Origin of the sequence: Pajaroellobacter abortibovis (genome assembly GCF_001931505.1) — a bacterium.
Taxonomy (GTDB): Bacteria; Myxococcota_A; Polyangia; order Polyangiales; family Polyangiaceae; genus Pajaroellobacter; species Pajaroellobacter abortibovis.
Window position 1 is genome coordinate 1,612,304 of record NZ_CP016908.1, and the last position, 115,343, is coordinate 1,727,646.

General features: G+C 48.7%; 107 protein-coding genes, 2 tRNA genes and 1 pseudogene (2 of these 110 running past the window's edge). 50 read left to right on the top strand and 60 right to left on the bottom strand.

The genetic code is table 11. The features are described 5' to 3' along the window. From BCY86_RS08145 to fsa, 6 genes are all read right to left on the bottom strand, one after another. On the bottom strand, positions 1 to 406 hold the 5' portion of the coding sequence (locus BCY86_RS08145; RefSeq protein WP_245776226.1) for an RluA family pseudouridine synthase. The gene continues 530 nt to the left of window position 1, outside the view; the window shows 406 of its 936 coding nt (coding positions 1-406); its start codon is at positions 404 to 406; its stop codon lies beyond the left edge, outside the window. Between the two features lie 252 nt (positions 407 to 658). Further along, entirely contained in the window at positions 659 to 1,000 is a 342-nt protein-coding gene (locus tag BCY86_RS09395; protein ID WP_156865172.1) for a hypothetical protein, read from the bottom strand. A 62-nt stretch (positions 1,001 to 1,062) separates the two neighbouring features. Beyond that, the gene (locus BCY86_RS09400) at positions 1,063 to 1,287 is read right to left on the bottom strand and encodes a hypothetical protein (RefSeq protein WP_083604287.1); all 225 of its coding nucleotides are present in this window, start codon (positions 1,285 to 1,287) and stop codon (positions 1,063 to 1,065) included. A gap of 504 nt (positions 1,288 to 1,791) precedes the next feature. After that, entirely contained in the window at positions 1,792 to 2,103 is a 312-nt protein-coding gene (locus BCY86_RS08155) for an HU family DNA-binding protein (RefSeq protein WP_075277279.1), read from the bottom strand. A gap of 271 nt (positions 2,104 to 2,374) precedes the next feature. Then, positions 2,375 to 2,836 (bottom strand): rRNA maturation RNase YbeY, encoded by a 462-nt coding sequence (ybeY, locus tag BCY86_RS08160; protein WP_075277280.1) that lies wholly within the window; start codon positions 2,834 to 2,836, stop codon positions 2,375 to 2,377. Next, positions 2,833 to 3,489, bottom strand: a complete 657-nt coding sequence (gene fsa / locus BCY86_RS08165; RefSeq protein ID WP_075277281.1) for a fructose-6-phosphate aldolase — start codon at positions 3,487 to 3,489, stop codon at positions 2,833 to 2,835. Before fsa ends, ybeY begins: the two co-directional genes overlap by 4 nt. A gap of 288 nt (positions 3,490 to 3,777) precedes the next feature. Between fsa and BCY86_RS08170 the strand changes: the two genes are divergently transcribed. Together BCY86_RS08170 and BCY86_RS08175 are read left to right on the top strand one after the other, a co-directional pair. After that, positions 3,778 to 5,208, top strand: coding sequence for an OmpA family protein (locus BCY86_RS08170; protein ID WP_075277282.1), 1,431 nt, complete (start codon positions 3,778 to 3,780; stop codon positions 5,206 to 5,208). Positions 5,209 to 5,219: 11 nt separating this feature from the next. Continuing rightward, positions 5,220 to 6,191, top strand: coding sequence for a hypothetical protein (locus BCY86_RS08175; protein ID WP_075277283.1), 972 nt, complete (start codon positions 5,220 to 5,222; stop codon positions 6,189 to 6,191). A 25-nt stretch (positions 6,192 to 6,216) separates the two neighbouring features. Here the strand turns inward: BCY86_RS08175 and BCY86_RS08180 are convergent, their stop codons facing one another. From BCY86_RS08180 to BCY86_RS08190, 3 genes are read right to left on the bottom strand one after another with little or no spacing between them, the layout of a single operon-like run. Further along, complete coding sequence (locus tag BCY86_RS08180; RefSeq protein ID WP_075277284.1) at positions 6,217 to 7,569, bottom strand: COG3014 family protein; 1,353 nt, start codon at positions 7,567 to 7,569, stop codon at positions 6,217 to 6,219. A 14-nt stretch (positions 7,570 to 7,583) separates the two neighbouring features. Further along, entirely contained in the window at positions 7,584 to 8,177 is a 594-nt protein-coding gene (locus tag BCY86_RS08185; protein WP_172824844.1) for a CsgG/HfaB family protein, read from the bottom strand. A 59-nt stretch (positions 8,178 to 8,236) separates the two neighbouring features. Next, a complete protein-coding gene (locus BCY86_RS08190) occupies positions 8,237 to 9,280 on the bottom strand; it encodes a thioredoxin domain-containing protein (RefSeq protein WP_075277286.1) in 1,044 nt (347 codons plus the stop codon). 88 nt (positions 9,281 to 9,368) lie between these two features. On the opposite strand from BCY86_RS08190, the gene BCY86_RS08195 reads away from it, so the two are divergent. Continuing rightward, positions 9,369 to 11,459, top strand: coding sequence for a ribonuclease R family protein (locus tag BCY86_RS08195; protein ID WP_075277287.1), 2,091 nt, complete (start codon positions 9,369 to 9,371; stop codon positions 11,457 to 11,459). A gap of 1,602 nt (positions 11,460 to 13,061) precedes the next feature. Here BCY86_RS08195 and BCY86_RS08205 read toward each other — a convergent pair. After that, a complete protein-coding gene (locus tag BCY86_RS08205) occupies positions 13,062 to 14,021 on the bottom strand; it encodes a DnaJ C-terminal domain-containing protein (RefSeq protein WP_075277289.1) in 960 nt (319 codons plus the stop codon). 78 nt (positions 14,022 to 14,099) lie between these two features. Beyond that, complete coding sequence (glmS, locus tag BCY86_RS08210) at positions 14,100 to 15,965, bottom strand: glutamine--fructose-6-phosphate transaminase (isomerizing) (protein WP_075277290.1); 1,866 nt, start codon at positions 15,963 to 15,965, stop codon at positions 14,100 to 14,102. A gap of 320 nt (positions 15,966 to 16,285) precedes the next feature. Between glmS and BCY86_RS10580 the strand changes: the two genes are divergently transcribed. The 4 genes from BCY86_RS10580 to BCY86_RS10865 all read left to right on the top strand — a co-directional run bounded on the left by BCY86_RS10580 (position 16,286) and on the right by BCY86_RS10865 (position 17,770). Beyond that, entirely contained in the window at positions 16,286 to 16,420 is a 135-nt protein-coding gene (locus BCY86_RS10580) for a hypothetical protein (RefSeq protein ID WP_275935827.1), read from the top strand. Positions 16,421 to 16,517: 97 nt separating this feature from the next. Next, a complete protein-coding gene (locus BCY86_RS09925) occupies positions 16,518 to 16,679 on the top strand; it encodes a hypothetical protein (RefSeq protein WP_156865174.1) in 162 nt (53 codons plus the stop codon). 616 nt (positions 16,680 to 17,295) lie between these two features. Next, entirely contained in the window at positions 17,296 to 17,493 is a 198-nt protein-coding gene (locus BCY86_RS10125; protein ID WP_075277291.1) for a hypothetical protein, read from the top strand. Next, positions 17,414 to 17,770 (top strand): tetratricopeptide repeat protein, encoded by a 357-nt coding sequence (locus tag BCY86_RS10865; RefSeq protein WP_083604290.1) that lies wholly within the window; start codon positions 17,414 to 17,416, stop codon positions 17,768 to 17,770. The genes BCY86_RS10125 and BCY86_RS10865 overlap by 80 nt, the downstream gene beginning before the upstream one ends. A 55-nt stretch (positions 17,771 to 17,825) precedes the next feature. On the opposite strand, the gene BCY86_RS08225 is transcribed toward BCY86_RS10865, so the two are convergent. Beyond that, a complete protein-coding gene (locus BCY86_RS08225; protein WP_075277293.1) occupies positions 17,826 to 18,104 on the bottom strand; it encodes a hypothetical protein in 279 nt (92 codons plus the stop codon). A gap of 50 nt (positions 18,105 to 18,154) precedes the next feature. On the opposite strand from BCY86_RS08225, the gene BCY86_RS08230 reads away from it, so the two are divergent. Next, positions 18,155 to 19,255 (top strand): quinone-dependent dihydroorotate dehydrogenase, encoded by a 1,101-nt coding sequence (locus tag BCY86_RS08230; protein WP_172824845.1) that lies wholly within the window; start codon positions 18,155 to 18,157, stop codon positions 19,253 to 19,255. A gap of 106 nt (positions 19,256 to 19,361) precedes the next feature. Here the strand turns inward: BCY86_RS08230 and BCY86_RS08235 are convergent, their stop codons facing one another. Both BCY86_RS08235 and BCY86_RS08240 read right to left on the bottom strand, forming a co-directional pair. Next, positions 19,362 to 19,670 carry a VOC family protein gene (locus tag BCY86_RS08235; RefSeq protein WP_156865176.1) on the bottom strand — a complete coding sequence of 103 codons (309 nt, stop codon included), beginning with the start codon at positions 19,668 to 19,670 and terminating at the stop codon, positions 19,362 to 19,364. 137 nt (positions 19,671 to 19,807) lie between these two features. Further along, positions 19,808 to 20,011, bottom strand: coding sequence for a VOC family protein (locus BCY86_RS08240; protein WP_075277295.1), 204 nt, complete (start codon positions 20,009 to 20,011; stop codon positions 19,808 to 19,810). Positions 20,012 to 20,367: 356 nt separating this feature from the next. On the opposite strand from BCY86_RS08240, the gene trxB reads away from it, so the two are divergent. Further along, positions 20,368 to 21,363 carry a thioredoxin-disulfide reductase gene (gene trxB, locus BCY86_RS08245; protein ID WP_075277296.1) on the top strand — a complete coding sequence of 332 codons (996 nt, stop codon included), beginning with the start codon at positions 20,368 to 20,370 and terminating at the stop codon, positions 21,361 to 21,363. Here the strand turns inward: trxB and rnc are convergent. Continuing rightward, positions 21,318 to 22,055 (bottom strand): ribonuclease III, encoded by a 738-nt coding sequence (gene rnc / locus BCY86_RS08250; protein ID WP_083604291.1) that lies wholly within the window; start codon positions 22,053 to 22,055, stop codon positions 21,318 to 21,320. The two genes, trxB and rnc, sit on opposite strands and share 46 nt — an antisense overlap. A gap of 157 nt (positions 22,056 to 22,212) precedes the next feature. Between rnc and BCY86_RS08255 the strand changes: the two genes are divergently transcribed. Both BCY86_RS08255 and BCY86_RS08260 read left to right on the top strand, forming a co-directional pair. Next, on the top strand, positions 22,213 to 22,797 hold the full coding sequence (locus BCY86_RS08255; RefSeq protein ID WP_075277297.1) for a hypothetical protein: 585 nt from the start codon (positions 22,213 to 22,215) through the stop codon (positions 22,795 to 22,797). A gap of 14 nt (positions 22,798 to 22,811) precedes the next feature. Continuing rightward, on the top strand, positions 22,812 to 23,354 hold the full coding sequence (locus BCY86_RS08260; RefSeq protein WP_245776227.1) for a tRNA (cytidine(34)-2'-O)-methyltransferase: 543 nt from the start codon (positions 22,812 to 22,814) through the stop codon (positions 23,352 to 23,354). Between the two features lie 1,257 nt (positions 23,355 to 24,611). On the opposite strand, the gene BCY86_RS10205 is transcribed toward BCY86_RS08260, so the two are convergent. From BCY86_RS10205 to BCY86_RS08295, 5 genes are all read right to left on the bottom strand, one after another. Next, positions 24,612 to 24,857, bottom strand: a complete 246-nt coding sequence (locus tag BCY86_RS10205) for a hypothetical protein (protein WP_075277299.1) — start codon at positions 24,855 to 24,857, stop codon at positions 24,612 to 24,614. A gap of 829 nt (positions 24,858 to 25,686) precedes the next feature. Continuing rightward, positions 25,687 to 26,274 (bottom strand): hypothetical protein, encoded by a 588-nt coding sequence (locus BCY86_RS08275; protein WP_075277301.1) that lies wholly within the window; start codon positions 26,272 to 26,274, stop codon positions 25,687 to 25,689. Positions 26,275 to 26,339: 65 nt separating this feature from the next. Next, positions 26,340 to 27,332, bottom strand: coding sequence for a peptidylprolyl isomerase (locus BCY86_RS08280; RefSeq protein WP_156865178.1), 993 nt, complete (start codon positions 27,330 to 27,332; stop codon positions 26,340 to 26,342). 29 nt (positions 27,333 to 27,361) lie between these two features. Then, positions 27,362 to 28,162: a queuosine precursor transporter gene (locus BCY86_RS08285; RefSeq protein ID WP_075277303.1), complete on the bottom strand. Its 801-nt coding sequence runs from the start codon at positions 28,160 to 28,162 to the stop codon at positions 27,362 to 27,364. Positions 28,163 to 28,705: 543 nt separating this feature from the next. Further along, positions 28,706 to 31,036 carry a penicillin-binding protein 1A gene (locus tag BCY86_RS08295; protein WP_083604292.1) on the bottom strand — a complete coding sequence of 777 codons (2,331 nt, stop codon included), beginning with the start codon at positions 31,034 to 31,036 and terminating at the stop codon, positions 28,706 to 28,708. 98 nt (positions 31,037 to 31,134) lie between these two features. On the opposite strand from BCY86_RS08295, the gene BCY86_RS08300 reads away from it, so the two are divergent. The 3 genes from BCY86_RS08300 to BCY86_RS08310 all read left to right on the top strand — a co-directional run bounded on the left by BCY86_RS08300 (position 31,135) and on the right by BCY86_RS08310 (position 33,537). Beyond that, on the top strand, positions 31,135 to 31,503 hold the full coding sequence (locus BCY86_RS08300; RefSeq protein ID WP_156865179.1) for a hypothetical protein: 369 nt from the start codon (positions 31,135 to 31,137) through the stop codon (positions 31,501 to 31,503). A gap of 419 nt (positions 31,504 to 31,922) precedes the next feature. Beyond that, complete coding sequence (locus BCY86_RS09935; protein ID WP_156865180.1) at positions 31,923 to 32,198, top strand: hypothetical protein; 276 nt, start codon at positions 31,923 to 31,925, stop codon at positions 32,196 to 32,198. Positions 32,199 to 32,436: 238 nt separating this feature from the next. Further along, entirely contained in the window at positions 32,437 to 33,537 is a 1,101-nt protein-coding gene (locus BCY86_RS08310; protein WP_075277670.1) for a Nif3-like dinuclear metal center hexameric protein, read from the top strand. 78 nt (positions 33,538 to 33,615) lie between these two features. Here BCY86_RS08310 and BCY86_RS08315 read toward each other — a convergent pair whose 3' ends face one another. The 3 genes from BCY86_RS08315 to gltX form a co-directional block, all read right to left on the bottom strand. Beyond that, positions 33,616 to 34,146: a peroxiredoxin gene (locus BCY86_RS08315; RefSeq protein ID WP_075277308.1), complete on the bottom strand. Its 531-nt coding sequence runs from the start codon at positions 34,144 to 34,146 to the stop codon at positions 33,616 to 33,618. Positions 34,147 to 34,248: 102 nt separating this feature from the next. Next, on the bottom strand, positions 34,249 to 35,184 hold the full coding sequence (locus tag BCY86_RS08320; RefSeq protein WP_075277309.1) for a CPBP family intramembrane glutamic endopeptidase: 936 nt from the start codon (positions 35,182 to 35,184) through the stop codon (positions 34,249 to 34,251). Further along, positions 35,181 to 36,611 (bottom strand): glutamate--tRNA ligase, encoded by a 1,431-nt coding sequence (gltX, locus tag BCY86_RS08325; protein WP_245776228.1) that lies wholly within the window; start codon positions 36,609 to 36,611, stop codon positions 35,181 to 35,183. Before gltX ends, BCY86_RS08320 begins: the two co-directional genes overlap by 4 nt. Before the next feature lie 197 nt (positions 36,612 to 36,808). Here gltX and BCY86_RS08330 point away from each other — a divergent pair, with 197 nt between their 5' ends. The 5 genes from BCY86_RS08330 to BCY86_RS08350 all read left to right on the top strand — a co-directional run bounded on the left by BCY86_RS08330 (position 36,809) and on the right by BCY86_RS08350 (position 41,517). After that, on the top strand, positions 36,809 to 37,192 hold the full coding sequence (locus BCY86_RS08330; protein WP_075277311.1) for a hypothetical protein: 384 nt from the start codon (positions 36,809 to 36,811) through the stop codon (positions 37,190 to 37,192). Further along, positions 37,189 to 37,695, top strand: coding sequence for a DUF2505 family protein (locus tag BCY86_RS08335; protein ID WP_075277312.1), 507 nt, complete (start codon positions 37,189 to 37,191; stop codon positions 37,693 to 37,695). Before BCY86_RS08330 ends, BCY86_RS08335 begins: the two co-directional genes overlap by 4 nt. Positions 37,696 to 37,711: 16 nt before the next feature. Beyond that, positions 37,712 to 38,410 (top strand): heme exporter protein CcmB, encoded by a 699-nt coding sequence (locus BCY86_RS08340; protein WP_075277313.1) that lies wholly within the window; start codon positions 37,712 to 37,714, stop codon positions 38,408 to 38,410. Between the two features lie 391 nt (positions 38,411 to 38,801). Continuing rightward, positions 38,802 to 39,389, top strand: coding sequence for a nicotinate (nicotinamide) nucleotide adenylyltransferase (gene nadD, locus BCY86_RS08345; RefSeq protein ID WP_075277314.1), 588 nt, complete (start codon positions 38,802 to 38,804; stop codon positions 39,387 to 39,389). A gap of 70 nt (positions 39,390 to 39,459) precedes the next feature. Then, positions 39,460 to 41,517, top strand: a complete 2,058-nt coding sequence (locus BCY86_RS08350) for a sensor histidine kinase (RefSeq protein ID WP_075277315.1) — start codon at positions 39,460 to 39,462, stop codon at positions 41,515 to 41,517. Between the two features lie 43 nt (positions 41,518 to 41,560). On the opposite strand, the gene BCY86_RS08355 is transcribed toward BCY86_RS08350, so the two are convergent. Next, positions 41,561 to 42,772, bottom strand: coding sequence for an SGNH/GDSL hydrolase family protein (locus tag BCY86_RS08355; RefSeq protein WP_156865181.1), 1,212 nt, complete (start codon positions 42,770 to 42,772; stop codon positions 41,561 to 41,563). 96 nt (positions 42,773 to 42,868) lie between these two features. Here BCY86_RS08355 and BCY86_RS08360 point away from each other — a divergent pair, with 96 nt between their 5' ends. After that, positions 42,869 to 43,711 (top strand): SDR family NAD(P)-dependent oxidoreductase, encoded by an 843-nt coding sequence (locus tag BCY86_RS08360; RefSeq protein WP_075277317.1) that lies wholly within the window; start codon positions 42,869 to 42,871, stop codon positions 43,709 to 43,711. A 102-nt stretch (positions 43,712 to 43,813) separates the two neighbouring features. Continuing rightward, positions 43,814 to 43,887, top strand: a tRNA-Pro gene (locus BCY86_RS08365). A 91-nt stretch (positions 43,888 to 43,978) separates the two neighbouring features. On the opposite strand, the gene ribA is transcribed toward BCY86_RS08365, so the two are convergent. Both ribA and BCY86_RS08375 read right to left on the bottom strand, forming a co-directional pair. Further along, positions 43,979 to 44,626, bottom strand: a complete 648-nt coding sequence (ribA, locus tag BCY86_RS08370; protein ID WP_075277318.1) for a GTP cyclohydrolase II — start codon at positions 44,624 to 44,626, stop codon at positions 43,979 to 43,981. A 113-nt stretch (positions 44,627 to 44,739) separates the two neighbouring features. Further along, the gene (locus BCY86_RS08375) at positions 44,740 to 45,309 is read right to left on the bottom strand and encodes a fasciclin domain-containing protein (protein ID WP_075277319.1); all 570 of its coding nucleotides are present in this window, start codon (positions 45,307 to 45,309) and stop codon (positions 44,740 to 44,742) included. Between the two features lie 756 nt (positions 45,310 to 46,065). Here BCY86_RS08375 and BCY86_RS09940 point away from each other — a divergent pair. Beyond that, complete coding sequence (locus BCY86_RS09940) at positions 46,066 to 46,473, top strand: hypothetical protein (RefSeq protein ID WP_156865182.1); 408 nt, start codon at positions 46,066 to 46,068, stop codon at positions 46,471 to 46,473. 476 nt (positions 46,474 to 46,949) lie between these two features. On the opposite strand, the gene BCY86_RS09945 is transcribed toward BCY86_RS09940, so the two are convergent. Then, entirely contained in the window at positions 46,950 to 47,189 is a 240-nt protein-coding gene (locus BCY86_RS09945; protein ID WP_156865183.1) for a hypothetical protein, read from the bottom strand. Positions 47,190 to 47,259: 70 nt separating this feature from the next. After that, positions 47,260 to 47,333 (bottom strand) — tRNA-Arg (locus BCY86_RS08390). 489 nt (positions 47,334 to 47,822) lie between these two features. On the opposite strand from BCY86_RS08390, the gene BCY86_RS08400 reads away from it, so the two are divergent. The 3 genes from BCY86_RS08400 to BCY86_RS09405 all read left to right on the top strand — a co-directional run bounded on the left by BCY86_RS08400 (position 47,823) and on the right by BCY86_RS09405 (position 51,484). Further along, positions 47,823 to 49,907, top strand: a complete 2,085-nt coding sequence (locus tag BCY86_RS08400; protein WP_075277323.1) for a bifunctional serine/threonine-protein kinase/formylglycine-generating enzyme family protein — start codon at positions 47,823 to 47,825, stop codon at positions 49,905 to 49,907. A gap of 109 nt (positions 49,908 to 50,016) precedes the next feature. Further along, on the top strand, positions 50,017 to 50,811 hold the full coding sequence (locus tag BCY86_RS08405; protein WP_172824847.1) for a rhomboid family intramembrane serine protease: 795 nt from the start codon (positions 50,017 to 50,019) through the stop codon (positions 50,809 to 50,811). Between the two features lie 397 nt (positions 50,812 to 51,208). Next, entirely contained in the window at positions 51,209 to 51,484 is a 276-nt protein-coding gene (locus tag BCY86_RS09405; RefSeq protein ID WP_083604294.1) for a PD-(D/E)XK nuclease family transposase, read from the top strand. 679 nt (positions 51,485 to 52,163) lie between these two features. Here BCY86_RS09405 and miaA read toward each other — a convergent pair. The 4 genes from miaA to BCY86_RS08430 form a co-directional block, all read right to left on the bottom strand. Further along, positions 52,164 to 53,084, bottom strand: a complete 921-nt coding sequence (gene miaA, locus BCY86_RS08415; protein ID WP_075277325.1) for a tRNA (adenosine(37)-N6)-dimethylallyltransferase MiaA — start codon at positions 53,082 to 53,084, stop codon at positions 52,164 to 52,166. Positions 53,085 to 53,114: 30 nt separating this feature from the next. Beyond that, positions 53,115 to 54,962, bottom strand: a complete 1,848-nt coding sequence (mutL, locus tag BCY86_RS08420; RefSeq protein WP_075277326.1) for a DNA mismatch repair endonuclease MutL — start codon at positions 54,960 to 54,962, stop codon at positions 53,115 to 53,117. A 17-nt stretch (positions 54,963 to 54,979) separates the two neighbouring features. Then, positions 54,980 to 55,567: a hypothetical protein gene (locus tag BCY86_RS08425; RefSeq protein WP_172824848.1), complete on the bottom strand. Its 588-nt coding sequence runs from the start codon at positions 55,565 to 55,567 to the stop codon at positions 54,980 to 54,982. 107 nt (positions 55,568 to 55,674) lie between these two features. Next, positions 55,675 to 56,361, bottom strand: a complete 687-nt coding sequence (locus BCY86_RS08430) for a YkgJ family cysteine cluster protein (RefSeq protein WP_075277328.1) — start codon at positions 56,359 to 56,361, stop codon at positions 55,675 to 55,677. A gap of 149 nt (positions 56,362 to 56,510) precedes the next feature. On the opposite strand from BCY86_RS08430, the gene BCY86_RS08435 reads away from it, so the two are divergent. Next, positions 56,511 to 58,865 (top strand): NAD(P)H-quinone oxidoreductase, encoded by a 2,355-nt coding sequence (locus BCY86_RS08435; protein ID WP_172824849.1) that lies wholly within the window; start codon positions 56,511 to 56,513, stop codon positions 58,863 to 58,865. Here the strand turns inward: BCY86_RS08435 and BCY86_RS08440 are convergent. Beyond that, positions 58,821 to 59,702: a hypothetical protein gene (locus BCY86_RS08440; RefSeq protein ID WP_156865185.1), complete on the bottom strand. Its 882-nt coding sequence runs from the start codon at positions 59,700 to 59,702 to the stop codon at positions 58,821 to 58,823. The genes BCY86_RS08435 and BCY86_RS08440 overlap by 45 nt on opposite strands. Before the next feature lie 423 nt (positions 59,703 to 60,125). Between BCY86_RS08440 and BCY86_RS10135 the strand changes: the two genes are divergently transcribed. The 7 genes from BCY86_RS10135 (at position 60,126) to BCY86_RS08485 (ending at position 63,636) form a co-directional block, all read left to right on the top strand. Then, complete coding sequence (locus BCY86_RS10135; protein WP_075277333.1) at positions 60,126 to 60,407, top strand: TonB-dependent receptor plug domain-containing protein; 282 nt, start codon at positions 60,126 to 60,128, stop codon at positions 60,405 to 60,407. Beyond that, positions 60,400 to 60,879, top strand: coding sequence for a TonB-dependent receptor (locus BCY86_RS08460; protein WP_075277334.1), 480 nt, complete (start codon positions 60,400 to 60,402; stop codon positions 60,877 to 60,879). The genes BCY86_RS10135 and BCY86_RS08460 overlap by 8 nt, the downstream gene beginning before the upstream one ends. 845 nt (positions 60,880 to 61,724) lie before the next feature. Further along, positions 61,725 to 62,066 carry a hypothetical protein gene (locus BCY86_RS08470; protein WP_075277336.1) on the top strand — a complete coding sequence of 114 codons (342 nt, stop codon included), beginning with the start codon at positions 61,725 to 61,727 and terminating at the stop codon, positions 62,064 to 62,066. 162 nt (positions 62,067 to 62,228) lie between these two features. Beyond that, positions 62,229 to 62,606, top strand: coding sequence for a hypothetical protein (locus BCY86_RS08475; RefSeq protein ID WP_075277337.1), 378 nt, complete (start codon positions 62,229 to 62,231; stop codon positions 62,604 to 62,606). A gap of 104 nt (positions 62,607 to 62,710) precedes the next feature. After that, entirely contained in the window at positions 62,711 to 62,836 is a 126-nt protein-coding gene (locus tag BCY86_RS10585; RefSeq protein ID WP_275935828.1) for a hypothetical protein, read from the top strand. A 227-nt stretch (positions 62,837 to 63,063) separates the two neighbouring features. After that, positions 63,064 to 63,297, top strand: coding sequence for a hypothetical protein (locus BCY86_RS08480; RefSeq protein WP_156865186.1), 234 nt, complete (start codon positions 63,064 to 63,066; stop codon positions 63,295 to 63,297). 159 nt (positions 63,298 to 63,456) lie between these two features. Then, entirely contained in the window at positions 63,457 to 63,636 is a 180-nt protein-coding gene (locus BCY86_RS08485; protein WP_075277339.1) for a hypothetical protein, read from the top strand. 299 nt (positions 63,637 to 63,935) lie between these two features. Here BCY86_RS08485 and BCY86_RS08490 read toward each other — a convergent pair whose 3' ends face one another. From BCY86_RS08490 to priA, 4 genes are all read right to left on the bottom strand, one after another. Further along, a complete protein-coding gene (locus BCY86_RS08490) occupies positions 63,936 to 64,709 on the bottom strand; it encodes a hypothetical protein (RefSeq protein WP_075277340.1) in 774 nt (257 codons plus the stop codon). A 15-nt stretch (positions 64,710 to 64,724) separates the two neighbouring features. Further along, the gene (locus BCY86_RS08495) at positions 64,725 to 66,461 is read right to left on the bottom strand and encodes a hypothetical protein (RefSeq protein WP_075277341.1); all 1,737 of its coding nucleotides are present in this window, start codon (positions 66,459 to 66,461) and stop codon (positions 64,725 to 64,727) included. A gap of 248 nt (positions 66,462 to 66,709) precedes the next feature. Next, entirely contained in the window at positions 66,710 to 67,084 is a 375-nt protein-coding gene (locus BCY86_RS08500) for a ComF family protein (protein WP_156865187.1), read from the bottom strand. Between the two features lie 207 nt (positions 67,085 to 67,291). Further along, positions 67,292 to 69,517 carry a replication restart helicase PriA gene (gene priA, locus BCY86_RS08505; RefSeq protein WP_083604296.1) on the bottom strand — a complete coding sequence of 742 codons (2,226 nt, stop codon included), beginning with the start codon at positions 69,515 to 69,517 and terminating at the stop codon, positions 67,292 to 67,294. A 171-nt stretch (positions 69,518 to 69,688) separates the two neighbouring features. On the opposite strand from priA, the gene BCY86_RS08510 reads away from it, so the two are divergent. Then, positions 69,689 to 71,023: a hemolysin family protein gene (locus BCY86_RS08510; protein ID WP_075277344.1), complete on the top strand. Its 1,335-nt coding sequence runs from the start codon at positions 69,689 to 69,691 to the stop codon at positions 71,021 to 71,023. Then, positions 71,020 to 74,760, top strand: a complete 3,741-nt coding sequence (gene mfd, locus BCY86_RS08515; protein ID WP_075277345.1) for a transcription-repair coupling factor — start codon at positions 71,020 to 71,022, stop codon at positions 74,758 to 74,760. Before BCY86_RS08510 ends, mfd begins: the two co-directional genes overlap by 4 nt. On the opposite strand, the gene BCY86_RS08520 is transcribed toward mfd, so the two are convergent. After that, positions 74,753 to 75,043: a hypothetical protein gene (locus BCY86_RS08520; protein WP_156865188.1), complete on the bottom strand. Its 291-nt coding sequence runs from the start codon at positions 75,041 to 75,043 to the stop codon at positions 74,753 to 74,755. The genes mfd and BCY86_RS08520 overlap by 8 nt on opposite strands. A 223-nt stretch (positions 75,044 to 75,266) precedes the next feature. On the opposite strand from BCY86_RS08520, the gene BCY86_RS08525 reads away from it, so the two are divergent. Then, complete coding sequence (locus BCY86_RS08525) at positions 75,267 to 75,656, top strand: fluoride efflux transporter FluC (protein WP_075277347.1); 390 nt, start codon at positions 75,267 to 75,269, stop codon at positions 75,654 to 75,656. Positions 75,657 to 75,678: 22 nt separating this feature from the next. On the opposite strand, the gene BCY86_RS08530 is transcribed toward BCY86_RS08525, so the two are convergent. From BCY86_RS08530 to BCY86_RS08540, 3 genes are all read right to left on the bottom strand, one after another. Then, positions 75,679 to 76,638: an alpha/beta hydrolase gene (locus BCY86_RS08530; protein WP_075277348.1), complete on the bottom strand. Its 960-nt coding sequence runs from the start codon at positions 76,636 to 76,638 to the stop codon at positions 75,679 to 75,681. A 90-nt stretch (positions 76,639 to 76,728) separates the two neighbouring features. Beyond that, positions 76,729 to 77,856: a recombinase RecA gene (gene recA, locus BCY86_RS08535; protein WP_075277349.1), complete on the bottom strand. Its 1,128-nt coding sequence runs from the start codon at positions 77,854 to 77,856 to the stop codon at positions 76,729 to 76,731. A gap of 117 nt (positions 77,857 to 77,973) precedes the next feature. Continuing rightward, complete coding sequence (locus tag BCY86_RS08540; protein ID WP_075277350.1) at positions 77,974 to 78,717, bottom strand: metallophosphoesterase family protein; 744 nt, start codon at positions 78,715 to 78,717, stop codon at positions 77,974 to 77,976. A gap of 91 nt (positions 78,718 to 78,808) precedes the next feature. On the opposite strand from BCY86_RS08540, the gene BCY86_RS08545 reads away from it, so the two are divergent. Further along, positions 78,809 to 79,396 carry a hypothetical protein gene (locus BCY86_RS08545; RefSeq protein ID WP_075277351.1) on the top strand — a complete coding sequence of 196 codons (588 nt, stop codon included), beginning with the start codon at positions 78,809 to 78,811 and terminating at the stop codon, positions 79,394 to 79,396. A 22-nt stretch (positions 79,397 to 79,418) separates the two neighbouring features. On the opposite strand, the gene BCY86_RS08550 is transcribed toward BCY86_RS08545, so the two are convergent. Further along, complete coding sequence (locus tag BCY86_RS08550; RefSeq protein WP_075277352.1) at positions 79,419 to 80,183, bottom strand: HAD family hydrolase; 765 nt, start codon at positions 80,181 to 80,183, stop codon at positions 79,419 to 79,421. A 198-nt stretch (positions 80,184 to 80,381) separates the two neighbouring features. On the opposite strand from BCY86_RS08550, the gene BCY86_RS08555 reads away from it, so the two are divergent. Further along, positions 80,382 to 81,482: a DnaJ C-terminal domain-containing protein gene (locus BCY86_RS08555; protein ID WP_420814559.1), complete on the top strand. Its 1,101-nt coding sequence runs from the start codon at positions 80,382 to 80,384 to the stop codon at positions 81,480 to 81,482. A gap of 139 nt (positions 81,483 to 81,621) precedes the next feature. Further along, positions 81,622 to 81,945 (top strand): thioredoxin, encoded by a 324-nt coding sequence (trxA, locus tag BCY86_RS08560; protein WP_075277354.1) that lies wholly within the window; start codon positions 81,622 to 81,624, stop codon positions 81,943 to 81,945. A gap of 9 nt (positions 81,946 to 81,954) precedes the next feature. Here the strand turns inward: trxA and BCY86_RS09950 are convergent, their stop codons facing one another. The 10 genes and pseudogenes from BCY86_RS09950 to BCY86_RS08620 form a co-directional block, all read right to left on the bottom strand. Next, entirely contained in the window at positions 81,955 to 82,119 is a 165-nt protein-coding gene (locus BCY86_RS09950; protein ID WP_156865189.1) for a hypothetical protein, read from the bottom strand. A gap of 485 nt (positions 82,120 to 82,604) precedes the next feature. Then, positions 82,605 to 83,210 (bottom strand): annotated as a pseudogene (locus BCY86_RS08570) (S49 family peptidase); the annotation flags it as partial. A gap of 1,687 nt (positions 83,211 to 84,897) precedes the next feature. Beyond that, positions 84,898 to 86,067: a UTP--glucose-1-phosphate uridylyltransferase gene (locus BCY86_RS08585; RefSeq protein WP_075277359.1), complete on the bottom strand. Its 1,170-nt coding sequence runs from the start codon at positions 86,065 to 86,067 to the stop codon at positions 84,898 to 84,900. 60 nt (positions 86,068 to 86,127) lie between these two features. Continuing rightward, a complete protein-coding gene (locus tag BCY86_RS08590) occupies positions 86,128 to 87,114 on the bottom strand; it encodes a peptidylprolyl isomerase (protein WP_156865191.1) in 987 nt (328 codons plus the stop codon). A 51-nt stretch (positions 87,115 to 87,165) separates the two neighbouring features. Then, positions 87,166 to 87,561 (bottom strand): 30S ribosomal protein S9, encoded by a 396-nt coding sequence (gene rpsI, locus BCY86_RS08595; protein WP_075277361.1) that lies wholly within the window; start codon positions 87,559 to 87,561, stop codon positions 87,166 to 87,168. Positions 87,562 to 87,602: 41 nt separating this feature from the next. After that, positions 87,603 to 88,070, bottom strand: a complete 468-nt coding sequence (rplM, locus tag BCY86_RS08600; protein ID WP_075277362.1) for a 50S ribosomal protein L13 — start codon at positions 88,068 to 88,070, stop codon at positions 87,603 to 87,605. 179 nt (positions 88,071 to 88,249) lie between these two features. Next, the gene (locus BCY86_RS08605) at positions 88,250 to 91,528 is read right to left on the bottom strand and encodes a POTRA domain-containing protein (protein WP_245776278.1); all 3,279 of its coding nucleotides are present in this window, start codon (positions 91,526 to 91,528) and stop codon (positions 88,250 to 88,252) included. Between the two features lie 83 nt (positions 91,529 to 91,611). Next, positions 91,612 to 96,006: a translocation/assembly module TamB domain-containing protein gene (locus tag BCY86_RS08610; RefSeq protein ID WP_083604297.1), complete on the bottom strand. Its 4,395-nt coding sequence runs from the start codon at positions 96,004 to 96,006 to the stop codon at positions 91,612 to 91,614. A gap of 88 nt (positions 96,007 to 96,094) precedes the next feature. Further along, positions 96,095 to 97,786 (bottom strand): ArnT family glycosyltransferase, encoded by a 1,692-nt coding sequence (locus tag BCY86_RS08615; RefSeq protein ID WP_216636016.1) that lies wholly within the window; start codon positions 97,784 to 97,786, stop codon positions 96,095 to 96,097. 109 nt (positions 97,787 to 97,895) lie between these two features. Beyond that, entirely contained in the window at positions 97,896 to 98,834 is a 939-nt protein-coding gene (locus tag BCY86_RS08620) for a hypothetical protein (RefSeq protein ID WP_156865193.1), read from the bottom strand. Between the two features lie 220 nt (positions 98,835 to 99,054). On the opposite strand from BCY86_RS08620, the gene BCY86_RS08625 reads away from it, so the two are divergent. The 6 genes from BCY86_RS08625 to BCY86_RS08650 all read left to right on the top strand — a co-directional run bounded on the left by BCY86_RS08625 (position 99,055) and on the right by BCY86_RS08650 (position 102,222). Next, a complete protein-coding gene (locus tag BCY86_RS08625) occupies positions 99,055 to 99,435 on the top strand; it encodes a bactofilin family protein (RefSeq protein ID WP_083604298.1) in 381 nt (126 codons plus the stop codon). A gap of 61 nt (positions 99,436 to 99,496) precedes the next feature. After that, positions 99,497 to 99,817, top strand: a complete 321-nt coding sequence (locus BCY86_RS08630) for a bactofilin family protein (RefSeq protein ID WP_075277367.1) — start codon at positions 99,497 to 99,499, stop codon at positions 99,815 to 99,817. Between the two features lie 17 nt (positions 99,818 to 99,834). Further along, on the top strand, positions 99,835 to 100,464 hold the full coding sequence (locus BCY86_RS08635; RefSeq protein WP_075277368.1) for a bactofilin family protein: 630 nt from the start codon (positions 99,835 to 99,837) through the stop codon (positions 100,462 to 100,464). Positions 100,465 to 100,480: 16 nt separating this feature from the next. Further along, complete coding sequence (gene pyrE, locus BCY86_RS08640) at positions 100,481 to 101,062, top strand: orotate phosphoribosyltransferase (protein ID WP_075277369.1); 582 nt, start codon at positions 100,481 to 100,483, stop codon at positions 101,060 to 101,062. A 227-nt stretch (positions 101,063 to 101,289) separates the two neighbouring features. After that, positions 101,290 to 101,856, top strand: coding sequence for a hypothetical protein (locus BCY86_RS10210; RefSeq protein WP_075277370.1), 567 nt, complete (start codon positions 101,290 to 101,292; stop codon positions 101,854 to 101,856). Between the two features lie 27 nt (positions 101,857 to 101,883). Then, complete coding sequence (locus BCY86_RS08650; RefSeq protein WP_075277371.1) at positions 101,884 to 102,222, top strand: hypothetical protein; 339 nt, start codon at positions 101,884 to 101,886, stop codon at positions 102,220 to 102,222. 460 nt (positions 102,223 to 102,682) lie between these two features. Here BCY86_RS08650 and BCY86_RS08660 read toward each other — a convergent pair whose 3' ends face one another. Beyond that, positions 102,683 to 103,726, bottom strand: coding sequence for a M50 family metallopeptidase (locus BCY86_RS08660; protein ID WP_075277373.1), 1,044 nt, complete (start codon positions 103,724 to 103,726; stop codon positions 102,683 to 102,685). Positions 103,727 to 104,244: 518 nt separating this feature from the next. Next, a complete protein-coding gene (locus BCY86_RS09965; RefSeq protein WP_156865194.1) occupies positions 104,245 to 104,403 on the bottom strand; it encodes a hypothetical protein in 159 nt (52 codons plus the stop codon). Positions 104,404 to 104,622: 219 nt separating this feature from the next. Here BCY86_RS09965 and BCY86_RS08670 point away from each other — a divergent pair, with 219 nt between their 5' ends. The 4 genes from BCY86_RS08670 (at position 104,623) to BCY86_RS08680 (ending at position 108,570) form a co-directional block, all read left to right on the top strand. Beyond that, positions 104,623 to 105,354 carry a TonB-dependent receptor gene (locus BCY86_RS08670; RefSeq protein WP_075277375.1) on the top strand — a complete coding sequence of 244 codons (732 nt, stop codon included), beginning with the start codon at positions 104,623 to 104,625 and terminating at the stop codon, positions 105,352 to 105,354. Between the two features lie 30 nt (positions 105,355 to 105,384). Next, the gene (locus tag BCY86_RS09970; protein ID WP_156865195.1) at positions 105,385 to 105,657 is read left to right on the top strand and encodes a hypothetical protein; all 273 of its coding nucleotides are present in this window, start codon (positions 105,385 to 105,387) and stop codon (positions 105,655 to 105,657) included. 186 nt (positions 105,658 to 105,843) lie between these two features. Beyond that, positions 105,844 to 106,998 (top strand): tetratricopeptide repeat protein, encoded by a 1,155-nt coding sequence (locus BCY86_RS08675; protein ID WP_075277672.1) that lies wholly within the window; start codon positions 105,844 to 105,846, stop codon positions 106,996 to 106,998. A gap of 9 nt (positions 106,999 to 107,007) precedes the next feature. Then, complete coding sequence (locus tag BCY86_RS08680) at positions 107,008 to 108,570, top strand: type I 3-dehydroquinate dehydratase (protein ID WP_075277376.1); 1,563 nt, start codon at positions 107,008 to 107,010, stop codon at positions 108,568 to 108,570. 334 nt (positions 108,571 to 108,904) lie between these two features. Here BCY86_RS08680 and BCY86_RS08685 read toward each other — a convergent pair whose 3' ends face one another. The 3 genes from BCY86_RS08685 to fbp form a co-directional block, all read right to left on the bottom strand. After that, positions 108,905 to 109,561: a radical SAM protein gene (locus BCY86_RS08685; RefSeq protein ID WP_075277377.1), complete on the bottom strand. Its 657-nt coding sequence runs from the start codon at positions 109,559 to 109,561 to the stop codon at positions 108,905 to 108,907. Positions 109,562 to 109,577: 16 nt separating this feature from the next. Further along, positions 109,578 to 109,769, bottom strand: a complete 192-nt coding sequence (locus tag BCY86_RS08690; protein ID WP_156865196.1) for a hypothetical protein — start codon at positions 109,767 to 109,769, stop codon at positions 109,578 to 109,580. Positions 109,770 to 110,241: 472 nt separating this feature from the next. Then, entirely contained in the window at positions 110,242 to 111,249 is a 1,008-nt protein-coding gene (gene fbp / locus BCY86_RS08695; RefSeq protein WP_075277379.1) for a class 1 fructose-bisphosphatase, read from the bottom strand. Positions 111,250 to 111,400: 151 nt separating this feature from the next. On the opposite strand from fbp, the gene BCY86_RS08700 reads away from it, so the two are divergent. Continuing rightward, positions 111,401 to 112,330 carry a class I fructose-bisphosphate aldolase gene (locus BCY86_RS08700; protein ID WP_075277380.1) on the top strand — a complete coding sequence of 310 codons (930 nt, stop codon included), beginning with the start codon at positions 111,401 to 111,403 and terminating at the stop codon, positions 112,328 to 112,330. Positions 112,331 to 112,381: 51 nt separating this feature from the next. Here the strand turns inward: BCY86_RS08700 and BCY86_RS08705 are convergent, their stop codons facing one another. The 3 genes from BCY86_RS08705 to BCY86_RS08715 form a co-directional block, all read right to left on the bottom strand. Then, positions 112,382 to 113,392, bottom strand: coding sequence for a DUF4340 domain-containing protein (locus BCY86_RS08705; RefSeq protein WP_075277381.1), 1,011 nt, complete (start codon positions 113,390 to 113,392; stop codon positions 112,382 to 112,384). A gap of 61 nt (positions 113,393 to 113,453) precedes the next feature. Then, a complete protein-coding gene (locus BCY86_RS08710) occupies positions 113,454 to 115,289 on the bottom strand; it encodes a GldG family protein (protein WP_245776229.1) in 1,836 nt (611 codons plus the stop codon). A gap of 15 nt (positions 115,290 to 115,304) precedes the next feature. Continuing rightward, positions 115,305 to 115,343, bottom strand: partial view of an ABC transporter permease subunit gene (locus BCY86_RS08715; RefSeq protein ID WP_075277382.1) — the 3' end only. The gene runs 696 nt beyond the window's last position; the window shows 39 of its 735 coding nt (coding positions 697-735); its start codon lies off the right edge, out of view; its stop codon occupies positions 115,305 to 115,307.

Consider the following 115,343-nt stretch of genomic DNA (forward strand, 5'->3'; position numbering starts at 1 on the left):
GCTCCCGAGGAGAGTAACCAATCCCAGCGAGTTCAGGATAATGACCGACCAGCGCATTGGCAAGGGTCCCAACCTCCAATGAACGGAGTGGAGCGGTAGGCTGGCCAGCCGGTTTGTCAGCGATGAGCGCGGCATCCGAAACCAACCGCAAGGTGAGAGATGCCTCCGGACAGGGGAGCGCAGGAGCTATCGTATACTTCTCCATGTTTTCAAGGGCAATGACTTCCCCTGTGGATACACACCACCCTTTAGCCCGTCGCACACCATTGACACTCACCATTCCTTCCTGCACAGCGCGCTTAACACAAGCGCGCGACATTCCATGCGTCAGCCGGACAACTGCTTTATCAAGCCGCATTCTATCAAGAGTGGAGGGTACCACAAACTCAATCTTTTCTCCACTCATCGAATTCCTTCTATACCCTCAATCAACATACGCTAAGCACCATTTCATTCAGAGCCATTCTCCATCAAATTCAATCACACCATCGACAGGACTCAACGAATCTCTATCCTGGCCAACACAGCATGCAAAGTACAACCCTTCAGGGAAAGGGGCAGGAACAGAGAATGATTAACCCCCTGAGAATGACGTTCCCAAATAAGAATGCAGCAACGCGTGCGCGCGGCCCCTACTGCAATAGCCCGAGCGAGCAAACTAGCACCGAACGCAGCCGAGCATGAACAAAACAGCAGAACCCCCCACGGACGCGCAGCGCAGCATCCAAGTTCCGCCAGTTTTGCGTAAACTTTGAACACACACACAAGCAGCTTTAGAAGGAACAAGACGAGATGGATCGAGTACCACGATGTCGCATCCACCTCCCTGTCCTGACCCTTGAAGAGCCTTGCTAGCGTCCTTCCTTTCACAATGGATGCCGGTATGCAAGCCATTTGCTCGAGCGCACTCCGCTCCCACTTCAAGAGTAAATACATTCGCATCTATAGCACGCACTTCCCTAGCTCCACCTCGAGCTGCAGTCATTGCGAAAGAACCCACAAAACTGTATACATCAAGCACCCGCTGACCACACCGTATCCAATACGGACGCGTAAAGAACGTTAGTCGAAATAGAAGCCTGTCTTCCGACTAAGTTCCATAGGAATCCGGTAGACAAAATCTCGTTCACGGAAGGTCAAATCAGACACATCAACCCCACACGGATTCCCACAGACGTAGAAAAACCTTCTGTTTTTACCAACTTCGAGGGGATTCAATCGATAATAGGCTGAGGATGAAGCAGATCCTCCTATGCCGCTAGAAGAAAGCCCCTTCCGCTGCTCCATCCTATCGTCAACAATTGAATAACCACTGTTTTGTCAAAACAATCGACGATAACTCCCGGCAATTCACTCTCCCTGTGCATGAACAAGACGGTAGCCAGCAGCCTCTTGACTTGGTAGGTCCAAGGAAGAACACCAGTGGAGTACACGCTAGAGTTGGCTTCGGAAAAAAAACCATCTAACTTGGCTGCAGGGTCGCGAGTTAGAATACACACAGCAATAGCGGAGGCAGGTAAGTAAAAACCTCAACCCAAGAAATTACCTCGAGGGTCAAGAATTTCCACTTTGCCCCCTGCTGTCGCTTCTCCTCCCACACGTTCAATGGCTTGCAAGTAAACCTAAGGATGAACAACCCACACTGATTGAACATACCCAGACTTAAGATAAACCGACGGCATTAATACACCTTTCACACATGATTGTAAGCCAGCTGACTGTTCCTCCTCTTACTATCACAGAGATGAAGTTGCAATCCGGAGGTTTACCCTCATCAAAAACACACTAAAACTACTGAACAAGATCCTTAAGACTCTTGAGAGCAGTCACCCGTATCTTCTTAGAAGACGGCTTTCCTTTGATCACAATGGGTTGCTTGGTAAAAGGATTAATTCCAGGACGGTCTTTAGTTGCCGGCTTTTTGACAGCTTTCAATTTAAGGAGACCAGGAATAATAAACTCACCCGGACCTCGATTTCCTAACTGCTTTTTGATGAGCTCTGTAAGTCCATCAAAAACACGAATCACATTTTTCTTCTCCAATTCTGCAAATGCGGAAATCTCAGAAATCACTTGGGCCTTGGTCATTCTTTTCCCAGACATCTACGTTTCCTCCTATTGTCTATTTTCCAGTTCATTGTTGATGCAACAACACAAAGCATGATTTTCTTATCAAAATGCTTGAAACAATCACCTTTCTAAAAAAATCGAAGAGCCAATCGTTCAATCCGTAACACTGGCCTCTTTCTATCTGCAAGGGAAAAACAAGGGAATTTTTCAATTTCTTCCATTTAACCCTTGCTGTGCGTAGACCTTTTTACTCCTCCTGAACTACCTGTATCTATTACACTGAGAGAAAAGCTCAGTCACCTCATTAATGAGTAAATGCAAGAGATCCCTCCTCTACCCCTGCTAGCAGACACAATCGGTCTGTTTCTGCCTTCATTTTACGGTCCTTCGCAGCTGTCTCATGATCCCAACCAAGAAGATGCAACAAGCCATGCGCCAGCAACACTGTGAGCTCATCCAAAAGAGAACGATTCGCAGCTACAGCCTGCACTTTTGCCGTTGCTACACTCATCACAATATCCCCTAACAAATGCTTTGCGAATGCACTTCCTTCCCCTTCCTGCATTGCAAAAGCAAGAACATTGGTAGGACGATCCTTACCCCGATAGATTCGATTAAGCACTCGAATATGTTCATCACTCGTTAAAAGAATAGACAATTCTGCCTCCCATAAAGCAAGGGCTTTCATCATGGTTTGTGCGCGACGTAGAATCTCTCTACGTCTCACCCCTTTCCATCTCCCTTCCACTGAGACCTGAACAATCATGCATGACTCTTCGCTTCCGACCCCTTTGCATCCGCAAGAAATTTCTCAAGACCAATATCAGTCAGAGGGTGCTTAAGCAGATGTTTGATTACAGAAAAAGGGAGCGTCGCACAGTGAACACCCATCATTGCAGCTTGTACAACATGAACAGGATGTCGAATGCTAGCAGCCAACACTTGGACCTGGAACCCATAACGAGCGTAGATCGTTACGATCTGTTTCAGGAGCTCCATACCTTCCCAAGCGATATCATCCACTCGACCAACAAAAGGAGAAATATACGTTGCACCTGCTTTAGCAGCCAAAAGCGCCTGAGCAGGGCTAAAACAAAGAGTCACGTTGGTTTTAATTCCTTCTTGCGTAAACGTGCGAACGGCTTTCAAGCCATCTTCGATTAAAGGAATTTTAACTACAACGTTCGGATGAAGGCGAGCCAGCGCTCGTCCTTCTGCAAGAATTTCTCCATATTGCGTTGCAATCACTTCAGCAGATACAGGACCTTTTAGAAATTGACAGATGTCATTCACCACACTCTCTATGTTTCGTCCTGTTTTAGCCAGCAGGCTTGGATTCGTTGTACACCCATCGATCACACCCATCGAGAAAGCTTCTCGAATCTCTCCAACATCTGCACTATCGATAAAAACTTTCATTTTTCTCTTCTCCAACAAACAGGTAAAGGTTTTCTTGAACAAACGCTTGAGGATAATTCACTTGCCATCCTGCACAGAACTACCCTTATGAGTTAGAAGAGAACAAACAATCGGTTAAATTCCCTTTTCTTTAATCATGAGCACAAGACCCATTTACATGGATGGTGTCATTTAAAATGTAACACCTATTACGAATAGCCCTGTAAGCTGCATAAGTAAACGATCCAAAAATACCGCTTAATTCTTGGAAAGTTAAGCGGAAGTATTGATTATAAGATGAGTCATCCAATGAGAATTAAGAGAAAAGAGAATCATAGTTGCCCTAGAGTAGGCAAAACTTCTCTTGCTGTTCTAATAAGCAATCTTCTCTGCCTTGGATTTGCAATCCTCTTATTTTTACCTTCGGAGAGCAAAGCAAAAGAACTTCAACTCCATCTCACAGGAGCAGGGGCACACGCACTAGGAAAACCTCAACAAAATGAATTCAACTTTGGAGGGGAAGGCTCCCTCCATCTTGGAATTTCCCTTGGCTCTATACTCGATTGCCAAATAGGAGCGACTGGACTCCTGCTCAGCCAGGGAGATCCCCCTGCAAATCCAAATTTTAACGCTCACAAACTAGGCACCTTGGTCAGTACAACAGGCGGTTTTCGGATCTACCCCTTCGGGGCCTGGTACACTGCAGGTCTCTGGCTAGATGCCAACGGAGGAGTCGGCTTCACCGGCAACCGCACTCGCCCCGTAGTAGATACCCACCTAGGGTATGATTGGAGGCTTGGAAACGGGCGATGGGTCTTGGGTCCTTTCGCCGGATACACCCATATTTTCGAAACACAGGAGCTTCAGCCAGAAGATGCCCACATTGTTTGGGCGGGCTTGCATATCGGACTCGGACATCGCACGAATCCACCTCCTCTTCCCGATCGTGATCACGATGGTATTCCTAACCACATCGATGCCTGTCCAGACACACCTGGAATCACAACATTGAATCCAAAAACGAATGGATGTCCTGATGCAGATCGCGACGGGATCCCTGATCACCTAGACGCATGCCCTCACACTCCTGGAATTCCAACAGATGATCCAAACACCAATGGGTGTCCTGATACAGACCACGATGGGATCCCCGATCCAAAGGATATTTGCCCCTATACCCCCGGCATGCCAACCAACGATCCCAGAACCAACGGCTGCCCAGACACAGATGAGGACGGCATCCCAGATTACCTCGATGCTTGCCCCACCATTCCAGGGATTCAGACAGATGACCCCAAAACCAATGGATGTCCTGGCGCAGATGTTATCCGTGTAGAGGGGGATCGGATCACGCTCAGCAATGTGATTCTCTTTGATTTTGATAGCCCTCGCGTACGCCATGTAAGTTGGCCACTCGTTAAAAAATTAGCCGACTTTCTCAACTCGACTCCAGACATCGTGGAGCTGGATATTGATGGGCACGCCGATCAGATCGGCACATCTGAATACAATTTACGGCTATCCAAAACACGCGCAGAAAGCGTAAAGAGTCTCCTCGTTCGCTTTGGAGTTGATCCAGGTCGCCTGACAACCTTAGGCCTAGGAAAGTTGCGCCCGCGTAAAAAAGGTCTTTCTGAGTCTGAACGGCGCGTCAATAGACGGGTAGAGTTTACAATTACCCGCGCACGCGCCACCAATCCAAATCCGACTCGTTCGCCGTCCCCTTCCTTTTCTCAGTAGGACAATCAACCATGAGCTTTTTATTTCCCCAGCAATCCCTCATACGAATCAATCGAACAGGCCTTGTTTACCTTTCGATCTTCATCAGTACGCTGCTTTTACTCCCTGGATGCGACGAAGTGAATGCGCTTGTAGGAGCATCATGCAAACCAGGCCTGATCGCAGCAGGGAATCAGTGTGTTTCTCCCAATGACCCCGGATCACCCGACGAACATCCCTGTGGTAACACCAAAAACGATCCTTTCAATTGCGGTTCTTGCGGCAACGTATGCCGCTCTGGCATCTGCATTGAGGGACAATGCCAAGATAAACAACCGGGCCATGTGGCTCTCCTTGGACACGATTACGACAAAGCGAGCTTAAGCCCTTCACAAGTGCAAATCCTGATCAACGCCGTCAATCTAGGGAAGTCTCGGACCATCAAAAAAATTATCAAAGTACTCGGATATGAAGCGTATGCCTCTACTCTGAGCTTAAAGGAAATCAAGCAACTGGTTGGATTCACCACTTCCACCAATTATGATTATCTGACTGTGGAAGAGAACGACATCGATCAGGAGATCAAAGACAAGAATCCAGACGTAGTCCTCATCTACGATCAGACTCAATCTCCACCTGGAGAACTCGCAAACCTAGGGAAACAGTGGCAATCTGCCCTCCAGAATTTCCTACTTCATGGAGGTGTAATTGTAGTCTTAGATGGAGGGGCAGGGACTGGAGAAATGCATTTGTTTGTTACTGAAGCAGATTTAATTCCCATTAAAGCTAAGACATCGCTCTCCCCGAACACCAATTTTGCAGTAATTGCACCGGGCGATATGTTGAGTAGGGATATGACTCGAACTTATTCTTCTCTCAACTCGCGTTCTGCGAGTTTCACGCTCGAGAAAAAATCGCATGCCGACCAACTCGTCACCGTCGTAGAAGAACCGAAAGCACACCAGAGTGTAGTCATCCACCGTGTAGTTCCCCCCTCCCACTAATTTGGGCTCAAGCTGCAAAAACGCTTCAACGCAAAGAAGAAAGGGTAACCATCACCCATCCTCCTTGCGGGATATTGATCTGCTCTTTCCGCACAGCTCCACGCGCACTCAACTCTATCACATGCTGACCTGATGGCACACGAACGCGAGAGACAGCAACCCGAGCAGGAAGAACATCCCAGCTGCGCGTATCCGGAGTATCCATCACAGTTAATCCCCCTCGCACAACAAGCGAAGAAAGCACTCCATAAATGCTATCCTTGCCAACAAGATATCGAGCTCCCTCCCCAGCGATATAACGCGCGAGAAGGCGAGTAATTGCACTCGCAATAATCTTCCCTTCTATCTTCTTCCAAGCTGCCTGAACTTCCACGGAAAGATTCACCGCTTCCTCCAACAACTGGAGCTTTCCGTCAAGGAGGCATTGAGGTGTTTCGATCCAGGGGGGTTCAGGAGCGAGAGAAGGATAATTGATCCACGTGATAAACCCCTGCGCTGCAAGCCGATCCGCAGCCTCAATATCTCGAGAATCAAGAAACGAAGAGGCAAAGTTAAGCGCCTGTCCTATCGGAACCCGGTTCGAAATCTTATTTGGAACTCTCCCATAACCCACAAGAATGATCACTTCCCCTTGAAAAGAATCCCGAGCAGAAGTAGAAGAGGGGAGATTCTCTCCCAGATTTCTGAGATTCTCAGGTATATACCCCACCCCTTTTTGAAGCAATCCAACAATCGATTGCCGAAGTGTAGCGTATTCTCCCTGCTCCCAAGCCTCCGCATAGTAACGAAGTGCTTCATCGGCTTCACCGCTTTTTTCAAAGATAAGACCCGCTAAAAACCCTGCAAGACGAATTACTCCTTCCCCTTCTCGATAGGGCTTATCATCCAAGTAACAGCGAATCACATTAAAACGACGCGCTTCCACGCGAGCCCCTTGGAGATCTCCCAAGGCAAGATAATTGATCATATTGATCGTATTAATTAGCAGCTTTTCATAAGCAGGAGCTTTGTAACGCCCTGATGAATCCGAAAAGATATGCTTCCCCACTTCATCCAATGCGCCACGAGACATATCCAGCAAATCGATCGCTTTGTCTGCTGTTTCCAGATCTCGCTTACTTTCTTTAAAATGGCAGAGCGCCTGCTGGACAGTCCCTCGGTCTAAGACAAGAAGCGCATTATCCCCTTCCAGCTTCTCGGGGAAGTCCTGATCTCGTTCTACCCCTAACGCTTCGTTGGCTTTCTGAAGTGCGACTTGAGGTCGATTCTGATCTAGAGCCATACGGATACCTTGGGAACGCGCCTCATACCCTCTACAACCAAGCAAGAACACACTCACCCAAAAAAAAGCAGATTGTTTTTTCTTTACAAGACTCATCCTAAGAACAAGAACTATCGAATGGCCTTGGTCACATACGATTTATGTTGCCATTTGATGGCGCTTGTCTCGACCTCGATCACCTGCATAAAAAGGAAATATTGGACTCTTCTCATACTATCTGTGCGCTCATCCGAAGCTTGCACCTTCCCTGTAACGATGTATTGCGCTCCCAATTGACGACCATACTGTCCAATTTTATTTGGATTAAACGCAGCATTCGAAAACCCTTCCACTTCTTTAATCATCTGAAGCTGCCGCTCACGACTGATCACCATGACGGTATTGGATTCCACAAGCCAGGTTTCCGTTTCACTCAACACCGCCTGCAATTGCGAGTCGATATGCTCACTGGTTTCGTTTTGAAAGGGGAAAATCGCAACCCGAGCTTTTCCTTGATGTTCTCGCCAGAATTGCATCACCGGAGAATTCCCAAGGTGATTGAGACATTCATTAAGCATACGACCGATGTCATCCTTATCAAGGCCTGTACTCATCGCAGGTGCGTCAACAGAAGGATTGTTAGCTCCTCGGATATATTCTTTTCTACATCCCGCTATATTCAAAAGAAGAGAAAGTGACACAACCCCACAGGATAGTTTTCGCATGTTCATTGAGAGTACCTCCATTGCATTTCAGATTTTACAAAAATCTTTGGGTGATTCGTCTAATGCCTCCGCACTCTTTGAATGGCCATTGTAATAATTTTTTCCAAACGAGCCTCTGATTGAAGCCCTTCCAGTTTCTCACCACTAACCCAGAGAGTGGGGAGGCCTCGCCCCTCTGAATCTTCAAAATCTTTGCGATCCTGTTCGAGCCGCTGATCGATGAGCGCATCGTTTAAGCAAATACGAAATGCTTCTGTGTCCATCCCAACCGCAGCAGCGATACGTTGACATCCTTCCGCTGTCAACTCTGAGATGGGGGCTCTGAAAAGCGCGTGGGTCATTTCCTCACCTCTCCCCATCGTTTCACCACAGCAAGCCGCACGCGCAGCAATCAAAGAATGAGGATGAATGCGTGTAAGCGGGACTTGTTTACGCACAATGCGCAAGTCTTGTTTATGATTCAACAGCACAGCAGAGAGAGCTTCATGTGTTAAACGACAAAAAGGACACTCAAAATCGAGAAAGTCGATTACAGTAACCTGACCTGGAGGTGTTTGCTCAATTTCACGATTAATTGGCCCAGGGATCTGAGGCCCTTTTATCTTTTTGAGCGCAAGGGGAGCACACCCTACTACCATTAAAAAGCTCAGAGCTAATATTCCTCGCTTTTTCGTATCAATAAAATCGATCTTCTTAAAAAATCGAAAGACTGCAATGATGCACAATACACAAATGGCTCCATCAATGACGAGACAATAAGGACAGAAATGACCCCACACGAACTGTACAGCAATTAAGAAAAAGGCGCAGCAAGCTGCAGGCACAGAGAGCAGAAGCATCCACCGCCGCATCGAATTACCTGGTAAAAGAGTCGAGAGGGACAGCAGAAAAAAAAGCAAAACTCCTGCCAATGGAGTTGGAATACCACCCCAATACGCAAAGCGAGAGAGCCTCAATGCATCGCAACCGCTCCCCAAGGAACAAAAAGTTGGAACTGCACTTTGATAATCGATCAAAAGAGCCAATGACGAGCTGAATCCCGTGCCTAAGATAAGCAAGATAACCAAAAGAGACACAGTCGTTTTGAAAAACTGAGATCCCATAAAAACTGCAAATGGTTGATAATAAAGAGTCCTAACAAGAAATCATTTTAACGGGTTTTGAATGAACAAAAAGAAACAATGTTGCACGATGGCCACCTATTCTATCTCTAAATCGAGAAGTCTTCGCAGAAAAGATGAACCTCTTTCTAAAAAAAAGAGGAGAAGAAAAGAGGAGAAGAAACGTATAGCCTATTCCGAACAAGAGGGCATTTTATCTATGAATCCCAAGGGGTTTGGATTCGTCTCCAAGATCCATGGAAAAGGTGGAGATATTTTTATTCCACCCTCTTCCATTGGAGGGGCCCTTCACGGAGATCGCGTGCTTGTTCGCAGTGTAATACACACGCACAGAGGAGAAGAAGGAGACATCTTGCAAATCGTAGAGCGAGGAGCGAAGCTTATCGTGGGGACCCTCTACCGTTCTCGGAAACTCGCATGGATAGAACCCGATGATACCCGTATGCCCCATCTTTACATAACACCTTCCGAAAAGGGCAAAGCGCTTCCATCGATCCAAGAAGGATCTGCAGCGACTGCGAGAATTACGCACTACCCTGAGTTCACTGGGGATTCCCTTCAAGGGACTTTAGAAACCATCCTAGGCCCCACTGGGGAACTCAAAGTAGAGGTAGCTAAACTGCTAGCCATGGAACAAATTGAGGAAAACCATTCTCCTCAAGCCATTCAAGAAGCGAAAGCTTATGGGACCATTGTCTCTTCTGATCTACTCGAGGGGCGGGAAGATTTAACCCACCTCCCATTTTTGACGATTGATCCCCAAGATGCTCGGGATCACGATGACGCGATCTGGATTGAATCGCAACCAAATGGATGGCGCGTCTGGATTGCCATTGCGGATGTGAGCACGTATGTCCGTCCTGGAACTCATCTTGACGAGGAAGCCAAACAGCGAGGATGCACCATCTATTTACCCGATCGCGCTGTTCCTATGCTTCCTGTAGAGCTATCCGCTCACCTTTGCTCTCTCCTCCCTGACGTCAATCGGCTATCCCTCTGCGTAGAGGCCACACTCACCCCTCAAGGTAAAGTTACTTCCTTTCGCGTCGTTCGAGGACTGATCCGAGTCCGAGCGAAACTGACGTACGAAGGGGCGGCGCGTGCACTTTCCCTCTCCACCAATCCCTCTCCTGAACCCCAAGCAGAGGCATTTAAAGATGCACTGCAGGTGGCCTACCAGCTCTCTCAAGTTCTCCGCCAGAAGAGACAAAAACGAGGGGCTCTCGATTTTGAGGTTCCAGAAGCCAAGATTGTCCTGGATCCGAAGACAGGCTACCCAATTCATATCGAGCGCCGAACTCAAGATTCAGGGCTCAAAAAAGCCCATCAGCTTGTGGAAGAATTCATGCTCCTGGCCAACGAAATCGTTGCAGAATGGATCATCAGTCAAGAATTCCCGACGCTGTTTCGCATTCATCTTCCCCCGGACAGAATCAAACTCGAAAAGTTGACTGCGTGGTGTGAAATGTTAGGCCTCCACGTCAAACCGGAAGATTTTGAAGAACCTTTGAAAGCTTCTCAACTCATCAATTCTTTTGCAGATCACCCCATGGCGACATTGCTATCCATGTTGTTTCTCCGCTCGATGAAGCAGGCTTCCTACCACACAGAAAATGTAGGCCATTTCGGACTCGCATTAACTGCATACCTACATTTTACATCCCCGATTCGTCGCTATCCGGATCTGGTCGCTCATAGAACCGTCCACGCTTTGCTGTCCAACCATCCCCTTTCTGTTCACTGTCTGACTCAAGAGACACTCGCACAAGCAGCTATTCTCTCTTCCAGTGCAGAACGACGAGCGATCAGCCTCGAACGGGATATCACTGATCTGTATAGGGCTCAGTTGATGCAAGAGAATATCGGGGAAACCTTCGAAGGGATGATTGCATCCATTACTTCAGCAGGAATCTATGTAGAACTTGATTCCCCTTTTGCAACCGTGTTTGTGCGATCCGAAGACCTGGGAACAGGAAAATTCACGGCAGACGAAGGCGGTCTATGGGCTAAAAACAGGCGAACCGGGGAAGTTGTAACCCTCGGTGATCGCATCACAGTCCAAATCCTAGATATCTCCCTCTCTCGCCGAACCATCTACGGCAAAAAGATACAGAATAAAAAAAAGAAACCCTCCATCAATCCATTCCGTAATTTCTCTTAGTGTAGCTGTTCATTCAAACCAAAATTGGAAGGGAACACTATTCATCAAACAGGGCAGCAAGGTTAGTTGTGGTGACGGCACGAGTTACCCACTGGTCGAGCTTTCGGGCGTCGCAGCACCCCAGCACTTTCCGCTGTACTGCCTGATGCACCTTGAACCTCCGTACCTCCAACACCTTGAACAACACGCTGCACCTTCCCTTCTACTTTNCTTCTCCCTTCCAAAGCCACCCACTGTTGCTTGCTTTCGGGCAAGCACACAGGGCTTCCACAGTCGATTCATGCCTCTGGGATAAATATACTCAAGTGTACTCTAAGCCCTCATCCCACTCTGTCAAGGAACAATGAAATTTATTTATGCGGTATGCATTTTTTCAGAGTATGAATTGATCAATACAGCCAAACAGAATTTTCGTATTGGCGATATCCTCTACGAAAAAACTTCAGGTAGAATTATATAGTCCGAAAGGAGCTAGAAAGAGGGACAGCGAAAGGGACATTCAGTTCGATGGTGACCACTGCATTTGTGAAGGAGCTGACTGCTCAAGGGAAAGCGGAAAGCGGAGGGAAGAGCCAAAGGCAAGGTGACGGGAGAGAAAAGTAGAAGGGAAGGTGCAGCGNGTACAGCGGAAAGTGCTGGGGTGCTGCGACGCCCGAAAGCTCGACCAGTGGGTAACTCGTGCCGTCACCACAACTAACCTTGCTGCCCTGTTTGATGAATGAACAGAGGTATCATAAGACTAACACACCAGCATTACAGAGGTTCGGAAAAGCAAATGCAGCACTCACATTAAATAGCAGCAAGATGGTTTTATTCAGAGAACTTCATACAAATGTAGGTAAAAAATGCATGGTGCACAATAAAAAATCAGTATACTGATTTTAATAAGTGATTTCCTTTCTTCATCTCCAATTATCTGTGTTCTATAGAAAGGAAAATTCCATGAGTAGCAAGAGAAGTCAGTTGTTTGAATAGGAATGATAGACTAGCCTGATGAGATTTACCGATCAAGGGAGTCAGAAAGTAAAGACAAACGAGATTCAAGTCCAATCAAAATAGACGACAACCACTGCAACCTTTTGATTCATAAAAAGACGATCCATAGCCAAACAGAATCCATGGGTAGCATCTACATATTTGCCCAAACTCAATAAAATTCCAGGATTACATAAGAACAACCCTGCACAAATTAAATTTTTCAAAAAGCTGCCTCAACCACTATTAAAAACATCGATTTCCCTGTTTACTTTTGGACCCCATCGGAAAATCAACAGCCAGAAAACACTTTTCTAGACTCTTCAATACAAATCAAGATAACAAAAGTTCCCTAAGCAATTTACTAAATACACTCCACGATATACAAAAAGAAAATCAAGCATTCGATTTTACCCATAAAATAAAAATTTGATCGCCTATCAATTAAATAACGAAACCATCAATGATTATAATAAGAAAAGAAAGATAGTCTACGGGATGGTTGTAAGTCTGAGGACGAACCATCCCTCCTCATTAGCTTCAGCGTTTGCTTCGAGCAGAAAAAAGTTTAGAAAAGCCACAGCGATCATTAAATTATTCGAACGCAAAAAACTATTTATTTTTCTTTTAGAGCTTGAGGTCTGCGCGTATGTCTGAGGGCTCATAGGCCTTCAGTTTTTCTATCCATTCCGCCGCTCCGTCTGATGTAGGGATGCGCACTTGAAAATGGACATATAAGTCGCCATTGGGTTTCCCTTTCACCTGAATCCCTTTCCCTCTCAGGCGCAGTACAGTACCCCCCTGAACACGTTCGGGGACTTTAACAATGACAGAGCCATTTACCGTGGGGACGGTGACCTTAGCCCCATAGTAAGCTTCCGTCACTGTGATCGGTACATTGACGTGAAGATCATCCTTCTCTCGCCAGAAACAAGGATGCGCTTTGACGTAAACGGTCAGGACTAGGTCTCCTGGAACACCCCCTTTTCGAGGAGGTGGGCCCCCCTGTCCCGCAATCCGAACGCGGCTCCCTTCACACGCACCTGCCGGAATACGAACAGTAACAGAAGAAGATGGATTGCTCGGAGAACGAAGATTCAATGTAGTTCCACGGATAGCCGAAGCAAAATCAAGGGTTACCTCACTTTCTAGGTCCTCACCCCTTTGAGCTGTCTTTGCTCGTACACCTCCCCCCCGCCCCACAAATTCACCAAAGAGATCGCCGAGGTTGACCCCCTGTCCACCCCATACAACACCTCCCTGCTGAAAGAGATCCTCCACACTGAATCCCCCACCTGTTCCTCCCCTTCCTCCACGGGACGCCCACTGCTGGTATTGACGCACACGCTCTGGATCAAACCCCTCTCTCAACCCTTCTTCCCCAAATTCATCGTACAATCGCTTCTTCTGGTGGTTCGATAAAACTTGAAAGGCCTGATTAACGTTCTTAAAGCGCGCTTCTGCTTTAGCATCTCCTGGATTGCGATCCGGATGAAGCTCCTTTGCCAGTTTTCGATAAGCTTTTTTAATGGTTTCTGCATCGGCATCGCGAGGAACACCGAGCACTGCATAGAGATCTTGAGCCATGGATACTATTCAAAATAAAACAGAGTAACATCAACCGCAACTGTCCTCTTCACAAGAAATGATGAGAAACATGGAAAATTATTCAACCGTCACTGTTTTCGCCAGATTTCGCGGTTGATCGATGTCTGTCCCTTTGAGGTCAGCAAAATGATAAGCAAACAACTGAAGAGGGAGCGCTGTCAGAAAAGGGAGGAGTTCGGGTTCTTCCGAAGGGATTTGGATCCAATCAAGCCGACGCGCACTTGCTCTTTCCGATAACAGTGCAGTAAATAGCTCCATCTCCTCATCCCCTTCCGTACCTACCATAATAAGCTGTCCCCCTCTCGCTTGTACCTCTTTCATATTGGAAAGCATTTTCTCATAGTGAGCATCCCGAGGGCAGATGGCTATCACAGGCATATGCTCATCGATTAAAGCGATAGGCCCATGCTTCATTTCTCCCGCTGCATATCCTTCTGCATGTACATAGGAAAGCTCTTTAAGCTTGAGAGCCCCCTCAAGGGCTATCGGATAGTTGATCCCACGCCCAAGAAAAAGCATATTTTTCGCTGTAAGATGGCGTCCTGCAATCTCCCGGATCGACTCTGATTTGTGAAGCACACCCCTCATTTTTCCAGGGATTCTCCAAAGCCCTTCAAACAGACGATGGGCTGCAACCAGAGAAAGAGTCCCCCGCCTCAATCCAAACTCGATCGCAAGCAAAAGAAGCGCAGCAAGCTGCGTCGTGAAACATTTGGTCGAAGCGACCCCAATTTCAGGCCCCGCATGGGTGTAAAAGGAACCGTGCGCCATCCGAGCAATAGCACTGTCCACCCCATTCACAATGGCCAATGTATAGGCAACTTGGGCCTTAACCCCCTGAAGAGCCGCAAGCGTATCCAACGTCTCGCCGCTTTGGCTGATTGCTACCACCAGATCGGATCCCAAAAAGACAGGCTGCCGATAGCGCATTTCACTCGCAATCTCGACCGTCGCAGGAATCCTAGCCAGCTGCTCTATCCAATAACGGCCGATAAGCGCAGCATAGTAGCTGGTTCCACAGGCTATCAGATAAATACGCTGGATCTGGTCGGCTACTGAAAGCGAAACCCCTATCTCTTCCGCCACAATCTCCCGCTCCCGCAGGTTAATACGCCCACGCAATGTATCCTCGAAGGCTCTAGGCTGCTCATGTATCTCCTTGAGCATGAAGTGCTTATGCCCTTCCTTTTCTGCTTGTGCTGCCGACCACGAGATCAGCTTCGGTGCCCGCTCAAAGGAGCTCCCATCTTGCTTGAATAGCAGCACCCCAGCCGCTTGGAGAAGAGCCATCTCGCCATCCTCTAACAGGATGATCTTACGCGTAGAGTGCAGCAACGCAACAATATCGCTCGCAGCCAGCATCTCTTGCTCCCCAACCCCAATGACAAGGGGAGAATGATACTTCGCAATGACGATCTCACCAGGCATATCCATGCTCATCACGGCAATCGCATACGCTCCCCGAACCCCCTGAAGAGCCAGTCTCACCGCTTCAGCCAGTGTTTTAACCCCTCTTCTGCATTCCACATCCACCAGGTGGGCAAGGACTTCTGTATCCGTGTCGCTTGCAAAGCGAACTCCATCTTTTTCAAGTTGTTTTCGGAGTGCCGCATGATTCTCAAGAATTCCGTTATGGACCAAAACAATCTTCCCCGCCACATGGGGATGAGCATTGTTTTCACTCGGGCGTCCATGTGTCGCCCATCGGGTATGACCAATTCCGACTGTCCCCGAGAGTGGCTGATAGCGAAGTGCGTCTTCTAGCTGAGCGAGCTTTCCAACCGCACGCATAACCTTGATGGTTTCTCCCGCGTGGACAGCAAGCCCTGCAGAATCGTAACCTCGGTATTCAAGGCGTCGAAGCCCTTCCATGAGAACACCTTCGCATTGCATTCCACCAACATAAGCTATAATTCCACACATTTATTGATCTCCGTCTTGGTCAACCCTCTTTTTACCAGTCCTTCACAAACGAACAAGCACGTTGGACATATCGAAATGAAAGAATACAGACGCAAGCCTTTTCCCCAAGCCTTCCCCCTCCCCCGCGCGGTTCTCCTATTTCCTCTGATGAGCAACAGGGAAGACACTTTGTAACTATACATAATAGCATCCCGCGAGCAGACGTTTTGACCAAATACGCTCTGATCTCCTGGCACGCCATTGATCAACAGGAAAAAGGGACTTGACAAACTGCGACAGGTTCTCTTCAGTTATGCACCACCATACAAGAGATATTAGCTATGAGCAAAACGCTTACGCTGCTTGTCTCCCTGTGTATTCTTTTCGCTGCTTTCTCTTCTACTTCTGCCTTGACACTTGTTGATATCGCAAGCGAGGAAGCATGCGAGCATAAGCCGATGATATTAAGGCGCTGAACATCCTTATGACACTCCTCCATACGCATTGTCATGCGCATGACTTCTGTATATCGAAACGATGTATCCAACGCCTTTGCTGGTTCGTGGCACTTGAGTGAGTGAGGAAGTGGAAGTAGTCCCCTATGAGTACTGCGAAGAGCAAGTAACCCATGATAAGAAAGAGATACGAGAACGCCTGCTCACTCTTAAAACGAAAGGGAAAGACATCTACAGTATGACGGTAGGGCCTCTGGGTTCACAAATCAGGTGGGAATAGAGAGCGGCCATGCCTATCTCACTCGAGAAGAGTTCGAACAGGAAGTTGGTCTATTACTATTGAAAGCTCCCTGTATCACGGAAATGGTTATTGTCCCTCGGGAGGGGGCGAATGCGCTGCTATGCCAGTGCTTACCGCTTGTACCACGCGGAATATCACAGTCACATCACCTATCCCACATATGTTACTTGTTGATTTGATTTTGATAAGTTAGTAGAGTTGAGGATCTAATTGGCTCTAAACTCAAGGAGTACCGTTACGAAGGCATTCTCAAGGAAAAGAAGAGCGACCACGCTCACGCTGCTTCTCAGCAGCAGGTGGGGTCATGCGGTAAGTATCGCTGCATATGTATCGGATGAGGGCGTTACAAAGAAAGGCAGAAGCTGCAGCGATGCGGAAGGGGATATGATGCTGTCCCAGGAGTTAACTTCCGGTCGTAAAGAGAGTCGAGGAGAGGCCTCCCTTTTTGTCAGAAGGCTTTGACTCTAGCGGGCAAGGTGGATCTTGCACGCGCTACTGTACCAAAGCATGGACACAATCTATTTGGTGCAAGGAAATCTCCTCTCACGTCGGATGTGTTGCATAAAGCCCTGGATACACAGCTTGCAATTCTTAGATGCGCGATCTAAGAACCACAACCACACTGGTACACCGCAATCTTGCCTCTCTGTTGTTACAAAAAGGGGAACTAGTCCTGGCGGAAAGGCATACGAAGCAGGCGCTTTTGATCTACCGTGAGGCGATGGGGGAACTGTACCTCTGGGAAGTTGCCGACACCACTCAACATCTTGGTCTCATCTTTGCACAACAATAGAGGAATTTCGCAAAGACACTTAACGCAATACACAAATCGCTACAGATGTTGCTCGCCTCGAAAGGAGGGGGAGATACAGCCGTCCGTTGCAACAGCCTATCTTAATCTCGGAGGGCTGTACCTTCGCACAAAGCATTTTCTCCAAGCAATGGAGTGTTACAAGAGAGCGCTGAAGACCCATCTGGCCACAGTGGGACCAGATCATCCGTTCACAGAAGCAGCATGCGCGGGCCTCCGACAGAGTTGTACGCTCGCTAGTATTCTCTGTAAGGGATAACCTCAAGCGAGGGGCCACGGGAAGGGAGCCAGTCCAGGATGGAAGCAGCTCTCCTTCAGGATCCCGCGCGGTTCTCCAATGGACTTAATCCATAAAATAGCGCGCCTTCCAATTGAGTGAGTTTCCCAACAGCACGCACAACCTTGATGGTTTCTCCCACGTGGACAGCAAGCTCTATAGAATTATAACCTCGGTATTCAAGGCAGCGAAGCCCCTTCATCAGAACATCCTCCCATTGCATTCCACTAATCCAACTAATATAAGCTACTATCCTCCACACCAATTCACTTCCATGCCACACCATTTCCCGAACTGTCTTTTCCCCCCAATCCATCCGTATTTTCTAGGGGATTTCCTCTTCCTCCACCATCAAGGTGCTCACTTGTGATCTACAAAACGCTGATTCGACCTCTTCTATTCTCTCTCCCACCTACCGTAAGCCATCATCTGGCGATGGTAGCGCTGACCCCGCTTGAATGCATCACATGGTTGAATCAATGGGTGCGCAAGCATTCTGTTCTCGAGTCATCCCGCCTTTCCACACAAATCCAGGGGCTTCATTTCCCATCCCCTCTTGGGCTAGCCGCTGGCTTCGACAAAGATGCAAAACGCCCCCGCGCACTCGCATCGCTTGGATTCGGTTTTCTCGAGCTCGGGACAGTGACTGCACATCCCCAAGAGGCCAACCCACCCCCCCATCTATTCCGTCTCCCAACTGATCGCGCCCTCATCAATCGACTCGGTTTCCCGAATGAAGGGGTGGAGCGAGTCACTTCCCGCCTGCTCCCTTACAAGGATACAAACGCGCTGGGAATTCCGCTGGTCATGTCGATCGGCAAATCGCGAATCATCCCCCTCGATCCCGTAGAGCCCCTCATCGCTGATTATCTCACAAGCTTTCAGGCAGCACAAAAAGTCGCCGACATGGTCGCAATCAACATCTCCTCTCCCAACACACCCCATTTACACACGCTACAACAAGAGCAACTAGCCGAGGCACTTCTGACTGCACTGGTGCAAGACAACTGTTCCTCCCTACAAGCACTCCCCCTGCTGGTCAAAATTTCGCCCGATCTAAATGACTCCCAGCTAGAATCGCTCCTCGCTGTCATTGAAAAAACAGGCATCCACGGCATCATCACTACCAACACAACCACCCAACGCGATCACCTCCAGACCAACCCATCCCATATCGCTGCGATCGGGGCAGGAGGCCTCAGTGGCCCTCCCCTCCGAGCCAGGGCGCTCGATATTGTCAGACGGACACGAGCGCGACTCGGAACTCAACCTATCGTCATTGGCGTGGGTGGTATTGAAACAGCAGAACACGTGATCGATTTCATTCGAGCTGGGGCCAACCTCGTTCAGATCTACACCAGTTTCATCTATCAAGGACCCAGAACTCCCTTTTTCATCAACCGCAAATTGGATCAATTCATCCAACAGCAAGGGATCAAGCACCTATCAGAATTATCCCTCCATTGAACCTAAGGGTAGGAAAAGTGGATACCCTCCTCTTAGCCTCTTCTCTGTTATATATACATGGCACAAGCTGGAAAGAGAGGAGTAGCAATAAGATGATTGGATGGCACTACACATATCCCTGGTCCGCATTTTGCTGTTGACAGCATACTGAACACCTCCCCACAGAGATATGCGTCGGTTTTTGTTTGGAAAAGAGCAAAAGAAGCTCCTCGTGGATCCTGGCAGATCGCAAAACGGCAATATTAGGGATATTTGTTGCAGGGACGATTACCTTACCCTCTAATTCAACGACTTTTTTAACGCTTTCATCACAATTCACAACAGCAAAATAAGCAAGCCAATGCGGAGGGACCCCATTCATATTCGGACCGATAGGCAGCATTCCCCCAACGTTTCCCTTGATCCCCTCATGCATCAGAAGCGCACAAATACCCATTGGGCCCATGTCGACAGGAGTTGTCGTCCACCCGAGCGTTTAGGTATAAATCGGCCTGCTGCTATTCACGTCCGGCGTAAATAGCTCGCTCCAAGTAAGAGAGTCAGGCTCCTCCCTCACATCCAATCTTGATGCTGTTTAGCTTGCCACAGTGAGAGCACCGCTCCCGTCGGATCTTCGATGACTGCCATCCGACCGAATTCCATGACATCGAATGGCCCCTTGCGTACTTTTCCACCATACGGCATCACTCGCTCGACCACCCTGTCTACATCGTTGACAGTCACATCAGACATCCAAAACGGATGGATGCCCTGCATCTCTTTCCCATTTCCATGGCGTAAAAAGCTGCAGTCTCATTGGAGCCAACCCTGCACTTCGCGTAGACCACATCAGGTCCAATCAGATAATCTTCAAACGTTCAACCAAAAAGAGGCCCATGAAACTTCTTCTCGGCTGCTGCATCGATTGCACCTAATAACATTCCCTGTTTGTATCCCACACATTTGGTCATCATCGTCCTCCTCTCTATCTTTTTCAGAGAGGGGTAGAGTTCCTCTTTTATCCGTCCATCAAAAAATCGGATTAACTCTTTATTATGGAATCGTTACACCTCTATAATTGATGAGGAAGTTGTTCGTCTTTGATCAGTATCACCCTTAAAATGAGGTTTTCAATGAGTGAACCATCCTCCGTGCGTCAAGTGATTATTATCGGTTCAGGGCCTGCCGGTCATACGGCGGCAGTCTATGCCGCGCGCGCAAATTTGCACCCTTTAATGTTCGAAGGGATGACACGAGGTGGAATTCCCGGAGGGCAACTGATGATCACCAATGATGTGGAAAATTATCCTGGATTCCCCGAGAAAGTCTCCGGACCTGAGCTTATGAAACGATTTCGCGAACAGTCGGAGCGACAGGGGTGCGAGATCCGTACGGAAGACGTGTATCGCGTCGACCTATCCTCCCGACCATTTCGAGTTTGGGCAGGGAGCAATCAAGTTGAGTATCACGCCCATGCGCTTATCATAGCGACAGGAGCCCAAGCAAAATGGCTTAACCTAGAAAGCGAGCATGCTCTCAAGGGGAGAGGAGTATCTGCATGTGCAGTATGCGACGGCTCTTTCTTCAGAGGAGAAGATGTCATGATCATAGGAGGAGGGGACACTGCCATGGAAGAAGCCTCTTACCTAGCAGGCCTCTGCAAAATGGTAACATTGGTCCACCGTCGCGATCAATTCCGAGCTAGTCAGGTAATGCAAAAACGGGTTCTCACCAATCCTAAAATCCGAGTTCTCTTCAATTCCATCGTAGAGGAAATACTAGATGTGGAAAAAGGGGAAGTCACTGGTGCCCGAATACGGGATACACAAACCAATACGACGTCAGTCATCCCAATCAAAGGTGTTTTCGTTGCTATAGGACATGCTCCCAACACAGAGCTGTTCCTCTCCCAGCTCGAGTGCCATCCAAATGGGTATTTAAAAACAAAACCTGGCTCCACAGAGACCAGTATTCCAGGGGTATTTGCCTGTGGCGACGTACAGGACTACATTTTCCGCCAAGCGATCACAGCCGCAGGAACAGGATGTATGGCAGCTTTAGAGGCGGAGCGCTGGCTCGCTGCTCAAGAAACAGGAAGGGGCGTATCTCCCAACTGCTCTGGCGGTTGAAAGTGAGCTGCAGCAGCGAGGGCTGCGGCCCGTTCCGCGATCTTTTTAGAGCGTCCTTCCCCTCTTCCATAGGCAACATCTCCTATCTTAACTTCAACAATAAAGAGGCGATCGTGCTGGGGGCCTCTCGTTGCCACGGTAGTGTACGTGGGAGCAGGGAGGCCGTGCGCCTGCACTTTTTCTTGAAGAGCGCTTTTCGGGTCCAGAAGAACAAGGCGCGTAGGATCTTGCATGTGTTCTGCAATGATCTCATGGACAAATGCACGAGCCCCTTCAAGTCCCCCCGCATCATAAACAGCAGCAACCAAGGCTTCCACCACATCAGCAAGGACGTTGATTTGAAGGGGGCGAGACTCGAGTGCAGCTCCTCGCCCCAATGCAATGCAGGGTTCCAAATCGACGAGGCGAGCCCAAGCGGCGAGCGCCTCGCTATTGATCAGGGCGGCTCGCATTCGTGTGAGGAGGCCTTCATTGGCTTCTGGATGGCGCTGAACGAGGAACTCGCTCACACAAAACCCCAGAATCGCATCTCCTAAGAACTCCAGCCGCTGGTTATCCTGCACATGAGTTTCATGTGCATAGCTCGGGTGGGTAAGCGCCTGCTCAAAGAGAGGAATCGCTTCGACCCCTGTAATCCTGAGAAGTTTAGCATAAAGGTACGCACGCGCCGCTTGCCCAACATGGTGTTTCATAGATGTTTGCAGGAGTCCCTTCTTTCCATCTTTCCCATTCTATCTATCCACTTTTATGCCCCAGAAAACAAAATCGTGCAAGAACACGCAAAACTCTATGGAGTACAGTAGAAAAGAATAAAGATTTTTTTAGGAATGTAGAGTAGGATAACACCCTGTGTTATTTACATGCCCTTTTTGTCGAGAGCTCTTCTATGAAGAGGAGACAGACCATTGCCCTATCTGCGGTCTTAAATTGGTTTCGTTTTCTTCCCTCCATCCATCCATAGAAGCCAACGCGCTTTCTACAGAACCATCCCTAACGCCAGAAGAAGAGCCCTTCCCATGGTATTTCTTGGGAGGAGGCCGAGGAGCGCTCGGGCTTCTATCCATCGGAGGGATCTTTTTATTCTTCAGGCCTTGGATTGAGATCACGCTGCCGACTTTTTCTTCTCTGACAGGAGTGGATCTTGCACGACGGGTAGGCTGGGGGTGGATCGCCCTCGTAGCATGGGGAGTTATGGGTGCAGTCGTGCTCAGCCGAAGAACCCTGGCAGAACTTTACGGAGCTAGGCTAGCTGCTTCCTTTTTGAGTGCAGGGCCTGGCTTCGTAGCAGGGGCTTTACTCCTACGCGCCCCGAAATCTTCGTTGGTTCCGCTCAAATTCACCTACCTATTGGGTCTGAGGCTAACCCTTGCCTGTTCTCTTACCAGCTTGATCCTATCGGCCCTGTATTTGGGCAAAAAAACAAAAACGCAATAAGAATCCCCACAAGCATGGACCTACCGAATTCTTCCAACACGCGACTACACTTGAGAAGCACCCCTCCTCCCCACCCCATGCATGTGGTGTTGGTCGAACCAGAAATTCCTTCCAATACGGGAAACATTGCACGCCTATGCGCAGCGACAACTTCCATCCTCCACCTTGTAGGCAAACTTGGCTTTCGAATCGATGATAAACACGTCCGCCGCGCAGGCGTCGATTACTGGCATCTGGTTCAAATCCAGTATCACAATCACTTCCAAGCTTTTTACCAAACCTTCAAAGAAACTTCTCCTCATAGTCAATTTCACTTGTTTAGTACAGCATCTGCAAAGAGTTACTTGCAGATCGTATACAAACCAGGGGATGCCCTAATCTTCGGGCGAGAAAGCGTGGGACTCCCTGTTGAATTGCTCCATCAATTTCACAACCAAACAGTGGCCATACCCACCCTTGGTCCTGTCCGCTCCCTTAACCTTGCAAATGCAGTCGGCATTGCGCTGTTCGAATCTCTCCGCCAAATTGGTGCCCTAGACACGACTTTCTTAACATAAAGACCTTCCTTCCATTTCCAACAAGACACCCCATCAATGTATGAGTTATAAAGCATAGGCATCAATCAACAGCCCAACTTAAAACGAAAAGTCCACGTTGTTCTCTACCTTTTTCCCTATCCCGTGTAAATCGTTCCTTTAATACGGGATGGATGGCCAAAGCATGGATAGCATCCCATTCGAACATTTGTTCGAAGACAACTCTGTTCTCTGTCCTGCAAGAAAAAAGGCGAACTGGGGTTGTAATTATTGCTAACCACTATTGTCATAAATCATAAACTCATATTGAACAGGCTTTCCATTTGTCCTTTGGAACACCTCTTGCGCCATCGATGACAAGAATGGACACCCCCGCACTTTTGAAGTTGCTCAAAAAAGTCAAGAATGCGTTTTCGTTTGTTTCCAAAGTATCCTTTAAACGCACTGAATAGAATTCCAACTTATCCATTAACTTTTCACTTCCATTATTATATTAAAGATTCTTCAAAGAGCGTACTCGTCTCATCAGCACTGAAGGCTAACTTGTGCGCTTTACATTCTGCCAGGCCAGACTACGATGCTCTGATCCCCCTTTGTGTGAGTCAATGCAAGTCATTAGAGTCCAATTTCAGTGTCTTAATTGGAGACTTTCTCAATGCTGCTAATACATTATCCAATGTCTCATCAAGCATCCAAAAATCATTACTTTTAAGGCCTAATTCCCCCATCCTGCTCCCTTCGAGTCTTTTTAAAGCCGATTTCAAGTGCTTTCTCAGCGCTCTCCACGCTCCAAGGATAACAATGACGCATGGAATGCATGCCCTATATACACGTTGTAAAGCTGAATAGAACTCCCCCCTAAGCTCCGAAATATTTCTCTGACAGATCTAGCATGAGGTGACACAAGTCGCCTTGCAAGTCTCACATTTTCAAAGAAGTTTGTTTAAGCCCTCTCAATGCCTGACATAATGCTCCCACCAAGTTGAGATAGACCTTCTATCCCTTCGAGGAGGATAGAAGCAAGACTCCACAGAATCCCCAAATTTTGCAAATAATTGTTCTAATTGTTGCGCCCCCTTGAGTCGTCCTAGGCTACGATTCACAAGCCTTAACTTTCGCAGTTTTAAATTGCAAATCACCTGAATCACGTCCAGCACCTCTTTTTCATCTAATTGACACAAAAGGGACCCATCAGGGTTAAAACGTCTCCCTTTAGACGAGGACCATCACGCGACAACTCGTTGAAAAATACAACAAGTTGGTTTCGCTCACGGTTGCTCAAATCAAATTGAATTGAATTTTTTTCTCATCAGTATAGAAACTACTTTCAGTCTTCATAGCCAACGACTGTCTCTTCACCCCTCCACCGCCATCTACACTTACCCCACATCCCGTGGTGATTGAAACAATACCTGCCATGAAAGGTCTTGTCTTCTTTTTCACTTTCCCCTCTCCTGTATTCATTATATGTGTAATACAAGTTATTACAATTGACACAGCATCCGTGTCCAAAAAGTTATCCATCCCATCACTTTTAAGCTAATCAACATTCAAGGGGAATTCATTCAGCACTATCATGAGAGGAATTGTGCAATTTCTCTAACAAAGTGTTAAAGGGTCTAAGGACAATAGGGGCTGGTTTGTGCGCGATCTGGACTACTGCCTGTCAAATGTCAGAGAATCGTTCTGAGGAAACCTATGACGACTACGCACAAGAGGAATTGAACTAGCAGCGCCAGAAAGAAAAGACCTTTGCAGAAGCCGAGAGGATAGTCCCTCCAGAGGCGATCGTGGTCGATGGAACGGTCAGATGCCCCCTGCCTATCAAACCCATTCTCCTCATGAAGGATTAAATGAAAACTATTCCGATTAAAAATGCAATTTCCAACTCCTTCTCCACGATGAACAGTTTCAAGGTCCCCATCAGTTTCTGACCGCATTCAATGGGACATACGGGAGCGGTCCCATCTTTACCAAGCGCACCCATCTTAGCGATCTCGCAGAACGCGGATTTATTGTGGTCACTTTCAAGTGCGGGCAAGAGCTCGCTGTAGCCAGTATGGGACACAATGAGAAAGCTTCAAGAAAAAGCTCTAACTAACCATAAACTAGACTATGTAGACAGCACCGAACAAGCCGGGCTCGCATTGGGCTGTAGTCGAGCACTTGACCATGCAGCTCGAGTGCTTCCTAGCTTTGAGGATTGGTTGCAGTTTCTTCGCACTGGTTGAAACATCCGTTGCAATGATCCATATGCTTTCCAGGGAAACCGAGCTTGATAAACTGGAATTTTAAGACAGTCAGTACGGTCTGATTCTGGACGCCGCACTGGGAGATGAATTCGCAGGATTGCTTACATTCCGAGCGCCCAATCAGAGGGCAGGTGACAGCTTGTTTGAAGACGATTGGAGGTGGATCCGTAGTGCATGCCACATGAAAATCCGATGGAAGAGAGATTTGCCTCATCGTCATGATCCCTTCCGGATGGGTCAAGACAAATTGATAGTTCACTGATTGATGCAGAGTCATGCATGATCTTAATGGGTTCCGTGGCAATTGAATTACATGACATGGGGTTGACGAGCATAGGAGGTAAGTTGAGATCTTTAAGAAACCCTAAGTACTCGTCATTGTCCCTTCCCCGGGTGACTAGGACGATCACGGTGTCGAGTATTTGGGGAGGAGGAGAAGTTATCGAGAAGAATCCAGACGCTACGATCCCTCTTGCGAGGATATGGGAACGACGCTGCAAAACATAATTCGTTATGATCTCCTCTACTGAATAGCCCCCAACATAAATCCGATTCTTGTCAATCGAGAAATGACCTGGAAGACAGCGGAGAAGGCCAACCGCATGATAGATGCGGTCAATACCTGCTGCAAGAAGAAAACTGGTCCTCGGTATTGTAAGTCCCCATGTAAACGGATGGCAACCAATCACATTGCACAATCGTTTTTTTCGACTTGCCGGAAGTTTCTCTAATCTTTTCTCCTTAGTCTTTCTGCTCAGGGGAGAGGTTTCCCCAGGGTAGGTTTCTGTTCCCCCCTATCCAATAGAGGAACCCCTTTTCGAGACCAGACGCCCTGTTCTTGCTGAGAAGGAATCAGCGTTAAAAGCTCGTCATGGCGTTCTTTGAGAAAATCTTTTTCCAATGCCTCGAGGTGCTCCTGTTCTTCTTTTTCTATCCTCTGGCGCCAGAGCTTATCGCGAATTTGATCGGACGCTTCTGCCAACGTACGATGGGTAGCAGCAACTAACCCACGCCGCCAGACCACAGCATACCCTTCCCCTTCTTGAATGGGTTCCGGAACGAACTCTCCGTCTTTAAGACGGAGGACAGCGAGGACAAGAGCGGGGTCCACCCGAAGACCAGGCTCTCTTGAAATCCCGTCCACCGTCACAAATCCAAGATTCCCAGCGCGCAGATAGGTGCTCTTATCCAAGCTGTGCTCTCTAGCAAGAGCAGAAAAATGCTCAGGGGTAGGGTCCTTTTTCAGACGAGCCAAAAGGGCTTTCGCCTCCTCCTTATCCTTCACCAAAATTCGCCAAAGCCCATAGCGGGCCGGAGCATGAAACAGTTTGGGATGCTCCTGATAGAAACGCTTGACCTCCTCCAAAGAAATAGAACTCGCATCCTGTGACGTAACGTGTAGCGCGCGAAGCGAGGCATGCGCATAAGCCCGTGCGATGTTCTGAGCATACGGGGGGCGCTTCTCTAAACCAAGGGTCAACGCTTCTTCCGTTAAGAGAAATTCAGGGAGGACCACCTCGTCAAGGAAACGGCGTCGGACTTCCTCAGGAAAATGACCAAAAATCGCTCTTTGCAGAGGGAGCATGCGAGCGATCCTGTCCTCAAGCTCCCCCACCGTGAGCCGCTGCGAACCCACCTCTAACACAACGCTGTTCCGATCTCGATCAGGCAGCGGTGACTCTGCATAAACATCCGCCCATCCTCCTAGTACCCATCCCAGAGCAAACCACCCTTGAACCAAACGCATCCTTTTATTTCCACTCACTTCCGCCACCTCTATTCAGAATCTCTCAGGTTAGAGAGAGAAATGGAACGCCCCTTCAGCACGATCCACTTTTCTGCCTCAACCGGTTGCATGTCCAATACCCGCATGACCAAAGCGTGGAGCATATAAACCACTGGTGTGAGTAACATCACAACAACCAGTTTGATCAAATATTCCCTCCCTATTTTTGCAAAAATCCAATGCCATCGTGCGGAAGAGGGGAGCTGCGCAAGGAAAGAAAGCGGGTCTGAAGACACACTCCACGTCCAGAAAATGACATTGACGGTCACTGTATCAAAAATCTGACTCAACATGGTCGAACCGGATGCCCGCAACCATAAGTGCCGAGATTGAGTTAGCGATTTCCAGAATTGAAAAATATGAATATCAAAAAATTGGCCGATCAAATACGATATCATCGACGCCAAGAACAACTGCGCGCTCCCACCAAAGATCTTTTGAAATTCAGGCTGCGTGAAGTAAGTTGACTCATCCGTAATAAGCCATGTCGAGCACTGGAGCACACACCACGCCAGCACAGCCATCCAAAACCCCAAGATGGTGAGAAACTGAGCCCCCTTGCGACCATAAAAATCATTCACCATATCCGTCAGCAGGAACGTGATCGGAAAAGGGATAATCCCAACAGAAATAGGACCAAGAGGCGTCCTAATCGTCTTCCCTCCAATGACATCACACAATAACAGACAAGATACAAAAACAGCGCTCAGGTATACAAACAGCTTCTGCTGCAACGTCATCGAAAGGAAGACCTGCGTCTGAATCGATTTAGAAGAAGAAGAGGAAGACATCAGAAGCTGCTCATGAACGGTCTCATCATCCTGAAATTAAAGAGCACAAGAAAGACAAATCAGCTAACAGAAACAAGACTGCGCATTGAATAAGTGCATCCATTTAACCGAATGCACTCTCAAGAAAGAAGAGAGGATGCCTTATCGGACAGCAGCGAACGACCCTTATCTATCCCCAGATAGATGATTATCTCATCGGTCACACTCGTATCGGCAGGTCCAGTCCAACAATCCCTGCACCTACACTCTCCATAATATGAAATACGGTCAGGGCCTTCCTCCCCCNCCCTGAAGGAAAGTTGAAGTGCGAGATCCTATTGCTTCTCCTTTGCAGAAAAGCATTGATCTCCTCATAATTCATTAGCTTAAGACTGCTCTTGGCAGAAAAATCGACATACTTCATTGCACTTCGCTGCTGGGTCACTATGGCGGATTGCTCCTCAACGTTCGGGGCTACGTGGCTCCCACTGCATCCAAGCCAGCTGACCACGAAAAGCATATATCCCACTCGGCAACTTCTAAGGTAAGTCATGATTCCACTTCCTAAAGGGAAGCAACATCTTCTTTCTGAGTCGGTTGTGGTTCTGCGACTTCTGTAGGTTCAGTACCCGCCAAGAAAATTTCTTCTAGGGTTTCTGCATTCTCTGAAATCGGCAGTTTCCCAGTCTTCCGATCGATAGCAATTTGTACGAGTCCAGGTGGTCTCGGAAATTCACTTGCAGGGCTATGTTCATGGGCAGTCCTCATCCACTCCACCCACGCAGGCAAAGCCCCCGTCGCTCCTGTCTCTCGCCCCAAGCTTTTTCCATCATCATATCCCAACCAGACAACGGCTGCAATATCCGTCGAATATCCAGCCGCCCACACGTCCTTCGGTCCATTGCTCGTTCCTGTCTTTAAGGCGATAGGGCGTTTCAGCTGCTTTGCACGCACGCCTGTCCCGTGATCGACTACACTCGTGAGGAGATCCGTGATCAAATAAGCCTCTGCCTCTTCAAGAACCCGGCGAGGTGGGGGCAGAGGATCCAGAGGAATCTCTTCCCCATCCGGCCCTTGAATCCTAGCAATCAGCTGAGCTTCCCGATAGATCCCACCCGATGCAAAGGTCGCATAAGCATTGGCCAACTCCAACGGCTGGACCTCATAGCTCCCCAATGCGAGAGAGAGGTCTGGCTTCATCGGTGAGCGAATCCCCAAGGATTGCGCCCACGGGACCACATAAGCAGGCCCCACCTGCTCCATCACATAAACCGCTCCGACATTAATGGAGTGAGCGAGTACTTCCCTCAAGCGAAGCGGGTCCTCTCCTAGCCACCCTTCATAATTGCGAGGGGCATACCCACCCTCAAACACCCGAGGGACTACTTCAAGAAGAGACGACGGGGTCCACTCACGCGTATGAAGGGCATAGCTGTATAGAATCGGCTTAAACGCTGACCCCGGTTGTCTGCGTGATTGAATGGCTCGGTCAAATCCCCCAGGCATCCCTTCATAGCTCCCTATCAAGGCAACCACCTGCCTCGTACGGACATCGATAGCAACTAGTGAAGCCTGAGGCCCAAGCTCCAATTTCAGAGGAACTTTCTCCTCTCCTCCATCCGTGTCTCCTTGAGCAGGAGCAAGCAAACTAACACGCACAGAAGCCCCTACAGAAGCCAGTTGACTGGGAAGAAGATGATCTCGATTGTAACGTTCATCATGACGGATATCGACCGTCCCCTGGACGCTCCCCACTTGTACATAGAGAAAGCCGTTGATATCATCTGTTCCCGTAACCTTCCCAGTCCATATCTTGTGGGCTTCAAACCGAGGGAAAAAGTCGGTCTCCCCTTTCTCCATTCGCCCTGGGGAGCAATGCTTCTTTCCACACCACTTGCCTGGTTTTTTAAGCGAAGTCATGACTCCATGCCGCCGGTCATAAGCCATCAGTTGCTCCCGAATGATCTTGCGAGCAGCTGCCTGAAGAGCAGGATCGATCGTTGTGGTGATCACAAATCCCCCCCGTTGACTGCGCTCCGGCTCAAGTCGATGGAGCACCTTGCGTGCGATCTCCACCACCTCGGGAGCTAATCCCGCGCGCGCATCAGAAGACGAAACGATATGGATCGTTTCCCGCTCCGCAACCTCAAATTGAATGTCTGTTAAAAAACCTTTCTCCCTCATCTGGCGAAGGACAAAATCACGGCGAGCCAGAGCTGCTGTCAGATTGCGGCGAGGCGAATAGCTCTCAGGTGAAGCGATAAGACCAGCCAAAAGAGCCCCCTCCGCAATTGTCAACTGATTCGCCGATTTTCCAAACAGATCTCGCGCGGCTTCCTCAATGCCATACCGACCACGCCCAAAATAAATATGGTTGAGATAAATCTCCAGAATTTTGTCTTTACTGAGCTCCCGCTCAAGGCGGCGAGCGAGCAAAGCCTCCCGTATTTTGCGTCGATAAGTCCGCTCGGAACCGAGCAACACGTTTTTGACCACTTGTTGGGTGATAGTCGATCCCCCCTGCCGTGCCTGCCTTGAACGAAAATTGACGATCAGTGCCCTCACTATCCCCATATAATTCAGCCCCTCATGCTCGTAAAATCCTGCATCTTCCGCAGCTAACACAGCCAGTTTGACATGAGCTGGAATCGAAGCAAGCTGAACTACCGTCCTGCGCTCCACAAAAAGTTCAGCGAGAGGCGTAGCATCCCGTGCAAGTACCCGGGTCACCTGAAGAGGGTGGTAATGACTCTGCAGATCAACTACAGAAGGGAGCCTCACTTCCAACGAAAGCACGAAAATGACCACCCCAATCCCCCCCATCCCCAAAAGTACAAGGAGAATTCTCATTAACCACCTGGAGGAGCGACTACACCGACCCCATTTCCTAGACATTGCCCGTCCTCTTTTTTTTACGAGAGATCCACGAAGAAGAAAAATTAATTTCTGCTTTCACTCAACCCGAGACCTACTGGATAATTCTTCAAAATAACATGGTTTCTCATTATCCAGCACGCGCTTTCATCAGATATGATCCTCTCCCCATCTCACTCACAACCAAGCATGTTTCACCTATCTTTCTTGCTTTTTCGTTTCCCTTCCCTGTTCGCCAGGCCTATTTACAACGATTTCACCTTCTCTCCCCGATCGTCAGCAGCATGGCTCTGACAGAGCGGATGGCCTATTATGGGGCCCGTACACTGCTTCCCATTTACATCGCAAGCGTTGAAATCCATCAATGGCTACGGTCAACCAACCTCCAAAAGGCGATTATTCTGATCCTCCGCGCTTTCATGCAAAATCTTTTTCCCCCCTTTGCCGGCAGTTGCGTCGATTGTTATGGACACAAAAAAGCCCTTTAATAAGCCTTTTGCTCAAGTTAATCGCTTATCTACTGATGGCTGAAGGGCGATCGTGGACTCTTTTCTAGATAGGTTGCTCCCCCTTCTCTCTCTAGGGACAGCTCCCTTTAAAACCACCACTCAAGCCACACTGATGCTAAGGAGTACAACCTGCTTATCTTTCGATAGGCTAGTCCCTCTTTTATCAAATCCTCAATCTCGGTGCTCTCTTAGGCCCCCCCTGTATGGACTTTTTTACAGAACATCAGCTGGACCTTCGTATTCTTTCGTATTCTTAGGAGTCACCATCCCGATCGCACTCGATCTTTTCATCCTGCTCTTCTACCGAAAGCCCCTCGTGAAAGAGTCTTGCTCCCAACCCTCGCCTTGCACGACATGGATTCCACTGGCTCCGACAAAAAAGACTTCCTCTCTTTATCTTGCTCACTCCCCCCTTTTTCATCATCTTCTATCAACTGTTCGAGTTCTATCCGAACTTCTCCGAAGACTGGATAGACACATCATCCATCATTGCGTCGCTGAAACACGGCATATTCGATCTCCTCACGTCACGGGGACTCGACCCCCCCCAAGAAGAAGTGATCAACGCAGGGGCATTAGTACCTGTTTCTCTGGAGCATTTACGTAGCCACACGGATCACCAATCTGCCGAACAACTCAACACAGCGAGAGAGTTGAGGCAACATCACTCTTAGAAAATCTGATTCACTGCACTCCACAATAATTAACTTCTCTCCTTTGGGAAGAATACCATCCTGCGCGTATGTGGCTCCTCTATCTTGCGACTGGGTTTGTGGGCACTTTTGGTTTGTACAAATGGTCCTACTCCCATAAAATCTCTTCCTCTAGCCTATCCCTCTAATCCTTCGCGAAATCACAGAAAAAGCAGATAGAACGATGGATCTAACAACCTAGCCACTCTGGATGATTCCTATGCTTCTCAAACACTTTGTGAACATTCTAGAAGAACTTGCTCCTCTGCAATTTGCCGCATCTTGGGACAATGTAGGTCTCCTTCTGGGGGATCCCGAACAGTCTATCTCACGCGCATTTTTAACAATCGACTACACTGACGCAACCGCTCAAGAGGCTTATAGCATGGGAGCTGATCTTGTCATTGCCTATCACCCCCCTATCTTCCCCCATGTCTCACGCCTCCAAGGAGGGGATCTTTGTTATGAGGCTGCCCGCCGCAACATCGCGCTATACAGCATCCATACTGCACTCGACGTGATGGAAGGGGGAACCAACGACGTCCTGGCTGACGTAGTCGAACTCGAAACCAGAAGGCCCTTGCGCCCCGCTTGCTCCAAAGCGGTTTCCTACAAACTCGTCACATTTATCCCTCAAGAACACCGTCACACCTTAAGTCAAGCACTATTCGAAGCAGGAGCAGGTCATATCGGCCACTACACGTCATGCAGCTTTCAATCGCTAGGCACAGGAACCTTCTTGGGCAAACCCGGTACCCACCCCGCCGTAGGAACCCCAGGCCATTTCGAACAGCACGAAGAGATTAGGATCGAAACTATTGTCCCTGAAAACAAAGTATGCGCTGTCATCGAAGCGCTGAAGAGGAGGCATCCTTATGAAGAGCCCGCTTTTGATCTGATCCCGCTCGCCTCCCCCCCCAAGAGAAAAGGATTGGGAAGAATCGGGACCCGCCACTTGACCGATGGAGAAACATTAGCCAGAAAAATAGGGCATGGACTGAAGCTTGATCACTTGCTAATCGCAGGCCCAAAAGCAAGGCTTGTCGAGCGCATTGCTGTGTGTGCAGGGGCAGGGCGAGATCTCCTCGACGACGCGATCGAACAAGGCGCCGATCTCTTCCTGACAGGGGAATTGCCCCATCACGATGTGCTGAAAGCCATTCGCAAAGGGATGCTCGTGATATGCACATTACACACTTCAAGTGAGCGAAAGGCATTGTCATTATTCCAAGAGAAAATCAAACTCCAGACCCCCAATGTTATTCTCAAAGTAAGCAGTCAAGACCACGAGCCTCTTACCATTTATCCGGTCAAATCCTAAACCACACTTCATTTTTTTAAGAAAAAAGGGGGTGCTGCAATCAAACACCCACTTTTTTTGGATTTTTCCCTTTCTTTCTTACAGCGTCTTCTGACCTTTTTCCCAATTCACTGGACACAATTCACCGGTCTGAAATGCATCAATAATCCGCAACGTTTCAGCAACATTACGCCCAACTTTCAGATCATTGATGGTGATCGAACGGATAATCCCCTCCGGATCCACCACAAACGTAGCCCGCAGAGGGACCCCTTCTTGGGAATGCAGAATACCAAGTGCTGTAGCGAGTTCCCGTTTATGATCGGCCAACATAGGGAACGGGAGCTCTTGCAGACTTGCATGAGAATTTCGCCACGCAAGATGGACATAATGCGTATCCGCACTCGCTCCAAGTACTTGAACGCCGCGTTCCACAAAATCTTTGTGCCTCCGACCGAATTCAGCAATTTCTGTAGGACAAACAAAAGTAAAGTCCATAGGCCAAAAGAAAAGAACGATCCATTTACCCGGATACATATCCTGTGAGATCACCTTGAATTCTTTTCCAGGCTCTCGGCTCACCACAGCTTGCAATTTGAATGAAGGCAGTTTATCGCCAATGTTGATCATGCTTTGATTCCTCCTAAAGGTAGTTAATTGACTGGATCCGCAATGTACTTCACTCTCACCCATTTGTCTCGCTCGGATCGATCTTATCTGTAGAAATCTCAATCAAGAGGGAGGCAAAAAAACAGTGGGAAGGGCATTGCGGTGATGCAGGGCTAGCCAATCCATCAGCCCTGCAACGGTAATGTGAACAAGAAACCCCTGATAGATGCTTTTGGTCTGCATGCTCAATGAGCCCAACGCGACCCCAGCTACGATAGCTCCCATTGCTTCCAAATAAGGCTTGCCGTAATGAATCATGCAATAAGGGACAGCAACAGCAAAAATAGCCGTAGAGCCCATGCTCTTGCGCAATGCACCGAGCCACCACCCTCGAAAGAAAAGCTCCAGCGAGAAAAATTGGACAAAATAGATCGTTTCCCAAGCGAGGAAATCAAACCAGCTCCTGCTCGACTGCTGGTAAAATGGATAATAGATCGTAAAATCAGGTTGCGAGCTGACGACCCACATCGCAGGAAGGACGATTGCTAAGCATGCGAGATAAATCCACACATGACGAAAAAAGCTAGAGGGCCGCAGCCCAAAATCGAGCAGAGAGTCTTCGCGAAAAAGGATCTTCCACAAGAGAAAAGGCGCGACCACGTACCCTACAACACAAGAGAACCCCCACCATCCAAATTCATAAAGCTCTTGCCAAAACGCGAGTTTAAGAGAAAGGTGGGCTTGTACACATTGCGTAACCATCGGGAGGAGATAGGCGCGGTAGAAGTGTACTTTACCATAATATTGCTGCCCCGTCAACACGAAAGCAGCAATGACCATTGCAACAAAGGGGCGAAGATCGGTTGTCCCCTTTCGAAGAGCCTCTTCTCTCCACTGATATGCCTCTCGATCTAGCTCTAGCCAGGTACGGCGAAATGCCAACCACAAAAGAGGACAGAGAAGAAGAAGAACAGGCACAGGAATACATGCGCGAATAACCGTACTCCACCCTGAAGAGTCAGCCATAGCGAAAGAAGAGAGCAGCGTGTATTCCGTCACGGTGCTTGCGAGAATGTAAGCCCCCGCTCAAGCCGATTCATGGATTCCTTCTTGCCAAGAATCGAAAGGACCTCAAAAAGACCTGGGCTCGCACTGGAGCCCGTCAGTGCAACACGAACTGGCTGCGCGATCTCCTTCATAGACTTCCTCTGCTCTTCGAGCCACTGACGCACACGCTGCTCAAGCTCCTGTTCTGACCATGGCTCTATCCCTTCAAGAACTGCAAGGAAAGATCGGAACAACGCATTGGAGGCTGGGACAAGATACTTTTCCACCGCCTCCCCATCCATAATAGGCGATTTCCGGAGATAAAAATCCAGCGCTTCGGCAGCCTCTTCATACGTGCGCGCTCGCTCCCGAATGGTAGGGATCCCTTTCTCCAACGTATCGGACGCAATAGCAGTTTGAGGGAGACCTCGCTTCTCTAAAAAAGGAATAACGCTCTGTTGGTAAGCAGCAGCATCCGTCAATCGCTCTGTTTTGAGATGCTCGTGGTTAATTGCGAGCAGCTTCTGCGCATCGAATCTGCCATCGGCCCGCCTGCATCCTTTCCAGTCAAAGAGCTCAATCAGCTCCTGTCGAGAAAACACTTCCTGATCGCCGTGAGACCACCCAAAGCGAACCAAATAATTGAGCAGGGCGGTGGGGGAGTATCCTCGCTCACGATATTCTGTTACACTGACAGCACCGTGACGTTTGGAAAGTTTTTCGCCGTTCGGAGCGAGCAGCATCGGCAAATGCGCGAATTTAGGGACGGGAGCTCCAAAAGCCTCATAGAGCAGGATTTGGGATGGCGTATTCACCAGATGATCCCGCCCGCGAGCAACTAAGGTAATCTCCATGGTGATATCATCGACCACAGCTCCGAAATTATAAAGTGGGATCCCGTCCGCCCGAATCAACACAAAATCTTGCTGCACGGAGTTAGGGGTTTGGATCTCCCCAAAAACCTGATCGATATAGGTAGTTACCCCTTCGGTCGGTGTTTTAAAGCGAAGTACGTAGGGGAGAGACGGGTGGTCGGTGCGCGCGCGACAGGTACCTGGATACTTGAAATGTGCTTTAGGATGACTCGCTTTAAAAGCAGCGCGCTGGGCATCGAGTTCTTCTTTCGTGCAATAGCACCGGTATGCTTTTCCCTCTTGAACAAGCCGCTCGCCCCAAGCTCGATAAATATCAAGCCTATCCATCTGAACGTAAGGTCCATAAACTCCCCCTACGTCAAGTCCTTCGTCCCACGTGAGCCCTAACCATCGCAGAGAGTCCAAAATCATACCAACACTTTCTTGAGTCGAGCGTTCTCGATCGCTGTCTTCAATGCGGAGGACAAATACACCCCCTGTCTTGCGAGCCCACAGCCAATTGAACAAGCAGGTCCTGATGCAGCCGATATGGAGATACCCCGTAGGGGATGGAGCGAAACGCACACGGGTTTTTCTGACAGAAGATGAGCTACGCATGATGGACGACACGGAATAAAAGGCACTGATGAAAAATGAGAAAAAGCAGCATTAGCTTTAGATTCTTTTTGCACAATTACACAGCAAGAAACAAGAGGTCTCTTGCACAAAAAAAGGTTTGGCACTACACTTTTTCATTTCTTATCTCTTAGAAAGGAACCCCGATGAAGAAGAGTCCGCTTGCTCAAGTTAAGGAGAAATTCGGCGATAAGGCCGGTCTGATCAAAGCCCTAGAGCCTCTCACTTCCCACGATCTTTGTGTCTCTCGGCTTCACGATGCAAAAGAGCTCGCGCACGTTTCGAATGCGAAATTGCTTAAGCTGTATTATACCCTTTCTATTGTTAAAGAGCGTTTTGGAAATCGAGACAAATTAATTGAGACGATTTTAGAAATGCAGAAGCGGGTGAAAGATACAGGATATCGGGCACGGCTTTCGACTTACCCAATCCCTCGGCTCTATGATTTGTTCCGCTCTCTCCTCAAACGAGAGAAGGCGATGGAAAAGAAAAAAGAGGCACAGCAGGCAGCTTCTCAAAAAGCATCATGAACAGGCTTGTGCTCCGGCATTCGCTTGCCTGCGATGAGAAAACTTACTGGGAGAAGTGTGTTTTCAATGAAGAGCATAACCATCGCCTGTATATGGAGCAATTAGGCTTTGTAGACTATCGACTTCTTGAACAACAAGAGTCGCAGCATCATGTCCAACGAAGGATCTCTTTGACTCCATCCCTCAAATGGATTCATCCATCTCTTAAAAAGTGGATAGGCAAGCATTTTAGCTACATCGAAGAGGGAACTTTTGATCGATCGCGAATGCGCTATCAGTTTTCTGTAATCCCTAGTGTTCTTGCGAATAAAACCAAGATTTCAGGAACACTCCACTGCGAATTTTCCAGTCCAAGAGAGATTCATCAGGTGGTTCAGCTTCACATTGATATCCAAGTGTTTGGGGTAGGCTCTCTCTTGGAAGAGAGAGTGATGGCTGATTTGAAGCAATCGTATGGCCGCGCGCATCAATTTACAGCTCAGTTTTTGCTTGAATACCTGTAGTTCGTAGGCGCCTTTGATGGGCACAGTATGCTCTTATACTCGTTTTTTTGCTCAGGTTTGGTTTCTCACAAAAAAGGACCTGCTCATTGAGTGGCGTACGAAGGAGATTCTGACGACAACCGTTTTTTTTGCTGTGTTGATTGCGATTCTCTGTTCGATCGCATGTCATTTGAGCGGGATCCCTCCGATTTGCATCGCAGCCCCTGCATTATGGCTTTCCATCGCCTTTTCAAGCCTCTTTTCGGTGGGGCGCATGTGGCAACGAGAGCGCGATAACCAGGCGATGACTGTATTGCTTCTTGCTCCGATTGCTCGGTCTTCCATTTTTTTAGCGAAGGTACTGGGAATGCTGATCTGCACGACGCTCATGGAGTGCTTAGTGCTTCCTGTGATTGCAGTGCTGACTCATCTCAATCTTGTTGAAATTCTCCTTCCTCTGTTGCTCCTTCTCCTCTTGGGGAATATCGGCATCGCTTTCATGGGAACGCTGTTTGGTTTCATGACAATTCGCACGCGTGCGCGGGATTTAGCGATTGCTTCGGTGGTTCTCCCTATTTTAACCCCTTCTCTTCTCTGTGCAGTTGCAGGGACCCGTGAACTTTTGGAAGGGGCCATTACAGCGGAATGGATGGATTGGGTTTTACTGCTTCTCGTCTTTGATGGAGTGGCTGCAACCCTTAGCTTAGCAACTTTTTATTTTCTTCTCGAAGAATAAAGAAAAAACAACGCGTTGGGGAGAAAAGTCAAAGGAAAAGAGACACAGCGAAGACAAAAAAGGGGGCTGGAGACAAGGTTAAAGGAATGAGAGAACGGGAAGAATAAGGAGAATGGCTGGGGAGACACCACCGTGGAGGACGAGAGTCCTTTCCCAACTCGCTCCGCTCAAGCAGACGGCTCCCTCCCGTTCTCCCTGGAGGATGTGTTTTTTCTCCCCCTCCTCCTCGTCCCCCACCACCTACTATGTTCCCTATCCACTTATTATCCTCCTTCGGAGCACCACCATAATCACCCTCACACCAAAGAGAACTCGACGAAAAGAGTCACTTATTGTAATCAAGGCGAAGTACTCGTCAATCAACAAACAGGTTCTTGTCTGGCTTTAGGGAATGAAGGTCGGTTTTTTTGGAGGAAGTTTTAACCCACCCCATATGGCACATGTGTTTGCTACATGCCTTCTTTTATCCACAGAACCTCTTGATACGATTTTGATCGTGCCGACTTTTAAGCATCCGTTTGGCAAACCGCTCGTTCCTTTTGAACACCGTATGCGTATGTGCGAAATGGCGATGGGGTGGATGCCCCGCGTCTATGTTTCTTCTATCGAGCTAGAGTTAGGGGGAGAAAGCCATACGATCCGAACTATCACCCACTTAGCAGAAACTCATCCCAGCTGGTCCTTGCAGCTCATTATTGGAGAAGACCAGCTACTCGAAGCGCATAAGTGGAAACGTTTTGACACGCTCTGCCATATGACCCCTCCTCTTATTCTCAAACGCACAAGCTTTTCAGCTGATTCCTCTCACGCCCAAAGCAATATAGCACTGCTCCCTTCCCTCTCCAGTACTGAAATAAGACAGAAACTAGCTCAGGAGCAGTGGGATGAACTGCACCACCTCGTCCCCCACCGCGTAATCAAATACATTAGAACACATCGCCTGTATCTATCCCCTCTTCCTCCTTCAAAAACCTCATAGAATGGACGAATTGAAATTTCACTTCAACCTGTTAGGATTCGTCGATCTACCCGTAGAGGTTTAAGTTTCAATGGGAGAGCTTCGTCCTCAGACAACCCTCTTCTGTGCTGTCATTGCGTTTGCGATTGCCCTCTCCACCCTCCTGCGAGAACGCAAACTTGTCCAATGGCTTTTCACAGCCTTTGCGATGGATATCGCCTTCTGGTATGCAAGCCAATCTTTTTATGCCTTTTTTCAATCCCCCATTTGGGTGCGCATGACAGGCCTTTCGACTGTCTTGCTCCCCCAATTCGCAGTCCATCTGTTTCAAGCGTTCATCCCCTCGACCGAACGGATCTGGGAACCCAAACTCACGAAAGTCTCAACAGCCCTCAGCATTCCAACACTCGCTCTCGTACTCTCCCCTTACCAAGAACATCCACTCGTTCTTGGTTCGCTTTATTTCTACGTGTTCGGCATCCTCGCCGCAGCACTCCTTCACCTCGCACGGAGAGGGCATCAAAGCCTATCGAGAGCTATTCGCGACCGCGTTCGCTTTTTGGTCGTTGTCGGGATGCTAGCAACCACCTTCACACTTGCAGATTTCCTCTCCTTTTTAGGGGTTACTCTCCCCCCCATCGGAGCCGTCCTCTCGATCGTCTTTCTCTTTGTCCTTTCGGAATCGATCACGCGATCCCGCCTGATAGACCTCTATGAGATAGCAGGTCAACTCTTAGTCTCCACCGCACTCGCCTTCTGCCTAGCCGGCATTTTTTATTTCTTTGTTACCGTGATTGGCAGACTGCACACCATGTATTTGAACGCAGTCCTGGCGGCCATCGTCTTTCTCGTTCTATTTGAACCTCTGCGCAATGAAGTGGAGAGAAGAATCCACCAATTCTTCTTCCGAGAGCGGCGCGCCTTGGAGACCAGCATTGTTGAATTGCGCCGACGGTTAGCTCATGTACTCGAGATCGATGAAATGATTGAAACCCTCCTGATCGGACTCGAACGTTCGCGACGGGCCACAAGCTGTGCCTGTTACCTGCGCGACCAAGAGAACCACGGATTCGATCTCGCAGGGGCCATAGGGAGCACGGTGCCTCAACGCATTGAGGCATTCGCGGCACGCCCCCTCCTCGACAAGCTTCAAAAAGGGGCTTTTTCTTTAGAAGAAGCTGCTCAAAAAGGCGATGCAGCGTTCCACGCAGCGGCTGCAACCCTCGGCCAACTCCAGAATTCCGTTCTGATTGGGATACGGAGTGAAGAGGAAGCACTGATCGGTTTCATCTGCATTGCTGATGAACGTGTAGGGGATGCCTTCACACCAGAGGAAATAGCCCTTCTTGAACCGATCGGCACCCAAATTGGAATCGCCATCGCAAACAGCAAAATCTATGCCCGCATGAAAGAACAGGATCGGCTTGCCGCGCTGGGCGCAATGGCGGCTGGACTTGCACACGAAGTAAAAAATCCGTTGGGGTCGATCAAAGGCTCCGCCCAGCTTCTTGAGGAATTGATCTCTCCACAGGATCCTTCTGCGCGGGAGTTCATTGGAATTATTCTAGAAGAAGTCGAGCGGTTGGATAAGGTAGTAGGGAGCTTTTTGGATTACGCACGCCCTCACGCTGGAACCCCGATTCCACTGGATGTCAATGCAGCTATCCGACGCACATTGCAAATCCTGGCAAGCCAACACCATGAAAAAATAGAAGTTCAGGTTGAACTCGATGAAGAGCTACCACACGCCCAAATCGATCCAGAAAAATTTCGGCAAGTCATGCTCAATTTACTCCAGAATGCCATTCACGCGATCGACGGGCATGGGCTCATCTCCATCGTTACAGGGATCGGCCACAACATGCGGTTAATGTGGAGCGGTGCTTCAAACGAAAGCTCCGAAGAAAAAGGTAGCCGCTTGATCGAGATCTCCGTCCGCGACACAGGCCCAGGGATTTCTCAAAAGGTTCTCAAAAACCTATTCATCCCTTTTTTTACAACAAAAGAGCAAGGAACAGGGCTCGGCTTGGCTATCAGCCAAAGCATCATCCAGAATGCAGGGGGAACCATCGATGTACAAACCCACTCGGGAGCTGGAACCACGTTTACGATCAAACTCCCCGCAGCTGATCCACATCATCCCGCATAAAAGAGCCTGCTATCAATTATATCAGAAAGGGCGCTCGGGAAGGTTAAGAAGTCAGCAAAGCATCGACGATCGTTTTCAACATTTGAAGCGCCAAGAAATTATAGAGATTGAGGCCGTAGTTCAGACCGTCGGGATTGAGCATGCCACCCCCTTGAGGATGAACGGTCAGATGCACGCCATCCTTCGCAATGCCGTAGTGAGGAATATGCTCAAGCGCATAACGCAAATCCATCAGGGGGAGATGGCGCTCGCAAGCGATTTGAGCGATTACCCGACTGAGAACGTATGTCTGCCACGCAATGCGATCGTTGGTTAACAAACGATGATCGAACGAACAATCAACATGGCTAGGATCGCGCATATGCCTGGGCAATGTAGTCAGAATCGGGATCACCCCATGATTTTCAAGACTTTGAACGAGCGTCTCCAATTTTGAACGGAATTTGATGATGAGTTCATCCCCTTGACTCAAGTTGCTCGCTGCATCATTCGTCCCCAACATCACCAGAGCGTAAGCGGGGGAAATTGTCTTGATTAAATCCTCAACAGGCGTGCGGCCTGTCGTGGGCTCTTGCCAAAACGCCCATCCTACCCTTGCTCCATTTTTAGCAGCCCGTGGGGCACGGAAAGGATCATAGAAAGTACCCGAAATCCTGATCGCAGGGGTGTGAAAATACTCGATAACAGTTTGTGTACCCCCATCTGTCGGCTGATTGAGGGTCAGGAATTCAAGTAGAGAAGGGTCAATCTGACCTGGTTGATGTGCACCGATTCCAAAAGGGGCCAGAAATCCTGCGCTCAAAGAGAAGCTATCCCCGATCACTCCAAATACTCGATGATTCCTTTCCAAACGCTGCCCTACCATCACTAAGGAACGGAGCTTCCATACTCCCTGCTCTCCAAGCACGGTAACCTGCTGCAATAAGGTAGCAAATGGAAAAGAGAAAAGAGGAGGTTTTCGATCCAACGAAGAAGGGCGCTCGCACAAGCTCACCTCTTTCTCTAACCAGACAACGCTAGGGATCTGACAATCGGGCGAGAACGCGGAAGTCTCGAGCATAGAGGGGACAGAGGAGGAGGGAGAGGCTATTCTAGATTGCTTGGCTGTCAGTGTATCTGCAGAAATCATTGAAAAAATAGGATAATTGATCACTTGAATCGGTGGTTCATTCCCTTGACACCCCTTTTGACATCCTCCTATGCAGAGGATAGCCGCAATAAGCTGCCTAGGACACCATCGTTTTCCTCGGCACAAAATCCCCCATAACGACTTTTTGTGCTGAGTATCCTCTTCGCCTAAAAAGAACATCTGCACTAGACGACTCTAACGCTCTCAGGGTAAACAATCATCATGGGCTTACTCGAAGGGAAAACAGCTATCATCACAGGAGGAGGGAATGGGATCGGGCGGGCGTATGCGCTCCTCTTTGCCCAAGAAGGAGCTTCTGTCGTTGTCAATGACATAGGGGGCACTCGAGAAGGGAAAGGCAGAGATGAACGCATAGCACAAGCAATAGCCAAAGAAGTGAAGTCTAACGGGGGGAATGCCATCGCTGACTCCGGTGATGTCTCTACAAAAGAAGGAGTATCACAGCTTTTTCATACGGCTTTAACGAACTTTGGAAAAGTGGATATTTTAGTGAACAATGCAGGAATTCTGCGCAACCAAAGCTTTCTCCAGATGAATGAAGACGATTGGAATGCGCTTCTTTCGGTTCAGCTAGGAAGCACTTTCCTTTGTTCCCAAGCCTTTGCAAAACAGGCTATCGCGAAGAAGCAAGCGGGGCGCATTGTGAATACCATCAGCCTGAGTGGGATGCTGGGAAACGGGGGACAAGCCAACCATTCTGCTGCACACGCAGCCATTTATGGGCTGACACGGACTACAGCCATTGAGCTGCAAAGACACCGTATCACTGTCAACGCGATCGCCCCCTTTGCTAAAACACGCATGACTGAAGAACTCCCCACCTTCCAAGATACGCATGCCTTGACACCAGCTCATGTCGCTCCCGCTTCTTTATTTTTCGCCAGTCATCTTTGTGGAGACCGGACAGGATATGCGCTTCTGGTTGCTGGCGCTCGCATCTCAGCTTTTAAGATCACAGAGACCACCGGGCGATTCAAGGCTGGCAATGACCCCTGGTCCGCATCGGAAATCGCAGAGCACTGGAACAGCATCTTAAAGCCATGAAGGATCCCCCTAGAAATAGAGTGAGTGTTCATCACACTAGGCTTTGCTTTTTCCTAAGAGAAAGGATAAATGTAAAGTATAATCATAAGTACATGCTAGTCACGGGGAGTAGCACAGTCTGGTAGTGCGCGAGCTTTGGGAGCTTGAGGTCGTGGGTTCGAATCCCGCCTTCCCGACAACAACACTCATCCCGGTTGATCCAAGACAATCAATCAAAGCTAAGTCAATTCCAGCTAAAAACCATCGCTAAAAACCAAGAACAGAAAGTCAGTCAAGCTCGATCAAATGACCAGCGCGTTTGGCCTTGGTGAGAAGATAATGGCGATTGTGAAGAGAAGCAGGAACCACATGCGGCAGGCGCTTGGTAATGACCACCCCATGCTTCTCCAACTGTTCAATTTTATCGGGGTTGTTGGTCATCAGCTGAATGCTTTTTACCTCAAGCGCATGCAGCATGGTCGCAGCAATGCTGTAATCCCGCTCATCATCTCGAAACCCGAGAGCGCGATTAGCCTCAATCGTATCTAACCCCTGCTCTTGCAGTTGATAGGCGCGAATTTTATTGATGAGTCCGATATTGCGCCCTTCCTGACGCATATAAAGGAGAATCCCCTGCGGTAAATCTCCTATTCGTTTAAAAGCGAGCTCCAATTGTTGACGGCAATCGCACCGCAACGAGCCAAACACATCCCCTGTGAGGCATTCCGAATGGACGCGCGTGGGAACGCCTGCCGCTTTCGTGACGTCTCCTTGCACTATAGCAACATGCTCTTTGTGATCAAGATTATTTGAAAACACATAGATTCGGAACTTCCCAAATTGCGAAGGGAGTTCTGCTACGCTGGCTATCTCCACGCAAAAAGGAATTCCAGACTTAGACTTGACTGATGAACTAAGAATAGATGATGCACGCATACCCAAAAATCCTTATAGGAATCATGGAAATCCACCATGGAATGGGATAAATCTCCCTGGGAAAAAAACAGAAGCCCCCCGTTCAAGCGCAAATCCCGAAGAAATTTCGCTATTTACGGAGAAGGCTGAAGCACTGTATCAATGATATGAACGACACCATTTTTCCCTTCTAGATCAACCTGCATCAACTGTGCATCATTGACCTTTGCCAATGTTCCACTGACAGACATACTTACTGTTTTGCCTTGAAGTGTCTGGACAGTAGTCATTTTAACCACTTGTTCTGCTTTAAGGCGTTCAGCGATCAGGTGATACTTAAGCATATCTTGTAACTTCGCTTGATTTTCTGGCTTCAGAAGATCATCGATAGCGATGGAATTTTTCTCGGTGAGGCTCGCAAAAGCTTCTTCATTAGGGGCAAAAAGAGTCCACTCGTTGGGCCCTGTAAGTTGTTCTGAAAGGCCTGAGGCTTTGATAAGCTTCGCTAAGGTTGCAAGCGATTCTTCCGACATCACAATCTCCAGGATCGATTTCTGAGTAGGAGTTGGAGAAGAAGAGGGAGAATCACCAATCATATGAGGCCGCTGCGGCACCTGGGGAGGAGGCTCGTGAGAAGTGGTGGCTTCACAGGCTATGCCCACTAGGGAAAACATAAAAGGGAAGAGAAAATCTACGCGTCGCATCCACGCCTCTCTTTAGATTGTGGTTTGGGTTCTGGTTGACACAAAATGTATACTGGTAAAAGCGAATCCGCTCGAGGAAAAATTCAGAAAAATGAATCCTGCGAACTCATCGAACAAATACGCAGTCAATTCATAGCCTTCTTTTCCCATCTTGCTCTTTTTATGTTTTTTTGCGTCCGGACACCCTTGCAACTGGGGAATTTTATCCATTATTTTAATTGTTGTTTTTAATTCTTATTTAGGGGGTTTGCATGTTTTACGTCCTCTCTTGGAATAGGATTCGTCCTGACAGGATAGGCGCTCCGCATGCAGGGCCTACCAAAGAAAATGCTGCTCTTCATTCCCAAGAATGATATCCTTTATGACGCTGATTTTGCTCAACCTGAACTTCCAGTAAAGAAAAACCGAAAGAAAAGGACCCACTCGATTCCCACAAGTTCCCTCCCCAAGAATTAAATCCTAATCAAACCGGTACCTCTCCTCCAAGCTCTCCATCCACGGAACCGATCACTGACGTCCCCCTAGAAAATCTAGAAGACCGAGTTTCTGCCAGTTATTACTACGATGCACTGTTAATCAATCTCAGCCTTAAAGAGTGGGAAGGAAAAGTCACTTCTTTCATCCCCTTCCGCAAAGCGGGAAAAGGATAAGACCATGGGTTGGGGCATTACCGCATCCCTCATGTGAACCACTATCCACCTCCCAACCCAAAAGAACCGGCTACATAAAAACAGCTGTTCCACGATTCCTGATCAATTGAATCCCACTCGAGCACAAACTTATGTAACATCCCAAATCTTCAATGAAATCAAGAGCCTCGAGATCGACCCCAACATTGTTCCTACGCTCGTCACTTTTGCCATACTCCCTCATGAACATGAAAAATACCCACCTATCCGAAGGAATTCCGCCTGTCGGTTCCCACACGACTGGGCTCACGATATCGTCCAACCGAATACAGACAAATCTATCCCTATCGCCTTAGACCCCTTTAACCCACGAGGAGTCAGCGTTAATGAAACTGACATCCAATCCAACGGACCAATCGGCATCAATCAGCTTAAAACCTACGGGGCTTACACCCATCCCAATGCCAAAAAAGGCCCATCCTACTCAAGCAGACAGGCCTTGATTTCAGTTAGAACCCCATCTGGCAATCAGTGACTTCCAGGCTCTCTCCGTCGATATCGACCCCACTGGCCCTCATTACCGCTCTGCCATTCTGACGTGCTACATCATTTTCACAAGAGAATATGATCGGTTTTACAAGAACAACCATCCTTCTTGATTCTACAAAGCCTAGCATTAACAGAAACAAGACACGATACCATCTCGCTAAAGGCAAAGGAAATCGTCGAAAAATTCGAACAGCTGCCCATCCCACAAGAAGATATCCCTCGCATCAGCCCCATGCTCCAAGCCCTCTTCCAAAAAAAGGGCTGAAGCAGAACGTAACTGAATGATAAGGAACTATAAGATAAAAAGGAAAGCTACTCGAGATTTGTCCAAATGTCATAGGCTCGTGTCTCCTTGAGATTTTTGAAAATTGGTGAATGATGCTTAGGCAATCTTAGCGGTCGCAAAATCAGCAGGGCAATCCTACCCACTTATCAACTTCATGTGATAGGCTCTTCCTGTCTCTATAGAAAGGCTGAGGGATCAGACCACTCACACCCCATAGGACAGAGAAAAAGAATGCACAGGCAGAGACGCTTACAGGTTGAAGGTCTCGCACAATCCCACATGCGTCTTCTCAATAAAGGGGGCAGGCTGCATTGGATTACTCCATTCCCCTCTACTGCGCCTTGGAATAGGCCTGCACTGGACCATCCACGGCCTGTTGCCGGGTTCCTAGCTCCTTTCCCGCGATCTTCCGCCATTCCACACTACCCTTAATAGACAAGGAATGGAAAACCCTACCCACAGGTACAAAAATCTTTTCCCTTGAAGCGCGCTCGAGTGGATTCGAACCACTGACCTACGGCTTAGAAGGCCGCTGCTCTATCCAGCTGAGCTACGAGCGCTCATGTCTTCCTTTAACTTTATAATATCGACTATCTTCATACAGACTACAATCCACTCACATGGATGACTTACATCCACAACGAGCTAGCAATAACAAAAAAAAACAAGAGAGGGATATAAAAAACCAAGGTGAGATTTATGCAAGTGTATACACTCTTTTTCTTCAGTTCATTTGCCTATCGAAGGGGACTCGAACATCATGCCTTGAACTTGAGTTATCGAAAAATCAATCGTAACATATCACAGCAAAAGAAAATGGAATTTGGGATAGTACCCACTCAACCCTCTATTTTCCAAAGAGAAGACAATAAAGAACTTCACTTAAAACCGATTGGCAAGTCCTCCTTCCCCCTTTAATCTAATACGCAACATGAGACAAACAATTACCCAAAGAACCATTTTGTATCATAAATTGCTGTAAGTTATTCATTCGCTTAACCACACTCATTCACGTTTAGCAAAACCGCACAATCCTGGAGCAAGACACCTTGGTTCTTCAATTAAATCCCGGCACTATTTTCGGAGGAGATTATCGCATTGTAAAACCACTTAGCCAAGGCGGGATGGGATTCATCTATATCGCTGAACAGCTAAGTACAGGTGTACTCCGTGCGCTTAAATTGATGCAGCCTCAATGTGTGGAAAGCACGACGATGCGAAGGCGATTCGAGCAAGAAGCAAGGATTGGAGCACGCATTCAGAGTGACTATGTTGTATCGGTCCTGGGTGCAGGAGTAGACGAAGCGAGCGGTGTCCCCTGGCTCGCGATGGAACTGCTCCAGGGAGAAGATTTAAACCAATGTGTCATCCGATCTCCCCTTGCTGCAGAAGAAGCTCCTCAAGTCTTTCAGCCTCTTTTCCACGCGGTTGCCGCAGCTCATGATATTGGAGTGATCCACCGCGATCTTAAACCTGAAAACATATTTCTCGCTAAGTCGCGCAGACCCACAGAAAAGTTTACCCTTAAAGTCCTTGATTTTGGAATTGCTAAACTGGTTGAAGAAGGAAGAACACAGGCCACAGGTACCGTAGGCACCCCTCTCTGGATGGCCCCTGAACAAGCCTCTGCCAGTGAACGGATCACCCCTGCAACTGATGTCTGGGCACTAGGGCTCATTGTCTTTTATGCGCTCACTGGAAAGCGATATTGGATTGAGGCAAACAAACCTAATTCAACCCTTCCGATGCTTCTGCGTGAACTCGTTATAAAGCCGCTTGAACTTGCTACAGTGCGTGCTCAAGAGCTTGGTTGCACCCAACTTCCCCCTGCTCATTTCGATGAATGGTTTAGTCAATGTGTCGCACGTAATCCAGCCGAGCGTTTCCCAAATGCACGAGAAGCTTATATGGCGCTAGCTCCCATTATCGGTGATCGGAGTGGCGTTACCTTCAGTGATCCCCCCACCGAAATCATGAAAAACGATCAATATGATATCCCTCAGGTCATTACTGCTTCAAGAAATCGCACTCTTCACTTGATGGATCCCCTCTCCTCTTCTGATACAGAATTGATCCCCTCCTTTGCTTCCTCCCCTCATTCTGACATTCGCCCTAATCATCCCTCTCTAAGCAATACGACCCATTCTTTTTCCCATTCTCTTTCCCAGCTCCCCCCTGCTGCTAAAAAAACGGAAGTTGGCAAGACTGTTTATCCTTCTCCCTCCTCTACCCCTGTTTCACACCGCTCGCAAAAGTTTTCATCCACACTTGCCCCCTCTTCGCGTCGTCTTTCCCCAGGGAGAACGCTGGGGCTCTCGCTTGGCTCCGCCATCTTGCTCTTGGGCATAGGGTGGTTTTTCTTGTTCAAAAAAGAGGCAGGTCCTCTTTCCACGACTTCTCCTCCTATCCTCACCCCATCTGTTTTAAACGAAGAAAAGAACAAAGAAAAAGCACATCTCCGCTACCTGGCTGACGAAGAAACTACAGCGCATCTTTTCGAAGGAACCACTTTTCTGATGGGTTCTTCTAAATGGGATCCGCTTGAAGCACCTCCCCACCATGTCACACTTCAAGCTTTTCTCCTGGATATTTCACCTGTTTCAGTCCGTAACTACAATCGATGTGTGGCTGCAGGAGCTTGTTCCCCCGCAGGCCAACAAAAACTGTGCAACGCATCGACTGAAAATCATGAGAATCATCCAGTCAACTGCGTTACCTGGACACAAGCACAAACCTACTGTGAGTGGATAGGGCGCCGCCTCCCCATAGAAGAAGAATGGGAATACGCAGCCGCTGGACCGAACCAAGCCACCCTTCCTTGGAGAACTTCCGAAATTAAGGGGCACGTTTGTTCATTCATGTGTGCTCCTGATATCCCTACCTGCCCCTTAGGTGCCCATCCTTCCGGGAAAACACCTGAAGGAATTGAAGACATGCTCGGCAACGTATTGCAATGGACAGCCTCTACCTTCTGCCCTTACGATATGCTCAACTGCAATAGCTCCTTACGAACCATACGGGGCACAGGCGGTTGTCCTTCTGATCCCAATGGGTGGCGCAATACCATTCGAAGGGGGAAAGCACCTGAACACAATGACTACACCACTGGCTTTCGCTGTGCAAAAACCTTTTAATCTCAAAAGGAGACTACTTGCTCAAGGCTTGAGTTTTGCTAAACAAGAAAGCCTTTCTTTTCTCGATTTCCATAAGCACACAGTCACCGATTGTTGTAATGGGTTGCATATGAATCTGACGTTCCTCACTAAACTTGAAAAGCGACTAGCAAAATATGCGATCCCCCACCTGACTTATCTCATTGTGGGTGGCATGGCCGTGGCCTTTTTGTTGATTGCTGCGAAACCTTCCTTCGGGGAGATGTTAACGCTCAATCTCCATGAAGTAGCACGGGGACAGATCTGGCGACTATTTACTTATCTCTTCATCCCCCCTTCTGACTCCCACTTTTTCATTCTTTTTGTCCTGTACTGGACTTGGTGGGTAGGAATGAGCTTGGAAAATGAATGGGGAGCTTGCCGATTCAATTGTTTTTATGCCTTGGGAATGATCGGAACCACGATCGCTGCTGCTCTGACAGGAGGGGCAGAAGGGAACTTCTGGATCAACATTTCTCTTTTTCTCGCCTTCACAACTCTCTTCCCCAATTATCAAGTCTTGCTGTTTTTTTTCATTCCTATCTCTGTCAAATGGCTCGGACTAATGACAGGAGCATTTCTTTTTCTCTCTTTTTTAAGGGGAGATTGGGCCACCAAGGGGGCCATCCTCGCAGCATTATCAGATTACTTGCTATTTTTCGCCGCTTACTGGTGGAAGTATGCAAAAGAATGGCACCATCAGTCACGCACTTCAACGCGAACCGTCTCATTCACTCCTCCTCCCCCGGCGACGGACCCAATGGAGATGCGCACCTGCACTCTCTGCGGGGCATGCCAGCGGGACGGAGCAGACATCCGCGTGTGCACCTGTACAAAATGTGGCAAACCGACCCTGTTCTGTCTTGAGCACGCTCGCAACCACTAGCCCCGATTGACAAGCCGTTCATTGCATTCTTTACGTGTGTCGACGGAAGTAAGCGAGAGCCTTTTGTCATCGTTCCACAGACGGTCGCTGGTCCTAAGAAAAATCACCTGCCCGCTTAAATGCTAGACAGGCATGAGTTCTTGCAACAGTTGGCATGCTTTTTCAATCAGTTTCTGGGTTGTAAAGGAATCACCAAATAATGCCTATAAGTAAATACCCCGATTCAACCAATGATTTTGCTTTTCGAAAAATCTTCGGCACCGAGCAGCATAAAAACATCCTTAATCTGTTTCTTGAACGACATTCTCGAATTAAAGGGGAATAAAAGAATTCACCAATCCTCCTTCCTCCCTACGATTCAAGACGCCGTCATCATATCGTAAAACAGACCATTGTCATGTGCTTTGCCTTGATGACAAAGGGCGGCAATACCGTTGAAATTCAGGTAGCTTATATCCGAGGATTCGAAAAAAGAGCTCAATACTACGCAACTAAAGCTTACATCTCTCAAATGAAGAAAGGAGATATTTATCAGAATCTAAAAGAAATTATTTTTTTAGCTATCATCAATTTTGTGATGTTCAAAGAGAGCCCTGATTACAAATCAGACCATGTCATTTTAGACAGAAAATTCTATGAAATCATCTCAAGGATTTCTCGTTTTGTTTTATAGAGCTCCCTAAAATCAACAAAACTATCAATTCACTGGAAACAATCGTAGAAAATGGGTTTACTTTCTTAAGCACGCTTATGAAGACTCTGAGCAAGATCTAGACAAATTAGCAAGAAACGATACAGTTATCAAAGAGGCGGATGAGCCTCTCAACCAACACGTCTGGACAGACCAAGAGCGTTTTCTATAAGAACGAGAAGAAAAAAGCATCCGTGATGCAATGGCTATCACGGCCTATCAACGAGATGTTCTGGATGCTCATTACGAAGCGATGAAACAACATCGAACATTCATGGTACACCAACAGGAGTTAGCAACACGTCAACAAGAGTTGAGCAAACGTCACGAAGAACCGGCAGTATCAAGACAGAAGCTGGCAGAGTTACAATAAAAAGTCATGAGGTCACAGCAGGGATTGATAGTTTTACAACGAGAATTAACGAGAATTAATGAAGAAGCTACAAAAAATAGAGCTATCGGAAAATCCGAAAGACTAAAGACAAACAACTGAAAGAGTATCCTATGAACCCAGGGAGACCATGGGATGCAAGACTACAGAACCGTGAGCTTCTCTCGTGTCGCGATTCCTATACGTAAGCAAAAGTTTGGAAAGGGAATGAGGTCATGACAGAACTTTCTCAAAGCCAGTAAAACTTCTTCGATTTTAAGGCCAGTAACGTCAAGGAAAGCGTTCGTGGAAAAGCCATGTCACTTCCGCGGAACGGAGCCACGTGCGCTGTCTGCGTGCAAAGATCCGAGTGGCTCTGACAATAGAAAGCTCCAGTTCTTCTCCGTTCAACTCTCCTTTCAAGTAAGAACAGATCTGTTTGTATCCAACCGATCTCATGGGTCTAGTCAATTCATACCCATTTTGCAAAAGCATCCTGACTTCGTCAATCCAACCTTCAGCTAGCCACTGATGCACTCTCGCTTGAATCCGAACTGTCAATTCTTCAAGAGAGAGGGAATAGGCCAGCAACCGAAACGAATAGCGTTGCTTTTGAAAACCGTGACCAGAATGAAATAAACTCAGGGGCCTTCCAGTCAGCATATACACTTCAAGCGCTCGACTCACACGCATCACATCATGGGGATGCAATCGAGCTGCCATCAACGGGTCGACTTCGGACAGGCGCTGATGCAAAGCTGCTCGCCCTTCTGCTTCCACCAGTTCCTCAAGAGCAGCGCGCACCTGAAGATCTGCTGGAGGAGATTCTGCCAAACCGTAGAGAAGTGCCTTAACCCATAGAAAAGTTCCCCCACACAAAATCGGGTATCGACCGCGCAATCGAATTTCTTCTATAGCGGCTGATGCACGAGATGCAAAAAGAGCGACATCCCAGGGATCATGCGGGGATAAGAAATCCACCAGATGATGCGGAATCCTGGTCCTGTCATCCCGCGTTGGCTTTCCCGATCCTTTGTCGAACTCGCGATAGACCTGAACACTGTCTGCACCCACAATTTCTCCATTCACTTGCTCAGCAAGCTCCATAGCAAAAGCTGTTTTTCCGCTTGCTGTAGGCCCTACAATGGCAAGGAGATCTTCCGGATGCTCCTCCACACAACGCCTGGCTGTATCTACCGTCCAACGCTCCATATTCAATCGGGAGGCATCCTTAGCTTATTTTTAGCTTCTCCCCACGCGACGTTCTAGCTCCTCAAAAGAGAGTCGAGTGAGGACGGGACGTCCGTGAGGACAATAGGCCGCAAAATCGACGCGATCAAGACCCTTGAGAAGTGCAGCAACCTCATCTGGAGAAAGAGAATCCCCTGCTCGTACCGAACCATGACATGCCAGTGTAGCGAGAATACGATCGACGATCTCCGTAAAAGGACGCTTCGCATGATGCCCCAACTCTGCAAGCAGATCGCGCACGATTCTTTCTGCCGAAATATGTTGCAAAAGGGAAGGGACTGCATGGATAGCAACCGCCTCACCACCTACTTGACGGAGCTCTATTCCTAATCCCTCAATCTCTTTTTCTTGCTCTTCAAGACATGCAATCTCTGGGGGGGCAAGCGCGATCACTTCAGGGATCAGAAGGCATTGCATGGGAACATCCCGAGCGAGATACGCTTGCCGCAAACGATCGAAAGTCACCCGTTCTGCAGCCGCATGCTGATCGAGGATGTAGAGCGCATCCTCCCCCTCACAAAGGAGGAAAGTCGCTTTTAGCTGAGCTAAAAATTTAAGTTTCCTGTACACAACAGGTCGATTTCCTGAATAGGAAGAGGACGGGAAAGGAACGATAGCGTCGGAGAGAGGTAAGGGGAGTGAGGAGGAAGGCATGGCAGTTTCATGAAACTGAGTCAAATAGGGGACTAACTCCTGTTTCTTCTGAGGTACACCCCCTAGGGACGAAGAGGCTGCCCCACTATCTTGCTCGCGCTGAAGCCCTCCAGAAGTGGTATGTAATGACCATTCTTGAGAGCTACTGGACGGCTCCGAAGAAGGGCCACCATGGGAAAAAAGAGAATTGGGGGACGACCACAGAAATGTCTTGGTCAATCCAAGTTGCAGTTCTTTGACAATGATTGTAAAAATGCCGCGGGGATCCGCAAATCGAACTTCCGCCTTCTGAGGATGGACATTAACATCAACCAGTTCATGGGGGACGTCTAAGAAGAAAGCGCCTACCGGATACCGCCCCACCTCTAAAGTAGGACCATATGCCTGACAGATAGCACGAGCGAGTTGGCGATCTCGAATCGGGCGACGGTTGACAAAAAGATAGAGGCCGGAAGCTCCCACTCTCGTCCTGTCAGGTTTTGAAAGATAAGCCTCGATTCCGATCGAAGCGCGTACCCTTTTACAAAATTCCGAAGGGTCTTGCCCCAATACCTGCTGCACTCGTTGTCCTACGGACGGAGTACGCAGGTACTCTCGCGTTTTTCTCCCTTCTCGATAAAGCACAAATGTGATCTCTGGACGAGCGAGTGCAGCCAGCATCATACTTTCAGTGATGTAACTCCCTTCCGTATTTTTCGATTTCAAAAACTTAAGCCGCGCAGGTACCCGCGAAAAAAGTTCCCGCACTTCTACAGTCGTCCCCACAGGAGCTCCACAAGGGCGAACAGAAGGCTTCTCCCCTCCTTCTAGTCTGAGTTCGACCCCTGCAGCAGCCTCTTGCGTACGAGTAATTAATGTCATGGAAGCGACGGAGCTAATGCTCGGAAGGGCCTCCCCACGAAACCCCAACGTCGTCAGGCAGTCCAGATCGTGGAAGCTCTGGATTTTACTTGTCGCATGCCGTTCAACCGCAAGGAGAGCATCCTCAGGAGTCATTCCTTCCCCGTCATCGCGGACGGTAATTTTACTGAGTCCTCCTTGTTCTATCCGTACCTCAATGCGACTAGCCCCTGAATCGATCGCATTTTCCACGAGTTCTTTGACGACACTCGAAGGACGCTCAACCACCTCTCCAGCTGCTATCTGGCTTGCGATGTCAGGAGAAAGTCGATGGATTTTCCTCATCCTTCCATTAGAGAGACCTATTGAGCCACCTCTACTCCTTCAATAAATTGTTTCACGCGCAACCTCGTCAGCGCAACAACCACAAACAGAGCCATCGCACACCGAACGCTAAGATAGATCACAGGGACTGTATGAATCATTTTTGCATAATCGAACGGAAGGGGTTGCTCCTTTTCTTCCCTTGAAAGGGCCTGTGATAATGTGACAGAAGCTCTTGCCATAAGATAATCATTTTCAGCCCTGCGCACATCTGGAGTGAGAACATAAGTCAACACAATTAAAGCCGTCTGGACCAAGACGAGTTGAACCAGAAAAGGGCGCGCCATTTTGACGGACCGGAATGTACGCCCTGTAAAGAAAACCGTGACCACTCCCAAAAGAAGAGAGGCCACCCCCAACGGAAATAATCGCCCACGGGCTGCATCGCGCACTTGAAGCATGTTCAGCGCAGAGTCACGGACCAAGGCCTGCTTCCCCTCCTCCACAATTGCATTAGGAATCAGAAGGTTGGGATCGAATGCATCATTCTTAAAATAAACGATCGTACCGCACCCCTCTGCAATACCACCAACACCAAAAATCCATGTTGTGATTAACGCAACCAAGAGATACCACGGTCGTTTAGGGAAAAAAAGGACGGGCAAGCTAGATACCATTATAGACAAATAAGGACATAGCATAACTCTGAGGATCTTGTTCTGAAGAGTCGAGATTATTTTTTTACCTCATCTTTTTTTTGGGGGCTAGCTCCTCGCACATTCACACGAGGGGCTCCATCTCTTAAACCTAATTCCCGCTCACGCGCGTGCAAACAACATTCGCTGCCTCGAGGGAATTGACTACAAGCATCAGGCCTGAAAGGATAGATTGCACAGCGACGATCCGCACCGAGATGGAAGCATGTTTTAGACGGAGTTAATCTCAAGATAAGTTTACCATCGGATCGTTTGGTATAAGGTGGCTTGCTCAATTCTAGGCGACCCGCTTGACGGAAGCGAAGAACATCCTCAGGACCTAATTCGACACGGTTATCCTTACAACACGCGCCACATTGCAAGCAATTGAGAGACAATCGGTGAACTGCTCTGCGATAAATAGAATCGCGATGGATCCGATCCTGAACAATGTCATAGCAATCACGTGGTACCAGAGCAAAAGCCAACCCTCTTAAAATCCCTGCACGCATCAAACGATAGCGCGATTTCCCCAGATCGAGGAGTGACCAAAGACCCAAATCCATCCCATCCCCTCTTCGAGGCGGGGAGATGATAAGGTAAGTGCGCGATGCAGTCTCCCTGAAAATCACATGACCCCCTGCACGGACATGGGCTGCTGCCTGAAGCCGCTGATTGCTATTGAACTCACGAACTACAGGCCTTACTACCGTATACCCGTCCATTTTCCCCGCAAGTGCCTCCTTTCATTCATCCAACATTACGATAACTTCCATTGATGAAGGAAAAAAGAAATAATATGCAGAAGGTAAGCTTAATGTAGAATGTAGATGCTCAAAAAGGAACATTTCAAGGATTTACTATGCGTGCCATCATGATTACAAAATTCGGAGGACCGGAGGTGCTCGAGCTCAAGGAAATACCGACCCCTATCCCAAGTCCAGAGGAGATTCGGGTTCGGGTCCGCGCAATTGGAATCAATCGAGCCGATCTCGCTCAACGAGAAGGCCTTTATCCAGCTCCTGCAGGAGTCCACCCGATGATCCCTGGTCTTGAGTTCTCGGGGGAAGTGGAAGCACTCGGAGAACAAGTAACTTCCTTTCAACAGGGAGAGCGCGTGTTAGGACTTATGCCAGGTGGAGCCTATGCGGAGTACATTTGCATTCACGCAAGCCTGGTTGCACGCATTCCCCCTTCCTTGGATTGGGCCGAAGCAGCCGCAATTCCAGAAGCCTTCGTCACTGCCTACGATGCCATGATTCTCCAAGCAGGCGTATCCAAAGGCGAAATAGTCTTGATCCATGCGGCAGGGAGCGGTGTAGGAACTGCAGCCATCCAACTTGCAAAGCAGGTAGAGGCCTACTGCATAGGGACAAGTCGTTCTGTCTCCAAACTCGAACAGGCTTACCTACTCGGAATGGACTTCGGAATTCTTGTCAAAAATACTCAATTCGCGCAAGAAGTGATAGCTCATACCACTAAGGGGACAGATGTGATTCTTGAACTGGTAGGGGGCAACTACCTTCCTGAAGACATTCGCTGCATTGCCCCTCGAGGAAGGATCCTGTTGATCGGCCTCCTCGGAGGGAGACAGAGCACCATCGATCTCGGAGTATGCCTCAGCAAACGGATTCACATAAAAGGGACAGTCTTGCGATCGCGTTCGTTTCAAGAAAGAAGAGAGCTAGCCCAACACCTGCAAGAGCGAATCCTTCCTCTTTTCGAGGATAAAAAAATATCCCCCGTCCTTGAACAGACTTTCCCTTTTGAGCAAGCAGCTCACGCACAAGAAGTGATGAGAAATGGTCTTCATCTAGGCAAACTGGTCCTCACTCTTTCCATATCGCTTCTACTTTTCCTCACGCATCCTGTTCTAGATGCACAAGCCATAGAGGTAATTTCTTCTCACGCTTCCCCTTCTTCTAACTCCGCTTTCCCTATCCTGTCACCTCTATCACCAGCTGAGAAAGAAATTCTTGAATTTTCCCAGGAGCCCTTCTACACTATCCCTTCCTTTCGGAAACCACAACAGATATGTTCCTTGAACTATCCGGTATGTATCCACAGTGATGCTGAAGTCACCCCTACCCACCTGCTCTCCGTCCTAGATTCCATAGAGAATGCGTGGTCAACGGCAACCGGTCCTCTCGGCCTTCCTCCACCCGACATCGACTGGAGAACAGATGCCTATCCGATCTACTTGGTCAACCAACTAGAGACAGGGGCAGAGACCTCCATCCACCTTCGGACGGACTTTGGAGGAATCGATCGAAGTAGTGCTTTTACAGTGCTGGACAAGCACGTTCAACCAGACTGCACAATGGACTGGCTCCTAGCAAGAGAACTGGCAAGAGCCATTCTATGGCGCCTATCCCCTAGTACGGATAGCGCAACCGCCCGTTCGCAAAGCTCCTTCTGGTCCTGGCTCATGACCTTCTGCCCCATGCCCGAAGAGGATATCGCAGGGTTTCAAAGCTGTCCGGAACATGCGCTAGCCGATCCGTGGGATGAGTCGGAGTTGTCTAAGAGGGTCTCCTTCAGCCGAGGCGCAGCCCTTTTCTACAGATGGCTGGATACCCACTTCGGAAGCGGCCTAGGCACAATGATTCAAGCCCTATGGACTCTTTCTGCAACCCACACTCCCCCTCAACAAGGGTGGTGGGACTCCAATCCCAACACGTTTGATGTTCTGCGCGCCACCTTCAAAAATCGTCTCAGCCAACAGGCTTCTTTTGATGATATTTTGCTCCAATTCGCCATCGCTCGCCCTTTTTTAGGTGCTGCTTCGGATCCATTTAATCTTCCAGAAATGGGTTCATTAGGAGAAGTAGCCCACATCCAACCTGCTTGGGATATCTCCTGGCCTGAAAGGCCCCGACGGCTTGCCTCCCCCAGAGGCATATCCCCAACAGGAGCAGCCTATATCAGAGTGGATACCCACACGTCCCCTCCAGGAGCAAGCCTCCGCATTGAACTTGAATGGGAGTCCTACGCACGCATGAAATGGGCTATCGTAAAAAGCAATTCGGATGGATCTAGCCAATCTCAACTCTTGATCCCTTCTTATGAGAACGCTACAGAAGCACAAACCACTGTTTCCGATCTCGGCGGGACCGCCGTCCTCTGGATCATCGGTCTAGCGCTTGGAGAACCCCATACCCTCTTCCACCCAGAAACAAGCCATTTAGAACCCCATGGCTGGATGCTCACTCTGGCCTCTTACCCATGAGCTATTCACCTTTGCCCTCCTTGTACAAAGAAGAGGAAAAAAAACAGAGTTCCTTATCCAACGAGCCTCATGCGCATGTTCCAACACATGATCCTGAACTGCAGGAACCGTATGGATCATCCAGAAACCCATCAAAGGGATACAAGTAGCAACCACAATCGCGACCAGAGAAGAAAACCTAGGCAACAACAGCAATGATCTGGAAAATAACCATGCAAGTCCTACATACATTGAGCCGTCGATGAGAACCTCCTTCCAGACCAAAATGGAAGCGAATTCTACCGCTTTCCCTCCGGACAGGAGCCATCGATAGGGGGATATATAAAAAGAGAGAAGAAAAGGCCCCGCTAAACAGCACATGCTCAAAAGAGCCTGCCAGAGCGGGCTTGAAAGCCTGGATAGAGTTCCCATCAGTCGCATCGAAAACCCTGCAGACAAAGTCATTAAAAATCCACCCACGCCTACAAAAGCAAGCGCAGCGAGTCCTGCATGATGGGTATCAACTCGCAACCACATCCCAAGAACGCTGTGAGATAGAAGAACCAACTCGCAGAAAAAAAGAAAGCTGACTCCTTTGACAGCGTTCTGTTGCATCAGAAATCCCCTCAATCCCATGCGAACCTGACGAAAAAAAGCGATCATCAAGACCATTGGAATCCATTTCACCGCAGTGAGTGCGAGAAGCACCACCCCCAGAGAAGGAGGTTCCGAGGCACTACGAGCCCACCGCACTGCTGCAGGAAGAGAAGCACCAACACTCGCACACACACTGATCCAGACCAAGAAACCCACACGATGGGAAAAAGGCACTTGGTTCCTGTGATGGCTTTCATTCATCTTCTTCTCCATATGATATTGGCAAGTAAGCGATCAGCCTTTCATGAAAAGATTAAAAATACTTCTGCTTGTGTTGCCGATCTATCGAAAATGCGTACTACATCTGCCGATTGTCTCCAGAGAAAAATGACTGTAGTGAATAAAATGAGAAAGCATGACAGAAGAGACCGTGTTCTATTAACTACCCTCAGGATATTTGCCTTCCCTATCAACTTCCCTTAAACTTTTTCAAGAGGTTGAAAAGCTCCCCAGATACAATTTCTAGAAAATCCCCCATTTTTATATTGGTCCTTTGCTGATAAGACGATTCCACCATCGGCGATTGGGCGTGGGATTCCTCCTCCGCTAGATGAAATCAAGTTGGGCTCAACCTCCAACCAGAACCCCAGACCAGCAAGAGAAATCACCTACCCATCATGTTCGGTGAGAAGTGCGCATCCTCCCCAAAGCGCTTCTAGCATACAACAGGACAGAGACTTGCTCTCAGCCACCCCTCCCCTGACAGCCAGCGAATTGCTGTTAACCGCCTCAGGGCTCTTCTTAACTCAGCACAGTGGGGAAGGAAAAGCTCAACAGATCTTTTTGCGCGGATTCGATGCGGAACATGGACAAGATCTAGAGCTGCGGGTAGGAGGGGCACCTGTCAATGAGGTTTCCAATATCCACGGGCAAGGGTATACTGACTCTCTTATTCGCGATGCCTGAAGTTGTCCAAGAGCTATCGATGATACCAGGTCCTTACGAGGTTCAACAAGGGGACTTTGCCATCGCAGGAACTACACGCATGCGTTTAGGGTATGACGTCCCTAGAGTCACATTCAAGATGACTGCTGGGTCTTTGAACACTCAACGGTATTTCCTCGCTTATCACCCTCTTGGAGCAATTGAAAATTTTGTCTCTGCTGAAGCTCAATCTACTCAAGGGTTTGATCCGGCACAAGCTGCGCGACGGTTTTCCCTGATCGCCCAACAGAAGGAGACTCTTGCTGGAACCTGGCAAGTGCGCCTGCTCACTTCATTTTACAAGGCTCATTTTAATTCAGCAGGGGTGCTGCGTCTCCAGGATATCGAAGAGAACAAGAGCAGCAGATGGGGACTCACGATCCTCACCAGGGGGGGAGATTCAGGGTGTACACAGGTCGTTCTCGAACTTCAGAGCGTGCGCGACCAGACATAGTGTTCGTTTGCTCCGTACTTGATGCGGAGAGATCTCCAATTGCGTCAAAACTTTACTGGTTTCTTGGAGAATCCACAAGGGAGGGACAACACACAACAGCTCAAAGACAGTTGGACAGCAGGATTGAGATCCAGCTACAAGCAAAAACTCTTCTGGCTTTCCTCTCAAGATAACCTTAATGTGTGAGTTGCAGCAAGGCAAGACTGGATTACTCAGTCATAGGGGCGGGTGAGAATGCAGGATCAAGCATTGACCATAATGCTTGTCGACGCGAGCATCCGGGTAACTGACATCGCAGGTTTTTTTGATCTCTCCCTTTCTCCCGTTTGAAACATTATGTTGCGAGGAGGAGTACGTCTAGATGGACTTTCCTACTCCACACGAGATGGAAGCGGACATGGGACAGAGCGTGGGACAAGCAGACTCCATATTGGGAAGAAAGCCATTTTCGATTGGAATTTTGTCCAGTACCTGCATGCTATTCTAAGTTATGGGGAAGGGTTTCGCTCTCCCCAAGCGCGCAGTCTTACCGATGGAGAAACAGCCCCTTTTACAAAAGTGAATTCTTACGAAATAGGACTTGGATTCCTGGGAAAAAAGTGCTTCCAAGCTAGATTACACTTTTCCGAACACAACTCAGCGAAGACATCGTCTTCGATCATACAACAGGGTACAATGAACGTATCCCCTCGACCGACTGTCATGGTGTCAGTTTTGACATCACAGCACGTCCTATCCAAGGATTCGTATCGATGGTCAGCACAATACTGACACACTCTGTATTTACAGTCAGCAACAAACGCTACCGAGCTTGATTTCTTCTCCCCTATGTTCCACAAGTAGTAGTGCGATCGGAAATTGCCTACCAACGTCGCCTTTTGCAGATGATCGGCCGTCCTCTGGAAGGACACATTGGAACCAGCCTATCCCTTTTGGATAGGCGTGCTCTGCCATTTGGAGAATTTGGCCACCCCATTCAACTGAGCGATGCGGGGATAGGACTCTCGCTTTTCCTCCTTGAACTTCAACTCGATATTTATAACATAGTCAATTCAAGCTGGTACGATGGTGAATTCTGCCATGCTTCTAATTTTTCTCAGGGGCAAGCAACTGACCTCATTCCTGCACGCCATGTGACAGTAGGTACACCCCGCACTCTTTGTATTTCTTTTTCTGTTCATTTATGACAGCTTGTGCTATCAGTTTTTTATTTGTATCCGATTCATGACCTCGTTTCACTATACGTGTTTCACCAAGTCAATGGACAATTCTGAAGGGAGTGCATCACCTAGCTCCAGCAAATCCACACCCACATCCCTAAAAAAACATCTGATCTCATTAAAGGCTGGATGCGAGGATTCATCTGCGTTCTTGGAATCTCTCACTCTCAATCGCTAGATGCAGACACCACAGGGCAGAAGCGTCTTACCCTGAAGACAATGATTACAGGCGGAGAAGAGGTAAAGTCTGGATTCTCAACCCCTCTCAATTGGTCTATCCGGCTCTCCCATCTGGTCATTTCCAGAGTTGCACTGTACTACTTCAGCGGATCCCCCCTGGCTTTCTCCCCCCCTCATCAGGAACACTCTTTTCTAGCCTGGGCATCATCCATGCTATCGGTTAAGGCTGCCCACGCACATCCAGGCCACTATCTTCCAGGAGATACACTGGGTCTTAACCCCGTATTCCGCAGATCTAGTTTCCTCTTCAACCATCCAGCTTCCTGACAGCGCAGGGGTCACAGGCCGTTATCGATCTGGACAGTTCTCGTTTTTTCATCCCCCGCAAGGTCTTCAAACCGATCCCTTGCAAAAACATTTGATCGGGATCGGTGGAACAGCAGAAAAAAAAGCAAATCATTGCTTTCTCTGCCTCTATCGACCCCTCTGCATGGAATCAAGCGCAGGGGGACTTTCTGATAAAAGGCTGTCGTTTTGCAGAGACAGAAGTCCAATAGAAAGGGATCATTGCTGCGACGGTTCGACCCAGTGTGTGGTTTGGGCGAGGGGATCTTGGAGTGATCGAACCACCTCCTCAAGAAGGAGAAGTTGTCCACTTAAAAGGGTCTTCCTTTAATTAATGCATGCACTCGTTCGCAGCATAACGGCTAGTGCCGGCTATGAATTCTCATATATTCCTTTTCGCCAACAATAACAAACGAACAAAAAAGGAACATGGATGAAGATGAACTCTCGCAGGCAATGGATTTTACCCAGTTTTTTTGCGTTAGCAACAGGAAACTGTGGTGACTCCTCCAAAAAAGAAGGTGAAATCGACCTCTCCGCCTGGGGGGAAGACCTCACCGAGCAAGGGATTCCAGCCCCTGAAGTAGAAGACGGTTGGAACATTACTTTCACCAAATTTTTGGCCTCTCTCCAGGTTTTCAATCCAAAACGCAAAAGGGGATATAGGTGCTAAAATGACCAAACAGCAGGTGATCGATCTCACCAAAAAGGGCCTACCTCTATTGCTCATATTAAAGCTACTCCAGGGAGATAGGACCAAGTAAGTTTTCCTGTCGGACCTGCAACTTCTACTACAAAATTAATAGGCACCATCCAGAATGATCTGGACAACATGATCAAACAAGGGGCAAGCCTTTATGTGGAAGGAAAAGCTACAAAACCAGAGGAAATAGACAAAACATTTCACTGGCATTTTAATACCAAGACACGATACTACGGTTGTAAAACAAATGTAGGGGGTCAGAAAGTGGCAGGGCTCACCGTCCAGGAAGGGGAGGCTTCAAAAGTTTGAGCTTACACTTCACGCAGATCATCTCTTTACACAAGCCCAGATGAATCGGTCAAGCTTTCCTTTGGGCTCTTCGATGCAGTCGCAAACTCGTACGGTGAGATTCTGTTAGAAGAGGCGCTCAAGCAGGTTAATCTCGAGAATTTACAAGGGTATGACACAGAGTCAAACAACGAGATCGATACGTTGTACGAGTGCATTCGTTTCTCCTCAGGAACAATCGGTCATTTCCAGGGGGCAGGAGAATGTCTTTGGGAGATAAAACAGCCTGACTTCCATAAATCAGGAGGGCTTCTCCTCCCTCAAGGGCTAAAAATGTCTCGAGAAGGCTGCTTCTTTTTCGATGCAGGGGTGGCCTTTTTAGCTTTTTTAGGCTTTTCTGGATGCTGCTTAGCAGAGCGGTGATGCTCTCTGCGATGCCGTAGCTTCCGTTCACGGCTATGGGAATGGTGCCGTTTCTCATTCGACTTCTTTTTCGGAATTAACTCTTCGAGGGGAACAGACTCAGCACTTTTCTCCTCTTGCACTGAAGGAACCTGTTCCCCTCCATCGCTCCAAGAAGACGTATCGATTCCCGCATCGTCTGTTCCAGCATCAAGAGCCTTCCCTTGTTGTTCATAAGCCTTCGTAAGCAACTCTTCTTGGCGTTGTTTTTCTATCCCCTCCGCTTTTTCCAGTTGGACATTCAATGCCCCTACCAAAGAAGTGAGCAGTTCTACGGATCTATCGATCTCTTTATGGACTAAATACGGAAGATCGCCACCTTCTTTTGCAAAATCAGCTGTCACGCGAGCTTGTAATTCTTCCCCCTTTTGTTGGGCCTTTTCAACTTGAGACAAAAGCTGTACCACATTGGCACGGAAGGAAGATTCCTGGGATTGCTTGACAACCGAAGCAGCCTGATAAAGAAGGCTTGAAACTGACTCAAAATATTCATCGTATCGAGGATCGCCGGATTTAAAAGGTGTGTTGCGCCGGATGGAGGAGGAGCTCACTCCACAGCTCAAGGCAGCTAAAAGCCCCAAGCAGAAAACCGTCTTCTTGACCCTCGACCTCCAAGAACGCTCTTGTTTCATTCCTTTTCTTCTCCACTATGAGTGATTTGCATGAGAGCACTGAATAGGAGCAGCCATAAGCTCAACCATTTGTTCGCCATCAGAATTCTCACCTGCATTAAGGAACAGAATCATCCCTTTGCCATGCTCGTTGAGCACCGCTTGCCCCTGCCCTGGACTCATCTCCTTGGATGAAACGACAAAAGGCTGACCCAACGCACCCTCCCCGGCATGCCACACGGTAGCCCGAATTTCGTGATGGGCATTGCCCCATTCCGTCCACACGAATAAAAAGTGCCCATGCTCTGTCAGAGAGATCAGAGATGGCGACATCACCTGTCCTCCAGGCCCCCCCTTCGGAACTTCAAATATCTTTATCTGACCAAGCTTTTCCCTGCGTTTCCAGCTAACCCACTGAATAATCCAAGGTGATTTTTCCTCTGGACGGTACGCCCAAGCCACAAGGACAGTATCTCCGCTCGCAGCTAGTGCAGGAGTCCCTATCTGTCCAGCAGGAATAGGAACAGATTCCAACTCGCCTTTTGATTTTCTATCCACATTCAACCACCCAAGCGACAGTTGATATCCTTGACGAAAGACCAATGCCCACTCAGGTCGCGCTTCCCCTGGAGACTGTACACGGATAACGCGCAGCGCTTCCACACTCTTCCCTTTATGGAGAGACCATAGTTTCACAAATTTACGAGAGCCATGAGTAGCCACCGCGAGAAAATGACCAACCACCCCTATATCGAACGGCCCTCGGGGATCCACTGTCCAGCGAGGTTGCAATCCACCTCCTTTTGGTCCGTCCGCCAGGACAGAAATTTGATCTCCTTTAACACCAGCAAGGACATGGCGGATGGGACGAGAATGAGGCTTTCCCATCAATATCTTACCTTTTTCGAGAGAGACAGGGTCCACCAACTGCACTACTGCTTGTTCCGGATGAGCTGCAAAAGCAACCGCAATATCCTGATGAAAGGGTATTGCTTCCACCCCAACCCGATATTCCAGAGAAGGAGCAATTTGCCTGGCAGGTGCTCGAAGGAGACAGAATGGAGCAGAAGAATCCGCCTGAGCAGGAGAAGGACGCGATACCGAACTTGCTAACGCTGTAGGAGTTTCCCCTTCAGAGAAAGGAAGTTCATTCCTTTTTTTTCCTGAGATAACAAATCCCCCGATGCTCACAGCAATTATGAGCAAGAACGTTAAGAGATAAGGATATGTCCTATTTCGCGGAAGACCCGCTATTGCTAGCCCTTCTTCAACAGGAAAAGGACCCCGCTTGATTCCTTGCTCATCCTCCTTACTTGAAACTTCTGAACGCTCTTGCCCCCTCTCCTGCTCCACCATGGCATTTGATTGATCCAGAGAAGGACTAACCTCAAAGGAGACGATAAAGGCCCTCCCTTCCTTCCCTTCCTGAACTAGCTCGTCTTTTTTCTGACCACCTTCTGCAAGATGAGGGAGCAAGGAGGCATTGTCCTTCTTGTCTACCTTCTCGTCTTCGACAGGAGCAGGAAAACATGGAGAGGAAACCGACGTTTTCTGCATGTTTTCTTCCTCCTTAGATTCCCCTGGCAAAGCCTTTGGAGGAAGAACATCAAGCAAATCAGCGACGGTACTAGCCAATTGCCACACCGCTTCATCCGGAGCCTGAACAAGAGACTCCTGTGGAATCGCACCACTTGCAAGAGCCCTTTGCAGCTCTTCGAGAGCGATACTGTATTCTTGACCATCTGTATCAATCCAACGCCATTCTTTGCTCACCCTGCACACCTATCCAATGAGGTCTACCATCTTGATAGAAAGTTACCTTACCACGTTAAAGATCAACTCAATAATCTTTGTAACGCACGATCCCTCGCTTCCATGACGGAGAAGCTGTACCGTCATATAAGCTTGCTGAGCTCTTTTGCTCCACCTTCTTCTAACAACTGGATGCACGCCTTAAGAATAGCTCCCAACGTTTTCACATCCTCCACCAAAACAATCTTTTTTCCTGCAATGCTTCTTGGTTATTGCAATGTAAACCCATCGATCATGTTCATTGAACGACCTTTCCGGTTGAGACTTACTTGGTCAAGCGTGGGATGCAACCGCACTAGCACATAAGAGGCAATTTTTAAAGAAAGTGCCTGCCCCACCGAACGCGCAAGCAAGGTAGCCGGATTAAAACCTCGCGTCACTAATCTTACCGGATCGGAGGGGACAGGAACAATCAGATCTGCACACCGATGAACTTCTGTCACCTCTCGCATCATCAAACGAGCGAGCAGAGAGATTAAATCAGAGCGCCAACCACATTTCATGCTGTAGATCGCCAATGCGAGTACCCCTTCACAGACAAATGGAGCGCCGTAATGAGCATCCTGCTGCACAATCGGCTTCAAACTCCAAGTACAAGGGGGACAAAAAAAAGCCCGGACAGAGAGCAGCGCATCGCATGCCAGCCAAAGAAAGAGACGGCACAAATAGAGCGATCAATCGCTCCCTCCACCTCCCCTTTTCCCAGAGAACAGCAAGGAACGAAGTCCTTTTAAAAATGAATTCAATTGAAATGGTGTAGACATCCTGTTCACCACAATGAATAAACTCAATTAGAGAAGTTGAACGGGATCAATATCCAAAGAGACACGAATCCTCTTGGACAGGTGCTGACGCTCTGCTTCAACAGCTTTCAATACATCCCGCAATAAATCTCTCCGCAAAGAACGGACCATCACGCGAAATCGAAAACGATTCCGCACACGAGCGATCGGGGCAGGCGCTGGCCCCAAAACAGTCACTCCTCCCCCCCTTTGAGCTGCAGCAAGCGCCACTCGAGCCAGTTGGAGCGCTGACGCTTTCGCTTCCTCTTCTTTAACAGCATCAATACGGATCAAAGCTGCCCGCGTGATTGGAGGATAGGCTAGTTCCTGGCGATCAGCGAGTTCCTTCTCCAAAAATCCATCCACATCATACTGCACTGCCCGCACCACCGCAAAGTGACTTGGATTATGGGTCTGAAGCAACACTCGACCCGACATTCCCCTTCTCCCCGCACGACCCGCAACCTGCACAAAGAGCTGAAAAGCACGCTCAGCAGTGCGGAAATCAGGGATAGCGAGCACTGCATCCGCATGGATAATCCCTACCAGTGTCACATGTGGAAGGTCATGTCCCTTCGCCACCATTTGGGTCCCCACGAGAATATCCAAGGTGCGCTCTCGCATGCTGTTCAAAACACGCTCCAAGTTTCGGTTGCTTCCCACGTCACGGTCCAGTCGTCCTATCCGAGCCTGAGGAAATGACCTATGCAAGGTTTCCTCCAACCTCTCTGTTCCAAGCCCTTCCAAGCTCAGAGTGGATTGACCGCATGCAGTGCAGACTTGTTTCATAGGCTTTTGGTGATCGCAATAGTGGCATCTCAAGAGCTCTCCCCCTTTTTTATGCAGCGTAAGAGCCACAGAACACAAGGGGCAGACCATAAGATAACCACAATTTGTACACAGAACACTCGGCGCAAACCCGCGCCGGTTGAGGAAAAGAATCGCCTGCTCTTGCGCTTCCAGCGTCTGTTCAAGAGCGCGATGGAGCGGAAGGCTGAGAAATTTATTACCGCCTGGCCCAGCCTTCATCTTGCGCAAATCCACAACGCTGACCTGCGGCATAGGCTGAAATCCAGCGCGATCAGGGAGGAGAAGTCTGCTGATTTTTCCCTTGCGGACCAAATATTCGGTTTCGACAGAAGGGGTAGCTGTACCGAGAATGCAAACACCCCCTGCGCGATGACACCGCAGCATCGCCATATCCCGCGCGTGATAACGAACCCCTTCCTCCTGTTTAAAAGAAGGATCGTGCTCTTCGTCGACAATGATCAATCCCACCCTCCGCACAGGCGCAAACAGAGCGCTGCGCGCTCCTATCACTACATCGGCCTCCCCCTGATGGAGCTTATGCCACATGCGATACCGCTCCTTCCCTGTGAGTCCGGAATGCAAGACAGCCACTTCTTCTCCAAAACGCCCTTGGAACCGAGCGATTAGTTGAGGTGTCAACGCGATTTCAGGGACTAACACGATCACCCCTCGTCCGGCTTGACGCGCCTCCGCAATAGCGCGGAGATACACCTCTGTTTTGCCCGACCCGGTGACCCCTTGCAGCAAAAACGTATGCTTTTCACGGTTTCGAATCCGCTCTCGAATCGAACTCATCGCAGCCTCTTGGCTCGGCGTCAGGATAGGGGGAGGCTCCCGCGAAAAGGATTGAGAAAGCGGGGTTTTCTCAGCCTCACGCGCCTCAAGGCGGACAAGCCCAAGCGATACCAGCTTTTTAACCACCGCCCTCGTGTTTTTCCATCGAGCTACCAAGTGAGACAGCGGGGCTGCGCCACAAGCGCGGAGATGCGCGAGAATAGCAACGGCTTGCCCTCTCAGATCGGCTTTCACTTCAACCTGAAGAGTCGGCATCACCCATTGGACAGCCCTTCCCCCTTTAAGCTTCCAATTCCCATCGCGTTCACGAAGAGAAACTAAACCCCCAGGAAGAGCAAACCGCATAACCTCTCCAATCGGGGCCATGTAATAAGAAGCGAGCTCTTGCAAGAATGTAACCAAATCCAGTGGAATCGATGCAGGAGATTGCAGAACTGAAAGCAGCGGTTTGATAGTTACCCCCTGAGGGGGCTCCCGATCTTCACAAGCAAGCACGATCCCAACCATCCGACGTTGACGAAACGAACAAAGCACACATGAACCCACCTGCACATTGTCAAGTTCAGGCACAACTTCATACGAAAATAAACGGGATACAGGGAGCGGAAGGGCCACATGAGCGATACGCATGATCAATGATCTCAGTTACAGCTCATGCTAGAATGTTCAAGAGAAGCTTCCATGCGCGCTCCAAAATATTCTTAGAGAAGGAATCTGCAAGTGCTAGTGGAAATGTTCTATCGAGAAATCGCAAGTCTTATGCAAAATAGGTAACAGTGATAGCAACAAAGAAGGTAGAATGTGATAAGATATCATAATCCTACTGTCGGTCTTATCATCGCTTTGATTTCCATTGTTCTCAATGGAGTCTTTGTCGCAGCAGAATTCGCCCTCGTCAAAGTAAGAGCGATTCAGCTACGCTCTCGTATACGTAAAGGGGAACAAAAGGCAATTGCCGCTCAAAGGGTCATCGAGCGGCTTGATCGCTATTTATCTGTTACACAACTCGGCATCACCTTAACAAGCCTAGGGCTCGGGTGGGTTGGCGAGCCCGCCATCACGCGCACGGTGGAAAGAACGGTCGAACTGATCAGCGGCCACGCCCTCAGCCGTTCCGCCTATGTGGGAACGGTGATCGCCGGATTCAGTTTCATCACGTTTGCTCATATCCTGTTTGGGGAGCTCGTTCCCAAACTCATTGCGATCCAGCGCTCTGAACAGACTGCGCTATATGTAGCGATCCCTCTGCGATTTTTGCACGCAATTTTCTTTCCGATCCTATGGATTTTGGAAAAAACCTCACGCATTATCTTAAAAAGAATGGGGATGTCCCCTACAGGTGTCAGTGAAGGGACACTCTCTGAAGAAGAGATTTTAGGGGTGCTCATCGCTAACACCGTTCTGACCCCGGATGGAAAAGACAAAATGGAGCTGCTCGAACGCGTGCTCCACTTTTCTTCGCATACAGCGCGACACGCTTTGGTACCACGGGTTGACATCGCGTTTCTTTCTATCGACGAACCGGGGGCCAAAGCTTTGGAATTCTTCCGAACGCACCAATACTCCCGCTTCATTTTAACCAAAGGGCGTTCCCTCGACGAAGCCGTTGGCTATATGTACGCCAAGGATTTTCTCCTGCATCCGGAAGCTTTAAACTTGTCTAATCTCACAACGCTGCGACGCGATGTTCTTTTTGTGTCTGAAACCCAAAGCCTTGTGGATATCCTACGAGAAATGCAAAGAACCCACACCCCAATCGCCATTGTTGTGGATGAATACGGGGGGACAAGCGGACTGCTGACGATAGAAGATCTCCTTGAGGAGATCGTAGGGCAAATACGGGATGAATTTGATGAAGAGCCGGTCCTCATTCACAAAATACCCAATGAAGAAAACACGTGGGATGTGGATGGGCGTATTTCTTACGAGGAGTTGCGCGCAATTCACTGGAATCACGAATGGATCGAAAGCAGAGAGCAACTCGGCACAGTGATGCTTCAGCGGCTCGGTCGGCTCCCCCGCGTTGGAGATCAGATGGTGTTTCCAGGGGCAACTGCCGAAATTACAGGGATCAGCCGCCGTCGAATTACCCGTGTGCGCATTCGAGTACAACCTGCTTCTCAAGTGAAAGAATGAATCGAAATCTCTCACTTTCTTTCAACGAAGTCACTGCTTCTTCGCTTCGGGAGATTGTCAATCGCATCCAAACCCCTCCAAACGCCCGGATAGCGCTGACAGGAGTCGAGGGAGGAACAGAGGCACTGCTCATCGCCACTGCCGCGCGCACACTGGACCGGCCCCTGGTGATGATCACCCCTGATGCTGAAGCAAGCCAACAGACAGTAGACGACCTCACGTTCTTTCTCTCAAGCGGCAAAAGGAAGGGGCCTAACGGCGAAAACCATCCTATCCTCACACTACCCGCCTATGAATCACCCCCTTATGCCGATGTCAATCCAGATCGTCGGATTATGATGGAACGACTTGCCACCTATTTTTTCCTCCTCCACTCTTTTTCTTGGAAAGTGCTTGTCCTATCGGCTGTGGACCTGGCACGCAAAGGGATCCCTCGTTCTGTTTTTAAGTCCTACTGTGAAGCAATCCGAATCGAAGAAGAAATCCATCCCTCTGCACTCACCGAGCGGCTCAAGGCGAAAGGATACCTGTCCGTCCCACTTGTCGAAGATCCTGGCTGTTTTGTCCTACGCGGCTCTCTGCTAGATATATGGCCCCCTCAATCCCCCTCACCTCTTCGCGTGGAGCTGTATGAAAATCTCGTTCTCTCCATCAAAGAGTTCGATCCGATCGAACAAAAGATCCGGACGCAGCAAGGCGCAGATCAAGAACACCCCCTGCTGTGGCTCCCCCCCGCACGAGAAGCAATTATCGACTGCAAGACCATCCCCTATGCAAAAGAGCAGGTTCGGCAGCTTGCCGACCATATCGATTGGCCGACCACAAAGACGCGAGCCCTTATGGAAGACGTCATCAGCGGACGTCCCTTCTTTGGATCGGACAGTTTCTTGCCCGCCTACTACGAATCGCTGGATCCCCTCTTTGACTATCTCCCCTCCGATTCCCTCTTTTTCCTACAGGATCCGACCTCCGTCTCGGAAGCATTAGAACAAGAGTCAAAACGGGTCGTGGAAAGTATCGACGCCAAAAATGGAACCCCATGTTTCCCCATCAGTGCCTTTTATCAAGAGAGAAAAGAGATTGCCAAACAATTTGATCAGAGGGCAACCGTCCTGATCTACAACCGATCGACAAACCGTTTAGAAAATGGCGATTCTGAAAAACAGACAGATACGCGGGTGCAAGACCAGAGGATTCTATTTAGACCCTGCCAGGCCACCTTTGACATAGGATCAACAAATCAAGAATCCCTCTCAAAATCGATGCGAGAAGCTCGTGCTTCCAAAGAGAAAACTTCCCCCATTTTCCCTCTGGTTCAGCGTATTCTCGAATGGCATGAACAGGGGTTATCCGTTTGCTGTGCAGCGCGCTCTCAAATTCAGGCAGAGCGCATAATCTCTCTCCTGAGTCATCAAGAAGTCACATGCTGCATCCGCACCGAAACTAGAGAATATCTAGCACTGCACCAAAGCAAAGAGAAACAAAAAGTCCAGGTGGCAATAGGCCCTCTCTCCCGCGGATTCATCCTACCCAGTGAGCAAGTGGTCTGGATTACAGAAGAAGAAATCTTTGGCGCCCCAGTTCACGCCTCACAATCTTCTAAAGAAAGAGAAAAAACCGCCCTTTCCCCTTTTCTAGAAGATCTGCGCTCTCTCAAAATCGGAGATTACGTAGTCCATACAGAACACGGAATCGGCCAGTATCAAGGCCTCATTCACAGAGAAGTCGTTGGTATTCTGGTCGATCTTTTGTGTATCGAATATGCAGGAGGAGATAAATTATATCTCCCCGTCTACCGTCTCAACCAAATCCAAAAATGGGGTGGAGGGGGACACGGAGCCCCTCCCCTCGATCGGCTGGGCGGGTCTACGTTTGCTAAAGCCAAAGGAAGGGCCAGGAAGGAAGTCCGTCAGATCGCAGATGAGCTCTTCCGGCTCCACGCAGAACGACAGGCTCGTCCAGGGTATGCCCTTCCACCCCTAGACGATGAAGACAGAGCATTTGAAGCAACATTCCCCTTCGATGAGACCCCTGACCAAGCGAAAGCAATTCGAGAAGTGTACAAGGATTTAGAATCTCCCCAACCGACCGACCGGTTGGTCTGCGGAGATGTTGGCTTTGGGAAAACGGAAGTAGCGATCCGCGCTGCCTTTCGTATGGTCAAAGCCAACAAGCAGGTTGCCCTTCTGTGTCCGACGACAGTGCTGGCTCAACAGCACCTGCGCACGTTTGAGAACCGATTTCGTGACTATCCGTTTACGGTCAAAGCACTCAGCCGCTTTCAGTCCGATAAGGAACAAAATGCAACCATCGCACAACTCAAGGAAGGGAAAATTGATCTGATCATTGGGACCCACCGCCTCCTTTCGAAGGACGTCCACTTCAAAGATCTGGGGTTGCTGATCATCGATGAAGAACAGCGCTTTGGCGTTGTCCACAAAGAGCGGCTCAAGAAATTGAGAGCTCACGTTGACATCCTGACGCTAACCGCTACTCCAATCCCCCGTACTCTCCAGATGGCAGTCAGTGGGCTACGGGAACTCTCCTTGATCACCACCCCCCCCACCGATCGGCGTACTATCCGGACAATCGTGACTCGATTCGAACCTCATGTTCTCAAGGATGCGATCGAACGGGAGATCGCTCGCGGTGGACAAGTATTCTACGTCTACCACCGGGCGGAAGGGCTATATGAAAAGGCCCAACAGCTGCAAGAGCTCCTTCCTCACGCGCGGATCGCAGTATGCCATGGCCAACTCGGACGGAGCCGTAGAACCCCTGCTTCTGAAGCGATCAAACAGGAAGGGACAAAAGAAGGGGGGCTCCTAGAAAAAGTGATGCTCGATTTCATTGAGGGGCGTTACGATATTCTCGTAGCGACCACAATCATAGAAAGCGGCCTCGATATTCCACAGGCCAACACTATGATCATCGATCGGGCAGACCTCTTTGGATTAGCCCAACTTTACCAGCTGCGAGGTCGCGTCGGTCGTTCCAAAGAACGCGCTTACTGCTATTTGATCGTTCCACCTCCTAATGCCATGACGGACGACGCCCGTGCCCGTATCGAAGCCCTAGAACGCTACACAGAACTGGGAAGCGGATTTCAGATCGCCTCTCTCGATCTAGAACTCCGTGGGGCAGGTAGCTTATTGGGAGTAGAACAATCCGGCAACATCGCAAGCGTTGGATTTGACCTGTTCTGCCACATGCTCGAAGAAGCCGTCCTAGAATTAAGGGGAGAAACTCTGGTTGAGGAAGTTGATCCTGAACTTTCCCTCGATCTTCCTGCCCTCCTCCCTGAAGAGTATGTCGGAGATATGGGGATCCGTCTATCCTTTTACAAGCGCTTCGCAGGCGCCCCCGATGAAGCCGCTGTCACCGACATTGCCGAGGAACTAGAACAACGTTTCGGGCCCCTTCCTGAAGAAGCGAAGAATTTGGTTCAGCTGATGATGATCAAAACCCACATGCGCAAAATCAAAGCCTTAGGCTGTGAAGCCAATGCACGAATGGTTACTCTCCACCTCCGGTCAGATACCTCGCTCGACCCCCAGAAAGTGACGGCGCTCATCCGCCGTCACCCTCATCTGTACCGTCTCACCCCCGACATGCGGCTCTCCCGCCGCTTTGAAAACAGTCACGACAGCAATGGGCTCATTAACGCTCAAACCCTCCTCGAAGAACTCAAAGGCTGCCATAAAGACAACCCAACAAATAACTTAATGATTATTTAGCTAGTATAGGGAGGGAGGAAAAACTGATGGATATCTTAACGGGAGAGGAAGGACGGGCGCGCGACAAGCAAAGATACCACAGAGGAAGGGAATTAGCATTATCCAATAATGGCGTCTTTTCATTATCCCCTATCATTGCAGAGATAGATGAAGAGATCAGTGACCAATCATCCGACGTTAGGTCTTCTTCTCCTGCACATCCCCCCATGCTAAGGCTGTTGTCTCCCACAACAAAATAGAATAAATGAATGGCTGTTTTTTCATAGAAACCTTCCCTCTTCATCACATGAACATGAGCACATCAAGCTAAAGAAAGACCCTGTTTTTTAACAGCATGACACATCTCGCGTGTTCTGCAAGAAACTGATGAGATAAATATTTATATAGATGCCGATTCACCCATCAGGTTGGAATAGAGAGTCTCGCAGGTGCTATTGTTCTCAAGCAAGTTGAATTTGATTAACTACTCATTTATGTAGATTATCGACGATTTTGGGGAGAGAAACGTGAGTAAATTTTTATGGATTTGCTTAGGGGGGGGCCGTAGGGACAGAGATGGGTTATCTCCTTTGCCATTGGTTGACGAGATGAGTCAAGTATTCCCCTACGGGACTCTAGCCGTTAACCTGATCGGTTCGTTGCTATTAGCAGCGATCCTGCAAATAGCGACAGCCAACCGCATGTCTTCCACGCTGCGTCTCACCTTGACGACAGGATTAATAAGGTGGTTCTGCACCTACTCCACATTCAACTTTGAAACATCTCGCCTGCTACAGCAAGAGAAAGCAGCATGGCTCGGACTCCTCAACCTCAGCGCAACGCTCGTGGTGGATCTGATTGCTTGTTTTCTAGGGTGGGAAAGCGCTAAGTGGATCGCAAAATTGCTTAACTCCTGAATGCGCTTTTTGTACTTCCTGTCTAGCCTCTGTCTTTCACTTCCGGAGGACGGAGGGCTTGATCATGCCAGGTCAGCAACTCAATGGCACCAGGGCCACGGTTAAAAGAATAATCATGCGGCCCTGGAAATTGATAAAAGGTGTGAGCAATATGATTCGCTGTCCAAGCCTGCGAAAGGGAGTTGACAGGCTCGCGAAAGAAATCTTTCTGACTCGTCACAATCCGAAGCAAAAGAGAAGGAGACTGCCGGCGCGCTCCACTGGCGAGTTTAACCCATTGCTGGATCTCCTGGCTCGAAACAGCAGGCTGCAAAGCACCTACAGCTCCAAAATGACGGGGATGCTTAAGACCAATGCGAAGGGCAACAGCTCCTCCCAAAGAAACCCCATCAATCCCCGTACTGGCGGGAGATGGAATGGTCGGTGTCTCTCGATAAATCCGCGGCAAGAGTACATCCAAGAGAAGTCTAGCATAGTTATCTACATCCACCCACTGTGTAAGATCAAAATTGGGGACATATGGACAAGCCACGATGAGGCCGCCAAACGGCTTCTTATGGAGGTTCGCATTGAGCATATCCAAATAAGGTTTATCGACCCACCCCTCAAAATCAGAACAGGTCAATGGAGGATTGGCAATGCGACAAATAGCACGCCGCAGCGCATAGTCATCTGGCCACCCTCGAATTCCTCGTTTCATCCCCTTGAGCGCTTCGGCTTGACCGTGCAATGCGATCAACACAGGGAGTCTCACGCCAGGAGGGATCCGGTCAGGGAGAATCACCGCCGCTGCCCCTTTCATCTTATTCAGACTCAGCGTCCACTCCAAAAGACGGGTCCCTCCACGAGTCCCCTTCTTTTGCAAAGGAGCAGGAGGAGTCGCAGCATCTCCAGACGGGACTTTTCCTGTTCCCTTATTCCGACCTCCCATGACTCCGAGAAGCACCCCCACAAGAAATGAGCGACGCTCCACTAGATCCATCGTTTCTCACCCGTCCTGACTGCGCTCAAGCAGCTCTGTATCGTTCCAGTCGCTTCATTGAATCCCATGACAGAAGTCCACAGACAAAGACTAGCCCTGTCCCGAACGCTTAGCAGAAGAGGACTTAGCAGACAGGGATGCTTCCTGAAGAGGGGGAGGAGCGGTCGACCCTTCCACTTTCTCAACAGGTCGCACAAGCCCCTCCTTTTCAAGGATTAAGCCTTCCATTTTTTCTAATAGCCCCGGCTGCTGCTCAAGATAAGCTTTCACATTTTCCCTCCCCTGCCCTATCCTCTCCCCCTGGAAAGAAAACCACGCGCCGTTCTTTTCAAGAATATCCCGCTCCACGGATAGATCGATGATTTCCCCGACCCGAGAGATTCCTTGTCCATAAAGAATATCGAATTCCACCTCTCGGAAAGGGGGGGCCACTTTGTTTTTGACCACCTTGACTCGGGTCCGATTCCCCACTACAGCAGGCTCTTTCCTGTCTCCCGCAGATGAAGTTACATGCTCTTTGATCGCTCCGACACGGCGTATGTCCAAACGGACAGAAGCATAAAATTTAAGGGCATTCCCCCCAGTAGTCGTCTCAGGAGAACCAAACATCACTCCTATCTTCATACGGATCTGATTGATGAAGAGGAGAAGACAATTCGACCGAGACACCGTCCCCGTCAATTTGCGGAGCGCTTGAGACATCAACCGCGCATGGACTCCCACATGGGAATCCCCCATTTCCCCTTCTATCTCAGCCCTAGGAACTAACGCCGCGACTGAATCGATTACAATCATATCCACACGCCCAGAGCGGACAAGCCGATCAGCCATCTCGAGCGCCTGCTCTCCATAATCAGGCTGAGCGACAAGCAGCTGAGACGTATTGACTCCTAACTTTCTCGCATAGGTAGGGTCAAGCGCGTGTTCCACATCGATAAAAGCAGCAATCCCATGCGCTTTCTGAACATTTGCAAGCGCGTGCAGCGCAAGGGTCGTTTTTCCGCTCGATTCAGGCCCATAGATCTCGATAATCCTCCCTTTCGGGTACCCTCCAATCCCTAAAGCCAGATCAAGACTAAGGCTACCCGTAGAAATCACCCCTTTATCCGCATGCAGTGGGTGACCTGCCCCAAGCAGCATCAAAGCGCCTTTTCCAAACTCTTTCTCAATACTGACTTTAAGGAGTTCCAGATCCTTTACAAAATTTTTCTCTTCCATAAGGCTAAGTCTCTTTTTCCCTGATGAGGGTCAACTATGGGTGGATTTAATGAAAAAATAATACTCTTGGATGTCCCCTTTCGCACCTTTTCTTCGAAAGGAGCAAAAAGAATAAAACTACGCTCCTAAAAACAATCGCTGGGCAAAATTGGCATCCAGATTCGCTTGTTTGATCCGCTCTGATGCCAGTTCAATGTCGTATTCAATGCGATGAAATTCAAATCGTTTTTCTGTACTATCGTAAATCGTGTAGCTAGCCCGATTATCATAATCTCGAGGTTGTCCCACTGAGCCTACAGAGACAATGTATTTTGCATCTGGCTCGAGTTTAAAAGCAACAGCTGGTAACTCTTCCACGGTCTTGGTAGCGTAGTTTAAAGCGAACACCTTACACAAATGCGAATGCCCCACCAGAGTAATATGGCCTAGCTTGTCCCACAACGGGAAACAAGCCTCCGCTTCTGCAACGGAAAAAATGTACTCAAACTGTTCCAGATCAACCGGAGAACCGTGACACAAAAGCAGCCCATGCTCTTCCACGCTCTCAGAATAGGGGAGAGAACGGAGCCAAGCCAAATTATCCGCCGATAGAATCGAGGCATGCACATCCAGCGCATGGCGCGCTTCTTCATAATAATAGGAATAATCCATCCGACGGGCTACTGCCGCATCGTGGTTTCCCAGAATCGTCGCACGCGCAATCTGCCGAACCAAATTGGCACATTCATTGGGGGATCCCCCATATCCGACGGTATCCCCCAGGCAATAATATACCTCCACTCGTTTATCCCGGTATGCCTGAAGGACCGCGTGAAGTGCCTCCTGATTCGCATGGATATCACTGAATATACCAAAGCGCATGGTCTATTGGCTTTACACCTTTCTGCTTCCTTGGCTAGCATAACTTCTCTTCTTTGCCTCCCCTCCTTTTTGTTAAAAATGTAAAAAATCGATGTCAGACCTCAAACGACCTTCCCTCTCTCCCGATCTATTTGCCCCACCCCATCTTATTGAAGAGCTCGCAGCAGCCTGCAGCCGTTTTGTCCTTGAGAAGTACCAAGTCGCGCTCGATGGAACTTCTGACACGCTCAGCGTCTTGGATCATTACATCGAAATGGCTCGGCCCAACATCCATCAGCGCCCAGAAGCGTTTGAACTTCTCGAAGGAGCGATCGGCGCCTACTTTGGTGAAGTCACACGCACAACCTTTGGAGGGTACTGGTTCGCTATCGGCGACACCTCCGGATGGCGGCTTGATCTGAGCGCCGTTTACTTGACGTTCAATCCGATCGGCGTGGCACGAGAGGCGCTCCTCTGCGAGCACGCAGCAGGATGGCATGCAGATTTCAACATCGAAGAAAAAGAGAAGGCAAAACTGATTGAGCGGCTCGCTTCTCTAGGAGAGATTGAAGAGACGGAATATTACCGATTATCCAACCGCTTTGATGTCCTCCAGATCATCGTAGATGCCCTGCATGCAAACCGCATGGAAGCAGGCCTAGGGCAGACTTTCCTCACCCCCAACGATTATAAAAAATAATGGAAGAGCAGCGCTCCAACTTTTAGGAATTGATCTTCCGATAAAAATTCTCGATAGCTGCGATCCCTTCGGTGAGAGGGGGAGCTCCTGGAAGGTGTTGGGTGTCTAACAACACAGTGTCGCTGTGAGGATAGATCGAATGGAAAATGTTGCAGTTTGAGGGCTCATTGTCAAAAGCGGCAATCACTTCACCAACCCTCGCTACTTTAGACGCTTCCAATCGTTTAAACGCTTCATCCGGCATCCCTGCATCCGGCTTGAGAACGAGTTGTGTGCCCGGAATCCCAATCGGGAATCCCAAATCCCGGAGACTTTGGAAAGAGCCACGCCCCATCAAAGGGAAATCTCGAGCCGTTAAATAGAGACAAGTCGCCCCTGCTTCATAGCAAGCCCGAACAAACGAAACCGCACCCAGAAGAGGGATATCATGGCAGAGATAGCTTTCTGAAAAAAATCGAACCCTCCAAAAGGCCTCGATTTCTGCAACCATATCGGTCTGAAAAATTCCGAGCAATTCAAGCGACTCTGTAAGCAAATAGACGAGCTGTTCGGGGGATACAGAAGCTAAACGGTCAGCCATCGGCAATCCACGCCGTTCCATATGTACTGCAAATTCCTTTAAAATCGCACACGTACGAGGGCGGTTATCCACCAAAGTCCCATCAATATCAAAAATGACAACGGGAGGGGGTGCATCCGGTTTGGAAGTACACCGAGCAAGAACTCGATTCAAAAGAGTCACTTGCTCCTTGAAAGCAAGTCGAGTGTAAGGAACATTACAAATCATTTTATGCTTCTATCTATCATAGAAAAGTGCCTTGTGTCACTCCACAAGCCATATCAGCTTGCTCATTTTCAATGAATGCTTAGAAATAATAAACAAATTGATCCCTTCACCATAACCCAAATCTTCGGTACACCCAATCCAAGACAAGCAAATAGGAACTGAGAAATGCCTGAGGGCCAACCAAATTACTATGAAACATTGGAAGTTGATCGAAGCGCTAATGCTGAGGAGATCAAGACGGCATTTCGAAAATTGGCAGTGAAATATCATCCCGATCGTAATCAAGACGATCCTGAAGCAGGAAACAAGTTTAAAGCAATCAATGAAGCCTACCAGGTGCTTAGCGATCCGAAGCAGCGCGCTCGCTACGATCAAATGGGGAGCACGTGGGACAGGAGCCCTTTTGAAGAACAAAATCCCTTCTCCGACTTTACCAGCGTTTCTCCAGAAGGTATTTTTGACGAGCTCTTCAACTTTTTTGGAGGGCATTCTCGCCCTTCGGGAAACCTTCAAACCCAGATCGAAATCAGCCTGGAAGAAGCTGCTTTTGGATGTGAGAAAAAGGTCTCTTACGAGCGACGTGTCATTTGTCCAGCCTGTCGTGAAAACCGTCAGCACACGCGAGGGAGAACAGCTGTCTGCCCCACATGCCAAGGGAACGGTCAGCTCCTTTCATCTTCGTTTTTTGTGTTCACAGGGAGAATTTGCCCTTCATGTCAAGGGAGTGGCAGGGTCATACCGGCTGTACACTGCAATCAATGCAACAGCACAGGGCTCATCACTATCACCAACACTCTCACGGTCACACTCCCTCCCGGCATCGAAGACGGGACAGCCAACACTGTTACAAGGGCAGGAGATAGGACGCATCCTGATCACCCTCCCGGCAATCTTGAATTACGCATTGCAATCCGTCCGCATCCGATCTTTCAACGCATGGGTCATGATATCGAATGCAAAGCCACCATCGGATTCCCACAGGCTGCACTCGGCACGGAGATCGAAGTCCCCACGCTCGAAGGCGCAAGGAAGTTACGGATCCCAGCAGGCACACAACCGAACACCGTACTCAGAATCAAAGGGAAAGGACTCCCTCACCACAATCAATCGCAGCGCGGGGATCAGCTGGTTACTATTCACATTCAAGTCCCCATTTCCTTAACCTCTTATCAGCAGGAACTGTTAGAAAAGCTTGCGCTGTCGCTCGACGGAAAAGAAGCGATTGGTCATCTATCTTTATTTCAAAGAGTACGCCGCTTCTTCAGCAACCTTCTCGGCCGCTTGAAGCTTTTCAAATAGCTAAAAAAGAGGAGGAAGATAACTTCCCAAACAAATAAGGAGAAGGAAAACTATTTGTTGTTCGTTCTTTTTAACGCAATGTGAAACCATGGTATATTTTCACCATTAATTCTTAAACAAAAGTATAAAAGGAGTTAAAATGAGCCATTCGACCCTCCCTGAGATAACACAAACCAATTTTGAATCTGAAGTAGAACAATCAGTCATTCCTGTTTTGGTTGATTTCAGCGCGACTTGGTGCGGTCCATGCAAAATGCAAGCCCCTATTCTCGAACAATTGCAAGCCAATTATCAAGGCAAGTACAAGTTTGTAAAAATAGATATTGATACATCTCCTTCCATTGCAACCAAATTCGGGATCCGCAGTGTTCCTACACTGCTTATTTTTAAAGGGGGAAAGATTGTTCAACAGCACGTTGGCCTAGCCGATTCCAACAAAGTGCTGCAGCTTCTGAGCGCATAGTTCTCTTTCTTAGAAAGAGGACCACTGAAGTCGGGCGAGAGGGGCATCCTCTCCATAAAACGCAAGGGGAGCGACAGCCTCGATCGCTTGCTTGGTTGACAAGTGCTTGGTTGACAAAGGAAGTGCATCCAAAACAGACGTGGAAGACCAGGAAGTTTGTTGTACCCAGTTCAAAAGCACGCTCAATCAATGAAGAAGGGAGCAGAGGGTACTCTTGGATAGTAACACCGAAGCGAGACCCGCCTGGACTCATGCCGTTTCGAGTGCTTCCCGCAAGCCTCCTATTCGATCGACAAGACCTCGATGATAGGCTTAGACACCAGTCCACACTCTTCCCTGCCCCACTGCATCGATGGCCTGAGGCGCAAGAGAACGTACTTGCGACACCCGTTACAAGAACAAATCATAAAATGCTCCTATTTTCTGCAGCAGGGGTTTTCTTTCATCTTCGTAAAAGCCACGCAATAAGTGGCATTAGCTCGGGAGGTTGTACGGTATGTGGTCGTGGTCACACCTACCTTCTGCAACAATCCACCGACATCGAGTTTACCATAAAAATACCTATGGAACCAATCACCGTCAGCGGCAGTGCATAGATCCATTTGCCGCAGAAGCGATGTAATATCCACCACTGGTTGCCACTCCTCCCATCGATACGATCAAGGACTTCTTCTGGCCAAGCAAAACGAGTTCACGCCAAAGCAAATCAGCAGCCACCACAGAACCCCCTGGACCTTCGATTCGGAGAACCCTGTCCGAACAGCGGCATCTTCACGGAGCTGTTGGATCGTTTTCGTCAGGGAAGAAGCCCCTGCTAGATTCAAGTTGACGATCGGGATCTGTTTCGATTGGTCATTGATCATATCCCCCTCAACATACAAAAGGGCGATTTTCTGTCGAGGTCCAAATCGATTGGGGGCCCATGCACCAGCTCTGTACGGCTGCAAGGGGATAGGACACCCCACCACCGTCTGGATGACGGAAGTGAGTTCATCATCGAAAGCCACTCGGTCCACAAGCTTAGCTTGTTTATCTTCCTGTGCCGTAAAAGGACCCCTGTTCGCTTCTTCATGCAGTTGAGATTCTGTAATCCAACGACCACAAGAGACAGTACGAACGAAATTAGCCTCTGTCTGACGCAACCCATCCTCATGATCTTCCCGTGCAACAGGATTCGGCTCTTCCCACATAAATTGTTCTGGGGCCTTCTTGTGCTCTCCTATCCCTACAAATTCCGCCTTGATCCCCAACTCTTGCAACATTCCTGCGAGATGTACACGCCTTCAACTGAAGGCCTGCATACTGGACTGTACCCGCTGGATGAACGACAATCTGAGCAGCATACGCACAACTGTAAAAGAAGCGATGCTCTTCAGAAAGCAAACCAGCAGATGCACACTGTACCATCCATGGAGGAACCCTCTGTAGACCAAACTTATGAGGAATTTACTGTAAGCCAGATTTAAGGAGTAGATTTTAATCCTGACATTCTGGCTGATTATTTCTCCAAAGAATTCTGGAAAGAGCTACCTGACGCTCAATTCAGCGAAGTGGTGTTCGAAGGGATAGACACAGCTTTATGAATCCCAATGCTCTCAACAAGTCCATCGCATGCTTAAGTCCAAAGGATTTTTCATCGCCTCTTATGGTGTATCCGGGGTTGAACTCACTGTCAGCGATGAAGACCTCGAGCTATTGATCTGAAATTGTGGTTTGAATTTGAAGGGGATATTGTCCAGGAGAACCTCCCCAATGAGGGAAAGATCTTGAAGGTACTCAAAAGCAAGTTTTAATGCTGCTTACTGGTCCGAACTGATTCGGCTTAGACCTCCATCCGAGTTCACATACTTCGCTGTATGTTTACGCGATGAGGGTCGAAATGATGTACCTATTAGTTAGACCTCTGAGAAATTAGAGGAGGACTAACCTGTCATCTACACGCTAATCACATCTCATAAGCATCCCAATCCAAATAATACAAAGAAAGGAAGTGAGAAAATGAGCAACAAACTCAAATTTTATAGATGACAGCAATCAATCTAGATTTAAGCAACAAAGATTTGGTTTGCTTTGGACGAGAATCCGCAGGAACGATTCTTCAAGAAGCTTTACAAGGCAAAAAGATTCATCGCTTAGCACTAGACAACAACCATGTATTTAACCCAATATATTTACCCTTTATCCTTAATCAATTAAGTCAGATTCAGATCGACATATTAAGCTTACAAGAACGAACAAAGAACTGGTAATGATGGATTATTCGAATTAATGAGAAATTACGAGTCCAGTCCTGCTCTTCTTTTTAATGGTTCCACAAACACATCCATCCATACACTGATTTTAGGAGAGGCATGTAATTCATTAAATGAAAAGTAGTTTAGAGAATTGATAAATGATTTAAAAGCATCAAAAATTCATTTAGAAAGAAAACTCATCCGCATCCCCCAAGAAAAATGGAGTGTACTAGTTCGCAAAGGCAACTATAACTATAAGTTGTCTATTACAGTAGATTCACTTCAAAGACTAACTTCACTCAAGCTAATCATGCTAGGCCTGAATACACCAGAGAAAATAGAAAAAATCTCTCTCTGTCCTAAATTAAAAGGAGCACTAGCAGATTTATTCTAAGTCTTGACCTCTTCCACCTACGGCCAATACCCCAATAAGAGAGAGTGTGTAGAACCCATTAGAAGTATTAGCACTAAAGAAAGAATTTATAAGTGACGACACGCAAAATGCGAATACGTCAGTGTAAGAAGAAGGGAAAGAAAAAAACGATGAATAAAAAATTTTCAGGACGTATGTTGATATCGACATTCAGCAATCATCCAAGAAAATTCAAGATTAATGAAATAGAGTCAAATCAGACAAAGCAACTGTTCTCGATTGAACTAATAATCGACTGCATCCCTTTGGAGATGCATTTTGTTCCCCCCCTGCTTTATCTCCAAATCAGAGGATTCCTCGAGAGCCTATTACGACTTCGATTTCGGCACGCTGCCTATCCAATGAGGTCTGGTCCTTAATGGGGAGAAATCGGCTCTCTATCCCTGTCCTCGGTACATGCAAATAAGTAGTAGGAAGGACAGTGGTCAGTTCCTGTAGCAGCCGTTCAAACTGAATCACCGGTCGCCCATCTACCTGCTTTTCTATTTCTAACCAATCCCATAGAAAGTCAGTCTTTTGTAGAGCTTCAGCACGTACCAGAAACGTATTGGTGTTGAACACCGACACTTCATCGACTGGGAAATGGCATGGTAGACGGCATTCTTCCACTATCCGAAGCCTATCGTCCACATACAAGGGGATGCCACCATGGTCTCCTGCCCTCTTTTCAACCACTTCCACCAAAGCATCTGTCCCTCTAGCCATAAAAAAGCCTAGAATCATCGGATCGATCAAAGCCCCCAAGTTATCCAGGTTTACGATCCAAACATACTTCCCACCTCGTGCTAGAAAGCCAGAAAGTAACGAAGAGCGGCGCAAAGCATCCACCAAATCCCCATGGCCTGTTGGATAAATACTGGGCATCCCATGCCGGTCACGAAAGAGGATTCCTTCGGAGGTTAAACGCAGACTCAGGTCCTGGACAAAGACATCCACATGGGCAGGAGCACGGATAGCCTTCAAAGCGCCTCGCACAGGCTGATCGGTTGTCTCACTGGTCATGATCCAAAGAGGGACTGGCAACCCCATATCACCTGACCATTTCTGATTTTCACGCAATCGCAAACTTAAAAAAGTTTCATTGTTGAAAACAGGCAATAGTGCTTTTACCACTCCACTCATGCGCGTGGCCATCCCGCCCGCCATGACGCACAGAGCGAGTTCACCACGCGCGATCGCAGTCAACCCCACATCCTGAAAGCTCCTTTTCTCCCTCCCAGAAAACAGATGGGCGATATGGATATCCCCTTCTTGAGGAACACGGAGCTGCCCTTGAATGCAGTTTCTCTGCATGCGATCACGCATTCCAGAACGTCCAGCACAGAAGCTTTTCCGAAGAGGGATAGAGAGGCGTAAAAGATGTTCAGGATCAAATCCACGATTTGCTAGCTTTGTTTGAAGGAGAGGGCAAAGCGAGGCAAGTTCTTCTTGCAGTTCTAGATTCAGATCGCTCATCGATAATAAGATTTTATCTCTCTTTTTTTATTTTAACAAATTTCGATAACCCTACCACCTCTATAGTCGCACATCGATATAAACCCCCCTTTTCAATTCTTCCCGCCACGCTTTGAGTTGTTGCTCCATCTCTTTTTGAAAAGCGCGATTGAGCATTTGATCATGTAACGACTCATATGATGGGATACCCGGTTCATGGACAAGTTGGAGAATCAAAATTGCTTCCGGATCGTCCATCACAGGATCAGAAACTTCCCCTTCTTTCATCCCCTCGAGAGCGCGCTGAATCACGGGAATAAGCGTCTTTACAGGTTGCAACCCACGTGATCCGCACGTCTGTTTAGTCTGGAAATCATCCGAATACGCTTCTACTAACGCACAGAAATCTTCGCCCGCCCGCGCTCTCTCTAGAAGAGTGTACGCAAGCGCACGCCTATCCTCTAAAACTGTCGCTCCTCCTTCACCATTAGAAAGCCGAAGCGCCAGCACGCGGAATTCAACGATTGGCTCTTCTCCGATCTCTTTGAGAAATCGCCGATAGGCTGCATGTGCATCCTGTTCCGTGACCCGAACTCGCTCCCGAACACGCAATTGCACAAGTTTCCCTTCCAGCAGCTGCCGCTTGAACTCCTCCCGATATTCTTGCTCCGTAAGCCCTATGTGTTGGGCTTCCACCAACAGTTCTGGAATCGAAAGACGCGCCCGTTGGGCGATCTCTCCAAGCGCGCGGTCCACTTCCTCAAGAGTGACTGCAATATGCGCATTTTTCGCAAACGCAAACTCGAGATGCTCCGTGATCATGCGATCAAGTACAGCGCGATAGATTTCACTAGAAGCCGCTGTCACTTGTGCAGGATCCTGAACAGCAGCAGCCATTCGCATCAAATCGGGCCGAGCACGCTGATTTAAATCAGTAAACCAGATCGGCTCTTCTCCAACGACAGCAACAATTCGCTCAACAATAGCGGCTTCGCCTGTTTGCTCTCTCTCAAAGAGAGCAAAAAAGACTAACGCGATTAAAGGGAACGCCTTCTTTAACAAAATCATTAAAGAGACGCTTTGCTTCACCGACTCTCCCTTCCCTCCCTCTCTTCTCAACTAACGCTTACTGTACTGGAATCGCTTGCGAGCACCAGGCTGCCCACATTTCTTGCGCTCTTTCTTACGTGCATCCCGAGTCAAAAACCCGGCCTTCTTGATCACCGAGCGAGACTCTGGATCCACTTCACAGAGAGCGCGTGAAACTCCATGGCGAACCGCCTCTGCCTGCGCAGACTTTCCACCACCTCGACAGGTAGCAATCACATTGTACCGATCTGCAACTTCCAAGAGCTTGAGGGATTGCTGCACAATCATGCGAGCAGTTTCCCTTTCAAAATAGTGCTCAAGGGGCTGACGGTTGATGATAAAATCACCTTTGCCCGGCTCTAGCCAAACCCGCGCAATTGCTGTTTTGCGTCTTCCTGTGGCATACGTCCGAGAAGAAAGATTCATTTCGCTTTGTTCCTCTTAGGGGTTAGATAGAGAAAATTCATTCAATTTGATTTAGATGATAGAAAGACTGGGAAAGGGAATGGAATAGGGTTCTGCGCCACATGGGGGTGATCGGAAGAAGCATACACCTTGAGTTTGGTGAACATCCGTCGACCCAACACATTTTTTGGAAGCATCCCACGAACCGCTTTCTCAATAGGGAAAGTAGGCTTTCGCTCAAAAAGGTGGCGGTAGCTTTCTTCCCTAAATCCTCCTGGGATCCCTGAGTGCCTGCAGTACTTCTTTTTATCCAATTTGTTTCCAGTGAGCAGGATTTTACTTGCATTCACCACGATTACAAAGTCTCCTATATCCTCGTGAGGAGTAAAGGTAGGTTTGTGCTTGCCACGAAGGACACGTGCGATTTCACTTGCAAGTCGACCTAATGGTTTTCCCGAAGCATCGACAACGAACCATTTGCGATCCGCGGAAGCGACACCCTTGGATGGGACGAAAGTACGCGCAAGCATGATAATAATTCTCCTTGAAATAGATCTCAAAAGCTTATTCTGTCCTCAAAGTGGCTTGCTTGTACGAAAGCTGCTCCCATTTGTCAACCACGTTTTCGCACACTCTGCAACTTTCGCTATCCGAAAGCATACGTTGCATCTTACAAGCAACTGATCCATTCTGTTCGTTTCTCTCTTGTTTAGAGCACACCGAAGGAGAAACTAACAGCATATTTCTCCTCATACGATCGGCGATCCACATTAAAACCCATGTCAAGGACGAGAGGGCCGAGGGGGGTTTGAATGCGAATTCCAACCCCGGGAGTCACACGCAAGCGGAAGGGGGCTTTCATCGCATAGACGTATTGGGGATTGACCCATAGATTCCCTGTATCGACAAACATCGCTAATTCCACAGGGGATAGAACCAAAGCACGGACTTCTGCGCGTGGATTGATCATCAAGTTCCCTCCTCGCATACCTACCTTGCAAGGTGCAAACCGCTTATCACTGGAGTCTTGGAGACACTGATCTGTATCAAACTGATCCACCAAGTCTTGTGGAATCAGGCTATCTTGAAGGAAGCCCCGCAGGGAATCCGCACCACCCAAGAAGAAAAAGCGATCCGGATATGTTTTAGATCGGTCTTCACTGACAAGCTGAACGATCTGGCCCATGCGCAATTGAGTGGCCAGTGTAATCCGCTTATGAAAAGGAACATAGGCAGAGACAACTTCCATAAAGCGAAGAAAATGCCCTTCAAAGCGCGTGCGGTTGTCTGCAGGTTTGTCTGTAGGATATGAATCGACATGCTCTACCCCCCCAAATAGGTAGAACCCTCGATGCGCATTGAGTGTCTGATCTCGCCGATCCCAAGCCACCGAAAACCGCTCCGCAATCGCCACACTCGGTCCGTCTGGAACCCGCAACAGTCTCTGTAAATCATTCGAAGGAGGGAGCTGACGGAGGAAATCCACAATGGTCGCTGCTCCGAATATCGAGGCATTGTTCTTTTCTAAGCTCGCTCCAAAGGACAGCTGAAGGCCGTGAATTGGCGTATAGATCAAGCTATTTCCCAGCATTAATTTATCACGCATAAACTGACGCTGCAGATCGTGTACTCCTATAAAATCAATAGATAATTTAACAAATGGCCCAAATCCCACTTCAGGAATGGTAAAATTTTGATTTGCGCGCACAACAACGCGTCGATCAAACCCCGGATCACCAAGAGAAATGAAATCGCGCCTCACTTGAGGATCGAGAATAAAAACCGTAGGAAGATAGGCTAACTGAAGGCGCGATGTGGCTGCAACCGCATATCCAATGACATTTCGCTCAGCGTATTCAAAGGTGAGACGGAACCCTTCTCCCGTTGAGAAGCCAGGTCGCCACTCAAAAAATCTGCGCGGCCGCTCCACCACCGTGATAACTACAACTTTTTCTCGTGCAGGAACTGCAGGATCTTTGAGTTCCACAGCCACACTTGAAAAAACCCCTAACGTTGCCACCCTCTCCTGCGTATCGCGCGCGGCACTGGTTCGATAGGGCTCTCCTACTTTGAGAGCAAGCCGCGAGCGGATCACGGAAGTGCGGGTATGCTCGTTCCCCTGGACAACGATCTCCCGGACAATCACCCGATCCCCTTCATGGATCTGAAAGGTCGCGCGGGCACGTGTTCCGTCCCGAGAAAAGTCGAGACTATTCTTGACCTCTACAAAAGCGTACCCTTCTTCTCTGTAAAAATCGGCGAGACGGTAAGCAGCCTCTTCGATGTTGGACAACGCAAGCGCTTCTCCCAAATCCAACTCCGCTTTCTCTGACAGTTTCGATTCTGCAAACGCATGAACTCCCTCAAACGCGACATCATAAAGGATCGTGCGTGGCCCCAAACGAATAGGAATCTTCAAGGCAAGAGAAGGCTCACAATGGATCCTATTCTCACTATTAGGAATGCAAGCTGATGGAGCTCTTGGGGACTTCGAAGAATCGCGATCAGGTGTTATCTCTTCGCTGCACTCATACAAGTCTTTCTCCCCATTGGACAGAGTAGAGGCAGCGCACTCTTCTGCAGACAGATGGGGATCACATCGACGCCGGATGATTTCAATGGGCCCCACTGCAGCTTGTAGAAAGCCGTCTTGCACATACAGCTCCCGCAAGTGATGCATGGCTTTTTCATAGACTTCAGGAAAATAAACAGATTTCGGATCACTTACAAAAGGGACAGGACGAGCCCCTACCCCCCCCACTTGGTCTCCGCGTGTGAGCGAATCAACAGTTCGCGCATCAGGGCTCTGAATTGGCTCTCCTCCAGGCAATTCATCTGTAAGAAAACGATCGATCTCTTGGTCAACAGCTTGTACGGAGAGTGGGGTTGATTTCTTCCACTTCCACTTCTCCTGTCCGAATCGCTCAAAATCGATACAGGGGTATGTGCGTTTGGAGACGGAGATCACATCTCCTTCTTTGATATGAAAGACCAGATCAACCTGACGACCATCTAACGTATATCTCTCTTCAAAAGTTACCCCAACGTCAAGGTATCCCCTTTTCGTGTAGAATGATTTGATCTTTTTGAGAAAATATTCCGGGGTAGGGGAAACTTCTTCCGTGGCAGCAATGATTGCTGTCAACGTATGGACGTCATAGCGCTCATTCCCTTCAAATCGCAAAACGAAATGAGGCCCCGTATCGACCCGGACACGCAAGTGATAAACCCCCTGAAACAGAACCACATCGTGTAATACTGTAGCCTGGTAATAGCTTTTTTTATGCAGCTGATTGGTTAAAGACATGTCGGCCAAAGCCAGATTGACTTCGTCTGCACGCTCTTTCTCTCGAACGCTGTAATCGTCTACAAGGGATTGCACCACATCTGACTGGGAACCGAATATCCACAGGGTGCGACGCTCGAGAATGCGAGGAGCACCCGCTTCAACGACCACCGTGACAGCAACCTGAAGGGGACCATCCATCGGACGGACTTGAAAGGACACTTTTGCAAATGGAAATCCACGGCGATTGAAAAGATGTTCAATCTGCTTTTCATAGTTAGGAATTTCTCTCTCTAAAAGTTCTCCCCCTTTCTGCAATCCGATTTCCCGAATGATTTCGTCCTGACCCAAGGGTGCCCCTCTGACATCAACACCAAATTGAGCGATTTCTTTCCGAGACACAACTTCAACGATCAGACGAACCCCTTCCGCTTCTTCCACAACCTTGACCTGACCTTCAGCAAAAAGCCCTGCCTTCAAAATCTCATCAAGAATTCGACGCGCAAGAGAAGGCTCAAACTTCTCCCCAACACGGACAGAAGAAACAACAACCTGTTTTTCCAACGGTTTCTCCGCTCTGACCTCGATCGCAATCACTGTCTTCCCATTAAAAGCATCGAGAGGAGGGCCTTGAGGAAGCAAATAGCGGTTCAACCGCTGGGTTTCTTCTGCTGCAATCGAATTGCGCACGAGGAGAAACACTATCAAACAAAAAATGATCCTGCCCAGCCACCTAGGCGCCGCATGAAAACACCCCTCCACAGCGCTCTCTCGCCTTTCCTCCCTCATTCAATTTCGAGCCTCCACCTCAGGTCAGCCCCGAGATTGCCCACCCAGGAAGATGAGATATTATTGATGTTATCGTAGGCCCCTTGAAGGCTCCAATGAGGCCCTATAGTCCACTCAAGATTCGCCCGCACCTCTTGTTTCTGACTGAAGCTCGTGGTCACACTTCCGCGCAATGCTTCGGTCACACGTTTCCCCATAGTTACCTGAGGGACAGGAAGCCCTAAGCGAGAAGAATAGCTACTGCCAAAGCGGACTTCATCGATCACGGGAACCGCTTCACGGACGGCACGATCGGCTCCACTCACTGCAGCCAAAGCTTCAAATATCACATTGGCGACACTTGCACCGACCACCCCTCCTTGAAGTTCCGCGCGCGTCATCCCCATCGTCAAAAGAAGCGCGATGTCTTCGGAAGAAAGGGGGGGATCACTGGACAAATCAAAGTGTATATTCTCTCCATCTCCATACATGTGAAGTGCAATCTTCCACCGTCCACTCTGTCCTTCATCAACCTTTGAAGTGTTGCTCGCCCTTGCCACGTTAGACCCTAGGACACGGCGATATTCTGTAGTGGCCATCGCATTGAATTGGACGATCAGCCGATTGATACCTCTAAAGTGAAGGGAGGCCTGTTGAATATCAAAATCCGTCGATCGAAAGCGGACGCGGCCCCCAGACAATGCCTTCAGATTCCCTTGTAATCCAACGCGTTGATTCGTTCCTAAGATCAAAATACCTTCGGGTTCTGTCACGAATTGGATTTCTGCAAGGTTGTTTCTCAAGCGCAAAGGGTTCTGTGCACGGACACGCAGATCGAACTTAGCTACATCGAGTTGTGGGTCATTAAAAGAAGAAATGGACTGCCTCTTTCCTAGCTTAACCCCTAAATCTCCGATGAGATTCATTGGGCGGGTGTATTCTAAAGAGGTTAAGAAAATATCGCCGCTCAATTGAGGGAGCATTCCTGATGCCATTGTCCCAACCAGATCTGCATCAAAAGCGACACTGATACCATCCTTAGGAGTCAGTTGGATCCCCCTAGCTGTGATCGAGACGGACGCTCGGCCAAAAGAAAATCCATAGAGTGGAACCCCCCCCTCCACCTTTAGCGTCCCTCCCCCCCATTGAGCAGAAGCTTGCTTTAAACGAAGCTGAGACTGCGAGATATCAATATCCATGTTGATTCGGGTGAGAGAACCCAACCACTCTTTTACAAGTAGTTCTCCGTTGCGCACTTGCATCCCCCCCACGATCTTAGGGGAGAGGAGATTCCCTTTCATGGACACAGAGGCCGCAAGGACCCCCCCCACTCTTTTCACGTCAGGAAAAATAAACTCAAGGAACCGCAAATCGAGCGGAGAGAGATCGATTTGAAAATCGAGCAGCTTCTGCCCAGAAAGATAGTTCAATCCCCCGCGAAGCCCAAGAGAACCGATCACTTCACCCCTCGACTGAATATTAAGCAAACATGGGGAGACCAAAAGGCTATCCTGCACAAGGCGGATTTCCGATTCCCGCCCTTGGATCTGTTTCAAATCCAATCGAAAAGAAGGGCGTGCAAGAAAGAAGAGGGAAGGGGTAAATCGCACAGAGGCACTTGCGATATCTTCGGAATTCCATCGATCAATCGCCAGGACTCCGGACAAGGCTCCTTCGAAAACATTCAAGTTCACCGATCCATCTTCCTCTCTTTGCCGATTCCGCTGTTTAAGGAGTTTCGTAACAATCTTTCCGATATCCAACTGACGGAACTCGACAGCCCCTCGAACATCGACAGCCTTCTTTTTCTCGATCAGCACATCGTGCAGTTCGATCTGCTGATTGAAAAGGGAACCTCGGATCCAATAATGCCAAGGGATGGAAGCGTACAGGGACGGATCAAAGGGGGAGGAGACAATCCCTCCACAAATCGTCTTTTGCGTGTTCTGTACAGCAGCAGCAGGACGCCTGAGTTCTAACTCCAGATAGGAAGGGCCTAACGGAATCCCGGCCACACGCACCGAATCCACTTCAACCTGTGCTTTCGCTTGATATGCTGCAATCGTCCCACCTAAGTGCATCCAACCTGATAATGAGCCTTCCATCTGTTCTGCGAAGGATCCAAGTGCTTGAACATGCAGCAAGGGGATTTTTTCAAATGTGACTGTACCTCCCAAGGCTCCACCCCTCTTTACAAAGAGCGATCCGAAGATGGAGCCCACAGTTAACCCCTTCTGTGTTTCTTCATGCTTAACAAGCGAAAAAGAAGGGATATCGATCTCTGCCCCTTCCAGTCCCGCAAGCTGGTCTAACCACTGAAACCTCAAGGAAAGAGCCCCCTTTTTAAATTGCTCTCCATAAAAAGAAAGGGATTTGCCAGTCACTTCAGCTCGAATATCCATCGATCCGCTTCGGCATGGGTCGCGCGGCCCTCCCACAGCAAGACGGATTTCCCCTTGAATCCCAAGCTTACCATCCATATCATCAAACCGAGGATCCGCTTCAAGGTTCAACACAGACAGAAGGTCTCTCAATCCAAGTTGAGTAGAAGCAACCTGCGCATCCACTTCGACCGAAGCCAACCCCCCAAAATCGAGATGAACGATGGGGATCTGATAGGCACTATTCCCTTTGATCACATGGACATCCCTTAAGGAAAGCATCATCCCCACAAAAGAGAGTTGGGCCTGTTCAATGCTCCCAAAATGAAACGTGCCGAGTGAGAACCGCTCTACTTTCAACTGCGCTTCGATGACAGGATCAGAAAAGGTCCCTTGGATATTGACTCCAGCGTACGCATGTCCAAGGATAGGTAGATCGAGAAGGGGGGTCAAATCCGCAAAATGGATATCCGCCCTGGGAACCCTCACACGCAGTTCATTGTTAAAACCAAGAGAGACGAACCCATCCTCCAGGCGGCTTGACGGCAGGACTGCCCGAATCCCATGGAATTGAATCGAATCAGGACGGAGAGCAAGTCGGGACTGAAGGGTAGCAGACGTGAAGCTAAAGATCCTCTCGGCCTGCTGATCTTCGATGGGCCTGTCAGCCACACGAAAGTCAGTGGTCTTTGCAAACAGTTGACCATCCATTCGGAGAGGATGTAGCGTACCTACAAGACGCTGAATTTCAAGTGTTTTGATTTCCCACCCCACATGGGGATGTTCGCTGACACCAAGCGCCCTCATTAATTCAGTAAAGTCGACCTGTTTTGCACTTGCTGTAACCTGCATAGGGATTTTAGCCTCAAAGGGATCGATCTCCAGGTCACTGAGATGGACCTCCCCTCCCGCCAAGCCGATCTGAAAGGAAGGCCCTCTCACCTTATTTTTCTCTAGGACGAGATGCCCTTCCAGTTGTTTTGCGATTTGATAACGCCCCAGCCTGATGTCTTCTCCCCGAACGATCAGATCTCCTTCCGGCATTTTCATCCCAGGCTGATAATCGAGCTCCCCTTCTGTCTCAAGCCACCCCCCCACATCCCCAAGATCCGCAAACTGTCCCAACCATGTAAGGGGGATGCGGACGCTAATTTGACCGCGGATTCCAGGAGCCTCTCCCTGACGACGGGGAAAACCTACACGCACTTGCCACAAGGACAGGCTCATCCTCCGCGAAGCAGAAGGGGACAGATAACATCCCGCCGCGTTTTGGCTCATGCGATCCGTATCCATAGCCCCTGTCGCTACAAGGGAGTCGACCCAAAGCATATCTGCTCCGACTCGAATGTGAGCATCCATTCCGCATAGGGAATCATCATCATAGGCAAGAGAAGCTTGTCCACCCTCAGAAGAGCTCCCTATACTTCTGCTCCTACGCACTTTTGCACCCGCGATATGCAGCCGCACTTCCATGGGGGAGCGCCTGAGAGAAGCACGGCGCGTCCTCATCTCAACATCAACCCCACGCAGATTCACACGGTGATGATCGATCTCGAGGTCAAGGACCGCCTGATTGATATTCAACTGACGAAATGGAATTTCGAAGCTGTTCTGTTCTTCCAAGGAAGAGATAGAAATGGGGAAATTAACGATTTTCCCCTCCCGAATCACCAGATGGATATAAGGTTCATCCATTTCTATATGCCCCAAGATCCGCTTGCCGGATAAAAGAGCAGAAGGCCGTACACGAATGCGAGCATGGGCACAGGAAAGAACAGGAGCCCCCCCTTGCTCCAAAGAAGCTATCTGGAGATCTTCCAGAGCGATCCCAAGTGGGGCAAACATAGGCTTAATGCGGTAGTGAGCCTCGATCCCTTCCTTTTTAAGGAGGGCATCCACCTGGCTTCCAATCCACTGCTCAATCCATGGGAGTTGAAGCAGAATCGGGACCCCCACAGACAAAATCCCCATGAGGGCCATTAAAAGGGATAGCCAAGAGACAAACCGTTTGAACTTACTGCGAACTCTCATGGGGTATGCGATCTAACTTCTACTCGGATTCTCAAGAAAGTCTGCTAAGGCTGAAACAAGAAAAAAACAAAGACGGAATGGCTAGTGCTCAAGGAGGTCGATAAATGCTGAGAATCGGGACCCCCTCGTAAGTTACAACCGATGCAGGGGAGACAGTCCCAAACGCAACCCAGATCTGATAATCTACCTCCGCCATATGAAGTTCATGCTGAACCAGTGCAAAATCCGCTTCAGAAGGGATACCCACACCCCGCAGGTCAGAGCGTATTCGGTTTTCTTTAAGGAGCTGCTCCCAACTCATCCATATAGTGTCATGGAAATAAACACGAGCACCTCGAGGAGCGTGGTTTGCCAGATAACGAGCTGCACTCTGTGTTGTAAAACCCCAGAATTGACGATTGAGTCCAAGATCAGCCCCCCCTGCGACACCTCCGACAAAAGGAGCATAAAAAGAAAGGCCAAAAGGATGCGAATGATAGGTAAGAATAAAAGGGGCAGCGAGTGCAGTCAACGCTGCACCGATTTGCAGCAAACAACGCCTGCATGAAGAAAGAGAGAACCTCTCTTCCAATGCGCTCAACAACCGATCAAACCCCGAACCCGCTATTACAGCAAGAGAAGGATAAGCTGGAAACCAATGTTTCGTACCACCAAAAATGGGGGTCCGCTTTAAGAAGAAAGGGCCTACCGCAGCCCCTATGGAAAGGAGGAGAAGGAGTTCCGCCTGGATGGTTGAATAGCCACCTCCAAGCCCAGAAACCTCCTCCTGTTCTTGGAAAAGAATCTCCCCCTTCTTTCTCAAAGCATTCACGAAGAGTACGTCCCGTTTGATCAAACCAGCTGCACCGGCAAGAAAAAAACACAGGGTCACCATCGGAACCGTAGCTACCACCATCACCGGCACATAGCTCTTGGGAGACGGGGGACCAAAATAGTTTCGGCCTAGGAATTCGATATTGTAGTAGGGGTGATTCCAGTGGAAACTCACATATTCTTGAAAGCGATGAAGGGGGTCATGCCACAGCCATGGCCAAAGCCCGACGAATACAAATGGCCCTAGGGTGCACAGAAAGAGAAAGGGGGCGAGGGCGCGCCATGCGATCCGGCCCGGCGAAGAGGCTTTCCAAACAATCGAGAGACTCTCGATAAGAAGGGCATGGACGAAAAAAACAGCAGGCAACATCCATGCGTTATGTTTGGTCTCAAGGGTTAACCCATAACCAACACCGAACAGGATCCCTCTGATCCAAGTGGGATTTTCTCGAAATCTCCCATACAGAAAGATACACAGGGTCCACATCATCATCACACCGATGTCAAAACAGGCGAGATGCGCGTGAAAAAAGATGCGAGGCATGCAGGCGAGAAAACAGGCCGCCATCACAGCAGCCCGACGGTTATAAACCTGGGTCCCCAAAAGATAGGTGATAGCAAGGCTTAAGCCTGCCATACACATGCCTGGAAAACGGAACGAGGTGCTCTCCACCATCCATCCCCACTTCTTGTAAAAAAACAACCAAGAGAGTGAAAAGAGGCTTTTCATCAAGGAGGGATGCTCTGCATTAATCTGCCAGACGGGATCGATAGCAGCTTGGGTCAACGCTTCTTTCGTATGATGGAAAAGCCGTTCAAACCACTGAGCGTAGGCGGCTGCCGTGTAGAAATAGATCCCTTCATCCCTGGTAAATCCGAGCGAATCAGTCGTCGCAAGGAGCCATCCCACATAAAGACTCCCCATCAAAGTAGCTATTAGATAATCTACCAGTCTTTGTTTAAACACAAGGTATTGCACAGACACCTCTACATGATCGAGCTTTGGAACGACATCCCTACATTCGGTGGAATACTCTTAAAAAAGAGAAAGACAAACATCCTTCACACCGCTTTCCTTATCTCGTGTCCGCTTCAAAACAATACATGCGGTCTCGATTGATAGAAGAAACGATGTCTACAGTGAGTTCAGCGCGGTCGGCTGCCCACGTTTGGGTATCGAATTCAAAGCCTTTCCAGCCATCACCATCATAATGAGTTACTTGACCGACGATGGATTGGCCGATCGAGAAGGAAAGTTTCACAGGAGCCCCTTTCTGTTCATGTTCTGCATTCGCATAAAGCCCATGGTGGCCATGAAGGGCTCGACCGAAGAGAATGCGAGGAAAGATCAAACGAACCGAAGCGCCTTCTTGAAGATGGAATAAGTAAATGCACTGACGAGGGCGATAGTCGAGAATAGGAACCACCGTAACCGTTACCAGGCTCCCTCCCGGACAGACCCATCGCTGCGCAGCAATAGCAGGGCCAAAGGTAAATCCCCCTGTTTGCACTTGCTGAAACACTTGAGGGCAGGAGGCGAGATGCTCAGATTGGACACGAGAAACAAGAAGCGCTCCTTTTTTAGCTTCTTGCACAAGATCTGAGAGGATCGAAACAGGTGTAGGGTTCTCGAAGAGTCGCACAGTGATCCGCCCTAACCTTTTTTCTTTTACTTTCTTCCATGATCGCAATTCAGGACGATTATGGTTGCGAATAGAAAGTTCTATCGCGCGTGGAAAACGAGTTTCATCCGGCGCAGCGATCCGTTCCACAGTAGCCAAGGCATTGCCCATTTGCGCTCGCCCCACAGGCTCAATCCAATCAGGAGAAAAAGTAAGCCAATCCTCCTGTTGAATCCAAGAGGCCACTAGCGTTCGAACGTTCTGCCAATCCTGCTCCGAAACCACATCTTGCCTCTGATAGAAGTGAAGGCCCAATTCCATCAAACCAACCAATAGAAGAACTAGAAAGCACCACCACCCCTTCTTTCGTTGATTTGTTTCGTTAGATTCCATCCCATTTTCCACAGTTTAATGATTTGCTTATGCAAGAAATCCAAAATGAGAGAACTTGCCCATCCCTGTGTATTAAAAGAAAAGCGTGCTATTAACCATTCAAAGAAGAATTCACAAGCAAAAATGAATGGGACTCGTGACAGAAGAGAGCGAATGGTCTAAGAACTTAACATTGATCGATAAAGCAAACATCATTTGATCTAGATTTGAAGAGAACACAATGATAATCCAAACCCCTCCCACTACTTCCTCCAGTCACGCAGAAAAAGCAATGATCAGCGAAGGGACACGCGTACGTGGTCGGCTTTTGGGACACGGAACCTTAGTGATTGAAGGGCAAGTAGAAGGCGATATTGACCTCAAAGGGCACCTGCATATCGGCGAGAAAGGAGTTGCAGCTGCTTCCATCGAAGCGGAGGAAGTGACAGTTGAAGGGCAAGTAGAAGGCGATATCGTGGCTACGGAACAAGTGCAGTTGGTCGGTTCTGCGCGCGTACAAGCCAATATCCGAAGCAATCGCATCGCTTTAGAGCAAGGGGTCCGTTTTCAAGGAAGGATCGATTGTGAATTTCAATTACCTCCCCAATTTGAAAAAGAATAGAATTGAAGATGGATTGCATTCGCTAACTTCAAAAAGTTCCTATATTTGGGAGAGGTGAATTATGGCACACACGGTTATCGGAGCAGAGCTCACAATCGAAGGCGAAGTTTCTTCGGAAGATGCAGTGGTGATACGGGGGATGCTGCGCGGCAAATTAACTTCGAAAGAGGCCATTTCGGTTGAACAAGGGGGGAAAGTAGAGGCAGACGTCGAAGGGGCTTCTCTCACAGTATGTGGCGTCCTCACAGGAAATGTGAAAGTGGAAGATCGCGTCGATCTGAAAACGGGTTCTAAGGTAGTTGGAAATGTGAAAGCCTCCCGTTTTACCATTGCAGATGGCGCTCAGTTCAAAGGGAGCGTGGATATGGACGTGGAAGGATAGGCTAACGGAGAAAAGGGATGACAGCAGAAGGTACAGTCATTGACGTAGGGACACACGTTCGAGGAAAAATCCTTGGAGCGTCCAATCTCGCCATTGCAGGGGCTCTCGAAGGGGAAGTCTCTATCCAAGGCGAGCTGAAGATTGAACCAAGCGGCATTGCAGCCGCTAATCTGAACGCGGATCGCATCATTGTATGCGGAGCTGTTAAAGGTGATCTCCAGGCAAATGACGCGATCATCCTCGAGAATGGAGCACGCATCGTAGGAGATTTGCGGGCCCCCTCTATCACCATCACACAGGGTGCGTTGGTTCGAGGACACCTAGAGTCGAGCGGGGTTGTATCCCCGTTCGTCCAAACCAAAGGGAAGCAAGCTCAAATTGCACGACCATCGGAACATAACGTTCCTTCCCTCCCTGCTTCTGCGTTTTCTTCAAGAGCATCAACCAAGATCCAACCTAAAAAGCAAGAATCGATCCCGTCGCATTCCTCATCTCCAGCACCCCTGGCTGCTGAATCAATATCCACACCCACACCGACATCGAATCCGAGCCATCCCTCAGCTCAAATGAATAGCACACCCACACCCACTGTCCCTGTTATCAAAAAAGGGGGGAGAGGCAATATACACCGAAAAGCTAAAGCTTAACTTACTTCATCCTGCAATGAGCCCATTCGATCGAGATCGCAATCGCCTTTTCCACTTGCTTTGGACCTATTCATGGGAAGAGAGACCAGTCCTTTTAGCCTCTGGTCGTCCTAGCCATTTTTTCATCGATTGTAAGCGAACTGTCCTGAGAGCAGAAGGGCATGCACTGGTCGGTTCATGTTTTTGGGAGATGCTTCAAACGCTGCCAAAGCCTTGTTCAGCAATTGCGGGAGTTGAACTGGGAGGTTGCCCTCTTGTAAGTGCCGTCGCTTGCTTGAGTTTTCAGAAAGGACATCCGCTCGATGGCCTCTATGTGCGCAAGTCTGCTAAAGATCATGGTTCTATGCAGCTCATTGAAGGAGGAGGACACCTCCCCCCCGGAACTGCTGTTGTGTTCCTCGAAGATGTGATCACAACAGGCAGCTCTGCCCTTAAGGCAGCTCGTCATTTACAGGAAGGGGGGTATCAAATAAGCGGGATCGTAGCGCTTGTCGATCGAGAAGAGGGTGGACGAGAAGCAATCGAACAAGCAAACATCCCCTGCCTCGCTCTCTTCACTCAAAGCGACTTCCGTAAGATGCCCCCATACCTTTTCTAATGGCTCGGCGCATCATCTCATGTCCCAATCGGGGAGGTGCATAAGATGCTCTTTCCCTCGTTTATGCGAAGAATCGCTTCTCTTCTGGGCCCCGTTGGTCGACGATCATAGCACTCCTTCTATGGATCAGCCTTTTTCTTTACCAAACGGCAACCCTATCCAATCCAATTGTGGGAGAACATAACTGGTGGCAGGCGATACGCATTTGACTGCCCATAACTTTCGCCATGAAGGGGGCTGATTTCTTCCATCCAAAGATCGATTGGAATCGAGGGCGAACGAAGTGGAATCATAGGGATGGAAATTCCGCTCTACTCCCTACCTGGCTTCTCTCCCCATGCATGTCGCTGGAGAGCCCCTTCGCAGGTCGATTTTTGAATTGGCTCCTTTTCTGGAACTCTACCCCTGTGGTCGGATGGAAATTCCGCTCCCCCCAAGAACCGCTCTCAACGCCGGCACTCATCTTAGCCCCTCCTCCTCAGCTGTTTAGCTTGATGGGAAGACATATCCGCTGGTTGCCTGCTTTCCTTCGGGGTTTTGGGCGCTCACTCCCCCTTGCTCTCTGGTACAGGTGGGGGAAATGGAGTCACCACTTAACAATTGCTTACAATAGGGGTGAAAATTATTTTGCAAAGGATTTTCCATGGCAAGCTTACTGGGACAATCTCCATAACCCATACTTTCTGAAGCGTTTCTTTTGGTTTGTCCTCCCCATGTACATGTCAACTGGACTTCTTTCCCAGCGGCCCTCAGCGGAGTCGGGCTCAGTTGCCAGCCAAACCATCACAACTTAGCCATTCCTATGCTCGCGTGGCTTCTGATTGGCCTACTGTTTTGCGCTGGCCTTCCCGCACTGGTATGGCATCGGCATTACGGCTCCTCTTCCTGCTCCCTCTGGCCTTTTTTGGAGGGGTAATGCCCTCCTCAAGCTTCTAATCAAAGGACAACCGCCCGATTTTCCTACCCGTTGGACTGCCTTTTTTCTGTTTATCTGCTTGTTCCGCACACTTCTAATTGAAAGACCGCTAGCTGACGGGAACTGCATTGCAGCCGCTTCCATCCCTTTATCTGATGAGACATGGACCTGTGAGTTTGGATTTTTTTCTCTTGGAGCTCCTCCGAGTGGTAGCGCTGCTGATCCCCTCGCCGGCCGCCTTTAAGGACTGCTGGCATTAGCTTCAACGACTCGCTCTTGTAGGCTCAATTCTCCCCACGATCCCATGCGCAGTCCATGACATGATAGGGGGCTTCAAATGGTGTAGCCGGCGAAATGCATGGTCGGATTTCGACACGCATTGGCGAGAGTTACAGGAGGTGATAAATCAATGTTCAACGCGTTAAGACCTTTTTCTCGTGAACCGGAGCAATCCCTGGTTTCCTCTACCTCCCCTTTCGAAAGGGGTTTATCGAAGACATTCCTACCATCAATGAACTGGGACTTCCATATTTCAGAGGGAAAGGGCCGGTTTTACATCCACTCCTCATATTATGGGGATCGCCCTTCTGCACTTCCAACCGAAAAGCTTCTCTATCAAAGCACCAAAGGGGAGCTGTTCCGTCTAGACCCCCATAGATGTTCCCCCTTTCGAACCACCCTCCATCATCCAAGTAGAGATAGCCTCAACGCTTGGGCATAATCTCTACCCATGTTACAAGGACGACAAGCGCAAGCATCATCACTAATCCCAGCGCATGGACATGAGCCTCCACTTTCGAATTGGTCTTTCGACGAGCGACCGCCTCAAAGATCAAAAAGAGCAACCGACCACCATCTAGTGCTGGAATGGGGAGAAGATTAAAGCCTCCTAGATACGCGCTGATTATCCCCAACAATTTGAAGGTATCTCCCACCCCCACGCGCACCGCATGCGCCGCTTCGCGGACGATCCCGACCGGTCCAGACAGTTCCGCTTTTTCTTTGCCAGTAACAATATGAACAAGTCCCTCAACCAATCCATACACAACGCGAGGAGGTTCAATTAGACTGATTTTAAGGGCCTCCCCTACTCCCACCGGGATCATCCGCTGCTCAGGGCCAATCAAGATCTTCCCCTCATCAGGCATCCCTTTCGGACGCGGAGTCACTTGGAGCACGCGCTTTTCCCCTCCTCGTTCGATCAGGATATCGATCGGTTCGCCTGGATGCTTGCGAATCGCTTGTTGAAGCGCATCCCAATGGGCTACCGGCTCTTGATCGACCTCTAAAATTTTATCTCCATCACGCATATCTGCCGCATACGCAGGTCCATGATGAGCCACAGAGACGCGCATGCTGGTCTCATCCAGCGTCAACCGCCCCCCAACCAAAAACCCAAAAAACAGAAGCACAGAAGCAAATAGATAATTAGCGGCAGGACCCGCAGCAACCGTAATCATCCGACCCATCAGAGAAGCATTCAGGTAGCTCCCCTTGTCTTCAGGATCGTGTGGCTCGTAGGGATTCATCCCCGCAATCTGGACATAAGCGAGAAAAGGGATGAGGGCGATCTGAAAGATTGTATGACTCCCCTCTGGCTTATAGGCATACAGTCGTGGACCAAAGCCGATAGAAAAGCGGGTAACAGGCATACCAAAGAGACGAGCAGCCAAATAATGGCCTCCTTCGTGTACAACCATTAAAATAGCGAGAGCGAAAATAGCGATGAGATAAGGGACAATAATCATTCTTCTATTTTAGGCGTTCTTGCAGATGACGCCAAGAGAACATAACAGACACTTGCACTTCCCCACGCTCAGTGGAAAAAGAAATGGACGAACACTACCCCTCCCCCAACCACAGAGAAGGGGTTTGTTAACCATGTGGGGGCTTCTTTTATGGATTGGATCCAACCAAGCACACGCTCAAGAAAACCAAGAGAGCCAGGATAAAGTCACTGTGCGCGGCTGAAATGCAGGAGAGGTCTCCTCCCAAGCGTGCCTTGAAGATAGCTTTCTGGAGGTGGTCGACGTGGCCGCGCTCCTCGAGCCCATGCCAGACGTTCACACCCGACGTTTAGGGAGTGCAAGCGATTTTGTAACCCTCTCCATTCGATGTGCTTTCTCCAATTAGTTGACAACCCTGCTCGCTGGAGTACCACTTACTGGGTGGGGACAATCCATCCATCGATCTCGCCAGCCTCCTCTTACGGCTAGGAATCCACTTGCAAGTCTACCGCTCGTTTGCGCCCGGAGGACTGGTTCCCTCATCGTTCGGAGGGGTGCTCGTCTTTGAACCCATCCAGCTCGCTCAGGCACACGCAAAGAACAGAACTGTGGGTTGCAGGGGGCTCATGGGGGACCGCCCACTTGCGAATAGGGGCTTCTAGAGAGTTCGATAAGCGATCGAGATCGAGTAGTACCATCTCGTTTTCAGGCTCTTGAGCAGATCAAAATTTTCCTTTTCTTCAGGAATATTCATAAGCACAACGCTCTCACAAGCTAGACAGCAAGAAGTTTCAGGATCGACTTGGGCCCCTACCCTTATGCGATTCTCCGCTCCAACCAAGAACTGATTGCCCTGGAGTTTTTACAGGAAAAAGGCAAGGATAGGGTACTTTTCGTCTATGGGGACGCCATGAAGCGTGGACGATGCAAGACCAAGAAAAGGCATTTACCTCCCCTTTCCCCCTTCTCTTGCTCAGGACAACGTCCTTGCAGCGGGAGGTACGAGCTCCCGGCGCCATCCAGTCGCACATCCTTTAACAATAGACATGCGTTTGGATGGGATGCTCGAAGAGTACCGAACAGATCCATGGAAAGGGGCCAAGCCCCCTCCTCGAGCTCATCGTTCTTCGATGGGCAGGGAGATAGATACACTATGGCAAGCCACATCTCGATTGACCATCGATATGACCAACCGAACCGATGTGTGGCAGGATCGAAGCGAAAATCTGTCGACGTTACCCTCTCCATCGATACGTTATACAGGTCACCTGGGCACGCGACGGCACATCAAAAAAGGATACACTTTGCTCATCCGCGGTGGAAAACTAAGCAGATCCCCTAGCTTTCTTGAACTTTTTGGAAACCGGAGTGCTGCCTTAGAGGATCCAGTACTTCACTCTGAAAGCACATGGACCACCGAATGGGGATTCACATGGCTCCAGTCATTCGCTTCGACGAAAGTCCGTACGGAGTTGATAGGGTTTTCCACGCAGGCAGATGATCCGATTACTTATTTGTACAGGGGAGTGGCTGATCGAAGCAAAGCAACCAATGTCGACCGGTCTCAGCCCGTTGGCTTCGAGGGGGGCTTCACCTTCCATCGAGGTCCTCTCCAAGGTCGAATCCCTTATTCTTGGCTCAATAAATAAAATCAAACGGAATGCTGCACTGGAACCCAAATGGTCGGTGATGCAGGGTGCGGCCGTTCCTCTTTACCTAGACGACCTATCTACGATGCTGTACTCGACACAAGTTACGACTGGAGATTTCTGCGGGTCCGCTTCGGACTGGACATTGTAGCAGGCATGACTGCGGACTTAACAGGAGCGATTCCGATTCCACCACGCGCTATCAGTCCTGCCGGTGTTCAGATCACACTCCCCACCCCTCGCCACCTACGTCACGCTAAACATCAACAATGTTCAACACAAGGACAGACAGTCACAGCCTAAGGTGCATTAGGACCCCTTCGAGAGACTCTTGTAGACACCTAGGTTATCTGTTGCCTGGCAGACGATGGCTTTTACGCTTGCGTTACGCGTATGAAAATACCAGGCCCTCCCTTTCCTCCCTTTGAATTCTATGATAAGATAATCAATAAAGTCGCTCAGAGATTATTGGAGGATCATTGTATACTTATGGCACAAGCATCCAACGGCAGCGGTCGAGTACCAATCGACCGTAGCTCAGAACAACAGAATCGTGGTGTCAACCTATCAGGCTCTGCAGTTATTCTCGCACCACCTTCTTCCTTTCCCCAAGGGATCCCAGAAAACGCGATGATCTTGCTCCCTTTAGGGTCCAATGGCGAATTGATACAAGAACGACTCGCGCAAGGACCTATCGCTCTCACCACGGAAGAGATGTGGAAGCTCCTCGGCTTCAATGGCCCTGCCGTACAAGTACAAGACGAGCATGGACGCCCCGTCGTGATCGGGTTAGAAGATCTTCTCCAGAGTCTTGAAAAACATTGGACGGAGGCCACCCAAGAGATCGGTCGAGGAAGGGTTCTCGCCAATGAACTGATGAAATATGGGCGACATGAAAAGGCAGAACAGGTCCTTGCCAGTGTGGTGGCCCATGGCGGAGAGGGGGAAGACTGGCTTGCGCTCGGCGTCAGCCAACTCAACCAAAAAAAACTAGAAAAAGCAGAAGGGACACTGCGAGGAGCGCAAAGCCTCCTATCCACCAATCCTTTCCCTTCTCTTCATTTGGCTCGACTCGCCCGTGAAAAGAAAGACTCCGCTGCCGAACAAGAACACGTGGAACGAGCCATTCAAATCGAGAAGCAATCTGTGGACGCTTGGGCATACCTCGCAACGCTTTTCCGGGAGAGACACGGGGAAGAGGAAGGGGATCAAAAGATCCTGGAACGCGCTCAGGCTGATGAATACGCACAAACCTCAGCACCCTACATCGCCTTGCAAGGGTTTTACGCGAATCAGGAGGCAACGCGCAACAAAGCAATTGTTTACGCTGAGATGGCGGTCAAACGAACCCCACAAGATCCCCTCTCTCTTCTTTGTCTGTCCGCTCTGTATGGTCAGTCAGGACAGCTCGAATCGATCATTACCCTACTCGAACCACATCAATCGATTATGCTGCACGATACGCGGATTGCACACAATTATTTTGAAGCGCTCTTCCGGACGCGGAAGTTCGATCAGCTCAAAGTATTTCTCGCTCATTTGACCACTTCACCTCATGAAGCGATCAAACAGTTCGCTGCTCAACGCACCTCGGCCGTAGCTCAGTTTCTTGAACAAGAGCAACGCCCGACATCAAAATCCTAATTTGTTTCTATGGCCGGTATTTGTTGTGTCAGTACACACCACACCCTCAAGGAGGTCATAGAAGACACTGAGGTTTTTCATCTCCTGACTCGTCCTTCGCAATGTGGTTTCTTTTTCGAGTTAAGGCTTGAGCGCTATCAGGATATTACACTCCATCTCCTTGAAGAAGTCTTCAGCCACTATCCCCCCCACCGTTTGGTGATTACATGGGGTGGCACTGACCGACGCAGGGGTGCTCTACACTTCAACATCAAAGAAGGAGAAGGGCGGAAATGGATCCAAGCATTTCACCGAGCTGGAGTCGGCTTCCTCGATATCGACTTTACTCTCCTCAAACAAGTAGGGTTTACCCGTTCCGATCTCTTGCCCTCCTCAAGCACGACTCAGCTGATCGTCAGTCATCACGAGTGGATGGCGGGACTGCCGCTGGATGCCCTCCGTACCTTACGTCAGGAAGCAGAAGGACAGGGAGCAGATGTTGTCAAAATCGCTCTGACCCCCCTTGGTTTTCTCGACGCGCTCCCTCTGTTACAATTGATGAAAGAGGAAGGGCAATGGAAGCGTCCGTTGATCGGGATTGCAATGGGAGAAAAAGGGGCATGGAGCCGTCTGCTCGGTCCACAGTTCCCCCATTCTCCTCCCTTCACCTATGCAAGCCTGATAGGCAGCCAGGGAACCGCTCCAGGCCAACTGACTTGGCTCGAGTTTGAAACCATCTACCGCTATTTCGAGCTTTCACCCGCCACAAAAGTGTACGGAATTATTGGTGATCCGGTTGCCCATTCGCTTTCCCCTCTGTTACACAACTCCGCTTTTGCAGCAACGGGCTTTCCAGGCATTTACATTCCTTTCCATCTTACTGAAGATCCAGTCTGGTTTATGAAAGAGTTTGCTCCCCTCATCCCCATCCAGGGGCTTTCTATCACCATCCCTCATAAAATACGTTCCCTCTCAGCCTGTACTCTGGCAAACGATCTATCTCATAACATAGGTGCAATCAATACAGCCCTCTTTGCACCTGAATCAGGATGGACGGGATTCAACACGGATGCAACAGCTGCCATCGCTTCTCTGGAAGAAGCATTAGAGGGAACGCTTGCAGGCAAAACCGTCCTAGTGATAGGAGCCGGCGGAGTGGCCAGAAGTGTCGCTTTCCCTCTTCAAAAACAGGGTGCTCGTGTAATCATCTGCAGCCGCCATCCAGACAAGTCCATGCTGCTAGCACGAGATATCGGTGCAGAATGGATCCCTTTCGAATTAGCCTGTAGCGGCCAGTGCCAGGCTCAGGTGATCATCCACGCAACTCCTATTGGTATGGCACCCCATACAGAGGAAATCCCTATCCCTCTGGACTCTTTTCCTCCACAAACCCTTTTATTTGACTTGGTCTATCATCCCGTCAAGACAGCTTGGTTGCGTCAGGGGGAAAGACGAGGACATCCTATTCTCTACGGATACACTCATTTCCTAAAGCAGGGTGCGTCCCAATTTAAATACTTTACTGGACTAGAAGCTCCGCTTGAGATCATGGAACAAGTGATCCGAAATTCGCTCCAACTGGGCAGGGACTGAGGTGGATATCCTCTTGCCTGGTCCCAATTGTTGCAACAGCGCTATTTAGTAAAATCGGCGCCTTAGTCACAGATCACCAAGGCGCTCTCCATCTGGTCGATGAGTGGAATTATACACTCCGTAAAATCACTTTCGAGTTATTTCCCTTATAATCCTTCGGACTGCATCAAGAAACAATGCACAGAACCCACACACATAATGAAAGGGATAGTACCACTTCATCATCGCCAATCAAAATGCGCGCTTCTCCTTCATAGACTCTTCTGGATAACTTCCCCATTTCTCTCAGTCCATCCAACTTCCATGAATAAGAGGGAAAGAGAGATGTACAAAATTAAACTCCCTGTATGTCCGGTGGCCAGATATATTTGTGGAGCTGCAACTGCACTCTAACTTGGACTCTGTCCTCCAAAACCCACTGGATCAGAGCCTGGGGTGACAACTGTCCAAACACAGTGCTAGCCAACAAATGAGGAGTCCTATCTGTTAAGCGAAAAGTCTGGATCATTTCTCGCATCCATTCATAGTCCTGGCGATTAGCTAAGACAAACTTTAGTTCATCTCGGGCCGAAATAAATTCAAGGTTAGACCAACGAATGCGATGCGACTCTCCAGAGCCAGGTGGCTTCAGATCCATAATCTTGTGCACGCGCGGATCTACCTTAGCAACATCTGCCTCCCCGCTGGTTTCTAGGAGCACGGTACGCGATGCATTGCAAAGTTCCTCGAGGAGAGGGAACACAGCAGGCTGCAACAGAGGTTCCCCTCCTGTCATTTCAATCAGGGATGTACCTCGTTCTAGCGCAGCATACAGTACCTTTTGTCTGCGCATCCGCGTTCCATCATAAAAAGCGTGAGGGGTATCGCACCAGGAACACCGCAAATTACATCCTGTTGTACGAATAAAGGTACACGGCAATCCTGCAAAGGTGGATTCCCCCTGAATACTAGTATAAATCTCATGAATAACAAGCGTATCTTCTTTTGCCATAAGTGCCGGGTGGGATCTATATGTCCTCTGATAAAGGGAAATCAAGTAGGACAGGGACCTCGATCTCCTTCACAGGTAAAGCCTTCTTACGCATGTTGGGGCGTGTGCCAAGCTGTATCAACGCATACGCACAGGTCACAACAGCTAAGACTCCTAAGACTAAGGTACGGACAAGAGAAAAAACAACGGTAGCAGTGCGACAATTCATCCCGCAAGAATTGAAAAGATATGCCATTCCTTTGGCATACTGCCAACAATGGACGCTTGTAGCATAACCCTCGTATACACCCAGTACTTACTACATGTACACATATTCATTCTTTTCTCTTGTTTTCTCATTAAAACGTATGGGATAAATAATTACATGTCCGTGGGGAATGAACATAAAGCTTTAATCTCGCTCTTAAGGCTATATCCTCTTCACCTGTTTCAAGCCTTGAAGGAAGAAATGCTACTCAACTTCAGCGATTATATAACACACCCCCTCTCAAGAAGAAGATCTTTGCAGAAGGAAGAGCGCAAGCACTGCCTTTAGTCGCTAAAAGCGAGGAGCTTTACAGTGTCGTCGTCCATGCAAGAGCAAATCTTAAACTGCACAGATCTCGACCAACGAGATCGATGGATAAAAAAAGCAGCTACGGTTGCGACGCCACATGCTCTTTTCGATTAGATAACTCGCACTATCGCATTCCCTCTTTCATCCACCCCATCAATTGATTGACGTTTTTGGTAGATCCAAATATCAGAGGGGTCCGCTGATGGATAGAGGTAGGCACAATGTCAAGTATGCATTTGACTCCGTCGGTCGCCACTCCTCCTGCATGCTCTACAACATAAGCGATGGGATTCGCTTCATAGAGAAGCCTTAACTTCCCCTCCTGATGCTTTTTATCGGCTGGATAAAGAAAGAGGCCTCCATAGCAAAGGGTGCGATGCGCATCTGCTGCAAGAGAACCCACATAACGTTGCACATAGGAGGCTTCTTCTTTCACCCAACGATTCCATTTCTGGATTGGCTCACCCCACTGGGTAAAATTCCCCTCATTGCAGGAGTAATAGCGACCTTGAGAAGGAATTCGAATTGATGGACGTGACAGGAAAAATTCTCCTACTCCAGGATCTAATACAAATGAGTTAACTCCTCGGTTTGTGGCAAGCACTAAAATCGTCGATGGCCCATAGAGCGCATAGCCCGCCATTAAAAATTTACGGCCAGAACGCAATGCTTCTTGTGGCGAAGGAGAGGTCATTGCTGATTTCTCAAAAACAGCGAAAATCGTTCCAACATTTACGTTGACATCGAGATTGCTCGAGCCATCCAACGGATCAAAAAGGACAATATATTCCCCTTGAGATGAATCAATAAAAGTCTCGTCCAACTCTTCACTAATCAAAAGACAGCACTGTTTACTCTCTCTCAAATAATGCATCATCACTTCATTGGCAAATACATCTAACTTTTGGACAGACTCTCCTTGAACGTTTGTATTTCCAGTAGTACCTAACATTGAATTAAGATCGGCTACACGAAGTTTGGATCCAATGCCTCGAATCGCCGAAGCAATTCCATGGAGCAAAGAGAGTAATCCTTCATAGTGATTCCGCCCTCTATCTAATTCCACACACATAAATTGTTCGAATGTTTTTTTTAATACGGAAGAATGGCCGCTCTGATTGTACTTTTGCATAATTCACTCACTTTATTCTAGGTAAACAGGTGAATAAGTGCATCCAGTTTTGCAAGAAAAACATAAACAAAGTGCTGATCCAAAGCTAAAATGACAAAACACTACAACCAGCTTGAACCAAATCAACTAAACAAAACGGAAGGAGTCACGTATGCTTGATGCGAATCGAGTGAATCAAATCTTATCCTGGTATCGTGCAGATAATCCAGGTGTTCGAACGAATTTAGCGCGCATTCTCTACCATGGTGCGCTGGGAGGAACCGGAAAAGTTGTTATTCTGCCCGTAGATCAAGGGTTTGAACACGGTCCCACCCGTTCTTTTGCATCTAATTCGGCAGGCTATGATCCAGATTACCATTTTCAGCTCGCTATCGATTCAGGATGCAGTGCATACGCAGCTCCGCTTGGTTTTCTCGAAGCAGGCGTAGATAAATTCGCAGGGCGAATCCCTCTCATCTTAAAACTGAACAATTCAGAAACGCTTTCGAAGGTTGAACAACCATGTAGCGCCATAACGGGCTCTGTGAAAGATGCACTGCGATTAGGCTGTGTTGCAATCGGCTACACGATTTATCCTGGTTCAGGAGCACGCAATACAATGTACGAAAATTTACGTGAATTGATCGCGGAAGCGAGAGCCTACGGACTACCTACAGCGGTTTGGGCGTATCCGAGAGGGGCTGGTCTGTCAAAAGAAGGAGAGACCGCTGTCGATGTAAGCGCATACGCTGCGCACATAGCAGCTCAACTTGGAGCGCATATCATAAAAATCAAGCCACCTCGCCCCTTTATCGAACAGGTCGAAACCAAAAAAATCATTGAACAGCACGCAATCCCTCTCGCCTCTTTAGCAGATCGAACGGGCTACTGCATCCAAAGCGCTTTCTGTGGAAAACGAATCGTGATTTTCAGCGGAGAAGGAAGCAAAGAGACCACCACCCTCCTCGAGGAGGTGCGCCAACTCACAGCAGGAGGTTCTTTCGGTTCGATTATTGGACGCAATGTATTTCAACGACCTCGAGACGAAGCCATCGCCCTCATTAAAGAAGTACAAAAGATTCTGCGGGATGCCGCAAACTAGCGCCAAATCAAGAGCCTACTCTAGCGCATTAAAGAAGAAATAAGAGGACGATCAGTGGTGATGGTCCTCTCCTTTTTCTTCAGTGGAAGGATCGCTCTTCGAAGCTCCAGCATCAGCGGGAACTTGAAATTTAGCCACATCTGCCATAGCCCAACCAGAAGCCAGGGAACCGATGATAAAAACTGTCTGATCTCCTTCGCGAATGGCGTAATGCGACGAGCCACTGGAAACCTTACCCACTTTAAGCACATATTTACCTGCGCCATCCTTCAGCTCAAAATTAATAATAGCTTCAGGTTGGGTTAGCCCAACTTCTTCGGGCAATTGGTTATCCGCAAAATCATCTGCTGTTAATCCCTTAAAGACTCGAAGAGCATCTTTAATTTTCTCTTCATCCAACCGGGTAATCGGCTTACCCTGAAAAGTTCCTGCCCATTTATCTCCTTTTGTAAAAGAGAAAGAAGCCCCCTTCCTGTCGATGGACCAATGGCTTACAGCGCTATCATCGAATTTGAAGATCTCATTTTCCCGCCAATTTTTTGCTTCACGGGTGTAATGATAGCTGGAATACCCCGATGCAGCAAAAATTTCAGGGCGATCTGCAACCATCATCAGTTCCCCACGCCCTCCAAACTTGCCAAAGGAGCAATCAATTTTCTTTTCTCCTCCTTTCCAAGCAATCAGGTGAACCGCATGACCTTCATCAAGTTCATATTGATTTTTAAGTGCATCATCTGCCTGAAGGGTAATCATCTCTTTGATCTTGATGTCTTTCACATTATCCAGAAGATGACGGACATGGTCTTGACGAACACCCACCGCAATAGGCTTCGTCATTTTCCAACGATCCCCCTGTTTTTCGAGAACGATCTCCCCTTTAGAGCCATTGGTAATCTGGAGCTTGTCCACATCATCAACACTAGCAAGGGTAGGCATATCCGCAGAAGAGGAATGCATTGCCCCCAATTGCTGATCTTTCTTAACTTGGCGATAGGCCAACCCTGCCAAAACAACAAGCACTACCGCACCAATGACAATCTGTTTATTATGTGAAAGCGTCATGGGTATTCCTTCTAAAATGAGAGTATGAGTTAGTTATACTTACACGGATGCATCATTCTCATTACGCAAGGACAAGATGACTTCGACGAGCTAGACGAGCACGCCATCGCATTACGCCATATCCAGAGAACAACACAGGGATTCCTAATAGAAGAGTCATCATGACTAGCATTTGCGTCTTCTTCCTAGCTTGCCTCAATTCTTCATCGCGTCGCTTTAACTGTTCTTCAGTTTCATTGGGATCAAAATTGGGCTTGCTGATCTCTCCATAAACCAAGCTTGGTTCAGTTAAAATTTTCGCAGAAACCGCCAGCAGGTCCATATCTCCAGATAACCAATCCAGTGTATTTTTGAAGGCCAAGATCGTGCCAGTAAGAGCCTGTTGAGCATAGGGACCCGCCAACTGTTGCAATTGCTCATCGCCCCCTCCACCAAAGGGCATCATACCCACCTGCGGCATATCAGGCCCATTTCCAGCACGCGCGAAAGGATTTGCTAAGAATTGAGAAGAAGCAAGGATAAAGATGCGAGCTGGAGCACTGCTTTTCTCCGGTGTTTCAATCCCCTGCTTATCGCCTGAAGGGAAGGCTGTATGAATGGTTCCTTCCACCTGAGCAGCAATGCCGTACTGGGCCCACTCACCCTTAGGACGCCATTGCTGGAAGGGGCGCAGATCGACACGTTCATCCTGCACTCGGACAGAACGCGGAGTAGAACGAGCTATAATTTTAGCCGTCGTTAACTCAGGTTGCTTTTCTGGGTGGAGCACAATCGATGATGCAAACGGAACAACCAACTCAGGAATTCTAAAGAACCCTGGGAAGGAGACATCGAGCAGTTGTTCATTTCCTAAAAAGCGAGCATCATCCTGGACATCCAAAAACTGAGGGAAGCGTGCACTAGCAATTCCCCCTTGCGTCAACATATTCACCCGAAAGGAACGACCAAAGTCAAGAATCACATCTTTACCGATCTCAATTCCATAGCCATTCATCAACTGATCGAGCTTATGAAGATTGAGCTGTGCTTGCATTATGGCATCGCCAGCCTTCACTTCTACAGCGCTCACGAAAAGAGCAAGCGCTTTACCTTTGAGAAGAAATTGATCGATACGCCGAAGCTCTTTCTCATTAAGATCCTTTGAAGGTTGTGTGATCAACAATCCATCGAACCCGGCATCGATTTCTACATCTCCATCTTTTAAATCGACATCTTCCAGTGTATAGAAAGGGAAATTCTGTTGAATCACCTGCTGCATCGAAAACCGCCCCATGTTTGATGGGACAAGGTTATTTTCAGAGAGCTTGATTTCATCATGGCCGGTAAGCACTCCTATCTTATGCTTGATCTGATCGCCTCGATCGCGCACTTCACGGATCTTATTGGTAATCCAGAATTCCAGCCCTTCGGTACGATCAGGAGGGAGAAAAGGGATTTTATCTTTATCCGCACCATATTTAAAGACAAGACCCATAAAGCCTTGAGTAACTGCAGCAGCCTGTTGATCTGTTTCACTAGCTTCGCCAAAAGGTTGCTCAATTAGTCCGGCTTCTTTTGCGATTCTTTTTTGTTCTTCGTCTTTAGAGTCAATGATTTGATAATCAAATTTCTCCTGTCCCGCATCTTTGTACTCTTGCAAAAGATCTCGAAGATCGCGGACAAAGGCATCAAGCTTTGGAAGCCCTCTCGTGACGTAAGCATCCACTTGCAGCGTCTGCTTCATAGAACGCAACAGACTGCCGCTCCCCTTGGAGAGAGTAAATCGCTCTGCTTTGGTCACATCGAACCGTTTCGCAACCCCTACTGCCGACAGAACATTAATCGCTATTAAAATCCCAGCAACGAGAAGAAGAAAAATGCTGCTCTCAGTCGCTGCTCGTACTTTCTTTTCCATCATGTTGTCGTACCCTACTTATGACCACTTTCTACTCTCAAGAGAGCGAAAAGCGAT

Bases quoted from the DNA above. Each gene is read 5' to 3' on its own strand.
- BCY86_RS09400 (WP_083604287.1), bottom strand. From the start codon at position 1,287: ATGGAGCAGCGGAAGGGGCTTTCTTCTAGCGGCATAGGAGGATCTGCT.
- BCY86_RS08155 (WP_075277279.1), bottom strand. From the start codon at position 2,103: ATGTCTGGGAAAAGAATGACCAAGGCCCAAGTGATTTCTGAGATTTCC.
- ybeY (WP_075277280.1), bottom strand. From the start codon at position 2,836: ATGATTGTTCAGGTCTCAGTGGAAGGGAGATGGAAAGGGGTGAGACGT.
- fsa (WP_075277281.1), bottom strand. From the start codon at position 3,489: ATGAAAGTTTTTATCGATAGTGCAGATGTTGGAGAGATTCGAGAAGCT.
- BCY86_RS08170 (WP_075277282.1), top strand. From the start codon at position 3,778: ATGAGAATTAAGAGAAAAGAGAATCATAGTTGCCCTAGAGTAGGCAAA.
- BCY86_RS08175 (WP_075277283.1), top strand. From the start codon at position 5,220: ATGAGCTTTTTATTTCCCCAGCAATCCCTCATACGAATCAATCGAACA.
- BCY86_RS08180 (WP_075277284.1), bottom strand. From the start codon at position 7,569: ATGAGTCTTGTAAAGAAAAAACAATCTGCTTTTTTTTGGGTGAGTGTG.
- BCY86_RS08185 (WP_172824844.1), bottom strand. From the start codon at position 8,177: ATGCGAAAACTATCCTGTGGGGTTGTGTCACTTTCTCTTCTTTTGAAT.
- BCY86_RS08190 (WP_075277286.1), bottom strand. From the start codon at position 9,280: ATGGGATCTCAGTTTTTCAAAACGACTGTGTCTCTTTTGGTTATCTTG.
- BCY86_RS08195 (WP_075277287.1), top strand. From the start codon at position 9,369: ATGGCCACCTATTCTATCTCTAAATCGAGAAGTCTTCGCAGAAAAGAT.
- BCY86_RS08205 (WP_075277289.1), bottom strand. From the start codon at position 14,021: ATGGCTCAAGATCTCTATGCAGTGCTCGGTGTTCCTCGCGATGCCGAT.
- glmS (WP_075277290.1), bottom strand. From the start codon at position 15,965: ATGTGTGGAATTATAGCTTATGTTGGTGGAATGCAATGCGAAGGTGTT.
- BCY86_RS10580 (WP_275935827.1), top strand. From the start codon at position 16,286: ATGAGCAAAACGCTTACGCTGCTTGTCTCCCTGTGTATTCTTTTCGCT.
- BCY86_RS10125 (WP_075277291.1), top strand. From the start codon at position 17,296: ATGCGCGATCTAAGAACCACAACCACACTGGTACACCGCAATCTTGCC.
- BCY86_RS08225 (WP_075277293.1), bottom strand. From the start codon at position 18,104: ATGGATTGGGGGGAAAAGACAGTTCGGGAAATGGTGTGGCATGGAAGT.
- BCY86_RS08235 (WP_156865176.1), bottom strand. From the start codon at position 19,670: ATGCATGAGGGGATCAAGGGAAACGTTGGGGGAATGCTGCCTATCGGT.
- BCY86_RS08240 (WP_075277295.1), bottom strand. From the start codon at position 20,011: ATGCAGGGCATCCATCCGTTTTGGATGTCTGATGTGACTGTCAACGAT.
- trxB (WP_075277296.1), top strand. From the start codon at position 20,368: ATGAGTGAACCATCCTCCGTGCGTCAAGTGATTATTATCGGTTCAGGG.
- rnc (WP_083604291.1), bottom strand. From the start codon at position 22,055: ATGAAACACCATGTTGGGCAAGCGGCGCGTGCGTACCTTTATGCTAAA.
- BCY86_RS08260 (WP_245776227.1), top strand. From the start codon at position 22,812: ATGGACCTACCGAATTCTTCCAACACGCGACTACACTTGAGAAGCACC.
- BCY86_RS10205 (WP_075277299.1), bottom strand. From the start codon at position 24,857: ATGGATAACTTTTTGGACACGGATGCTGTGTCAATTGTAATAACTTGT.
- BCY86_RS08280 (WP_156865178.1), bottom strand. From the start codon at position 27,332: ATGCGTTTGGTTCAAGGGTGGTTTGCTCTGGGATGGGTACTAGGAGGA.
- BCY86_RS08285 (WP_075277303.1), bottom strand. From the start codon at position 28,162: ATGTCTTCCTCTTCTTCTTCTAAATCGATTCAGACGCAGGTCTTCCTT.
- BCY86_RS08295 (WP_083604292.1), bottom strand. From the start codon at position 31,036: ATGTCTAGGAAATGGGGTCGGTGTAGTCGCTCCTCCAGGTGGTTAATG.
- BCY86_RS08300 (WP_156865179.1), top strand. From the start codon at position 31,135: ATGGTTTCTCATTATCCAGCACGCGCTTTCATCAGATATGATCCTCTC.
- BCY86_RS08310 (WP_075277670.1), top strand. From the start codon at position 32,437: ATGCTTCTCAAACACTTTGTGAACATTCTAGAAGAACTTGCTCCTCTG.
- BCY86_RS08315 (WP_075277308.1), bottom strand. From the start codon at position 34,146: ATGATCAACATTGGCGATAAACTGCCTTCATTCAAATTGCAAGCTGTG.
- BCY86_RS08330 (WP_075277311.1), top strand. From the start codon at position 36,809: ATGAAGAAGAGTCCGCTTGCTCAAGTTAAGGAGAAATTCGGCGATAAG.
- BCY86_RS08335 (WP_075277312.1), top strand. From the start codon at position 37,189: ATGAACAGGCTTGTGCTCCGGCATTCGCTTGCCTGCGATGAGAAAACT.
- BCY86_RS08340 (WP_075277313.1), top strand. From the start codon at position 37,712: ATGGGCACAGTATGCTCTTATACTCGTTTTTTTGCTCAGGTTTGGTTT.
- nadD (WP_075277314.1), top strand. From the start codon at position 38,802: ATGAAGGTCGGTTTTTTTGGAGGAAGTTTTAACCCACCCCATATGGCA.
- BCY86_RS08350 (WP_075277315.1), top strand. From the start codon at position 39,460: ATGGGAGAGCTTCGTCCTCAGACAACCCTCTTCTGTGCTGTCATTGCG.
- BCY86_RS08360 (WP_075277317.1), top strand. From the start codon at position 42,869: ATGGGCTTACTCGAAGGGAAAACAGCTATCATCACAGGAGGAGGGAAT.
- ribA (WP_075277318.1), bottom strand. From the start codon at position 44,626: ATGCGTGCATCATCTATTCTTAGTTCATCAGTCAAGTCTAAGTCTGGA.
- BCY86_RS08375 (WP_075277319.1), bottom strand. From the start codon at position 45,309: ATGCGACGCGTAGATTTTCTCTTCCCTTTTATGTTTTCCCTAGTGGGC.
- BCY86_RS09945 (WP_156865183.1), bottom strand. From the start codon at position 47,189: ATGGCGGAAGATCGCGGGAAAGGAGCTAGGAACCCGGCAACAGGCCGT.
- BCY86_RS08405 (WP_172824847.1), top strand. From the start codon at position 50,017: ATGAATCTGACGTTCCTCACTAAACTTGAAAAGCGACTAGCAAAATAT.
- BCY86_RS09405 (WP_083604294.1), top strand. From the start codon at position 51,209: ATGTGCTTTGCCTTGATGACAAAGGGCGGCAATACCGTTGAAATTCAG.
- miaA (WP_075277325.1), bottom strand. From the start codon at position 53,084: ATGGAGCGTTGGACGGTAGATACAGCCAGGCGTTGTGTGGAGGAGCAT.
- mutL (WP_075277326.1), bottom strand. From the start codon at position 54,962: ATGAGGAAAATCCATCGACTTTCTCCTGACATCGCAAGCCAGATAGCA.
- BCY86_RS08430 (WP_075277328.1), bottom strand. From the start codon at position 56,361: ATGGACGGGTATACGGTAGTAAGGCCTGTAGTTCGTGAGTTCAATAGC.
- BCY86_RS08435 (WP_172824849.1), top strand. From the start codon at position 56,511: ATGATTACAAAATTCGGAGGACCGGAGGTGCTCGAGCTCAAGGAAATA.
- BCY86_RS08440 (WP_156865185.1), bottom strand. From the start codon at position 59,702: ATGAATGAAAGCCATCACAGGAACCAAGTGCCTTTTTCCCATCGTGTG.
- BCY86_RS08460 (WP_075277334.1), top strand. From the start codon at position 60,400: ATGCCTGAAGTTGTCCAAGAGCTATCGATGATACCAGGTCCTTACGAG.
- BCY86_RS08475 (WP_075277337.1), top strand. From the start codon at position 62,229: ATGCGAGGATTCATCTGCGTTCTTGGAATCTCTCACTCTCAATCGCTA.
- BCY86_RS08480 (WP_156865186.1), top strand. From the start codon at position 63,064: ATGAACTCTCGCAGGCAATGGATTTTACCCAGTTTTTTTGCGTTAGCA.
- BCY86_RS08485 (WP_075277339.1), top strand. From the start codon at position 63,457: ATGATCAAACAAGGGGCAAGCCTTTATGTGGAAGGAAAAGCTACAAAA.
- BCY86_RS08490 (WP_075277340.1), bottom strand. From the start codon at position 64,709: ATGAAACAAGAGCGTTCTTGGAGGTCGAGGGTCAAGAAGACGGTTTTC.
- priA (WP_083604296.1), bottom strand. From the start codon at position 69,517: ATGCGTATCGCTCATGTGGCCCTTCCGCTCCCTGTATCCCGTTTATTT.
- mfd (WP_075277345.1), top strand. From the start codon at position 71,020: ATGAATCGAAATCTCTCACTTTCTTTCAACGAAGTCACTGCTTCTTCG.
- BCY86_RS08520 (WP_156865188.1), bottom strand. From the start codon at position 75,043: ATGAAGAGGGAAGGTTTCTATGAAAAAACAGCCATTCATTTATTCTAT.
- BCY86_RS08530 (WP_075277348.1), bottom strand. From the start codon at position 76,638: ATGGATCTAGTGGAGCGTCGCTCATTTCTTGTGGGGGTGCTTCTCGGA.
- recA (WP_075277349.1), bottom strand. From the start codon at position 77,856: ATGGAAGAGAAAAATTTTGTAAAGGATCTGGAACTCCTTAAAGTCAGT.
- BCY86_RS08540 (WP_075277350.1), bottom strand. From the start codon at position 78,717: ATGCGCTTTGGTATATTCAGTGATATCCATGCGAATCAGGAGGCACTT.
- BCY86_RS08545 (WP_075277351.1), top strand. From the start codon at position 78,809: ATGTCAGACCTCAAACGACCTTCCCTCTCTCCCGATCTATTTGCCCCA.
- BCY86_RS08550 (WP_075277352.1), bottom strand. From the start codon at position 80,183: ATGATTTGTAATGTTCCTTACACTCGACTTGCTTTCAAGGAGCAAGTG.
- trxA (WP_075277354.1), top strand. From the start codon at position 81,622: ATGAGCCATTCGACCCTCCCTGAGATAACACAAACCAATTTTGAATCT.
- BCY86_RS08585 (WP_075277359.1), bottom strand. From the start codon at position 86,067: ATGAGCGATCTGAATCTAGAACTGCAAGAAGAACTTGCCTCGCTTTGC.
- BCY86_RS08590 (WP_156865191.1), bottom strand. From the start codon at position 87,114: ATGATTTTGTTAAAGAAGGCGTTCCCTTTAATCGCGTTAGTCTTTTTT.
- rpsI (WP_075277361.1), bottom strand. From the start codon at position 87,561: ATGAATCTTTCTTCTCGGACGTATGCCACAGGAAGACGCAAAACAGCA.
- rplM (WP_075277362.1), bottom strand. From the start codon at position 88,070: ATGCTTGCGCGTACTTTCGTCCCATCCAAGGGTGTCGCTTCCGCGGAT.
- BCY86_RS08610 (WP_083604297.1), bottom strand. From the start codon at position 96,006: ATGAGAGTTCGCAGTAAGTTCAAACGGTTTGTCTCTTGGCTATCCCTT.
- BCY86_RS08620 (WP_156865193.1), bottom strand. From the start codon at position 98,834: ATGGAATCTAACGAAACAAATCAACGAAAGAAGGGGTGGTGGTGCTTT.
- BCY86_RS08625 (WP_083604298.1), top strand. From the start codon at position 99,055: ATGATAATCCAAACCCCTCCCACTACTTCCTCCAGTCACGCAGAAAAA.
- BCY86_RS08630 (WP_075277367.1), top strand. From the start codon at position 99,497: ATGGCACACACGGTTATCGGAGCAGAGCTCACAATCGAAGGCGAAGTT.
- BCY86_RS08635 (WP_075277368.1), top strand. From the start codon at position 99,835: ATGACAGCAGAAGGTACAGTCATTGACGTAGGGACACACGTTCGAGGA.
- pyrE (WP_075277369.1), top strand. From the start codon at position 100,481: ATGAGCCCATTCGATCGAGATCGCAATCGCCTTTTCCACTTGCTTTGG.
- BCY86_RS10210 (WP_075277370.1), top strand. From the start codon at position 101,290: ATGAAGGGGGCTGATTTCTTCCATCCAAAGATCGATTGGAATCGAGGG.
- BCY86_RS08660 (WP_075277373.1), bottom strand. From the start codon at position 103,726: ATGATTATTGTCCCTTATCTCATCGCTATTTTCGCTCTCGCTATTTTA.
- BCY86_RS09965 (WP_156865194.1), bottom strand. From the start codon at position 104,403: ATGGTACTACTCGATCTCGATCGCTTATCGAACTCTCTAGAAGCCCCT.
- BCY86_RS09970 (WP_156865195.1), top strand. From the start codon at position 105,385: ATGGTCGGTGATGCAGGGTGCGGCCGTTCCTCTTTACCTAGACGACCT.
- BCY86_RS08675 (WP_075277672.1), top strand. From the start codon at position 105,844: ATGGCACAAGCATCCAACGGCAGCGGTCGAGTACCAATCGACCGTAGC.
- BCY86_RS08680 (WP_075277376.1), top strand. From the start codon at position 107,008: ATGGCCGGTATTTGTTGTGTCAGTACACACCACACCCTCAAGGAGGTC.
- BCY86_RS08685 (WP_075277377.1), bottom strand. From the start codon at position 109,561: ATGGCAAAAGAAGATACGCTTGTTATTCATGAGATTTATACTAGTATT.
- BCY86_RS08690 (WP_156865196.1), bottom strand. From the start codon at position 109,769: ATGAATTGTCGCACTGCTACCGTTGTTTTTTCTCTTGTCCGTACCTTA.
- fbp (WP_075277379.1), bottom strand. From the start codon at position 111,249: ATGCAAAAGTACAATCAGAGCGGCCATTCTTCCGTATTAAAAAAAACA.
- BCY86_RS08700 (WP_075277380.1), top strand. From the start codon at position 111,401: ATGCTTGATGCGAATCGAGTGAATCAAATCTTATCCTGGTATCGTGCA.
- BCY86_RS08705 (WP_075277381.1), bottom strand. From the start codon at position 113,392: ATGACGCTTTCACATAATAAACAGATTGTCATTGGTGCGGTAGTGCTT.
- BCY86_RS08710 (WP_245776229.1), bottom strand. From the start codon at position 115,289: ATGATGGAAAAGAAAGTACGAGCAGCGACTGAGAGCAGCATTTTTCTT.